109 protein-coding genes and 2 pseudogenes (2 of these 111 only partly in view) are annotated in these 111970 nt (G+C 60.4%); 50 read left to right on the forward strand and 61 right to left on the reverse strand.

The window, feature by feature from the left end; translation table 11 throughout:
• The 3 genes from yjiA to IB245_RS15635 form a co-directional block, all read right to left on the reverse strand.
• Positions 1-909: the 5' portion of a GTPase gene (yjiA, locus tag IB245_RS15625; RefSeq protein ID WP_192228012.1), read on the reverse strand. The gene continues 63 nt to the left of window position 1, outside the view; 909 of the gene's 972 nt are visible here — the first part of the coding sequence; the start codon lies at positions 907-909; its stop codon lies off the left edge, out of view.
• Positions 910-1071: 162 nt separating this feature from the next.
• Positions 1072-1269, reverse strand: a complete 198-nt coding sequence (locus IB245_RS15630) for a YbdD/YjiX family protein (RefSeq protein ID WP_007895266.1) — start codon at positions 1267-1269, stop codon at positions 1072-1074.
• A 14-nt stretch (positions 1270-1283) separates the two neighbouring features.
• A complete protein-coding gene (locus IB245_RS15635; RefSeq protein ID WP_008040323.1) occupies positions 1284-3350 on the reverse strand; it encodes a carbon starvation CstA family protein in 2067 nt (688 codons plus the stop codon).
• Positions 3351-3508: 158 nt separating this feature from the next.
• Between IB245_RS15635 and IB245_RS15640 the strand changes: the two genes are divergently transcribed.
• Positions 3509-3877 carry a PilZ domain-containing protein gene (locus IB245_RS15640; protein WP_008040322.1) on the forward strand — a complete coding sequence of 123 codons (369 nt, stop codon included), beginning with the start codon at positions 3509-3511 and terminating at the stop codon, positions 3875-3877.
• A 96-nt stretch (positions 3878-3973) separates the two neighbouring features.
• Here IB245_RS15640 and radA read toward each other — a convergent pair whose 3' ends face one another.
• A complete protein-coding gene (gene radA, locus IB245_RS15645; RefSeq protein WP_008028888.1) occupies positions 3974-5341 on the reverse strand; it encodes a DNA repair protein RadA in 1368 nt (455 codons plus the stop codon).
• Between the two features lie 657 nt (positions 5342-5998).
• On the opposite strand from radA, the gene mscL reads away from it, so the two are divergent.
• Positions 5999-6415, forward strand: coding sequence for a large-conductance mechanosensitive channel protein MscL (gene mscL, locus IB245_RS15650; RefSeq protein WP_008040320.1), 417 nt, complete (start codon positions 5999-6001; stop codon positions 6413-6415).
• Positions 6416-6457: 42 nt separating this feature from the next.
• Here mscL and IB245_RS15655 read toward each other — a convergent pair whose 3' ends face one another.
• On the reverse strand, positions 6458-7234 hold the full coding sequence (locus IB245_RS15655) for a ferredoxin--NADP reductase (RefSeq protein ID WP_192228013.1): 777 nt from the start codon (positions 7232-7234) through the stop codon (positions 6458-6460).
• 336 nt (positions 7235-7570) lie between these two features.
• Between IB245_RS15655 and IB245_RS15660 the strand changes: the two genes are divergently transcribed.
• Complete coding sequence (locus IB245_RS15660; protein WP_192228014.1) at positions 7571-8302, forward strand: autoinducer binding domain-containing protein; 732 nt, start codon at positions 7571-7573, stop codon at positions 8300-8302.
• A 150-nt stretch (positions 8303-8452) separates the two neighbouring features.
• Positions 8453-9577, forward strand: a complete 1125-nt coding sequence (locus tag IB245_RS15665; protein WP_192228015.1) for a methyltransferase — start codon at positions 8453-8455, stop codon at positions 9575-9577.
• 78 nt (positions 9578-9655) lie between these two features.
• Here the strand turns inward: IB245_RS15665 and IB245_RS15670 are convergent, their stop codons facing one another.
• From IB245_RS15670 to IB245_RS15680, 3 genes are all read right to left on the reverse strand, one after another.
• On the reverse strand, positions 9656-9823 hold the full coding sequence (locus IB245_RS15670) for a DUF2474 domain-containing protein (RefSeq protein WP_008028899.1): 168 nt from the start codon (positions 9821-9823) through the stop codon (positions 9656-9658).
• A gap of 75 nt (positions 9824-9898) precedes the next feature.
• Entirely contained in the window at positions 9899-10906 is a 1008-nt protein-coding gene (gene cydB, locus IB245_RS15675) for a cytochrome d ubiquinol oxidase subunit II (RefSeq protein ID WP_008028900.1), read from the reverse strand.
• A gap of 3 nt (positions 10907-10909) precedes the next feature.
• Positions 10910-12352: a cytochrome ubiquinol oxidase subunit I gene (locus tag IB245_RS15680; RefSeq protein ID WP_008040295.1), complete on the reverse strand. Its 1443-nt coding sequence runs from the start codon at positions 12350-12352 to the stop codon at positions 10910-10912.
• Positions 12353-12834: 482 nt separating this feature from the next.
• Here IB245_RS15680 and IB245_RS15685 point away from each other — a divergent pair, with 482 nt between their 5' ends.
• The 3 genes from IB245_RS15685 (at position 12835) to IB245_RS15695 (ending at position 14739) form a co-directional block, all read left to right on the forward strand.
• Positions 12835-14073 carry an MFS transporter gene (locus tag IB245_RS15685; RefSeq protein ID WP_192228016.1) on the forward strand — a complete coding sequence of 413 codons (1239 nt, stop codon included), beginning with the start codon at positions 12835-12837 and terminating at the stop codon, positions 14071-14073.
• A gap of 86 nt (positions 14074-14159) precedes the next feature.
• On the forward strand, positions 14160-14438 hold the full coding sequence (locus IB245_RS15690; protein ID WP_192228017.1) for a type II toxin-antitoxin system RelE/ParE family toxin: 279 nt from the start codon (positions 14160-14162) through the stop codon (positions 14436-14438).
• 13 nt (positions 14439-14451) lie between these two features.
• Entirely contained in the window at positions 14452-14739 is a 288-nt protein-coding gene (locus tag IB245_RS15695) for a HigA family addiction module antitoxin (protein WP_192228018.1), read from the forward strand.
• Between the two features lie 6 nt (positions 14740-14745).
• Here IB245_RS15695 and IB245_RS15700 read toward each other — a convergent pair whose 3' ends face one another.
• Together IB245_RS15700 and IB245_RS15705 are read right to left on the reverse strand one after the other, a co-directional pair.
• Positions 14746-15297, reverse strand: coding sequence for a DJ-1 family glyoxalase III (locus IB245_RS15700; RefSeq protein ID WP_008028906.1), 552 nt, complete (start codon positions 15295-15297; stop codon positions 14746-14748).
• Positions 15298-15363: 66 nt separating this feature from the next.
• Positions 15364-15810: a DUF4879 domain-containing protein gene (locus IB245_RS15705; RefSeq protein WP_008028908.1), complete on the reverse strand. Its 447-nt coding sequence runs from the start codon at positions 15808-15810 to the stop codon at positions 15364-15366.
• A gap of 222 nt (positions 15811-16032) precedes the next feature.
• Here IB245_RS15705 and IB245_RS15710 point away from each other — a divergent pair, with 222 nt between their 5' ends.
• Both IB245_RS15710 and trmA read left to right on the forward strand, forming a co-directional pair.
• Positions 16033-17328, forward strand: coding sequence for an NCS2 family permease (locus IB245_RS15710; protein WP_008028910.1), 1296 nt, complete (start codon positions 16033-16035; stop codon positions 17326-17328).
• On the forward strand, positions 17325-18404 hold the full coding sequence (gene trmA, locus IB245_RS15715; protein ID WP_192228019.1) for a tRNA (uridine(54)-C5)-methyltransferase TrmA: 1080 nt from the start codon (positions 17325-17327) through the stop codon (positions 18402-18404). Before IB245_RS15710 ends, trmA begins: the two co-directional genes overlap by 4 nt.
• Here trmA and IB245_RS15720 read toward each other — a convergent pair.
• Positions 18365-18658 carry a hypothetical protein gene (locus IB245_RS15720; protein ID WP_192228020.1) on the reverse strand — a complete coding sequence of 98 codons (294 nt, stop codon included), beginning with the start codon at positions 18656-18658 and terminating at the stop codon, positions 18365-18367. The genes trmA and IB245_RS15720 overlap by 40 nt on opposite strands.
• Here IB245_RS15720 and IB245_RS15725 point away from each other — a divergent pair.
• From IB245_RS15725 to IB245_RS15735, 3 genes are all read left to right on the forward strand, one after another.
• On the forward strand, positions 18657-19568 hold the full coding sequence (locus tag IB245_RS15725; RefSeq protein ID WP_008028916.1) for a LysR family transcriptional regulator: 912 nt from the start codon (positions 18657-18659) through the stop codon (positions 19566-19568). The genes IB245_RS15720 and IB245_RS15725 overlap by 2 nt on opposite strands.
• A 140-nt stretch (positions 19569-19708) precedes the next feature.
• On the forward strand, positions 19709-20149 hold the full coding sequence (gene aroQ, locus IB245_RS15730) for a type II 3-dehydroquinate dehydratase (protein WP_008028918.1): 441 nt from the start codon (positions 19709-19711) through the stop codon (positions 20147-20149).
• 5 nt (positions 20150-20154) lie between these two features.
• On the forward strand, positions 20155-21009 hold the full coding sequence (locus IB245_RS15735; protein WP_192228021.1) for a shikimate dehydrogenase: 855 nt from the start codon (positions 20155-20157) through the stop codon (positions 21007-21009).
• 88 nt (positions 21010-21097) lie between these two features.
• Here IB245_RS15735 and IB245_RS15740 read toward each other — a convergent pair whose 3' ends face one another.
• Both IB245_RS15740 and quiC read right to left on the reverse strand, forming a co-directional pair.
• On the reverse strand, positions 21098-21775 hold the full coding sequence (locus IB245_RS15740; RefSeq protein ID WP_192228022.1) for a TetR/AcrR family transcriptional regulator: 678 nt from the start codon (positions 21773-21775) through the stop codon (positions 21098-21100).
• Between the two features lie 102 nt (positions 21776-21877).
• Positions 21878-23779, reverse strand: coding sequence for a 3-dehydroshikimate dehydratase QuiC (gene quiC, locus IB245_RS15745; protein ID WP_192228023.1), 1902 nt, complete (start codon positions 23777-23779; stop codon positions 21878-21880).
• A 434-nt stretch (positions 23780-24213) separates the two neighbouring features.
• Here quiC and IB245_RS15750 point away from each other — a divergent pair, with 434 nt between their 5' ends.
• From IB245_RS15750 to IB245_RS29390, 3 genes and pseudogenes are all read left to right on the forward strand, one after another.
• On the forward strand, positions 24214-25470 hold the full coding sequence (locus IB245_RS15750; RefSeq protein ID WP_223414472.1) for an MFS transporter: 1257 nt from the start codon (positions 24214-24216) through the stop codon (positions 25468-25470).
• A 95-nt stretch (positions 25471-25565) separates the two neighbouring features.
• Positions 25566-26333 (forward strand): annotated as a pseudogene (locus IB245_RS29385) (MCP four helix bundle domain-containing protein); the annotation flags it as partial.
• 66 nt (positions 26334-26399) lie between these two features.
• Positions 26400-27188: a methyl-accepting chemotaxis protein gene (locus IB245_RS29390; RefSeq protein ID WP_412548043.1), complete on the forward strand. Its 789-nt coding sequence runs from the start codon at positions 26400-26402 to the stop codon at positions 27186-27188.
• A 6-nt stretch (positions 27189-27194) separates the two neighbouring features.
• On the opposite strand, the gene IB245_RS15760 is transcribed toward IB245_RS29390, so the two are convergent.
• The 4 genes from IB245_RS15760 to IB245_RS15775 all read right to left on the reverse strand — a co-directional run bounded on the left by IB245_RS15760 (position 27195) and on the right by IB245_RS15775 (position 31078).
• On the reverse strand, positions 27195-28073 hold the full coding sequence (locus tag IB245_RS15760) for a DMT family transporter (RefSeq protein ID WP_192228025.1): 879 nt from the start codon (positions 28071-28073) through the stop codon (positions 27195-27197).
• A gap of 117 nt (positions 28074-28190) precedes the next feature.
• Positions 28191-29006, reverse strand: coding sequence for a sugar phosphate isomerase/epimerase family protein (locus IB245_RS15765; protein ID WP_192228026.1), 816 nt, complete (start codon positions 29004-29006; stop codon positions 28191-28193).
• A gap of 2 nt (positions 29007-29008) precedes the next feature.
• Positions 29009-30064 carry a Gfo/Idh/MocA family protein gene (locus IB245_RS15770; RefSeq protein ID WP_192228027.1) on the reverse strand — a complete coding sequence of 352 codons (1056 nt, stop codon included), beginning with the start codon at positions 30062-30064 and terminating at the stop codon, positions 29009-29011.
• Between the two features lie 237 nt (positions 30065-30301).
• Positions 30302-31078 carry an IclR family transcriptional regulator gene (locus tag IB245_RS15775; protein WP_192228028.1) on the reverse strand — a complete coding sequence of 259 codons (777 nt, stop codon included), beginning with the start codon at positions 31076-31078 and terminating at the stop codon, positions 30302-30304.
• A 173-nt stretch (positions 31079-31251) separates the two neighbouring features.
• Here IB245_RS15775 and IB245_RS15780 point away from each other — a divergent pair, with 173 nt between their 5' ends.
• The 4 genes from IB245_RS15780 (at position 31252) to IB245_RS15795 (ending at position 35931) form a co-directional block, all read left to right on the forward strand.
• Positions 31252-33000, forward strand: a complete 1749-nt coding sequence (locus IB245_RS15780) for an FAD-dependent oxidoreductase (protein WP_192228029.1) — start codon at positions 31252-31254, stop codon at positions 32998-33000.
• Positions 32984-33817, forward strand: a complete 834-nt coding sequence (locus IB245_RS15785) for an aldo/keto reductase (protein ID WP_192228030.1) — start codon at positions 32984-32986, stop codon at positions 33815-33817. The genes IB245_RS15780 and IB245_RS15785 overlap by 17 nt, the downstream gene beginning before the upstream one ends.
• Positions 33818-34077: 260 nt before the next feature.
• A complete protein-coding gene (locus IB245_RS15790; RefSeq protein WP_192228031.1) occupies positions 34078-34971 on the forward strand; it encodes a neutral zinc metallopeptidase in 894 nt (297 codons plus the stop codon).
• Positions 34972-35931, forward strand: a complete 960-nt coding sequence (locus IB245_RS15795) for an alpha/beta hydrolase (RefSeq protein WP_192228032.1) — start codon at positions 34972-34974, stop codon at positions 35929-35931.
• Between the two features lie 87 nt (positions 35932-36018).
• On the opposite strand, the gene IB245_RS15800 is transcribed toward IB245_RS15795, so the two are convergent.
• From IB245_RS15800 to IB245_RS15810, 3 genes are all read right to left on the reverse strand, one after another.
• Positions 36019-36612, reverse strand: coding sequence for an HAD family hydrolase (locus tag IB245_RS15800; RefSeq protein ID WP_008041913.1), 594 nt, complete (start codon positions 36610-36612; stop codon positions 36019-36021).
• Positions 36609-37478: an acyl-CoA thioesterase II gene (gene tesB / locus IB245_RS15805; RefSeq protein WP_008031730.1), complete on the reverse strand. Its 870-nt coding sequence runs from the start codon at positions 37476-37478 to the stop codon at positions 36609-36611. The genes IB245_RS15800 and tesB overlap by 4 nt, the downstream gene beginning before the upstream one ends.
• Before the next feature lie 106 nt (positions 37479-37584).
• Positions 37585-38154 (reverse strand): GNAT family N-acetyltransferase, encoded by a 570-nt coding sequence (locus tag IB245_RS15810; protein ID WP_192228033.1) that lies wholly within the window; start codon positions 38152-38154, stop codon positions 37585-37587.
• An 87-nt stretch (positions 38155-38241) separates the two neighbouring features.
• Here IB245_RS15810 and IB245_RS15815 point away from each other — a divergent pair, with 87 nt between their 5' ends.
• Positions 38242-39162: a histone deacetylase gene (locus IB245_RS15815; protein WP_008031735.1), complete on the forward strand. Its 921-nt coding sequence runs from the start codon at positions 38242-38244 to the stop codon at positions 39160-39162.
• A 280-nt stretch (positions 39163-39442) separates the two neighbouring features.
• Complete coding sequence (locus IB245_RS15820) at positions 39443-40684, forward strand: TIGR03862 family flavoprotein (protein ID WP_192228034.1); 1242 nt, start codon at positions 39443-39445, stop codon at positions 40682-40684.
• A 121-nt stretch (positions 40685-40805) separates the two neighbouring features.
• Here the strand turns inward: IB245_RS15820 and IB245_RS15825 are convergent, their stop codons facing one another.
• Both IB245_RS15825 and yedA read right to left on the reverse strand, forming a co-directional pair.
• Entirely contained in the window at positions 40806-42140 is a 1335-nt protein-coding gene (locus tag IB245_RS15825) for a DEAD/DEAH box helicase (protein ID WP_008031738.1), read from the reverse strand.
• 65 nt (positions 42141-42205) lie between these two features.
• Positions 42206-43132 carry a drug/metabolite exporter YedA gene (gene yedA, locus IB245_RS15830; protein ID WP_192228035.1) on the reverse strand — a complete coding sequence of 309 codons (927 nt, stop codon included), beginning with the start codon at positions 43130-43132 and terminating at the stop codon, positions 42206-42208.
• Positions 43133-43297: 165 nt separating this feature from the next.
• On the opposite strand from yedA, the gene IB245_RS15835 reads away from it, so the two are divergent.
• Positions 43298-43750, forward strand: a complete 453-nt coding sequence (locus IB245_RS15835) for an Lrp/AsnC family transcriptional regulator (protein ID WP_192228036.1) — start codon at positions 43298-43300, stop codon at positions 43748-43750.
• A gap of 127 nt (positions 43751-43877) precedes the next feature.
• Here the strand turns inward: IB245_RS15835 and IB245_RS15840 are convergent, their stop codons facing one another.
• From IB245_RS15840 to IB245_RS15850, 3 genes are all read right to left on the reverse strand, one after another.
• A complete protein-coding gene (locus IB245_RS15840) occupies positions 43878-44489 on the reverse strand; it encodes a PolC-type DNA polymerase III (RefSeq protein ID WP_008041272.1) in 612 nt (203 codons plus the stop codon).
• A gap of 22 nt (positions 44490-44511) precedes the next feature.
• A complete protein-coding gene (locus IB245_RS15845; RefSeq protein WP_008031749.1) occupies positions 44512-44991 on the reverse strand; it encodes an NYN domain-containing protein in 480 nt (159 codons plus the stop codon).
• A gap of 127 nt (positions 44992-45118) precedes the next feature.
• Positions 45119-45859, reverse strand: a complete 741-nt coding sequence (locus IB245_RS15850; protein ID WP_192228037.1) for a DUF2076 domain-containing protein — start codon at positions 45857-45859, stop codon at positions 45119-45121.
• Positions 45860-46037: 178 nt separating this feature from the next.
• On the opposite strand from IB245_RS15850, the gene IB245_RS15855 reads away from it, so the two are divergent.
• Entirely contained in the window at positions 46038-46712 is a 675-nt protein-coding gene (locus tag IB245_RS15855) for a YciC family protein (protein ID WP_032828940.1), read from the forward strand.
• A 66-nt stretch (positions 46713-46778) separates the two neighbouring features.
• Positions 46779-47858 (forward strand): endonuclease/exonuclease/phosphatase family protein, encoded by a 1080-nt coding sequence (locus IB245_RS15860; protein ID WP_192228038.1) that lies wholly within the window; start codon positions 46779-46781, stop codon positions 47856-47858.
• Positions 47859-47983: 125 nt separating this feature from the next.
• Here the strand turns inward: IB245_RS15860 and IB245_RS15865 are convergent, their stop codons facing one another.
• The 5 genes from IB245_RS15865 to IB245_RS15885 all read right to left on the reverse strand — a co-directional run bounded on the left by IB245_RS15865 (position 47984) and on the right by IB245_RS15885 (position 53887).
• Positions 47984-48820 carry an ABC transporter ATP-binding protein gene (locus tag IB245_RS15865; RefSeq protein WP_192228039.1) on the reverse strand — a complete coding sequence of 279 codons (837 nt, stop codon included), beginning with the start codon at positions 48818-48820 and terminating at the stop codon, positions 47984-47986.
• The gene (locus IB245_RS15870) at positions 48808-49611 is read right to left on the reverse strand and encodes an ABC transporter permease (RefSeq protein ID WP_008031757.1); all 804 of its coding nucleotides are present in this window, start codon (positions 49609-49611) and stop codon (positions 48808-48810) included. Before IB245_RS15870 ends, IB245_RS15865 begins: the two co-directional genes overlap by 13 nt.
• A gap of 9 nt (positions 49612-49620) precedes the next feature.
• Positions 49621-50607, reverse strand: coding sequence for an ABC transporter substrate-binding protein (locus IB245_RS15875; RefSeq protein WP_192228040.1), 987 nt, complete (start codon positions 50605-50607; stop codon positions 49621-49623).
• A gap of 397 nt (positions 50608-51004) precedes the next feature.
• Positions 51005-52375, reverse strand: a complete 1371-nt coding sequence (locus tag IB245_RS15880) for an aspartate aminotransferase family protein (protein ID WP_192228041.1) — start codon at positions 52373-52375, stop codon at positions 51005-51007.
• A gap of 21 nt (positions 52376-52396) precedes the next feature.
• Positions 52397-53887 carry an aldehyde dehydrogenase gene (locus tag IB245_RS15885; protein WP_192228092.1) on the reverse strand — a complete coding sequence of 497 codons (1491 nt, stop codon included), beginning with the start codon at positions 53885-53887 and terminating at the stop codon, positions 52397-52399.
• 225 nt (positions 53888-54112) lie between these two features.
• On the opposite strand from IB245_RS15885, the gene IB245_RS15890 reads away from it, so the two are divergent.
• Positions 54113-55042, forward strand: coding sequence for a LysR substrate-binding domain-containing protein (locus IB245_RS15890; RefSeq protein ID WP_008031766.1), 930 nt, complete (start codon positions 54113-54115; stop codon positions 55040-55042).
• A 170-nt stretch (positions 55043-55212) separates the two neighbouring features.
• On the opposite strand, the pseudogene IB245_RS29250 reads toward IB245_RS15890, so the two are convergent.
• A pseudogene (locus IB245_RS29250) lies at positions 55213-55364 on the reverse strand (ATP-dependent helicase C-terminal domain-containing protein); the annotation flags it as partial.
• 418 nt (positions 55365-55782) lie between these two features.
• Between IB245_RS29250 and IB245_RS15900 the strand changes: the two are divergent.
• The gene (locus tag IB245_RS15900) at positions 55783-56289 is read left to right on the forward strand and encodes a hypothetical protein (protein ID WP_192228042.1); all 507 of its coding nucleotides are present in this window, start codon (positions 55783-55785) and stop codon (positions 56287-56289) included.
• A 194-nt stretch (positions 56290-56483) separates the two neighbouring features.
• Here the strand turns inward: IB245_RS15900 and hrpB are convergent, their stop codons facing one another.
• Positions 56484-59003: an ATP-dependent helicase HrpB gene (gene hrpB, locus IB245_RS15905; RefSeq protein ID WP_192228043.1), complete on the reverse strand. Its 2520-nt coding sequence runs from the start codon at positions 59001-59003 to the stop codon at positions 56484-56486.
• Between the two features lie 109 nt (positions 59004-59112).
• Between hrpB and IB245_RS15910 the strand changes: the two genes are divergently transcribed.
• Positions 59113-59532 (forward strand): hypothetical protein, encoded by a 420-nt coding sequence (locus IB245_RS15910; protein WP_008035153.1) that lies wholly within the window; start codon positions 59113-59115, stop codon positions 59530-59532.
• A 29-nt stretch (positions 59533-59561) separates the two neighbouring features.
• A complete protein-coding gene (locus IB245_RS15915; protein ID WP_008035150.1) occupies positions 59562-60470 on the forward strand; it encodes a cation diffusion facilitator family transporter in 909 nt (302 codons plus the stop codon).
• Here IB245_RS15915 and IB245_RS15920 read toward each other — a convergent pair.
• Complete coding sequence (locus tag IB245_RS15920) at positions 60455-61483, reverse strand: DUF6515 family protein (protein WP_008044572.1); 1029 nt, start codon at positions 61481-61483, stop codon at positions 60455-60457. The genes IB245_RS15915 and IB245_RS15920 overlap by 16 nt on opposite strands.
• Before the next feature lie 435 nt (positions 61484-61918).
• Here IB245_RS15920 and IB245_RS15925 point away from each other — a divergent pair, with 435 nt between their 5' ends.
• Both IB245_RS15925 and IB245_RS15930 read left to right on the forward strand, forming a co-directional pair.
• A complete protein-coding gene (locus IB245_RS15925) occupies positions 61919-62398 on the forward strand; it encodes an Lrp/AsnC family transcriptional regulator (protein ID WP_007894448.1) in 480 nt (159 codons plus the stop codon).
• A 189-nt stretch (positions 62399-62587) separates the two neighbouring features.
• Positions 62588-62797, forward strand: coding sequence for a DUF2788 domain-containing protein (locus IB245_RS15930; protein ID WP_007937369.1), 210 nt, complete (start codon positions 62588-62590; stop codon positions 62795-62797).
• On the opposite strand, the gene IB245_RS15935 is transcribed toward IB245_RS15930, so the two are convergent.
• From IB245_RS15935 to IB245_RS15950, 4 genes are all read right to left on the reverse strand, one after another.
• Positions 62792-63427, reverse strand: a complete 636-nt coding sequence (locus IB245_RS15935) for a pseudouridine synthase (protein WP_225609901.1) — start codon at positions 63425-63427, stop codon at positions 62792-62794. The genes IB245_RS15930 and IB245_RS15935 overlap by 6 nt on opposite strands.
• Positions 63428-63498: 71 nt before the next feature.
• Entirely contained in the window at positions 63499-64998 is a 1500-nt protein-coding gene (amn, locus tag IB245_RS15940; RefSeq protein WP_177318196.1) for an AMP nucleosidase, read from the reverse strand.
• Between the two features lie 174 nt (positions 64999-65172).
• A complete protein-coding gene (locus IB245_RS15945; protein WP_192228044.1) occupies positions 65173-66819 on the reverse strand; it encodes an acyl-CoA dehydrogenase family protein in 1647 nt (548 codons plus the stop codon).
• A gap of 73 nt (positions 66820-66892) precedes the next feature.
• Complete coding sequence (locus IB245_RS15950) at positions 66893-69277, reverse strand: hybrid sensor histidine kinase/response regulator (RefSeq protein WP_192228045.1); 2385 nt, start codon at positions 69275-69277, stop codon at positions 66893-66895.
• Positions 69278-69591: 314 nt separating this feature from the next.
• Between IB245_RS15950 and IB245_RS15955 the strand changes: the two genes are divergently transcribed.
• From IB245_RS15955 to IB245_RS15970, 4 genes are all read left to right on the forward strand, one after another.
• Positions 69592-70389, forward strand: coding sequence for a hydroxymethylpyrimidine/phosphomethylpyrimidine kinase (locus tag IB245_RS15955; RefSeq protein ID WP_192228046.1), 798 nt, complete (start codon positions 69592-69594; stop codon positions 70387-70389).
• 18 nt (positions 70390-70407) lie between these two features.
• Positions 70408-71031: a thiamine phosphate synthase gene (gene thiE, locus IB245_RS15960; RefSeq protein WP_008044565.1), complete on the forward strand. Its 624-nt coding sequence runs from the start codon at positions 70408-70410 to the stop codon at positions 71029-71031.
• Between the two features lie 15 nt (positions 71032-71046).
• On the forward strand, positions 71047-72330 hold the full coding sequence (gene hemL / locus IB245_RS15965) for a glutamate-1-semialdehyde 2,1-aminomutase (RefSeq protein ID WP_008035126.1): 1284 nt from the start codon (positions 71047-71049) through the stop codon (positions 72328-72330).
• Between the two features lie 225 nt (positions 72331-72555).
• A complete protein-coding gene (locus tag IB245_RS15970) occupies positions 72556-73110 on the forward strand; it encodes a tetratricopeptide repeat protein (protein WP_008035122.1) in 555 nt (184 codons plus the stop codon).
• Positions 73111-73229: 119 nt separating this feature from the next.
• Here the strand turns inward: IB245_RS15970 and IB245_RS15975 are convergent, their stop codons facing one another.
• The gene (locus tag IB245_RS15975; RefSeq protein WP_007894425.1) at positions 73230-73559 is read right to left on the reverse strand and encodes a DUF1820 family protein; all 330 of its coding nucleotides are present in this window, start codon (positions 73557-73559) and stop codon (positions 73230-73232) included.
• A 135-nt stretch (positions 73560-73694) separates the two neighbouring features.
• Here IB245_RS15975 and miaB point away from each other — a divergent pair, with 135 nt between their 5' ends.
• The 5 genes from miaB to lnt all read left to right on the forward strand — a co-directional run bounded on the left by miaB (position 73695) and on the right by lnt (position 79097).
• Entirely contained in the window at positions 73695-75023 is a 1329-nt protein-coding gene (gene miaB / locus IB245_RS15980) for a tRNA (N6-isopentenyl adenosine(37)-C2)-methylthiotransferase MiaB (protein ID WP_031319146.1), read from the forward strand.
• Between the two features lie 205 nt (positions 75024-75228).
• Positions 75229-76233, forward strand: coding sequence for a PhoH family protein (locus IB245_RS15985; RefSeq protein ID WP_032829221.1), 1005 nt, complete (start codon positions 75229-75231; stop codon positions 76231-76233).
• Positions 76226-76720 carry an rRNA maturation RNase YbeY gene (gene ybeY / locus IB245_RS15990; RefSeq protein ID WP_008035119.1) on the forward strand — a complete coding sequence of 165 codons (495 nt, stop codon included), beginning with the start codon at positions 76226-76228 and terminating at the stop codon, positions 76718-76720. Before IB245_RS15985 ends, ybeY begins: the two co-directional genes overlap by 8 nt.
• Before the next feature lie 5 nt (positions 76721-76725).
• Positions 76726-77565 carry an HlyC/CorC family transporter gene (locus IB245_RS15995; RefSeq protein ID WP_008035118.1) on the forward strand — a complete coding sequence of 280 codons (840 nt, stop codon included), beginning with the start codon at positions 76726-76728 and terminating at the stop codon, positions 77563-77565.
• An 8-nt stretch (positions 77566-77573) separates the two neighbouring features.
• Entirely contained in the window at positions 77574-79097 is a 1524-nt protein-coding gene (gene lnt / locus IB245_RS16000; protein ID WP_192228047.1) for an apolipoprotein N-acyltransferase, read from the forward strand.
• A 125-nt stretch (positions 79098-79222) separates the two neighbouring features.
• Here the strand turns inward: lnt and IB245_RS16005 are convergent, their stop codons facing one another.
• Positions 79223-79984 carry a YdcF family protein gene (locus tag IB245_RS16005; protein ID WP_192228048.1) on the reverse strand — a complete coding sequence of 254 codons (762 nt, stop codon included), beginning with the start codon at positions 79982-79984 and terminating at the stop codon, positions 79223-79225.
• Between the two features lie 107 nt (positions 79985-80091).
• Positions 80092-80412: a hypothetical protein gene (locus IB245_RS16010; RefSeq protein WP_008044553.1), complete on the reverse strand. Its 321-nt coding sequence runs from the start codon at positions 80410-80412 to the stop codon at positions 80092-80094.
• Positions 80413-80691: 279 nt separating this feature from the next.
• Here IB245_RS16010 and leuS point away from each other — a divergent pair, with 279 nt between their 5' ends.
• The 5 genes from leuS to IB245_RS16035 all read left to right on the forward strand — a co-directional run bounded on the left by leuS (position 80692) and on the right by IB245_RS16035 (position 86807).
• Positions 80692-83298, forward strand: coding sequence for a leucine--tRNA ligase (leuS, locus tag IB245_RS16015; protein WP_192228049.1), 2607 nt, complete (start codon positions 80692-80694; stop codon positions 83296-83298).
• A gap of 87 nt (positions 83299-83385) precedes the next feature.
• Positions 83386-83991: an LPS assembly lipoprotein LptE gene (gene lptE, locus IB245_RS16020; RefSeq protein ID WP_008044550.1), complete on the forward strand. Its 606-nt coding sequence runs from the start codon at positions 83386-83388 to the stop codon at positions 83989-83991.
• A gap of 39 nt (positions 83992-84030) precedes the next feature.
• Positions 84031-85068, forward strand: a complete 1038-nt coding sequence (gene holA, locus IB245_RS16025; protein ID WP_192228050.1) for a DNA polymerase III subunit delta — start codon at positions 84031-84033, stop codon at positions 85066-85068.
• 189 nt (positions 85069-85257) lie between these two features.
• Positions 85258-85422 carry an alternative ribosome rescue factor ArfA gene (arfA, locus tag IB245_RS16030; RefSeq protein WP_008035105.1) on the forward strand — a complete coding sequence of 55 codons (165 nt, stop codon included), beginning with the start codon at positions 85258-85260 and terminating at the stop codon, positions 85420-85422.
• A 62-nt stretch (positions 85423-85484) separates the two neighbouring features.
• Entirely contained in the window at positions 85485-86807 is a 1323-nt protein-coding gene (locus tag IB245_RS16035; protein WP_192228051.1) for a lytic murein transglycosylase, read from the forward strand.
• Between the two features lie 94 nt (positions 86808-86901).
• Here IB245_RS16035 and IB245_RS16040 read toward each other — a convergent pair whose 3' ends face one another.
• The 13 genes from IB245_RS16040 to IB245_RS16100 all read right to left on the reverse strand — a co-directional run bounded on the left by IB245_RS16040 (position 86902) and on the right by IB245_RS16100 (position 99472).
• A complete protein-coding gene (locus tag IB245_RS16040) occupies positions 86902-87852 on the reverse strand; it encodes a S66 peptidase family protein (RefSeq protein ID WP_192228052.1) in 951 nt (316 codons plus the stop codon).
• Between the two features lie 159 nt (positions 87853-88011).
• Positions 88012-89037: a lipoyl synthase gene (gene lipA, locus IB245_RS16045; RefSeq protein ID WP_008035102.1), complete on the reverse strand. Its 1026-nt coding sequence runs from the start codon at positions 89035-89037 to the stop codon at positions 88012-88014.
• A gap of 1 nt (position 89038) precedes the next feature.
• Entirely contained in the window at positions 89039-89686 is a 648-nt protein-coding gene (gene lipB, locus IB245_RS16050; protein ID WP_008044547.1) for a lipoyl(octanoyl) transferase LipB, read from the reverse strand.
• Positions 89686-89961 (reverse strand): DUF493 domain-containing protein, encoded by a 276-nt coding sequence (locus IB245_RS16055; RefSeq protein WP_008022933.1) that lies wholly within the window; start codon positions 89959-89961, stop codon positions 89686-89688. The genes lipB and IB245_RS16055 overlap by 1 nt, the downstream gene beginning before the upstream one ends.
• A gap of 86 nt (positions 89962-90047) precedes the next feature.
• Positions 90048-91205 (reverse strand): D-alanyl-D-alanine carboxypeptidase family protein, encoded by a 1158-nt coding sequence (locus tag IB245_RS16060; RefSeq protein WP_008035100.1) that lies wholly within the window; start codon positions 91203-91205, stop codon positions 90048-90050.
• Between the two features lie 182 nt (positions 91206-91387).
• Positions 91388-92398, reverse strand: a complete 1011-nt coding sequence (locus IB245_RS16065) for a septal ring lytic transglycosylase RlpA family protein (protein WP_008044546.1) — start codon at positions 92396-92398, stop codon at positions 91388-91390.
• Complete coding sequence (mltB, locus tag IB245_RS16070; protein WP_008035098.1) at positions 92398-93408, reverse strand: lytic murein transglycosylase B; 1011 nt, start codon at positions 93406-93408, stop codon at positions 92398-92400. Before mltB ends, IB245_RS16065 begins: the two co-directional genes overlap by 1 nt.
• Positions 93409-93425: 17 nt before the next feature.
• Positions 93426-94529, reverse strand: a complete 1104-nt coding sequence (rodA, locus tag IB245_RS16075; RefSeq protein ID WP_050550375.1) for a rod shape-determining protein RodA — start codon at positions 94527-94529, stop codon at positions 93426-93428.
• A 31-nt stretch (positions 94530-94560) separates the two neighbouring features.
• A complete protein-coding gene (mrdA, locus tag IB245_RS16080; protein ID WP_008035095.1) occupies positions 94561-96456 on the reverse strand; it encodes a penicillin-binding protein 2 in 1896 nt (631 codons plus the stop codon).
• Between the two features lie 9 nt (positions 96457-96465).
• The gene (gene rlmH, locus IB245_RS16085) at positions 96466-96933 is read right to left on the reverse strand and encodes a 23S rRNA (pseudouridine(1915)-N(3))-methyltransferase RlmH (protein WP_007937439.1); all 468 of its coding nucleotides are present in this window, start codon (positions 96931-96933) and stop codon (positions 96466-96468) included.
• A gap of 9 nt (positions 96934-96942) precedes the next feature.
• Entirely contained in the window at positions 96943-97437 is a 495-nt protein-coding gene (rsfS, locus tag IB245_RS16090) for a ribosome silencing factor (protein WP_008035092.1), read from the reverse strand.
• A gap of 72 nt (positions 97438-97509) precedes the next feature.
• Entirely contained in the window at positions 97510-98199 is a 690-nt protein-coding gene (gene nadD, locus IB245_RS16095) for a nicotinate-nucleotide adenylyltransferase (RefSeq protein WP_263864901.1), read from the reverse strand.
• Position 98200: 1 nt separating this feature from the next.
• Complete coding sequence (locus IB245_RS16100; RefSeq protein WP_192228053.1) at positions 98201-99472, reverse strand: glutamate-5-semialdehyde dehydrogenase; 1272 nt, start codon at positions 99470-99472, stop codon at positions 98201-98203.
• Between the two features lie 177 nt (positions 99473-99649).
• On the opposite strand from IB245_RS16100, the gene IB245_RS16105 reads away from it, so the two are divergent.
• Both IB245_RS16105 and IB245_RS16110 read left to right on the forward strand, forming a co-directional pair.
• On the forward strand, positions 99650-100348 hold the full coding sequence (locus IB245_RS16105) for a DNA-3-methyladenine glycosylase (protein WP_032832881.1): 699 nt from the start codon (positions 99650-99652) through the stop codon (positions 100346-100348).
• 175 nt (positions 100349-100523) lie between these two features.
• Entirely contained in the window at positions 100524-101840 is a 1317-nt protein-coding gene (locus IB245_RS16110; protein ID WP_192228054.1) for a bifunctional DedA family/phosphatase PAP2 family protein, read from the forward strand.
• Between the two features lie 53 nt (positions 101841-101893).
• Here the strand turns inward: IB245_RS16110 and IB245_RS16115 are convergent, their stop codons facing one another.
• The 4 genes from IB245_RS16115 to IB245_RS16130 form a co-directional block, all read right to left on the reverse strand.
• Entirely contained in the window at positions 101894-102061 is a 168-nt protein-coding gene (locus IB245_RS16115) for a hypothetical protein (RefSeq protein WP_008044534.1), read from the reverse strand.
• A 129-nt stretch (positions 102062-102190) separates the two neighbouring features.
• On the reverse strand, positions 102191-102781 hold the full coding sequence (locus tag IB245_RS16120) for an LON peptidase substrate-binding domain-containing protein (protein WP_008035081.1): 591 nt from the start codon (positions 102779-102781) through the stop codon (positions 102191-102193).
• Positions 102782-102791: 10 nt separating this feature from the next.
• Positions 102792-103508 carry an LrgB family protein gene (locus IB245_RS16125; protein WP_008035079.1) on the reverse strand — a complete coding sequence of 239 codons (717 nt, stop codon included), beginning with the start codon at positions 103506-103508 and terminating at the stop codon, positions 102792-102794.
• On the reverse strand, positions 103505-103867 hold the full coding sequence (locus IB245_RS16130) for a CidA/LrgA family protein (RefSeq protein ID WP_008044533.1): 363 nt from the start codon (positions 103865-103867) through the stop codon (positions 103505-103507). Before IB245_RS16130 ends, IB245_RS16125 begins: the two co-directional genes overlap by 4 nt.
• A 183-nt stretch (positions 103868-104050) precedes the next feature.
• On the opposite strand from IB245_RS16130, the gene IB245_RS16135 reads away from it, so the two are divergent.
• The 3 genes from IB245_RS16135 (at position 104051) to IB245_RS16145 (ending at position 106997) form a co-directional block, all read left to right on the forward strand.
• Complete coding sequence (locus tag IB245_RS16135) at positions 104051-104506, forward strand: MaoC family dehydratase (RefSeq protein WP_017341009.1); 456 nt, start codon at positions 104051-104053, stop codon at positions 104504-104506.
• Between the two features lie 103 nt (positions 104507-104609).
• A complete protein-coding gene (locus IB245_RS16140; protein ID WP_192228055.1) occupies positions 104610-106328 on the forward strand; it encodes a C13 family peptidase in 1719 nt (572 codons plus the stop codon).
• A 27-nt stretch (positions 106329-106355) separates the two neighbouring features.
• Positions 106356-106997: an oxidoreductase gene (locus IB245_RS16145; protein WP_008042977.1), complete on the forward strand. Its 642-nt coding sequence runs from the start codon at positions 106356-106358 to the stop codon at positions 106995-106997.
• Between the two features lie 133 nt (positions 106998-107130).
• Here IB245_RS16145 and IB245_RS16150 read toward each other — a convergent pair whose 3' ends face one another.
• From IB245_RS16150 to IB245_RS16165, 4 genes are all read right to left on the reverse strand, one after another.
• On the reverse strand, positions 107131-107415 hold the full coding sequence (locus IB245_RS16150) for a YceK/YidQ family lipoprotein (protein WP_192228056.1): 285 nt from the start codon (positions 107413-107415) through the stop codon (positions 107131-107133).
• The gene (gene ubiX / locus IB245_RS16155; protein ID WP_008035761.1) at positions 107408-108040 is read right to left on the reverse strand and encodes a flavin prenyltransferase UbiX; all 633 of its coding nucleotides are present in this window, start codon (positions 108038-108040) and stop codon (positions 107408-107410) included. Before ubiX ends, IB245_RS16150 begins: the two co-directional genes overlap by 8 nt.
• Complete coding sequence (mpl, locus tag IB245_RS16160; protein ID WP_192228057.1) at positions 108037-109386, reverse strand: UDP-N-acetylmuramate:L-alanyl-gamma-D-glutamyl-meso-diaminopimelate ligase; 1350 nt, start codon at positions 109384-109386, stop codon at positions 108037-108039. Before mpl ends, ubiX begins: the two co-directional genes overlap by 4 nt.
• A 169-nt stretch (positions 109387-109555) precedes the next feature.
• On the reverse strand, positions 109556-111469 hold the full coding sequence (locus IB245_RS16165; RefSeq protein WP_008042979.1) for a sigma-54-dependent Fis family transcriptional regulator: 1914 nt from the start codon (positions 111467-111469) through the stop codon (positions 109556-109558).
• Positions 111470-111768: 299 nt separating this feature from the next.
• On the opposite strand from IB245_RS16165, the gene IB245_RS16170 reads away from it, so the two are divergent.
• Positions 111769-111970: the beginning of an aldehyde dehydrogenase family protein gene (locus IB245_RS16170; RefSeq protein ID WP_008035766.1), read on the forward strand. 1319 nt of this gene lie beyond the right edge of the window; only the first 202 of its 1521 coding nucleotides appear in the window; its start codon is at positions 111769-111771; the stop codon falls past the right edge of the window.

Genomic DNA, 111970 nt, shown 5'->3' on the forward strand with positions numbered 1-111970 from the left:
AAACACAATCACGCTTTCCCGCGCCTCGCCCTCTGCCCACTCCGTGTCCCAGTCGAAGCCATACAACTTCAGCACACCCTGAAACACCATGCGCCGCGGCTCGCCAAGGATGTTCAGCACGCCTTTGTAGCGCAGCAACTGCTTGCCATGCTCTTCCAGCAGTTCGTTCATGAACTCGCTGAGCTTGTCGATATCCAGCGGCTTGTCGGTGCGCAGCACCAGGCTGGAAATGCGGTCGATGGAAGGCGCTTTGCTGACCGGGCGCAAACTCACGCCGCCACCCAGGTCGGCATTGAGGTTGAAGCCGCGCACATCGAGCAGTTCGGCCAGATCGATCTGGCCGTGGTCGACCACGCGAATCGGCGCGCGACGGTTGATACGGGTCAGGCGCTCGCTCAACGCGGTGAAGGTCGACTCGTCCACCAGATCGCGTTTGCTCACCAGCAAGCGGTCGGCGAAACCAATCTGCGCCTGGGCGATGGTTTGGGTCAGGTGTACGTCGGCGTGCGCTGCATCGACCAACGTGATGATGCCGTCGAGGATGTAACGCTCACGCAGTTCTTCGTCGATGAAGAAGGTTTGTGCCACCGGTGCCGGATCCGCCAGGCCGGTGCACTCGATCACCAGACGGTCGAAGGCGATTTCGCCACTGTCCAGCCGCTCAAGCAACAGGTAGAGCGCCTTGGTCAGGTCGGTGTGGATGGTGCAGCAGACGCAGCCGTTGGACAGCGTCATCACCTGCACCGGCTCGTCGCCCAACAGTTGGGTGTCGATGCCGGCGTCACTGAATTCGTTTTCGATCACGGCGATTTTCAGGCCGTGCTCGGCTTTGAGCAGGTGGCGCAACAGCGTGGTCTTGCCGGCGCCGAGGAAGCCGCTGAGGATCGTGACGGGGATGGGAGAGGACAACTGGAGTCTCCTGCTTTACAAAATTAGAAAACAACATAAAACAAATGTGGGAGCTAGCCTGCTAGCGATGGCGGACTGTCAATCAACAGTGATGTTGAATGTTCAGCCGCTATCGCCAGCAGGCTAGCTCCCACAGGGATTGCTGTTAACCCGACAACCGGGTCAACAGCACTTCGGCCCACCCTTGCCACCGTAACGGGCTTCCTGACGTTCCCGAAAGAACATTTCGTAGCTCATCACCGGTTTGTCCGGGTGTTTGGTCTGCATATGCTCGACGTAGTTGTCGTAGTCGGGCATGCCGACCATCAGGCGCGCGGCCTGACCGAGGTATTTACCGAGGCGACTCAGGTCATTGAACATGCTGCAATCCTCGATTACGCGTCCGGCAAGGCCTGGAATGGCGATTCTTTATCCGTACGCTCTTTTTTACCCCAGGCGGCAATGCCGACCTTGAGTGCATAGAACAGGATACTGAACACCACGAACAGGAACAGCGCGGTCAGCGTTGCGTTGGTGTAGGCGTTGAAAATCACGTGTTGCATCTGGGTGATGTCCTTGGCCGGGGCGAGGATCTGACCGTTGGCCAGCGCATCGCTGTATTTTTTGGCCAGCGACAGGAAGCCGATCGCCGGGTTGGCGTCGAACAGCTTGATGAAGCCGGCGGTGGTGGTGCAGATCAGCAGCCAGACCGCTGGCACCATGGTCACCCAGACGTAGCGTTGGCGTTTCATTTTGATCAGCACGACGGTGCCGAGCATCAGCGCGATACCGGCCAGCATCTGGTTGGAGATACCGAACAGCGGCCACAAGGTGTTGATGCCACCCAGCGGATCGATCACGCCCTGATACAGCAACCAGCCCCACATCGCCACACAACCGGCGGTGGCGATCAGGTTGGCGGTCCAGGATTCGGTGCGTTTCAGCGCCGGCACGAAGGAGCCGAGCAAGTCCTGCAACATGAAGCGACCGGCACGGGTACCGGCATCGACTGCGGTCAGGATGAACAGCGCTTCGAACAGGATCGCGAAGTGGTACCAGAACGCCATGGTGTTTTCACCCGGCAGGACACTGTGCAGGATCTGCGCGATACCGACCGCCAGGGTCGGCGCACCGCCGGCGCGGGCCAGGATGGTGGTTTCACCGATGTCCTTGGCCACCGTTTGCAACGCTTCCGGAGTAATTGCAAAACCCCAGCTGCTGACAGTTTGTGCAACCGCTACCACGTCACCACCGACGACGGCCGCCGGGCTGTTCATGGCGAAATACACGCCTGGCTCAATCACCGAAGCGGCAACCATCGCCATGATGGCCACGAACGATTCCATCAACATGCCGCCGTAACCGATGTAACGGGCGTTGACCTCGTTATCCAGCAGTTTTGGCGTGGTGCCGGAGGAGATCAGCGCGTGGAAACCCGAGACCGCGCCACAGGCGATGGTGATGAACAGGAACGGGAACAGGCCGCCTTTCCATACCGGACCGGTGCCATCGATGAACTGGGTCAGCGCCGGCATTTTCAGCTCGGGCATGGTGACCAGGATGCCGATCGCCAGTGCGATGATGGTGCCGATTTTGAGGAACGTCGACAGGTAGTCACGCGGGGCCAGAATCAGCCACACCGGCAAAGAGGCAGCGACGAAACCGTAACCGACCAGCATCCAGGTGATCTGCACGCCAGTGAAGGTGAAGGCTTTGGCCCAGACCGGGTCCGCGGCAATCTGCCCGCCCAGCCAGATCGAACCCAGCAGCAACAGCACGCCGACGATGGAGATCTCACCGATGCGGCCCGGGCGGATGTAGCGCATGTAGATGCCCATGAACATCGCGATCGGGATAGTCGCCATCACCGTGAAAATGCCCCACGGGCTCTCGGCCAGGGCTTTTACGACGATCAGCGCCAGCACCGCGAGGATGATGATCATGATCAGGAAGCAGCCGAACAGCGCGATGGTGCCGGGGATGCGGCCCATTTCTTCGCGGACCATGTCGCCCAGGGAGCGGCCGTTGCGGCGGGTGGACATGAACAGGACCATGAAGTCCTGAACCGCACCGGCCAGCACCACACCGGCAATCAGCCACAGCGTGCCGGGCAAGTAGCCCATCTGCGCCGCCAACACCGGACCGACCAATGGCCCTGCGCCGGCAATGGCTGCGAAGTGGTGACCGAAAAGGATGTGTTTGTTGGTCGGGACGTAGTCCAGACCATCATTGTTGAGCACAGCGGGGGTGGCCCGTCGTGAATCGAGTTGCATCACGTTGTTAGCGATGAACAGACTGTAATAACGGTACGCAACCAGATAAATGGCCACGGCAGCGACCACAATCCACAAGGCGTTGATTGCCTCGCCTCGACGCAATGCCACTACGCCAAGGGCGCACGCTCCTACGATTGCCAGCAGCAGCCAGGGTAGGTGGCGTAGCGGGCTATTATTATTTTTCATTTTTTTATTCCAGCCAGGGTGGACAAGAAAGACAGCCACCCCGAGTTTAGCTCTCCTGACGGCAAAGGCCATACCCGACATTGGTCTAGACGCCCGTGTCAGCTGGCAGGCTTTGACAATGCGGGTCTATAGTCAGCGGACATTAAGAGGAATAAGACATGAGCGAACACCCTGCCAATCGCCGCCGCTTCAAACGTATTGCGTTCGATGCCCGAACCGAGCTTTGCCAAGGGGAATTCATCTGGCCAGTGAAGCTGATTGACTTGTCGCTCAAGGGAATACTGATCGAGCGACCCGAGCCGTGGCTGGGCGACCCGAAAAAGATGTTTTCTGTCGACATTCATCTCAGCAAGGACTTTGACATCAAGATGGATGTGCAACTGACGCACGACGATCCTCGCCATTTGGGATTCGTTTGCCGATACATCAGCCTGGAATCCATCGAGCGGCTGCGGCGATTGATCGAGCTCAATCTGGGGGATCCGCAGGAGCTGGAGCGCGAGTTGGGTGCGCTTATAGAGGTGTGAGCCTTACGTGTAGGAGCCGGCTTGCTGGCGATTGCGGCACACACGAACGCGCGCGAACTTCAATCGCCAGCAAGCTGGCTCCTACAAGGATTGGGGTTATTCGAAGAGTGCGTCGAGGGCCTGTTCGAGGCGGGTCACGGCAATAATCTGCAATCCCGGCGGAGACTCCTTCGGCGCATTGCCCTTGGGCACGATGGCCCGTTTGAAGCCGTGCTTGGCCGCTTCTTTCAAGCGTTCCTGCCCGCTCGGCACCGGACGCACTTCGCCAGACAAACCGACTTCGCCGAACACCAGCAGGTCATGGGGCAATGGCCGGTTACGCAAACTGGACATGACGGCCGCCATCAGCGCCAGGTCGGAAGCGGTTTCCAATACCTTCACGCCACCCACCACGTTGAGGAACACGTCCTGGTCGTGGGTCGGAATGCCGCCGTGTCGATGCAGAACCGCCAGCAACATCGCCAGTCGGTTCTGATCCAGCCCCAACGTGACCCGACGCGGGTTGGCCAGATGGCTGTCATCCACCAACGCCTGAACCTCCACCAGCATCGGTCGGGTCCCTTCCCACGTTGCCATGACCACACTGCCCGGGACTTCTTCCTGTGCACGAGTAAGAAAAATCGCCGAAGGGTTGGAGACTTCTTTCAAACCCTTGTCGGTCATGCCGAACACGCCCAGTTCGTTAACCGCGCCAAAACGGTTCTTCACCGCCCGCAGCAAGCGCAAGCGACCGTCGGATTCGCCCTCGAAATACAGCACGGTATCGACCATGTGCTCCAGCACGCGCGGTCCGGCCAGCGCACCTTCTTTCGTCACGTGGCCAACCAGAAAAATGGCTGTGCCACTCTGTTTGGCATAACGCACCAGCAAGGCCGCGCTCTCCCGCACCTGGGACACGCCGCCCGGTGCCGATTGCAGCTGCTCGGTGAAAATCGTCTGAATCGAGTCGATCACCATGACCTTGGGCTTTTCGACCCGGGCGGTGGCTATGATGGTTTCGATGCAGGTTTCGGTCATGACCCGCAGTTGATCCTGCGGTAATCCCAGGCGTCGGGCGCGCATGGCCACTTGCTGCTGGGACTCTTCGCCCGTGACGTACAACGCCGGCATGCTCTTGGCGAGGTTGCACAAGGTTTGCAAGAGGATGGTTGATTTGCCGATGCCCGGATCACCGCCGATCAAAACCACCGAACCGTCCACCAGCCCGCCACCCAGGACGCGATCGAGCTCACTGGATGCAGTGGAAAAGCGCGGTATTTCTTCGACGCTGACTTCGGCCAGGGTCTTGATCTGTGCCTGTTGGCCGGTCCAGCCGGTGCGGCCGCTGGGGGCTGCGGCACCGCCGCTCTCGACCATGGTTTCGGTCAAGGTGTTCCAGGCCCCGCACTCGCCGCACTGGCCGGCCCACTTGGGGAAGGTTGAGCCGCACTCGGTGCAGCCGTACATGCGTTTGGCCTTGGCCATCTGAACTCCCGGCAAAAACCGCGATGATAGCTCAGCTGGGCTGGATCAGTGCGACGGAGTTGCCCAATGGAATTGGGCGGCAACTTGTTCGATTCTCGAGACAACGACAGCGTTGCAACTTTCATAACTTGTACAACGCGCTGCCAAAATAACTCGACCAACGTTAAATCCAAAACCCACAAAGCTGTACAACTCTTAACACTCTGCAAACTTAACGTACAACATCACCTAACAAACCAAGAGTTTAATACTGAAAATCAAATCGATGGCTTTACGGCATCACGCATTCTGTGTTTTTCCAGCCACTATTTTCCGAACCAGGAACTTATACTTGAAGTTAACCGCTGTAAAACTTATAGCACGCACTCTCCCATTACACTCAACAAGTCGCTCTTGCGACGCGCGCACTTTTGATAAGGACCACCACCTCCATCGCTGATCAGCGCAAGCGACTGAATGACGAACAACTCCCTTTAGATGGATAGTGGGCACACGCCTGGAAGGCGCAGATCTACACATCAATGATGGCATTTTGAAAACTTTTTACCGTCAAACCGGTCGATAGCAAGCTTGCGATGCCAGCAGTTGTTTCAGGCAAGAACCTTTTGGCTGATTTACACTGCGTTACCAACCTCATCTGTAACAAGGAAATAACCTATGGGCGTGCTAAATGAGTTCAAGGCCTTCGCGGTAAAAGGCAACGTGGTCGACATGGCCGTCGGTATCATCATCGGTGCCGCCTTCGGCAAGATCGTTTCGTCGTTTGTCGGCGACGTGGTCATGCCGCCAATCGGCCTGCTGATCGGTGGGGTGGATTTCAGTGATCTCGCCATTACGCTCAAGGCCGCCAGCGGCGACGCCCCCGCAGTGGTGCTGGCGTACGGTAAATTCATCCAGAGCATGATCGACTTCATCATCGTCGCGTTCGCGATTTTCATGGGCGTCAAAGCCATCAATCGCTTGAAGCGCGAAGAAGCCGTTGCGCCCACCCTGCCGCCGGTTCCGACCAAGGAAGAGGAGCTGTTGGGTGAAATTCGCGATCTGTTGAAGGCTCAGAACAATCGGCCAGAATGATCTGATGCAGGTAAAAACGGCGCCTTCGAGGCGCCGTTTTTTTTACCAGTAGTTTTCCACCGCCACGTGCCCGGGGCGTCGGCTGAGACTCAAGTGCATGTCACGCTGTTTGAGCAGTTTTCGCGTGTCATCGATCATCTGCGGGTTACCACACAGCATGACCCGCGAATGCTCGGACGTCATTGCCACGCCCGCCGCCCGCTCCAGTTCGCTACTCTCGATCAAGGTGGTGATCCGGCCATTCAAGGCACCTGGATGCTGCTCGCGGGTGACGGTGGCAATGTAATGAAACTTGTGCGCGTACTCGGCCAGATAGTCACGCTGCATCAATTCCGCAATCAGTTCCTGATACGCCAGCTCCCGGGCTTCGCGAACGCTGTAGACCAGGATGATTCGCTCGAACTTCTCCCAGACCTCGAAGTCCTGCAGGATCGACAGAAACGGCGCCACGCCCGTGCCGGTGGATAACAACCAGAGATCCCGCCCATCGATGAAGCGATCAAGCGTCAGGTATCCAAAGGCTTGGCGGTCGACCAGCAGCGTATCGTCGACGCCCAGCCGACTCAGCTCACTGGTGAACTCGCCCCCCGGCACCACGATGGAAAAGAATTCGAGGAACTCGTCGTAAGGCGAAGACACCATGGAATAGGCACGCCAAACAACGCTGCCGTCAGCCTTGGTCACGCCCAGCCGGGCGAATTGCCCCGCACGAAAACGAAAGCCCGGATCCCGCGTCGTGCGCAGGGTGAACAGGCTCGGGGTCAACGGCTTGACGTCGAGCAGGGTCTGGCGCGTGAATTTTTCTGCACTGGCAGTCATGGTGCGCTCCATTCAACAGATTGCATCCAGTGTCCCGCAAAGCGGGAAAAACAAACACCGATGATTTGTAGTGTCTTTAATTATCAACCTGAACATTACAAAGAGTATTTGATCTTTTCAGACGTACCATTCAGTTAATAAAACGGCCAATGAAATTAAACTCGACATTCAAAACCCGCCGCATTTTTAAAAATCCCATTAGAACTTGATATTTATTTTTTAAAGCGCAGTAAAGCCAAAAAATCTCACCTTTATGTACGAATCATCCTACACTCGGCTCGTGCAGGATTTCGGATCCAATCAGCACCCCGGCAGATTGTAAAATGGAGATACATGATGGAGCGGTGGAAGGAGTCACAACTCAACCAACTATCGAGCACGAAGTATATTGATGCCGCGTACCCGATCGCACTTGAATTCGCGAAAAACATCGGGTTTAAATTTTTCGCTTTTTCAACTACTTATCAAACAAAAAGCAACCAGCTCAATACTATCCGACACAACAATTACCCAACCATCTGGAACACGTATTATGAACAGAAAAACTTAAGCTCGGTGGACCCGGTAGTAGCTCATTGCAATCACTCAATGCTGCCCATTATGTGGAGCGAAACGCTTTTCTCCAAGGTTCCTTCCCTGTGGGAGGCCCTGGAAACGCATGGTTTGCAGCACGGCTGGTCACAATCGCTGCATGACGAAGAGAGCGGCCTGTGCAGTATTCTGAGCCTGGCAAGGAGCCATTGCCCGATCACGGCCCTGGAGCTGTATGAAAACCTCGGTTTCTCGGTGTTCATGTGCCGTCATCTTCATGCGTTGATCGCACAATCGTTGCCCAGGAAAATGCTGAAACCACCCGCTCCACATTTATCTCCACGGGAAATCGACGTATTGGAACTGGCGGCAGCCGGCAAGACGGCTGAAGAAAGCGCGCGAATTCTTAACCTGAGCGCACGGACCATCCATTTCCACATTCAAAGCGTGATTTTGAAACTCGGGGTCAGCAACAAGATTGCCGCGATCATCGCCGCGATCAAGGCCGGTCACCTCAAAAGCACCTCGACACGTTGATCGATTAAAACCTGCGAGTAACGTACCATTTGCGATTCCTCCTGAGTGTTGACGTGTGAACCTTCACGACGCAGTGCACTCGGACGGCCTCGCCCGCTACAACGCCCCTGGGCCGCGGGATACCCGTTGATTTACCCAGAGCCCCGCCCCATGCCTTTGCTCGAAACACCCTTCGCCCGCCTCGACCTGATCCGCCAGCCAGAACAGCAGAACGAACCGCTGCAAGCGTTTGATGCCGCCGACGAATACCTGCTCAATCACCTGGCCGAACAACAACCGGCTCCGGATACGCGTGTTTTGGTGCTCAACGACAGCTTTGGCGCATTGGCTGCCAGCCTCGCGGGCAAGGTTCAGGTGACCAGCAGCGGCGACTCGTTCCTGGCCTTTCAAGGCCTGGAAAAAAATCTGATCCGTAACGCTCAGGCATTTGATGCCGTGCCTCGCGTACCTGCCAGCGAAGCGTTTAGCGGCCCGTTTGATCGGGTCCTGATTCGTGTACCGAAAACCCTGGCCTTGCTGGAAGAACAACTGATCCGTCTGCAAAGCCAACTGGCGCCCGGCGCCCAAGTGATTGCCGGCGCCATGATCAAGCATCTGCCACGCGCCGCCGGGGATTTGCTGGAGCGCTACATCGGTCCGGTTCAAGCCTCGCTGGCGGTGAAAAAGGCTCGGCTGTTGATGGCCACCGCTGAAGCCAAAGCACCCGCGACGTCGCCCTACCCGACTCGCTATCAGCTCGATGCGCCGGCGATTGAACTGCTCAACCACGCCAATGTGTTCTGCCGCGAAGGGCTGGATATCGGTACCCGAGCCTTTTTGCCGCACTTGCCGACAAACCTCGGCGCGGCACGGGTCGCGGATCTGGGCTGCGGTAACGGCGTGTTGGCCATTGCCAGCGCTCTGCAAAACCCGCAGGCGCACTACACGCTGGTGGACGAATCCTTCATGGCCGTGCAATCGGCCGCCGAAAACTGGCGCGCGGCGCTGGGTGACCGGGACGTGATCGTGCGTGCCGGGGATGGTCTGGCCGGGCAGGAGCCGCAGTCACTGGACGTGGTGCTGTGCAACCCCCCGTTTCACCAACAACAAGTCGTGGGCGATTTCCTCGCCTGGCGGATGTTCCAGCAAGCGCGCGAAGCGCTGGTGGTGGGCGGCGCGCTGTACATCGTCGGCAACCGTCATCTGGGTTATCACAGCAAACTGGCGCGGTTGTTCCGTGGCGTCGAACAAGTGGCGGCCACACCGAAGTTCGTGATCCTCAAAGCCCGAAAATAATCCCGGACAAAAAAAACCCTCCAGCGCAGGAGGGTTGTAAACCCGTGCCGCAAGGCATCGGGATGGGATTTTGCGAATTCAGTGGGTCGACAGGCCTGCAGCATTCATGAACATGCGCATCAGGCTCGCAACGATGAACAGCGCAACGACGCTGCCGGCCCAGATCATCGCCAGCCAGCCGAGTCGTTGCCAGAGCGGCTTTTTCTCTGCCGCCTGGATTTCTTCCAAAGTGTGTTTACCAGTCATGGCGTTCCAACCCTCCTCTTCAAGGTTGATGGCGTCAGTGATGACGCCATCGCGAGCAAGCTTGCTCCTACTGGTTTAGTGGTAACCATCTTCATGGGTGACCTTGCCGCGGAACACGTAGTAGCTCCAGAAGGTGTAACCCAGGATGAACGGGATGATGAACAAGGTGCCGACCAGCATGAAACCCTGGCTTTGCGGCGGTGCGGCGGCGTCCCAGATCGAGATCGACGGCGGCACGATGTTCGGCCACAGGCTGATGCCCAGACCGCTGTAGCCGAGGAAGATCAGCACCAGCGTCAGCAGGAACGGCGTGTAGTGCGCATTGCGAGCCACGGCGCGGATCAAGCCGTACATGGTCACCAACACCAGAATCGGCACCGGCAGGAACCAGAACAGATTCGGCAACGTGAACCAGCGCGCGGCGATTTCCGCGTGAGCCAGCGGCGTCCAGATGCTGACGATACCAATCACCGCCAGCACCACAAACGCCAGCGGCCGCGCCAGGTTGTGCATCTGTTCCTGCAACTTGCCTTCGGTTTTCATGATCAGCCAAGTGCAACCGAGCAGCGCATAAGCCACCACCAACGCCACGCCGCAGAACATCGTGAACGGTGTCAGCCAATCCAGTGACCCGCCGGCGAACTGACGGTTGACCACCGGCAGCCCATCGATGAACGCACCTAATGCGACACCCTGGAAGAAAGTCGCGGCGATGGAGCCACCAATGAACGCCTTGTCCCAGAGATGGCGCTTGTCGTCCTTGGCCTTGAAGCGGAACTCGAACGCCACGCCGCGAAAGATCAGCCCGATCAGCATGAAAATCAGCGGCAGGTACAGCGCCGAGAGCACCACCGAATACGCCAGCGGGAAGGCGCCGAACAACGCTGCACCGCCCAGCACCAGCCAGGTCTCATTGCCGTCCCAGACCGGCGCCACGGTGTTCATCATCACGTCACGGTCGGTCTTGCCCGGGATGAACGGGAAGAGAATCCCGATCCCCAGGTCGAAGCCGTCCATGACCACGTACATCATGATGCCGAAGATGATGATCACGGCCCAGATCAGCGGAAGATCAATACCCATGACTCAAATCTCCTTGGTCAGGCTGGGGCTGTGGTCGTTTTCGGCGCCATCATCGTCAGCCGCAGACAGGGGACGCGCCGGTGTGCGTTTCTGGCCGGGACCACCGTCGTTGGTTTCCTTGCCTTCGTCGATCTTCGGCCCTTTGCGCACCAGGCGCATCATGTAGCCCAGACCGGCACCGAACAGCGCGAAATAGACCACGACGAACAGGATCAGCGTGATGCTCATCTGCATGAAGCTGTGATTGGAGGACGCGTCCGCCGTACGCATCAGGCCGTAGACGACCCAAGGCTGACGGCCGATTTCAGTGGTAAACCAACCGGCGAGGATCGCGATCAAGCCGGACGGCCCCATCCACAATGCCAGGTACAGGAACGGTCGCGAGGTATACAGCTTGTCGCTTTTGCGCAGCCACAGGCTCCACAGACCGGTAAAGATCATCAGCATGCCCAAGCCGACCATGATCCGGAACGACCAGAACACGATGGTCGAATTCGGCCGGTCTTCCGGCGGGAACTCCTTGAGCGCCGGCACCTGTTTGTCCAGCGAGTGCGTGAGGATCAGGCTGCCCAGGTACGGAATCTCGACGGCGAACTTGGTCCTCTCTTCTTTCATGTCCGGCCAGCCGAACAGGATCAGCGGGGTCGGTTCATCACCGTGATTTTCCCAGTGGCCTTCGATCGCGGCGATTTTCGCCGGTTGATGCTTCAACGTATTGAGACCGTGGAAGTCACCGATGACCGCCTGAATCGGCGCGACGATCAAGGCCATCCACATGGCCATCGAGAGCATGGTACGGATCGCCGGGTTGTCCTTGCCGCGCAGTAAATGCCAGGCCGCCGAGGAACCGACGAAGAATGCGGTCGCGACAAACGCGGCCGTCGCCATGTGCATCAGGCGGTACGGGAACGACGGGTTGAAGATCACCGCCAGCCAGTCGGTTGGAATGACCTGGCCGTTGACGATTTCGAAGCCCTGCGGGGTCTGCATCCAGCTGTTGGACGCGAGAATCCAGAAGGTCGAGATCAGCGTGCCGATGGCGACCATGACCGTGGCGAAGAAGTGCAGATTGCGCCCGACCTTGTTCCAGCCGAACAGCATGACCCCAAGGAAACCGGCTTCAAGGAAGAACGCGGTCAGTACTTCATACGTCAGCAACGGCCCGGTGACGGAACCGGCGAAGTCCGAAAAGCGGCTCCAGTTGGTGCCGAACTGATAGGCCATGACCAGCCCGGAGACCACGCCCATGCCGAAGTTGACGGCAAAGATCTTCGACCAGAAGTGGTACAGATCGCGGTAGGTGTCGTTATTGGTTTTCAGCCACAGGCCTTCGAGTACCGCCAGGTAACTCGCCAGACCAATGGTGATGGCCGGGAACAGGATGTGGAACGAGATGGTGAACGCGAACTGAATTCGGGCGAGATCAAGCGCCTCCAAACCGAACATAAGTCTTCCTCTGTCAGGTAATACCGGCTGAAGGCTTGCGGCCTACACCCACGGCCCCCACGAATAGGAGTGTGGCGAATTTGAATTCGTTCTTCTTTTTACAAACATCACACGTAGGGAGTCTGGCCATCTGGCCACCAGATCAATTCCACAAAGGCCTTGATCTGGATCAAGCATGGGTAAAAGAGTAGTCCGGTTTTTGGCGATGGACGGTGTGGTCTTTTGCCGCGTGACAGGTTGCCTCATAGCATCGGACATGTGCCGTAATACATTCCCTGTGGGAGCGGGCTTGCTCGCGAAGGCGGCGCACCTGCCGATATCCATGTCGCCTGACACACCGCCTTCGCGAGCAAGCCCGCTCCCACAGGGGATTTCAGGGATTTCGGGATCGGTGTCTAGCTAACTAAATTTCCCGCCTCTGCAACTTTTGGTTACAGGTTGGTGATAATCTCGGGCCTCCCCTCGCTCAAGATCTGCCTCCGATGCCCAGCCAAGCGCCTTTGCTGTTACGTCATCACCGCCCTTTCATCGCGTTCTGGCTGGCCCGGGTGTTTACCGCCAGCGGCTTTCAGATGCTCACCGTGGCCATCGGCTGGAACCTCTATCAACTGACCGGCAACGTGCTGGATCTGGGCCTGGTCGGTCTGGTGGAGTTTGCCCCGCGCGTGCTGTTCATGTTGCACACCGGGCATGTCGCCGACCGCTACGACCGGCGTAAAGTCGCGGCGATCTGTCAGTCGCTGCAAGCCTTGATTGCCTTGACGCTGGCGATTGGCGGCGCCACCGGCCATGTCACCCGGGAAATGATCTTCATCCTCGCGTTTCTGCTCGGCGCCGCGCGCTCCTTCGAGATGCCGACCACCCAGGCGCTGCTGCCAAGTATCGTTCCCTCCGCCCTGTTCCCCCGCGCCGTTGCCGCTGCACAGTCCGCCCAACAATCGGCGACCATCGTCGCACCGGCCCTCGGCGGCTTGCTGTATGCCTTTGGCAGCGTCTGGGTCTACGGCCCGACCGTGATTCTCTATGTGATCGCCTGCCTGCTGATGCTCAACCTGCCCGCGCGGCAAACGCCGTTGAACAAAGGCAAGGCCACCCTGGATTCGCTGCTGGCGGGTATTCGCTTCATTCGCAGCCGACCGGACATTCTCGGGGCGATTTCTCTGGATCTGTTTGCCGTGCTGCTCGGCGGCGCGACGGCCTTGCTGCCGGTGTTTGCCAAGGACATTCTGCTGACCGGGCCATGGGGCCTGGGCTTGTTGCGTTCGGCTCCGGCAGTGGGCGCGTTGCTGATGTCGCTGTGGCTGGCGCGGTTCTCCGTGGATCGCAAGGTCGGTCGGGTGATGTTTACCGCTGTCGGTGTATTCGGCGTCGCGACCATTGCGTTCGGCCTGTCCACTTCATTCTGGTTCTCGCTGGCGGTGCTGGTCGTGTTGGGCGCAGCAGACATGATCAGCATGGTGATCCGCGCGTCCTTCGTGCAACTGGAAACCCCGGATGAAATGCGTGGCCGGGTCAGCGCCGTCAACGGCCTGTTTATCGGCGCTTCGAACCAGCTGGGCGAATTCGAATCCGGTCTCACCGCCCATTGGTTCGGCACCGTGCCGGCGGTGGTCATGGGCGGCATCGGCACGCTGGTGGTGACCGGGGTCTGGATCAAACTGTTTCCGACCCTGGCCAACCGGGATCGCATGCATGTGCCTGCGGAAGAAGCCAAGGTTTGAAATACTGAGGCAGAGCACAAATTTGCCGACCAGGTGCAATACATAGATAGTGCATTGAGTGTAATGTAACGCCTTACACTCAACCCATGATCAAATCCTTTCAGCACAAAGGCCTTCGCGGTTTCTATGAAACAGGTTCGACGCGTGGAATCCGGGCAGACCATGCAAAGCGTCTGTCTCGGATGCTGCAATTCATGGACCGCGCAATGGCACCGGGTGACCTCGATCTACCGGGATGGCGATTACACCCGCTCAGGGGCGAATTGGCCGAGTTCTGGGCACTGAGCGTTTCAGGAAACTGGCGGGTTATTTTTCGTTTTATCGGTTCGGATATCGAGTTGGTCGACTATCTGGACTACCACTGACAGGAGGCAGGACATGCCCTTGCACAACCCGCCACACCCTGGCGAAACACTGTTGATGGACGTCCTGCCCGAACTGGGCATCAGCGTGACGGAACTTGCCCGGCATTTGGGGTTTGCACGCCCTCACCTTTCGCGGGTGCTGCATGGCCATGCGCCGATCAGTCCAGACCTGGCAGTCCGTCTGGAGCGGGCCGGAATTGGTAAGGCGCGGATGTGGCTAGGGGTTCAGACCGACTACGATCTCTGGCAAGCAGAGCAGCGGGAGCAACCGGTCATCAAACCCCTCGCCGTTCACGCCTGACACGTTCTAAACCACCAACTCCCCCGCCACCGTCGCACGCATAGCCTTGCCGCAAAGTTGCTCCACCAGTGTCAGGGCAAACTCCAAAGCGCCCCCTGAACCTTGAGCGGTCACGCAGTTGCCGTCGACCACCACCGGTTGATCGACGAAGTTGCAACCCGACAGTTGATGGCTGGCAGTCGGCAGGCAGGTCATCCGCCGTTGACGCAGGACGCCAAAGGCCTGAAGTGCCAGGGCCGGGGCTTCGGCGATGCCGGCGAACAGACGGCCGGCTGCCGCCTGATCCTTGATCAATTGCTGCAAAGGTTGATGGCCGGCCAGATGTTGCGCGCCGACGGCACCGCCAGGTAGCGCGACCAGGTCGAACGGCTGGGCCAGCAAATCCACCAGCATTGCATCGGCCGTCACGCGAGTGCCGCGGGCACAGGTGAGCATGCGCCGGCCCTCGATGCTGGCCACCACCACTTCAACCTTGGCGCGGCGCAGCACATCGATCAGCGTCACGGTTTGCAGGTCATCGATGCCCTCGGCGAGGGTAATCAGGGCTCTAAAGGTCATGGGCGCAATCCACAGAATGATCTTTAAAGCGTAGTCAGCTTTCCTGACCCTTGTTCGAGCCGGCCGTTACTTGATGTAAAGCTGCGTCGACAGCGTATTGCCCGGCGCATTGATGGACGTGTTGCTGAAGGTGAACGTGCCTTCTTGCTTGCCGGCCAGATCGAAGACATACAGATAGCCCACGGTTTTTCTACCGACGGTGCAATCGGTCAGGTTGCCGTTATCAAAGGCGCAGATCGGGGTTCGGGTGCCGTCCACATCAAAACCGTCCAGCCCGACTTGCGCCTTGCGGCCATAGCCGACTTCCAGCACGTAGATCTTGATGTTCGGCCCGCTGTGATCGCAGCGTGTTGCCTCCTGCCCCTCGCCTATGTCTTCAAACCCACAGGCTGGCGACTCGACCTTGAGCACCTTGACCTGGCTCAACGGCGCCGCCGAGGCAGCCGAAGCGGTTTGCGCCCCCAGCATCAAGGCAATCAATACTCCAAATACGTTAACCAGACGCTTTTTCATGCAATCCCCATGTCCCCCAAAACCAGCGCGCAGTATGGCGCACTTGGCTTTAACGCAAAACATCGACGACGATCACCACCATAAGCAGCCACAACCCCACGCGGCTGGTATGATGCGCGGCTTTTTCCGACCCACAGAAAATTACCAGGCGCCTGCAGCGGTCTGTGCTTTGCTGTTGAGGTCGATACATTCACGGCGCCGGGCGCGCCACGGGGAGCAGACATGCTGGAAAGGCTGTTTCAACTCAAGGCACACAACACCAACGTGCGGACCGAGATTCTTGCGGGCGTCACGACCTTCCTGGCCATGGCCTACATTCTGTTCGTCAACCCGAGCATCCTCGGCGAGACCGGCATGGACAAAGGTGCGGTGTTTGTCGCCACCTGTCTGGCAGCCGCCATCGGCTCCACGACCATGGGCCTGATCGCCAACTACCCGATCGCCCTCGCGCCGGGCATGGGCCTGAACGCCTTCTTTACCTACACCGTGGTCCTGCACATGGGCCACACCTGGCAAGTGGCGCTGGGCGCGGTGTTCATCTCGGCAGTGTGCTTCTTCCTGCTGTCGATCTTCCGCATCCGGGAATGGATCATCAACAGCATCCCGCTGCCGCTGCGTTCGGCGATTGCTGCCGGTATCGGCCTGTTCCTGGCGCTGATCGCCCTGCACAACGCCGGCATCGTAGTCAGCAATCCGGCGACTATGGTCGGCCTCGGTGACCTGAAACAACCGGCACCGATCCTCGCCACACTGGGTTTTGCCCTGATCGTTGCCCTTGAAGCCCTCGCCGTGCGCGGTGCGGTGCTGATCGGGATTCTGGTCGTGACCATTGCGTCGATTGCCCTCGGTTTCACCCCGTTCGGCGGCGTGATGTCGATGCCGCCATCGCTGGCGCCGACCTTCCTGCAACTGGACATCAAAGGTGCACTGGACATCGGTCTGGTCAGCGTGATCTTCGCCTTCCTGTTCGTCGACCTGTTCGACAACTCCGGCACCCTGATCGGCGTCGCCAAGCGCGCCGGCCTGATGGGCAAGGACGGCCACATGCCGAAAATGGGCCGCGCGCTGATCGCGGACAGCACCGCGGCCATGGCCGGTTCGTTGCTGGGTACGTCGACCACCACCAGCTACATCGAATCCGCAGCAGGTGTGAGCGCCGGTGGCCGCACCGGTCTGACGGCCATTGTGGTGGCGATCCTGTTCCTGCTGGCGCTGTTCTTCTCGCCACTGGCCGCCAGTGTTCCGGCATTTGCCACGGCGCCGGCACTGCTGTTCGTCGCAGTCCTGATGACTTCCGGCCTGGCCGAAATAGACTGGGACGACATCACCGTTGCCGCACCGGTCGTGGTCACTGCGCTGGCCATGCCATTCACTTACTCCATCGCCAACGGCATCGCCTTCGGTTTCATTTCCTGGACCGCCATCAAGCTGCTGTCCGGTCGCGGCCGTGAGCTGAACCCGGCGCTGGTGATTCTGTCGATTCTGTTTGTGATCAAGTTGGGTTGGTTCAACGCATGACTTTTGATTCCCAGGCTTACACCGTTCAGCTCGAAGAAAAGGTCTCGCGCCTGCGCGACCTGCTGGCCCCGTTCGATGCACCGGAGCCGGCAGTGTTCGATTCGCCGCTGAAGAACTTCCGCCTGCGTGCCGAATTCCGCCTGTGGCGCGAAGCCGGCGAGCGTCACTACGCGATGTTTTCCCAGGAAGACAAACGCACGCCGATCCTGATCGAAGAGTTCCCGATTGCCAGCCTGCGCATCAATCAACTGATGCCGCAGCTCAAGGCCGCGTGGAAAGCCAGTGCGGCCCTGAGCCACAAGCTGTTTCAGGTGGAGTTCCTGACCACATTGGCCGGCGATGCAATGATCACGCTGTGCTATCACCGCCCGCTGGATGAACACTGGCACGCGGCGGCATCGAAGCTGGCAGCCGACTTGAACGTCAGCGTGATTGGTCGTTCGAAAGGCAAACGCGAAGTCATCGGCCACGATTACGTCGTCGAAAAACTTGAAGTCGGTGGCCGCACGTTCAGCTACCGCCAGCCGGAAGGCGCGTTCACCCAGCCCAACGGCACCGTGAACCAGAAGATGTTGAACTGGGCTTACGACGCACTCGGCGACCGCCCGGACGATCTGCTGGAACTGTATTGCGGTAACGGCAACTTCACGCTTCCGCTCGCGACCCGCGTACGCAAAGTGCTGGCCACAGAGATCAGCAAGACCTCGGTCAACGCGGCACTGAGCAACCTCAGCGAAAACGCGGTAAACAACGTCACGCTGGTGCGCCTGTCCGCCGAAGAGCTGACCGAAGCCCTGAACGAAGTGCGCCCGTTCCGTCGCCTGCACGGCATCGACCTCAAGAGCTACGAGTTCGGCAGCGTCTTCGTCGACCCGCCTCGCGCCGGCATGGACCCGGACACCTGCGAACTGACCCGACGCTTCGACAATATCCTGTACATCTCCTGCAACCCGGAAACCCTCGCGGCCAACATCGCCCAGTTGCACGACACCCACCGCATTACCCAATGCGCAATGTTCGACCAGTTCCCGTGGACTCACCACATGGAATCCGGGGTGTTGTTGACCCGGCGTTGATTGCTGCTGAGCGATACAAAACAGCCGTCATTTCGACGGCTTTTTTGTGCGTGCTCATTCAGTGATTTCTGGCTTGCGTAGCCTCCGCTTTGGCGGCGCTGCTTTGGCGACCATTGCGCGAAGCAATGACCGAGGCGGCCATGTCCATCAGCGGCTTGCATGGCGATAAGCTGCAAAAATGGTAAGCAATCCTTTCCGCAATTTGATAAACACTGCATCAAGTCCTCCATTTGATCCCCGGTGTAATCAATCATGCAGCGAACATTCGACGATCTTCAGCTCGGCAGCATCGAACTGTTTTGCCTCGCCGCCGAAGCGGGCAGCTTCACCGCCGCTGCGCTGGTCGCTGGCGTGACGCCGGCAGCGGTGAGTCGGTCCGTGTCGCGCATGGAGGAACGCCTGGGCGTGCGGCTGTTCGCGCGCACCACTCGCAGCGTCAAACTGACGGATAGCGGGCGCCGGTATTACGAAGAATGTCGTCAGGCGCTGGCGCAATTGGTCGAGGCCCAACGCGAGGTGATGGGCCAGCAGCAAGAGCCTTCCGGCACCTTGCGCATCAGTATTCCCACAACGTATGCGCATCACCGGATCCTGCCGTTGCTGCCGGCGTTTCGGGAGCGTTTTCCGCAGGTGAAAGTCGAGTCGCACATCAGCAATCGCAACATCGATTTCGTCGGTGAAGGCTATGACCTGGCCATCCGTGTGCGGGCGATTCCGGATTCCGGGCTGATCGCCCGGCAACTGGAGGACGCGCAATTGGTAATGATCGCCAGCCCCGATTACCTGAAGCGCGCGGGCACGCCGCAAACCCTGGATGACCTGAAAAATCATGAATGCATCCAGTACGATTTGCCCAGCAGTGGTCGGCGGATTGCCTGGCTGTTCAACGACGATGGCGTACAGCGCGAGATTCTCGCCGAGGGTGATCTCAGTTGTTCCGACGACGTGCTGGGCGGCGTGACCCTGGCCAAACATGGGGCGGGTCTCTTCCAGACTTATCGTTTTATCGTCGAAAAAGAGCTGGCCGATGGCTCGCTGGTGGAAATCCTCAAACCTTACGGCGGACGGTCACGTCCATTCACCCTGCTTTACCCGCAAAGCCGCCATGTGCCTCTGCGATTACGGGCGTTTATTGATTTTCTGATCGAGCATTTGCCGCGTTGAGATGCCGAAACCGTCCGATCACCGCACACAAACCTCCGTCTCGGCGCCTGTTCAATTGACCAAATTAACCATCTAGTACAATTTATCTCCACAGGCTGAAACATCAGCCCATGCCAAAAATAATATGTGGAGAGACCCTGATGAACCCTATCGTTCTGGTGCTCAACGGCCCGAACCTGAACTTGCTCGGCACCCGTGAACCGGCAACTTACGGCCACGAAACCCTGGCGGATATCGCAGCGTTGTGCGGCCGGGCCGCCGAAGAGTTCGGCCTGGCGGTGGAGTTTCGCCAGACCAACCATGAAGGCGAACTGCTCGACTGGATTCACGCCGCCCGCGGTCGTTGCGCCGGGATCGTCATCAACCCGGCTGCCTGGACTCATACCTCGGTCGCCATTCGTGACGCCCTGGTCGCCAGCGAATTGCCGGTGATCGAAGTCCACCTGTCCAACGTCCATGCTCGCGAACCTTTCCGCCACCACTCCTTTGTTTCAGCCATTGCCACCGCAGTAATGGCCGGTTTCGGCAGCCACGGCTATCGCCTGGCGCTGGAGCATTTCAGCCTGCGCTTGAAAGGGTGAACGCCGTGACTCAGAACAACGCGGTACTGGCCGGGCTGATCGGCGCCGGCATTCAGGCGTCCCGTACGCCCGCACTGCATGAACATGAAGGCGACGCCCAGGGTGTGCGTTACCTCTACCGCCTGATCGATCTCGATCAGTTGAAACTCGACAGCAGCGCCCTGCCCGACCTGTTGATAGCGGCGGAACGTATGAACTTCACCGGCCTGAACATCACCTTTCCGTGCAAGCAGTCGATCATCCCCCTGCTCGACGAATTGTCGCCGGAAGCCCGCGGTATCGGCGCGGTGAACACGGTGGTGTTAAAGGACGGCAGACGCATCGGCCACAACACCGATTGCCTGGGATTTGCCGAAGGTTTTCGCCGTGGCTTGCAGGGCGTTGCCCTTGAGCGTGTCGTCCAGATGGGCGCCGGTGGTGCCGGTGCGGCGGTGGCCCACGCGCTATTGAGCGAAGGCGTACAGCGGTTGAGCATTTTCGATGTTGAAATCAGTCGCGCGCAGAGTCTGGCGGACAATCTCAATCAGCATTTCGGCGCTGGCCGAGCCGTGGCGGGTCATGATTTGCCGAACACGCTGGCTCAGGCTGACGGCCTGGTAAACACCACGCCCATGGGCATGAAAAAGCTGCCTGGCATGCCAGTCCCGGTGGAGTTGCTAAGACCACAGTTGTGGGTGGCAGAGATCGTGTACTTCCCGCTGGAAACCGAACTGCTGCGCAACGCCCGCGCCTTGGGATGCCGCACACTGGATGGCGGCAACATGGCGGTATTTCAGGCGGTGAAAGCGTTTGAATTGTTCAGCGGCGTGGTGCCGGATGCGCAGCGAATGCTCGCGCATTTTCAAAGCATGAATAGCTGAAAAGCTTCGTCGGAATGCCGCCCAGACCAAGCCTCGCTCCTACAGATCAACGCAAAACCTGTAGGAGCGAGGCTCGCCCGCGAAGGCGTCAGGCCTGCAGGTATCGCAACACCGACTCGCAAATCATCTCTCGATGACGCTGCTTGATGCTTTCGTCCGGCAGGTCGATCTGAAAAATCTCACCGAACGTATGGCGGTTCGACACGCGATAGAAGCAGAACGAACTGATCAACAGATGCACATCCAAGGGCTCAAGCCCCGCCCGGAACACACCCTCTTCAACCCCGCGACGCAATATCACGCCCAGTGAATCAAGAATGGTGTTGTTCATCGCCTTGATCGCATCGGAGCGCTTCACGAATTCGGCATTGTGAATGTTCTCGATGCTGACGATGCGCACAAAATCGACATTGCGATCATGGTGATCGAAGGTGAATTCCACCAGCCGCCGAATCGCCTCCACCGGCGCCAGTTCGGCCAGGTGCAGGCGATTTTCGGTGCTGCGGATATCGCCGTAGAGCTTCTCCAGCACCTCGATGTAGAGCTGTTCCTTACTGCCGAAGTAGTAATAGATCATGCGTTTGGAGGTGTGGATACGCTCGGCGATCGCATCGACGCGAGCGCCGGAAAGCCCCTGCTGGACGAACTCTACAATGGCCTCTTGAAGAATGTTCTCGCGGGTCTTTTCCGGGTTGTTCTTGCGACTCTTGCGTGGCTCGGCCAAGGGTTCGTCGGGCGCTACGGAGAGTTCTGATGTCATTGTCATTGCGGGCTCACGGCCATCACTGCACAGGCTGGCGATTATGAGCCGCACGGCACAGTGAAGGAAGCCGCGCGGCAGCGGTTTAACCTCGCGTTTACGAAATTGCTACAACTTCGCCTGACGAACGGCGCCACTGCGGGATTTGGCCATCGCCGCCAGCCGCACCGCCACGTTGGCCGCGCCGTAACCGGCATAGCCGTTCTTGCGCTGGATGATTTCAAAGAAGAACCGCCCTTCGAACGGCTCGGTGTAAACGTGGAACAGCTCACCGCCCTGGGCATCGCGGTCGTAGAGCACGTTGTAATAAGCCAGTTCGCTGAGGAATTCGTCGTCGAAATCGAACCGCGCCGCCAGGTCATCGTAATAGTTGAGCGGGATATCCAGCAGCGGTACGCCCGCCTCCTTGGCCCGACGGACTTCGGCAAAGATATCGTCGCAGTCAAACGCGATGTGATGCACACCGGAGCCGCGATAACTCGACAGCGCGTGTGAGATCGCGGTGTTGCGGTTCTCGGAAATGTTCAGCGGCAAGCGGATCGAACTGTCGCGGCTACGCAGCGCCCGGCTCTTTACCAGACCATACGGATCGGGCAGCACCACCTCGTCATCGGCTTCGAAATCCAGCAGGCTCTTGTAGAACAGCACCCAACTGTCGAGGCTGTCGGCCGGCAACGCCATGGCCATGTGGTCGATGCGCTTGAGGCCACCGCTGGCCGTTTCCGTCGGTTGCAGATTGAAGTCGGTGCCGTAGACGTCGGCGTCCTGGTCCACCAGGTAAATCAGGCTGCCATCCGGCGCGCGCACCGCAGCCAGTTCCAGCTCATTGGGGCCGACCAGTCCGCGATAAGGCTGACCTTTGTAAGCCACGGCCCGGGCCAGCGCGCTGGCGCTGTCATTGACCCGCACCGCAGTGGCGCAAAGCGACGGGCCATGCGCTTCGAAAAAGCTGTGGGCAAACGAGTAGGGCTCGGAGTTGAGAATCAGGTTGATGTCGCCCTGACGCATCAGGCTCACGCTTTTTGAACGGTGTTGACCGGCCTTGACGAAGCCCAGCCGCTCCAGCCAATGAGAAAGCCTGGCGCCGAGGCTTTCGTCCACGGCGAACTCAAGAAATTCGATGCCGTTGTATTCACTGGCCTTCGGCGTCTCGAACAGAATGTCCGGGCTGGCCGCAGGTTTGGTTTCCTGCGCCAGCCGCTCGCGGGTCTTCTCTTCCAGGTACAGCAACGAACGTAAACCGTCGGCGGCGTTGGCCCGTGGCGGTGCGGCGCGGAAGCCGTCGTTGAAGATCTCGAGCGACAACGGCCCGGTGTAGCCACTTTTGATGATCGGCGCGAGGAACCCCGGCAAATCGAATTCGCCCTGGCCCGGGAAGCAGCGGAAATGCCGGCTCCATTCCAGCACGTCCATGGCCAGGATCGGCGCGTCAGCCATTTGCACGAAGAAGATTTTCTCGCCGGGAATGTCGGCGATGGCACTCGGATCGCCCTTGAGCGACAACGTGTGGAAACTGTCCAGCAACACGCCCAGACTTGGGTGGTCCGCCTGGCGAACGATGTTCCACACCTGCTGCCAGGTGTTGACGTGTCGGCCCCAGGCCAACGCCTCGTAACCGATTCGCAGGCCACGCGCACCGGCGTGTTCGGCCAGCAGGCGCAAGTCGTCGACGAGGATTTGCTCATCACCCACGGAATCGGCGGAAGCGTTGCTGCACACCAGCACCAGGTCAGTGCCCAGTTCCTGCATCAGGTCGAACTTGCGCTCGGCCCGCTCCAGATTTCGCGGCAGGCGGTCGCGGCGGCAGCCTTCGAAATCGCGGAACGGTTGAAACAGCGTGATGGCGATCCCGAGATCGGCGCACATCTGTTTAATTTCCCGAGGACTACCGTCGTAATAGAGCAGGTCGTTCTCGAAAATCTCCACCCCGTCGAAACCGGCGGCGGCAATGGCTTCGAGTTTTTCCGGCAGGGTACCGCTCAAGGACACGGTGGCAATGGAACGCTGCATGTTTCGACTCCCGGTGGTGGAGACTGTCTTGTTAGAGGTTTTGTAGGAGCCGGCTTGCTGCGGGCGGCGTTCCGACGATGGCGATCTCGCGGACGCCATCGCCAGCAAGCCGGCTCCTACAAGGGACCGCGTTTTTCATGGAGTAAATTATTGGCCGTAGTATCGAGCACAGCAATTCAAAGTGTACTATCCGGTTAGTTTTCCGTGCGATTATCGAACACAATGGCCTTTGGCGAATTGACGATTTTTCGTCCACTGCCCACCATCCACTACACATTGAGTCCGGTCACAACCATCGGTCTCGGTGACCCAAGACTCAGAACACCACATAAAAATAATCGGTGGCCTACATGACTCCTTCTCAAAGCTCTCCCGTGGAGCGTTCCTCCACGACTCCTGCCGTCGGTGGCATCGGCGACAAGATCCGCGGCGCCATGGCCGTCGGCAAGACCCGTTGGGGCATGCTGGCGCTGGTGTTTTTCGCCACCACCCTGAACTACATCGACCGTGCCGCACTGGGCGTGATGCAGCCGATCCTGGCCAAGGAAATGAGCTGGACGGCGATGGACTACGCCAACATCAACTTCTGGTTCCAGGTCGGCTACGCCATCGGTTTCGTGCTGCAAGGCCGGCTGATCGACCGGGTCGGCGTGAAGCGCGTGTTCTTCTGCGCGGTGCTGCTCTGGAGCCTGGCGACCGGCGCCCACGGCCTGGCCACGTCAGCGGTCGGCTTCATGGTGTGCCGCTTTATCCTCGGGCTGACCGAAGCCGCCAACTACCCGGCTTGCGTGAAAACCACGCGGTTGTGGTTCCCGGCCGGCGAGCGCGCCGTGGCCACCGGCATCTTCAACGCCGGCACCAACGTCGGTGCGATGTTCACCCCGATGCTGCTGCCACTGATCCTGCACGTGTGGGGCTGGCAAGCCGCGTTCCTGTGCATGGCGTCGCTGGGCGGTATCTGGCTGCTGTTCTGGGGCCTGAAGTACTTCAACCCGGAAGATCACCCAAGCGTTAAACAATCGGAACTGGACTACATCCAGAAGGAAGTCGAACCGGAACAATCCCGCGTACCGTTCTCCAAAATCCTGCGCATGCGTGGCACCTGGGCCTTCGCCCTCGCCTACTCGATCACCGCGCCGGTGTTCTGGTTCTACCTGTACTGGCTGCCGCCGTTCCTCAATCAGCAATACAACCTGGGGATCAACGTGACCCAGATGGGTATCCCGCTGATCATCATCTACCTCACCGCCGACTTCGGCAGCGTTGGCGGCGGCATCCTGTCCTCGTTCCTGATCGGCCGCGGGATCAACCCGATCAAGGCGCGCTTGATGTCGATGTTCCTGTTCGCCTGCTGCATCATCGGCGTGGTCATGGCCGCCGGTTCGAGCAGCCTGTGGGTGGCGGTGTTTGCGATCTCCCTGGCCATCGGTGCACACCAGGCCTGGACCGCGAACATCTGGAGCCTGGTGATGGACTACACACCTAAACACATGATGAGTACGGTGTTCGGCTTCGGCGGCATGTGTGCGGCGATTGGCGGGATGTTCATGACCCAGTTGGTCGGCCACATTCTGACCATCACCAACAACAACTACACCGTGCTGTTCACCATCATTCCGGCGATGTACTTCATCGCGCTGACCTGGATGTACTTCATGGCGCCGCGCAAGATTCCTACAGTCGAAAACTGATACACCCCAAACGCAGGCCTGATCCCGGGCCTGCGTTTTTTTATGCGCAGGATTTATGAATGCCCCCTTTTTTCTCAACACCACAGAGACCCACCATGTCCCCAGGTCACTTGAGCATTGCCAAACGCGCCGTGATCAGCTTCGGCGTTATCGCCCTGCTGGTTCTGTTGCAGGGATTGTTCGCCCTCAAACAGGTTGCGCAGGTCCGCGCCACCGGTCAGCACACGGAAAACATCTCCCTGCCGAGCGTTCGCTACCTGGGTGAAATCCGCGACTACGTCCTGAGCATTCGTGTTCTCAGCCTGCGCATGGCACTCAACCGCGACCCCAAAGTGCTCGATGCTACCGTCACACGCCTGCATCAAGTACAAGGCTGGCTGGGCGAGACGCTGGAAAAATTCACCCCGCTGGTCGGTGATTACAACCGGGAGCCGTACGAAAAGTTCGTTGCCACCGTCACCCGTTACCGTCAGGCGTTGGCGCAATACGAAGCGCTGTCGCGGGAGAACCGCAGCGAAGACATGACCGCGCTGCTCAACGGCAAAATCCAGGAGTACTCGACCCAGACCGGTGACCAGTTCGCCGAATTGATGGCCCTTGCCGCCAATGAAGTCAGCCTGTCGGCCAACCAGGCCGACTCGCTTTACAACCAGGTGAAGTTCACCGTGATCGGTGCGCTGATCGCCGTTGCGCTCCTGACTTTGTGCCTGGCCTGGCTGCTGATTCGCAGCATCGTCGTTCCGATCCGTCAGGCTGTCGCCGTAGCCGAGCAAGTCGCCGCCGGGGACTTGAGTAAACCGATCCACAGCCACGGCAGCGATGAAACCGCACGTTTGCTCAAGGCCTTGTCTGCCATGCAAACCAGCCTGCGCGAAACCCTGCAACTGATCAGCGGCACCTCGACGCAATTGGCGGCGGCTGCGCAGCAGATGAATCAGAACACTCGGCAGGATTCCGCTCGGCTGCAACAGCAACACAATGAAATCGAACAAGCCGCCACGGCCGTCAACGAGATGACGGTCGCGGTGGAAGAAGTCGCACGTAACGCGGTGTCGACTTCCGACAGCACTCGCCTGTCCACGCAGCAAGCCAACCAGGGCCAGACGCGGGTCATTGAGACACTGGATTCGATTCAGGCGATGAGCAGCAATGCCGGCCTCGCTCTGCAACAGGTGCAGACGCTGGCCGAGCAATCCCGGGAAATCGGCAAGGTGCTGGACGTGATCCGCGCCATCGCCGAACAGACCAACCTGCTCGCGCTCAATGCCGCCATCGAGGCCGCCCGCGCCGGGGAAGCCGGGCGTGGGTTTGCAGTGGTGGCCGATGAAGTACGGGCGCTGGCTCATCGCACCCAGCAATCGACCCGCGAAATCGAACAGATGATTGGCCGGGTGCGGGGCGATACCGACAGCGTGGTGCTGTCGATGCACGACAACAGTCAGCGCGTCGCCGATACCTTGTCGATTGCCGAACAGGCTGGTCTGGCACTGGCAGAAATCACCCGGGCCATGGAGCAGATCCATGAACGTAATCTGGTGATCGCCAGCGCGTCAGAGGAACAGGCGCAAGTGGCCCGCGAGGTGGATCGCAATTTGCTGAACATCCGCGACCTGTCGCTGGAAAGTGCCGACGCCTCGACCCGGACCAGCGCCACCAGCCAGGAATTGTCGCAACTGGCGACCGGCCTGCAAAACCTGGTGGTGCGCTTCAGATTCTGACCCTGTTCAGCGACGGCTTTGCTGCCAGGCCGCCGCCAAACCGCTGCAACAAATCACCGCGATCCCGACCACCGTGGTCAGGGTCGGCGTGTGGGAAAACAGCAACCAGCCGAGCAAGCCGGCGAAGACAATCTGGCAATAGCCGAACGGCGCCAACAGCGCAGGGGCGGCGTAGCGGAATGCCTGAGTCAGAAACAAGTGCGCCGTCATCCCGCATGCCCCCAGCGCCACCATCATCAATCCATGCCCAAGGCTCGGCACTTGCCAGAAGAACGGCACCAGCGCACTCATCACCAGGGTGTTGCACAACCCGGCGAAAAAGTTGCTGGTGGTCGGGCTGTCGACGCTGCTGAGCTTGCGGGTGAGCAATTGATAGAAGCAGAAAAACAGCGCCGAGCAGAGCGGCAGCAGCACCGCTGGCGTAAACAGATCACCGCCGGGGTGGACGATGATCAATACGCCGACAAATCCGCAAATCACCGCGATCCATTGGCCACGGGTGACGCGCTCACGCAGCAGCGGCACCGACAGCGCAGTCACCAGGACCGGCGCAAGAAAGTTGACCGCGGTGGCTTCGGCCAACGGGATGTACTGCAAGCCGGTGGTGAAAAACAGACTGGTGCCCAACAGGCACAACGCCCTCAGCAACTGCAGCAACGGTCGTTTGGTGCGTAGGACTCGCAGCCCGGATTGCGGCAGAAAAATCCCTGCCATCAACAAGGTGTGAACCACATACCGGGCCCAGACCACCATGACAATCGGGTAGAACCCCGAAAGGTATTTCGACAAGGCGTCGTGGCTGGAGAAGAGAAAGGTGGCGAAGACGATCAGCAAAATCCCTTTGAAGGGTTGGTTTACGCCGGAGAGCGGGGTGCTGACGGTCATTGGGGATCCTTTTTTACTTCGAAAGTCAAAAGCTTCGCGGGCGAGCCTCGCTCCTACAAAAGCAATGGAAAACCCTGTAGGAGCGTGGCTTGCCCGCGAACAGGTGCGCAGCACCTTCTAGATTCTTGCCAACAATTCCCGGGCCTTATCCAGCCCCATCTGCGCCCGTTGCAACCCGCTCACGCCCTGCTCCAACAACTTCACCGTTGGAATCTCCAGGCTTAGCGGAATATCGGCCGGCAAACACTGCAACAACCCCGCCAGATCACAATCGCCATCCCCTGGAAAACGTCGCTCGTTGCGGGCCTGACGCAAAATCTCCGCCATGTCCGTCGGTCGCGGCCCCGCCACATCGCACAACTGCGCATACCGTAACCGTGACGGGGCGACTTTGGCCAGATCTTCCAGCCGAGAACCCGAGCGGTCGAAATGGAAAGCATCAACCAATACCGCGCCGTTTTCACGATCAGCGTTTTCGACAATGCGCACCGCTTGTTCAAGATTGCGCGCATCAGTCCAGGGCATGAACTCCAGGTGCGGGTGCAGTCCGTAAGACGCCGCCAGATCACAGAGCCGGGCGAAGTTTTCCGTCAGCCGCTGCTCGTCAGAATCGTTACCCGCCACCAGCAATTCACTGGCACCAAACTCCGCACCGACTGCCAGAATTTTCTCGAAGTCAGCGACAACGGTGTCCGGTTTAAGACGCAGGATTTCAACATCCAGCACACGAATACCGGTGTCGCGCAGCCGCGCCAGCGTCTCACGCCGCAAACCGACATCGGCTACCAGCGCAAAGTGATGTTCTTCGGGTGTCGCCGGCTCAAGGCGCAGTCCCACGTGGCTGTACCCGGCACGTGCCGCGACGTCCACCATCTGCGGCGGTGACAATTCCAGTACCGTCAGACTGGCCAGGGAAAAGATCCGTTCATTCATGTTCATTCCTCGATCACCACGGGGGTGCAGGCGCGACCGGTTTCGGCGGCTTCGCGGATGGCTTCGATCAACGCCAGTGTGCGTGCCGCATCGGCAGAGCTGACCAACGGTTCGACTTCCCGATGCACCACGCGCACGAAATGCTGCAACTGCAAACCCAGGGCTTCATCGGCGCTGACGCTTTCCTGCATCGGCAACAAGGGTTGATGCCATCCCCCATCAGCGTCGGCGTAATGCCAGCGCTTGAGTTGCGGAATGCTCAACGCGCCGCCGGTACCGGCCAACAAGTAACACGGCTGATCCGCCTGACGCGGATACACCGGGTTCTCCCCGGAATCCAGCTCCCAACTCCAGGGCGCCGCCACCGCGTCGGAACCGGTCAGGCTGCCCAGAGCGCCGTTGTCGAATTGCAGCAACACCGCCGCACAATCCTCGTTGGCAAACCCGCGCACGGCATTGCTGGTGATCGCTTGAACCTGCCGCACTTCGCCGCACAGATGGCGCAGCAGATCGAGGTCATGGATCAGGTTGGTCAGCAACATTCCCGCGCCTGGTTCGCGGCGCCACGGCGTTTCGAAATAACTGTCGGGTTTGCGCAACTGCCAGAGCGCGGTCACCGTCGTCAGCCGTCCCAAAGCACCGCTTTGCACCAGTTCGCGGGCACGGACGATCAGTGGATTGTGCCGACGATGATGGCCGACCAGCACCGGGACGCCGGTGGCTTTCGAGGCGGCCACCAACTCGCGCGCCTCATCCAGGTGCACGCCGACCGGTTTTTCCAGCAGGACCGGCACGCCGGCAGCCAGGCAATCGAGCGCGGTGCTGACGTGCAGCGTGTTCGGGTTGGCCACGATGACCGCGTCCGGCTTCACCTGCTCCAGCATCTGACGGTGATCGGCGAAATACCCCACGCCCCATTCGGCGGCGAGGCCTGCCGCTTGCGGGCCAGGATCAGCTACCGCGCACAGGGTCGCGTCCCTCAGGGTGTGCAGATGCCGGTAATGCTGCTGGCCCATGTTGCCGGCACCGATCAGAGCGATGCGAACGGGCGAAGTCATGGTGCGGTCCTCTTGTGATTATTGTTGATTGACCCTCAACAATTTAGAACCTGGTTCCAGATTCTTACACAAGCGATTCACGAAAGCGTGCGAACAACGCACAACTTTCCGGCGAACAAAGATCCATGTGGGAGCGGGCTTGCTCGCGAATGCGGTGTGTCAGTCGCAGCATTTATGCGCTGATAGACCGCATTCGCGAGCAAGCCCGCTCCCACAGGGTTTCCTGTGCGGCGGTGGTTAACTGAAGAATTCTGACGCGAGACTCGCCGCCGACAACTCTTCGGCAAATCTCAACAACAACGGCGCCAACTCGTGCAGCCGCGTCCCCGGCATCCGCGCGCTCGGCCCAGCAATGCTCAGCACCCCGATCACTCGCCCATCGCTCGGGTGACGCACCACCGCCGCAATCGCCGAAGTGCCCACCGCCGAACTCTCTTCGACCCAGGCGTAGCCCTGCTCCCGCGCCAGTCGCAGGCGCTCGAGCAATTCAATGTTGGAACGCGGCGCGTTCGGCCCCAGGTCTTTTGGCCGCTCGCCGCCCTGGCGTTCCACCAGCGACAACGCTTCAGCGTCACTCATGCACGCCAGCCACGCATGGCCCGACGCCGTGTAAAACAGCGGCGCATCACGGCCCATGTCCGGGTCATAACGCAGGCCGGAGCGGGCGCCCTGGGACTTGGCGATCCAGGTTTGACGCTCGCCCTCGATGACCCCGAGGCGCACCAGTTCGCCGGTTTCCTGGGCCAGGCGATCAAGCACTGGCTGCACGATATCGGCGCCGCTTCCCGACAGATAACGGAACCCCATGGCCACCAGTTTGGTCGACAAGTGATAGCGCAGGTTATCCGGATTCTGCCGCACGTAACCCAGCCGAATCAGCTCGGCGAGCAAGCGATGAGTCGCGCTTTTAGGGATGTCCAGTTGCTCTGCCAGCGTCTGCATCGGCAGGCCGCGAGGGTCACTGGTGAGGCTTTCCAGCACGCTGAAAACACGTTCGATCTGACTGCCGGCCATGGAAGGTTCCGCCTGAAATTTGCCCGATTCTAGAAGACAAACCGCTTAATGCGAAATCTGGAACTGCTTGTTCGGTAACCGCCCGTTTTATCGGCTGAGTGGTTGCCGAGCGGATTCACATCGCTATATTTTCTGGAATCAAATTCTAAAAATACGCACCGGAGTTTTAAACAATGCCTGCCGAATCCCACAGCTCTCCAGACATCGACTGCGATGTATTGGTCGTCGGCTCCGGTGCAGCCGGGTTATCGGCAGCGGTCACCGCTGCATGGCACGGATTGAAAGTCATCGTGGTGGAGAAAGACCCGGTATTCGGCGGAGCCACGGCGTGGTCCGGCGGCTGGGCCTGGGTGCCCTGCAACCCTCTGGCCCGCCGCGCCGGCATCGTCGAAGACGTCGAGTTGCCGCGCACCTATCTCAAGCATGAACTCGGTGAGCGCTACGAACCGGCAATGATCGATGCGTTCCTTGAGGCGGGCCCACGGATGGTCGCCTTCTTCGAACAGCACACCTCGCTGCAATTCGCCGATGGCAATGCCATCGCCGACATACATGGCGATACGCCCGGTGCCGGAACGGGCGGACGTTCGGTGATCGCTGCGCCCTATGACGGGCGAAAGGTCGGCAAGCTGCTGAGGCGTCTTCGCAAAACCATGCGGGAAACTTCGTTCATGGGCATGCCGATCATGGCAGGGGCGGACCTGGCCGCGTTTCTCAACCTGACCCGTTCGGTGCCTGCTGCGTGGCACGTCACCCGGCGCTTCACCCGGCACCTGCTCGACCTGATTGTGCATGGCCGGGCGATGCAGCTGGTCAACGGCGTGGCGCTGGTCGCACGCCTGGCAAAATCTGCCGAAGACCTTGGCGTGCTGCTCTGGGAATCAGCGCCTGTCAGCGAGTTGCTTCGCGAAGGCGATAAGGTCCAGGGCGCGCTGGTGAGCACCGCCAAGGGCAAGGTCCGCATCCATGCACGCAAGGCTGTGGTGCTCGCGGCCGGTGGGTTTGCCAATGACACCGAGCGGCGCAAGGCACTGTTCCCGCGCACACCGACCGGCAACGAACACTGGGCACTGCCCCCCCTCGGTGTGGCCGGTGACGGTTTGCGCCTGGGCGAAAGCGCCGGGGCCCGGGTCAACACCGACATGGCCTCTCCCGTAGCGTGGGCGCCGGTCTCGCAAGTGCCACACAGGGATGGCAGCATCGGTCACTTCCCGCACATTATCGAGCGGGGCAAACCGGGGATCATCGGCGTACTGAGCAACGGCCAGCGCTTCGTCAATGAAGCGAACGGCTACTACGACTATGTAACGGCCATGGTCGCTGCTGCGCCTGCCGGCGAAGAGGTTGCCTCCTGGCTGATTTGCGCCCATGGCTTTCAACGCCGATATGGGCTGGGCATCTCTCGGCCGTTTCCGGTTCCGTTGTCATCCTTTATCCGCAGCGGCTATCTGAAAACCGGCAACACGATCGAGGAATTGGCCCACGCCTGCGGCATCGACCCGAACGGCTTGCGCAGCACTGTGGCGGACTACAACCAGCATGCGCGCAACGGTGAAGACCCCTTGTTTGGCCGCGGTTCGACGCCTTACAACCGCAAACAGGGTGACGCCTTGCAGCAACCCAACCCGTGCGTTGCGCCCATCGAGCAAGGGCCATTTTACGCGGTGAAGGTCCAGCCCGGCTGCTTCGGCACCTTCGCCGGGCTCAAGGTCAATCAACACGCCCAGGTCCTCGGCGAATCCGGCCAGGCCATCGCCGGGCTGTACGCCGCGGGCGGCGACATGGCCAGCATCATGGGCGGGCATTACCCCGCCGGTGGCATTAATCTCGGCCCGGCGCTGACGTTCGGCTACATCGCCGCGCGACATATCGCCGGCATCACTGCTTACGAACAGGAGATCGACCATGCAGCGCATCGTTAATGCACAGGGTTTGAACATGCCCAAACTCGGCCTCGGCACCTGGCCGATGCTCGGCGAAGAATGCACACAAGCCGTTGAACAAGCGCTGAAGTTGGGTTATCGGCATATCGACACCGCTGCCGCCTACAACAACGAAGAGGCCGTCGGTCAGGCGCTGGTGAACAGTCCTACGCCTCGCGAGCAGATCCACGTCACCACCAAAATCTGGTGGGATCAACTGCAACCCGATGCCATGCGCCATTCCATGGACCGCAGCCTCAAGGCCTTGCGCAGCGATTACGTTGACCTGTTCATGATCCACTGGCCGACCACCGATTGGGACCTGCCACGCACGATCGAAACCCTGGTGTCATTCAAGGAGCAAGGCCTGGCGCGCAATATCGGCGTGGCGAATTTTCCGCTGCCGCTGCTGCGCAAAGTCGTCGAAGAACTGGGCGCGCCACTGTCAGCCATCCAGGTTGAATACCACGTGTTGCTCGGACAAAACGCGCTGCTGGACTACGCCCGTCAACATGACCTGGCACTGACGGCCTACTCGCCGCTGGCCCGCAACAAGGTCTCGGACATCCCGCAAATCCAGCAGATCGCCGCCAGACACGGGGTTCTGCCAACACAAGTGGCGCTCAAATGGCTGCTTGATCAACCGAACGTTGCGGCGATCCCCAAGGCCAGCAGCGAGGCTAATCAACTGGCCAACCTGGCCTCGCTGGACGTCCAGCTCGATGACGAAGACCGGGCGTTGATTGCCGGTTTGTCGAAACGCGAACGACTGGTCAGCCCTGACTTTGCGCCAGTGTGGGATGCGTTCGACCGGTAAGCACAGAACTGCTTTTTGTAAGAGCTGGCTTGCCGGCGATGGCGATCTCACGGACGCTATCGCCAGCAAGCCGGCTCCTACAAGTCATCGGGCGTTCGCCCTGACGTCATAAAAAACCCACCACCTGACGGAATTCGATGGGCTATCCACGTTCAATACACTCAGTAATGTTCCCGCCCGCACAAAAGCCGGACGACCGGACTGGCGCCGCTCCCACTCACCAGCAACACTCATCCCCACGATAATCAGAGGATTCCCACATGCTATGGAAAAAAGGCCGACGCAGCGACAACGTGGTCGATGCCCGTGGTGATGATGTCGGCGGTGGTGGCGGCGGGATGCGTTTTGGTGGCGGCAAGGGCCTGAGCCTGACCGCGATCATTCTGATTGTCGGGATCGGCTGGATCACCGGCCAGGACCCGTTGCAGATCCTCGGCCAACTCACCGGGCAGATGACCGAGCAATCGGCGCCGGCACCGACGCAAACCCGCAAGGCACCGCCAGCCAATGATGAAGGGGCGGAATTCGTCCGTTCGATCCTCGGTGACACCGAAGACACCTGGGGCCAGATTTTCCAGCAGGCCGGCCAGCAGTATAAAGATCCTACGCTGGTGCTGTTCAGCAACCGGGTGAACTCGGCGTGCGGCCTGGCCACCTCGGCGACCGGGCCGTTCTATTGCCCCGCAGACCAGAAGGTTTACCTGGACATGAGTTTCTTCCAGGAAATGTCGCAACGCTTTGCCGCTGCGGGTGATTTCGCTCAGGCCTACGTGATCGCTCACGAAGTCGGACACCATGTTCAGACCTTGCTCGGCGTTTCCGCGAAAATTCAGGCAGCCCGTCAGCAAGGCCGGCAAATGGAAGGTGACGGTGGTTTGTTAGTGCGTCAGGAACTGCAAGCGGATTGCCTCGCGGGTGTCTGGGCCAACAATGCACAGCAACGCCTGAACTGGCTGGAGCCGGGCGACATCGAAGAAGCCTTGAATGCCGCCAACGCCATCGGCGACGACCGCTTGCAGCAGCAAGGCCAGGGTCGCGTGGTGCCGGACTCGTTTACCCATGGCACGTCGGCGCAAAGGGTGCGCTGGTTCAAAACCGGATTTGCGCAAGGCCAGGTGGGCCAGTGCGATACCTTTGCGGCGAAAAATCTGTAAATGAAAAAGTGGTTGTTGATGTTGTTGTTTACTTGCACCTGTACCCAGGCTGCCGAGCATGGGGTCAAGGAGATCAGCCCCGGCCGACTCTTGTTGAAAGAAGGTGAGATGGCGGTGGGCATCGGCCCGGCGCCGGCGAAAATCGAACGTGTGCTGATCATCATCCATGGTCGGTTGCGCAATGCTGAAACCTACCGCCAGAGTGCGGAGCGGGCGGCAGAGCAAGCCGGGCAAAGCGCCAACACGTTAGTGATCGCTCCGCAATTTCTCAATGAAACTGACGTAGCACTCCATCCAGTCGCCGACACCGTGTTGCGTTGGCAAGGCAATGACTGGATGGCCGGCGGTTTATCCACCGCTCCGTTTGCGCTGAGTTCCTACGCGGCGCTCGACCAGATCATCGCCCGGCTCGGCGATCGTCGACAGTTTCCGGACGTGAAGGATGTCGTCATCGCGGGCCACTCGGGCGGCGCTCAGGTGGTTCAACGTTATGCGTTGTTGAGTCACGATCAACCGGAGCTCAAGGCGGCGGGCGTGCACGTGCGCTACGTCATCGCCAACCCGTCTTCCTACGCGTATTTCGATGAGCGGCGGCCAGTGGCGTTCAGTCACGCCGGCTGCCCGGCGTTCAATCGCTGGAAGTACGGCCTGTCAGATTTGCCCGCTTACGCCGAAGGACAAACGCCCGCGCAACTGGAGGAAAACTACGTTCAGCGTGACATCGTTTATCTACTGGGGCAGCAGGACATTGATCCAAACCATCCGGCGCTGGATAAAAGTTGTGAGGCGAAAGCCCAGGGCGCTAATCGATTGATTCGCGGACGCAATTATTTTGAGTTTTTGAAGCGTAGCCATCCGCAAGGATTGAATCAGCAATTGATCGAAGTGCCCGGGGTTGGGCATAACGGGGATGGGATGTTTACGTCGCCTGAGGGACAGAAGGTTTTGTTCGGGCAGTGATGACGCCTTCGCGGGCAAGTCGGGTCGCCGCACCGCTCGCTCCTACGTGTAACTCTGTAGGAGCGAGGCTTGCCCGCGAAGGGTCCCTCAAGCCAACAACATTTCCCGCAACGCCACACAATCCGCCGCATGCCAATCAGTCAGCTCAGGCCACGGGTTATCCGGCAGATTCACCAACACCGTCCGCGCCCCCGCCGCCCGCCCGCAATCCAGATCAAACCGGTAATCACCGACCATCACCATCTCGCTCGCCGGCACGTTCCAGGCCTCGGCCAATTTCAACAAACCACCGGGGTGCGGCTTGGGCGGCGCTTCATCACGCCCCAGCACATCCTCCACCGCGAAGCAGTCCGCCAGGCCAATGGCCTCCAGCGTCACATGCGCCAACTCCCGAGCATTGCGCGTAAGAATGCCCAAGCGATAACCGCGCCCCGCCAACTCGCGCACCAGTTCCACAGCTCCCGGCGCCGGTTTCGAACCCAGCGCCAGATCCCGTTCATGCTCCAGCAACCATGCATGTTTGGCCGCGGCTTCAGCCGCCGGCAGCGCGGCGAGGTGGGTCAGGATGTCGTCTTCGGCCGGGATCGCCAGCGCCACGCGAATCGCCGCGAAGTCATGCACGGCCACCGTCAGGGTGCCGTCCATGTCGAACACCCAGTGCCGCACCTCGGCCAGGCTCATGCCCAATCCTTGCGGTGACGGATCAGGCCTTCCTGAGTGACCGACGCCACCAGTTGCCCGGCGCGATTGAACACGCTGCCACGGCTGAACCCACGGGAATTGCCGGCCCACGGGCTGTCCATCGCGTACAGCAACCAGTCATCGGCACGCAGATCCGCATGGAACCACAGCGCGTGATCGAGGCTGGCGACCTGCATGTCTTTCTGCCAGACCGACTTGCCATGGGGCAACATCGAGGTGGTCAGCAGATTGAAGTCCGACGCGTAGGCCAGCAGGTATTTGTGCAGCGCCGGGGAGTCGGCCAACGCGCCGTCGGCGCGAAACCAGACGTACTTGACCGGATCGGATGGCTGCGGGTTGTAGGGATCTTTCTCGGTGACCGGGCGGAATTCGATCGGCTTCGGGCACAGCAGTTTTTCACGCATGTGCTCGGGGATCAGGTGCGCGCGCTGATGGGTCAGCTCCAGTTCCGAGGGCAGGTTTTCCGGCCCGACCACCGTCGGCATCTGGCCCTGATGCTCGAAGCCTTTTTCGTCATATTGGAACGATGCGCTGCACGTGAAGATCGGGTTGCCCTTCTGGATCGCCGTGACCCGACGCGTGCTGAAACTGCCGCCGTCGCGAACCCGATCAACCTGATACACCACGGGCAACGTGGAATCGCCCGGACGCAGGAAATAACCGTGCATCGAATGCACATGACGCGCGACTTCGACCGTCTGGCTGGCCGCCGACAGGGACTGACCGATCACCTGGCCGCCGAACAACTGACGAAAGCCCAGGTCCTGGCTGCGGCCACGGAACAGGTTTTCTTCGATCGGTTCCAGGGTCAGCAAATCGACCAGATCATCCAACACTTGGCTCATTCAGACTCTCCTCACACATCGCAATGCCGCGCAGTCTTGGCTGCGGCGGTCGATTCAGTTTCCGGCCAGGGCCATCATTGGCGCCATTGTAAACGTCCGGGCCGTCTTATCCATGCAAGGTTTGCAGCCATTGTTCACGGGTGATGCGGTACAGCACATGGTGACGCAGAGGATGATCGACCGCGAGTTTCGGGTGGTCGAAGTCACCGGCTGAATCATGGTGCATACCGATGGCCTGCATGACTTTCTGCGATGGCGTGTTGGTTTCCGTGGTGAAGGACACGACTTCTTGCAGCGCTACCCGGTCAAACCCGCAGCGCAGAGCGGTCCACGCTGTCTCACTGGCGTAACCCAAGCCCCAGTGTTCGCGGGCCAGGCGCCAGCCGATTTCGATGGCCGGCGTGAAAGGCGCGTCGAAACCGACCACGCCGAGCCCGGTAAAACCGATGAATGCACCGGTGTCCTTGCGCTCCAGCGCCCAGAGACCAAAACCATGCTCGGCGAAATGCCCACGAATCCGCCCGATCAGCGAAGCACTTTCCAGTCGGCTCAAGGGTGCCGGAAAATAACGCATCACCTGTGGATCGGCGCACATCGCCGCAAACGCCGGCAAATCCTCGTCACGCCACTGCCGCAACAGCAGTCGCGCGCTCTCGAGTTCCAGTATCGGCTCCATCGTGCCCCTCCGTTTCCATGCCGCAAGTCTACATCGCTGGTAGGATCGTTCACTCATTCCTACACGCCGTACTCATAAAAGCCCGTCATGCCGCTGCCATTGATTTACCACGAAGACTACAGCCCCGAGTTCCCGGCGGACCACCGCTTCCCCATGGACAAGTTTCGCCTGCTGCGCGATCACCTGGTGGACAGCGGGCTGACCCGGGACGCCGACCTGCTGCGCCCGGAACTCTGCCCGCCGGAAATTCTCGCCCTCGCACATGACGCTGCCTATATCGAACGCTACATGAGCGGCGAGTTGTCCCGCGAAGACCAGCGGCGCCTCGGCCTGCCGTGGAACGAAGCCCTGGCCCGGCGCACGGTGCGGGCGGTCGGCGGTTCGCTACTGGCGGCAGAACAGGCGCTGGAACATGGATTGGCCTGTCACTTGGCCGGCGGCACGCATCACGCGCATTACGACTACCCGGCGGGGTTCTGCATCTTTAACGACCTGGCGGTGATCAGCCATTACCTGCTGGAAAGCGGTCGTGTGAATCGGGTGCTGATCTTCGATTGCGACGTGCATCAGGGCGACGGGACTGCACGGATTCTGCACAACACCCCGGACGCGGTGACCGTTTCCCTGCACTGCGAGAAGAACTTTCCTGCACGCAAGGCCGAAAGTGACTGGGACATCCCGTTGCCCAAGGGCATGGGTGATGCGGATTACCTGAAGGTCGTCGACGACGCGCTGAATTATTTGCTGCCGCTCTACCAGCCGGACCTGGTGCTGTACGACGCCGGTGTCGATGTGCATAAGGACGACGCGCTCGGTTACCTGAAGCTGACAGACGAAGGCGTGGCTGCTCGGGATGAAAGCGTGATGCGCCATTGCCTCGGGCGGGATATTCCGGTGGTCGGGGTGATTGGCGGCGGCTACAGCAAGGACCGCAAGGCGTTGGCGCGGCGTCACGGCATCCTGCATCACAGCGCGCAGCGGGTGTGGGCGTCATCAGGTTGTCATTGAGGTGTGCGCCTTTACCCACAATGCCTGTGGAACTGCCTGTGGATAACCTGAGCGAAAGGGCCTACAGGCCATGCTGCATATAGCCTGCAAAGGGGTGGTTGTTTTTTAACCAACTCTTCAACCCGACATAAATCCCCTGTGGGAGCGAGCCTGCTCGCGAAAGCGATTGAACAGTCACATTGATGTCGACTGAACCACCGCTTTCGCGAGCAGGCTCGCTCCCACAGGGATTTGGGCTGGTAGAATGCCCGGCTTATTCCGCCGAACCGCAGCGCACACCATGACCCAATCTTCCGCCGCCCTCCCCCCTAAAGTCGCCATCATCGGCGGCGGCCCCGCCGGCCTGATGGCGGCCGAAGTGTTGAGCCAGGCAGGGATCAAGGTCGATCTGTACGACGGCATGCCTTCGGTCGGCAGGAAATTTCTCCTCGCTGGCGTGGGCGGCATGAACATCACCCATTCCGAAGCCTATCCGGCATTCCTCTCACGCTACGCCGAGCGCGCACCGCATATCGCACCGCTGCTGCGAGCCTTTGGTGCCGAGGCGCTGTGCCAGTGGATTCATGACCTGGGCATCGAAACCTTTGTCGGCAGCTCCGGCCGGGTGTTTCCGACCGACATGAAAGCCGCGCCGCTGTTGCGCGCCTGGCTCAAACGGTTGCGAGAGGCCGGCGTAGTTATCCACACCCGCCATCGTTGGCTCGGCTGGGATAACAACGGTGGTTTGCGTGTTGAAAGTCCTGAGGGTGAAAAAAACCTGAAGCCCGAAGCAACGCTGCTCGCCCTCGGTGGCGGCAGTTGGTCGCGCCTGGGTTCGGACGGCGCGTGGATGCTGCCACTGGAGCAGCACGGCGTAGGACTGGCGCCGCTGCAGCCGAGTAATTGCGGCTTCGAGGTGCAGGCCTGGAGCGAATTGATGGTCAGCAAATTCGCCGGCGCGCCGCTGAAAAATATCGCGATCGGTCTCAATGACGACATCCCTCGGCTCGGGGAATGTGTGATTACGGCCACCGGGATTGAAGGCAGTTTGATCTACGCCCTGTCGGCGCCCATCCGCGAAGCGATCAATCAGCAGGGCTCGGCGACCATTCACCTCGACCTGTTGCCGGGCCGGCCTGTGGATAAAGTTCAGACGGCACTGAGCAAACCGCGCGGGTCTCGTTCAATGTCCAAACATCTGCACAGCCAGCTTGGGATTGACGGAGTGAAAGCGGCGCTACTGCGCGAATTGACGCCGGCAGAATGCTTCGCCGATCCGGCGTTGTTGGCTAAAGCGATCAAGGCGCTGCCGCTGACATTGGTGAAAACCCGTCCACTGGACGAAGCCATCAGCACTGCCGGTGGCGTGATGTTCGAGGCGATGGATGAACGTTTGATGCTCAAGCAGCTGCCTGGCGTGTTCTGCGCGGGGGAAATGCTGGATTGGGAAGCGCCGACGGGCGGTTATCTGCTGACTGCGTGTTTCGCCAGTGGGCGAGCGGCGGGGTTGGGGATGGTGGAGTGGCTCAAGCGCAAGTCTTGAGACCGAGGCGCGCCCTTCGCGGGCAAGTCGGGTCGCCGCACCGCTCGCTCCTACAGGTTCGACGTAAATCCTGTAGGAGCGAGGCTTGCCCGCGAAAACGGCTTAACCGGCGCAGCGAATATTAAGGCTTACGCTTACGCGGCCCAGTATTAAACACCGGCACCTTACGCACAGGCTTGATCGAAGGCTCCGGCGCCGAAGCATCCCCGCTCTCGACCCATTTGCCCAAATTGCGTTTACCGCCGCTGGACGTCTTCGGCTTCTTCGGTTTTTTCGGTTTCTTCACCACCTGGCCGCTGGCATCGGTGTCCGGCACACGGTGCTCAGGTTCGAAATCGTGTTCCATCTGCCGAGGCAACGTCTGACGCGTCAACGTCTCAATGGCCGACAGCAAATTCACTTCATCGGCGCAGACCAACGAAATGGCCTGCCCGGTGGCACCCGCACGGCCGGTACGACCGATCCGGTGGATGTAGTCCTCTGCCACGATCGGCAGGTCGAAATTGACCACCAATGGCAAATCTTCAATGTCCAGACCACGGGCCGCGACATCGGTGGCCACCAGGATCTGCACTTCACTGGCCTTGAAACGGTCCAGCGCACGTTGACGCGTAGCCTGAGGTTTGTCGCCATGGATGCCGTCGGCGTTGATGCCCAGGCCCTGGAGTTTTTCCACCAGCGCGTCCACGCCATTGCGGGTCTTGGCGAATACCAGCACCTGCTTCCACTTGCCCTTGCGCAGCAGGTGGATGAACAGCTCCGGCTTGCGCTTCTTGTCCACCGTCACCACCCACTGTTTAACGGTGTTGGCGGCAACGTTACGCGGGCTGACTTCGATGCTCAGCGGATCATTGAGCATTTGCCCGGCCAGCAGGCGAATCGCATCGGAGAAGGTCGCGGAGAACAGCAGTGTCTGACGTTTCTTCGGCAGCACGCGGTAAATGTTCCCCAGCTCCTCGGAAAAGCCCAGGTCGAGCATGCGGTCGGCTTCGTCCAGCACCAGGGTTTGCAACTGGTTGAACTTCAGCGCGTTCTGGCGGAACAGATCGAGCAGACGGCCCGGCGTCGCCACCAACAGGTCGACGCCTTTGCGCAACTTCATCATTTGCGGGTTGATGCTGACGCCGCCGTATACCGCGTAAGTGCTCAGCGGCAGGTTCTCGGCGTACTGACGCACGGCTTCGTGAACCTGCTCGGCCAGTTCGCGGGTCGGCACCAGAATCAATGCGCGCACCGAGTTGGCGGTGACTTTCGGCCCTTCCATGGCCAGCAATTGCAGCAGCGGCAGCGCGAAACCGGCGGTCTTGCCGGTGCCGGTCTGGGCGGCGGCCATCAGGTCGCGACCGGCCAGCACCGCCGGAATGGCTTGCGCCTGAACCGGCGTCGGGGTCTGGTAGCCGAGCGTCTCGAGAGAGCGCAGCAAGGGTTCGATCAGGCCAAGGGTGGCGAAAGTCATGGGATTACCGTAGGAAAATTCAGCGCGGTTGTGCGAAACAAGTGTGCAATGGCGCGCAGTTTACCCTAATTCACACTCGATTCTGTCTGCACCACCGCAGCAGGTCGTTCCGGCGCCCGGCGCCACTGTGGCAAACCGATCAGCACCACGGCACTGATGATCACCAGCATGGCCAGCGCTTCTTCGATGCCGATGGTCTCGCCGACAAACACGATCCCCAGCAACACCGCCACCGCCGGGTTGACGTAGGCATAACTGGTCGCCGCTGCCGGACGCACGTTTTTCAACAGGTACATGTAGGCGTTGAAGGCGATGATCGAACCGAAGAAGGTCAGATAGGCCAGCGCCGCCCACCCTTCAATCGGTGGCATGGCTTCCAGATGTTCACCACTCATCGCACTGCCGATCAGCAACGCCACGCCACCCACCAGCATTTCCACGGCACTGGCCATCGCGCCTTGGGGCAACGGCAAGTGTTTGCTCCAGACCGAACCGAACGCCCAGGCCGCCGCCGCAAAGATCAGCAACATCGCACCCAGCGGGCTCGATTGCAGGTTGGAACCGAGGTTGAGCATGGCGATGCCGATCAGCCCGAGCACAATCCCCGCCCATTCAAGACGAGTATTACGCGCGCCCCAGAAATAGCCGCAGAGCAAGGTAAACAACGGCACCGTCGCCACCGCCAATGCCGCGACGCCGGAAGCAACGCCCATGTGTTCCGCCACACTGACCCCGCCGTTACCGCACGCCAGCAGCAAAATCCCGATGATCCCCGCCGCTTTCCACTGCGCCCAGGTCGGTGCCGGCGCCCCGCGCCAGCGCAGGAAGGCGTACATCAACGTGCCGGCGATGACGAAGCGAATACCGGCGAGCAACAAGGGCGGCCAATACTCCACGCCAATGCGGATCACCAGGTAAGTCGAGCCCCAAATCACGTACAAGGCGAAAAAGGCAGCGATCAACGGCAAGGGAAAACGACGGAGGCCAGGCATGGGGGCAGCTCGCAGGCAAGGACAAATGAACAGCTATTCTAGAAAGGCGAACAGCAGAAAATAAGTTACAAAACCTGTTTATAGCGCCGGTACACTTTTCAAATCACGGAGATCAGCGCTATATACCGTGTTTTCGAAAGCCAGCCATTTTTCAGGAATTCGCTCATGGACAAATACGACCGCATGCTCCTCAGCGCCCTACTGGAAAACGGTCGTGCGTCCTACGCCGACCTCGCACGCAAAGTGAACCTGTCCGCCCCGGCCGTGGCCGAGCGCGTGGCCAAACTTGAGGCCAGCGGGGTGATTACCGGTTATCAGGCGAAAGTCGACATGGCCAAGCTGGGCTTGCCGATCCAGTGCGTGATCGAACTGCGCCTGAATCAGCACGGCAACCAGAAAGCCTACGACGACCTGATCAAAATCCCACAGCTGACCGAATGCCATCGGGTGACAGGTGATCCGTGCGTGATCATGCAAGCGGCGGTGGGTTCGATGCCGGAGCTGGAAGAGCTGATCAACCGGATTGCCACGTTCGGGTTCAGCAAGACGTCGATTGTGTTGTCGAGCGCGATAGAGAAGCGCGTGCCGTTGGGGCAGTTGGAAGGGAAACCGGTCTAAAGTTGCAGGTGATCAAATGTGGGAGCGAGCCTGCTCGCGATGGCGGAGTGTCAGGCAACATAGATGTTGAATGATAAATCGCTATCGCGAGCAGGCTCGCTCCCACAGGGGGTCAGCGGTGTTTCTGTCAGAACCCGCGATGGCGCTTGAGGTGTTCGTTGATTTTGGCCGCCGGGACTTTCTGCAAACTGACCAACAGATCATGGGACAACTCGCGCAACCCGTGCTTCTGCCGCAACTCCTGCGCCAGATGCGCCGTCAGGTTGGCCGCCATCTCGGCGTCAGCCATCGCCCGGTGAGCTTTACCCGTGTCGGGCAGTTGGGCGAAGGTGGTGAGCGTGCCGAGCTTGTGATTCGGCGCAGCCGGCATCAGCCGACGGGCCAGTAGCAGCGAACAAGCAAAGTTCTGCAACCGCGTACGCTTGATCCGACCCAGTTCAAAGTCCCAGAACTTCTGGTCGAACGCGGCGTTGTGCGCCAGCAGCGGCGTGGTGCCAACAAACTCGTTGACCTCGTTCATCACCTGTTCCGCCGAGGGCGCGGTGCGCAGCATGGCGTTGCTGATGCCGGTGAGTTGTTCGATGAAGGCCGGGACGCGTACGCCGGCGTTCATCAGGCTTTGGTAACGCTCGACGATGCGCCCCTGTTCAAGGATCACCACGGCAATTTCCGTGGCCCGGCAGCTGCTGCTCGGGGAGATCCCGGTGGTTTCAAAGTCGATGACTGCTATGCGTTCCAAACCTGTTTCAACTCCGTAAAAATCAATTCTTGAGCAGCAACGCGCCTTCGATCGGCACGTAGCGGCTGGCGGCGCGGATCAGCGAGTTGGCTGTCAGGCCCGGCACGCCGTAGGCCACCGCTTGTACGCCGTGCTTGGCGATGATGCGTTCCAGCAACATGTCGAAATCACCGTCGCCGGAGGCCAGCACCACTTCGTCGACGTGATCGGCGGCGTCCATGATGTCGAGGGTGATGCCCACGTCCCAGTCGCCCTTTGCCGAGCCGTCGCTGCGCTGGATGTAGGGTTTGAGCTTCACGGTGAAACCGAGGTTGCGCAGGATCTGCTGGAACTGCTGCTGTTTGCTGTCGCCGCGATCGATCGCGTAGGCATAGGCTTCAACGATATCGCCCTGCTTGCTGATGTCAGCCCACAGCGCGGCGTAGTTGAAGTGGCAACCATAGGCCTGACGCACGGTGTAGTAGAGGTTCTGGACATCGGCGAACACTGCAATTTTTTTCACCGTGCATCCTCTTTCGCGCAGGCGGGATCAGGCACTGGGCCCGAAAAGTTGCCCAGTATGCCAGCCCGGAGGATTGTTCCGCGAATAATCGGCCCGGAGCGCCGCAGCGCTCCGGACGAATGGCGTGTCAGACGAAGGAATCGTCGTCGCCGAAGAACGATGAACTGTCATCGCTGTAGTCGGTGTCGGCATAGTCTTGGGAGTTGTCAGCCACGCGCTGATCGTCGCCCCAGCCGTTGTCACCGCCGTGATCGTTGACCTGAGCCGGCTCTTCCTTGATCACTTCCACCACTTCCGGCTGCTGGTTGTGATGGAACAGGCTGCTGATACCTTGTGCCAGCATCACGCCACCCGCCACTCCCGCGGCAGTTTTCAGCGCGCCGCCGAGGAAACCGCTGCCAACCGCCGGCGCCTGCTGTTGCGGCGCGTAGTTCTGCTGCGGTGGCGGCGCAGCGAAATTCTGCTGTGGCGGCTGCGCGTTGAACGACGGCCGTCCCGGCTCACGCCAGCCACCGCTGGAGGGCGGTGCACTTGGCGCAGGCGTTTCACGGGAACTGCCACCGAAAATGCTCGACAGGAAACCGCCGCTGCTCGGTGCCGGAGCAGGTGCCTGGGACTTGGCCGATTGCAGTTCGGCCTGCAATTGCTGGATTTGCTCGCTGAGTTGCTTGTTCTGTGTGTCGAGGCTCTTGATCGCTGCCTCCTGCACCAGAATCGCCTGGGTCATGAAGTAGCCCGCCGCGGGTTGGCGAGCCAGATGTTCCTTGATCCGCGCCTCGGCCAGGGCATCGCGTGGGGTTGCGTCCGTTTCGGCCTGTTGCAGCCGGGAAAACAGTCCATCGATCAGGGTTTGCTCTTCGGTGTTCATGGCGACCTCGTAGATTGCCGGGGAAATCGTTGACCTTCTCCAGGGAGGATACGGCGCTCGACCTTAATGGAGGCTGAAACAAGTTGTTTCAATGACCTTTACCGAACGTTTACGTTTGCGCCCCGACGCGCTGCATCGGTTAAAGTGGGCCACTGCTTTCAACCTGCGATACCGACTGATGAATCCGTTCGATGTACTGCGTGACTCGCTGTATTTCTTCAAGCGCAATCTGAGCCAGATCGTGCGGCTGTGCCTGCCGCTGGTGATTTTCGAAGCGCTGCTGCAACAAGTGGTCGACCACAACACCGTGCCGGACAGCTTTCCCGGCGTGAGCGTGATCGTCGGCCTGCTGGTATACCCGCTGTACACCGCCGCCCTGATCCTGTTTCTCGACGCGCGCAGCCGTGGCGAATCGCCGCGCAACCGTGACCTGCTGGCGAGGTCCGCGTACCTGTGGCCGCGCTTCGCCCTGCTCACGGCGCTCAATACATTGATGATCCTGCTCGGCCTGTCGTTGTACTTCCTGCCGGGCATCTGGCTGATGGTGACGTTGGCGTTCAGCGAATACCTGCTGGTGCTGCGCGGCCTGGCGCCGCTGGCGGCAATGAAGGAAAGCTTGCGCCTGACCCGCGGTCATTTCCTGCGCATTCTGGTGTGCATCCTGTGTGTGATGGGCCCGTTGTGGGTACTCAAGGGTGTGACGCTCAACGTGTATCCGGAACCGCAGAACCCGGTGATTTCCCTGCTGATCGACAGCGCCCACAGTTTCCTGCAACTGTTCACCAGCGTGGTGTTGTTCCGTTTGTTCATGCTGATCAGCGACGTTCCCGAGAAAATCGACCGGCCGCTCTGATCGTGGGCTTCGGCCCGGCTCTCGGTTATGCTCGGATCCATCTTTTGTAACGCTATAAGCCGAGCCATGACCCGACTACTGCGCTACACCCTGCTGGGCCTGTTGATAGCAATCGGCCTGATTGCCTTGCTGATCTACAGCCTGACCTGGCGCCCCGAAGCCAAGGAAGTTTTGCCCGTCAGTTGCAACGTTCAAGCACCGACACTGGTGCCCGGCCAGGCGTTGAAAGTGATGACCTGGAACGTTCAGTACCTGGCGGGTAAGCGCTATGTGTTCTGGAATGACCTGGCCGCCGGCGACGACGAAAAACCGACGCCTGAAGACATGGCCTTCAGCCTCGATGAAGTGGCGCGGGTGATTCGCGACGAACAACCGGACCTCGTGTTGCTGCAAGAGCTCGATGACGGCGCCAAGGCCAGCGATTACCAGAACCAGTTCAAACTGCTTCAGGAACGCCTCGCCGACCTCTATCCGTGCAGCGCCCATGCCTTCGACTGGAAAGCCGACTTCGTGCCGCAACCGCACATCTTCGGCAGTGTCGGCCGGCAACTGGCAACCCTCAGCCGCTACCGGATCGAACACGCCGAACGCCTGCAACTGCCGGTCGCGCCGACCGACTTCATCAGCCGTCAGTTCCAGCCGAAAAATGCCTTGCTGGCCACTTACCTGCCGTTGAGCGACGGCGGGCAGTTGGCCGTCCTCAACACCCATCTGGACCGCGCCACCCAACCCGACGAAACGCTACAGACCCAGGTGACGGCGGTGGCCAAAGTCCTCGACAAATACGAAAGCCATAGCACCCCGTGGCTGATCGGCGGCGACTTCAACCTGTTGCCGCTGGGGCAATATCGACGCCTGCCCACCGAACAACGCACGCCCTACTCCGCCGACAGCGCGCTGCATCTGTTGTGGGACAAGTACCCGATGATCCCGACCAACAATGAAGCCAGCGGCATCGATCGGGCACGTTGGTTGACGCATTACCCGAATGATCCAGGCCTGAACGGCCCGGACCGCACCGTCGATTACCTGTTTTACAGCCCTCGGATCAAACGGGTCGAGGCGACGGTGCGACAGGACGATACGTTGCGGATTTCCGATCATTTGCCGGTGATTGCGCGGTTCCTCCTGCCGGCTGCGCCGTAATCCGGGCCGGACACAATCCCCTGTAGGAGCCGGCTTGCTGGCGATAGCGGTGTGTCAGGCAACATCATCGTTGAAGGTACCGACGCCATCGCCAGCAAGCCGGCTCCTACAAGGGATCGCGTTGTTCAATGGACTTCCTCCAGGTCGTCATGCAGCAGCCCGAAAATATCGCGCTTCATCTCGATGAATGAGCGCTCCATGACCATGTCCAGGGTCCGTGGGCGTTCGATCGGCACGTCCAGAATCTGCTTGATCCGCCCAGGCCTGGCGCCCATCACGTAGACGCGATCACCCAGCAGAATCGCCTCGTCGATGTCATGGGTCACGAACAATACAGTCTTCTTGCTGTTGCCCCAAACGCGCAACAACAGCTGCTGCATTTGCAGGCGCGTCTGGCTGTCGAGGGCGCCGAAGGGTTCGTCCATCAGCAGGATTTGCGGGTCGTTGGCCAAAGCGCGGGCAATCGCCACCCGCTGCATCATGCCGCCGGACAACTGCTTGGCGTAGTTGTCGGCGAACCCGCTGAGACCGACTTCGTTGACGTAGTAATCGACGATGTCCTTGCGCTGCGCCGCCGCCATGCCGCGACGCTTGAGACCGAACTCGACGTTCTGCCGCACAGTCAGCCACGGAAACAGCGTGTAGCTCTGGAACACCATGCCGCGGTCCGCGCCCGGCCCTTGAACTTGCTGGCCGCCGACGTAGATCTCGCCTTCCGTAGGCTCGTTCAGACCGGCAGTGAGGTACAGCAAGCTCGACTTGCCGCAACCCGACGGCCCGACCAGCACCGCGAATTGCTGATCCGGAACTTCGAACGAAACCTGATCCAGCGCGGTGAACATGCCACCATCGGGCTTCTGGTAACGCAGGCTGACTTTGTCCACTTGCAAACGAGGCGCGGCGTAGGCCGGGGCAGCCATCGGTGTGACGATACGCGGGTTGACGGCGGTTACTGAGCCCATGCGGCAATCCTCAGACGAAGGAAACGGAACAGTTGATCGGTGACCAGGCCCAACAGGCCGATGATCGCGATGGCGAGGAAGATCACATCCACCTGAAAGCCGCGCATGGCTTTAAGACTCAAGTAACCCAGGCCACTGGAAGCGGCGACCAGTTCGGCGACCACCAGGTACGTCCAGGCCCAGCCCATGGTCACGCGCAAGGTGTCGAGTACACCCGGCAACGAGGCCGGTGCGATCACATGCAACACCGCATCGCGGCGGTTAGAACCGAGTGTGTAAGAGGCGTTGATCAGGTCTTTGGAGATGCCTTTGGACACGTCCGCGATCATCACCAGTTGCTGGAAAAACACGCCGAAGATGATTACCGAGACACGCTGCTCCAGACCGATACCGATCCACAGAATGAACAGCGGCACGAACGAGGTCACCGGCAGGTAGCGGATGAAATTGACCATCGGTTCGAGGAACGCCTGAACGATGCGGAAGCTGCCCATCAGCAACCCCAGCGGCACCGCCACCAGCGACGAAACGACGAAACCGACCACCACCACTTCAAGACTGGCCCACACGTGTAAACCGAGCGTGCCATCGCGGCTCAGGCGCACGGCGGCTTCGACCACCGCGCCCGGCGTCGGCAAGAACATGCCCGGCACCACGCCGCCGTAAGACAACCCGGCCCACAGGCCAACCAACAACACCCAGGCCAGGCCGCTCGCGCTCCAGATCACCGAAACCGGCAAGCCGGTCTTGGGCGTGATGCAACGGCTCAGCCATGAATTGCGCTTGAACATGCGAACCTCCTACAGCGGGCTGACGAAACGGTTGTCGATCAGGTCGTCATTGCTGACGCTGTAGGGTTTGCCCTGCAATTCACTGGCGGTTTCGTTGGCCAGTTTGATCAACGGTTCGCTGTCGCCCGGCTTGCCCGGCGAGCCCAGGAGTTTTTCGCTCATGGCCTGATCGTAGAAGCGCACGCCTTGCGCGGCGGCGGCCAGTTCCTTCGGATCGGCGAGGTAACCGCCAACACCCTTGGCCATGATTTTGTAGGCTTCCTGCGGATGGTCCTTGGTGTACTGCACTGCTTTGTACAGACCGGCGACCAACGCCTTGACGTCTTCCGGCTGTTTCTCGATGACCGTGCAGTTGAGCGCGACCACATCGACAATCACGCCAGGCGTGCTGCTGCTGTCGATCAAGACTTTGCCTTGTTTCTTGTCACGCACCATCGACAGGTGCGGTTCCCAGGTCACGGCGGCAGGCACACGACCGGCGATGAACGCGGTGGCTGCGTCGTCAGCCGTCATGTTCTGCACGGTGATGTCGCTCATGCTCATGCCGTGTTTTTTCAGCAAGTACGAGAGCCAGAACTGCGAAGTCGAACCTTCGTTCACCGCCACGGCTTTGCCTTTCAGCTCCTGCAGGCTCTTGATGTCCTTGCCCACCAGAACACCGTCGCCACCATGGCTGTCATCGAGTGCGGCTACGGCTTTGAAGCAGAATTGCGGACGGTATTTCAGTACTTCATCGATGGTCGAGGCCGAGCCGGACAATTCGCCCGAGGCTTGCGCGGCCATGTACATCGAAGCCTCTTCGACAACGGGCAACTCGACGGTCAAACCGCCTTCCTTGAAGTAGCCCAGGTCCTGGGCGAGGTAGAGCGTGCCGTAACCGACCCATGTGGTATGGCCGATGGACAGGGTGCCGGCCTGGGCGCTGGTGGCGACCGAGGCGGCAATGGCGGTGACCGCCAGTGGATGAGCGACGCGGGTTAGCAAGGACTTGATCATGGAGCACTCCCAAAGCTGTTGATTTAGTTTTGTCATGGGCAGTACGGCCAGCAGCCCTGGAGAAGCGCTGCCACGGGTGGTCTCTGATGGACCTTTTGGTGGGCAGTGCTCGGCTGACTGGCGAGGTCGATGTTGGACCAAGGTGGGGAGAAGGAAAATTAGGAAATATGTCGGTGGGAGTGATGAAAAAACTGGGTAGCGTGCGCGGTAAAAGGGCGGGGTTGGCGGGGGTGCACGGGCTTTGTGCAAAAGGTGAGAGGTGGGGTGAATCGGCAAAAGCTTTCGCGGGCAAGCCTCGCTCCTACAGGTTATGTGTCAGGCCTAAAATCCGAGGCCGACAATAAACCTGTAGGAGCGAGGCTTGCCCGCGAAAAGGTCCGCAGGACCTTCGGCTACATCAGAGCCGGCCGTATTCCTGAGCCGTACGATCGACCGCTTTCAGCGTCTTGCCAACCAACTCATCAACCTCTTCCCGACTGGCAATCAACGCCGGCGCCATGATCATCCGCCCCAGCGTCGAACGAATAATCACCCCCTCTTCAAACCCAATCGTGCGGCAACGCCAGGCAATATCATTCTCGTTGGCAAAGCGCTTGCGACTGGTTTTGTCTTCGGCCAACTGCAACGCCGCCACCATCCCGACACCCTGAATATCCCCCACCAACGGGTGATTGCCGAACACCTCACGCAAGCACTGTTGCAGGTACGGCCCGATGTCATCCTTGACCCGCGTCACCACGCCTTCATCGCGCAACGCCTTGAGGTTGGCGATGGCCACCGCTGCCGCCACCGGGTGTCCGGAATAGGTCAGGCCGTGGGCAAACACCCCGCCCTGCTCCACCAACACCTGCGCCATTTTTTTCGACAGGATCAGCCCGCCCATGGGGATGTAGCCGGAGGTCAGCCCCTTGGCAATCGACAGGGTGTCCGGCTCGAAACCGAAGTGCTCATGGGCGAACCATTCGCCAGTGCGACCGAAGCCGCCGATCACTTCGTCGGCGCACAACAGCACGTCGTACTTGCGGCAGATCCGCTGGATTTCCGGCCAGTAACTTTCTGGCGGGAAGATCATCCCGCCCGCGCCCTGGAACGGTTCGGCGATAAACCCGGCGACCTTGTCCGCGCCCAGTTCGAGAATCTTCGCTTCCAGTTGCTGCGCCGCCCGCAGGCCGAATTCAGCCGGGGTCAGGTTGCCTTCGTGGGCGAAGAAATACGGTTCGTCGATGTGTTCGATGTCCGGCAGCATGCCGCCCATTTCGTGCATGAACTTCATGCCACCGAGCGCCGTCGCCGCCAGTGTCGAACCGTGGTAACCGTTCCAGCGACCGATCATGATTTTCTTCTCGGGCTTGCCGAGGATGGTCCAGTAACGGCGCACGGTGCGGATCAGCACCTCGTTCGCTTCGGAGCCGGAGTTGGTATAGATCGCGTGGCTGTAGTGCCCCGGCAGCAGGCTGAACAGCAGCTCCGAAAGCTCGATCACCTGCGGGTGAGTGGTGTGGAAAAACATGTTGTAGTACGGCAATTGCTCAAGCTGCCGAGCCGCTGCCGCCGCCAGATCCTTGCGGCCGTAACCGAGGTTGGTGCACCACAGCCCGGACATGCCGTCGAGGTAGCGCCGACCATCGTTATCCCACAGGTGCAGGCGCTCGCCACGGACCATCACCCGTGGTCCTTCATCGTTGAGCGCTTTCTGATCTACGAATGCGTGGATGTGGTGCGCAGCGTCGGCGGCCTGGTAGTCGCGGGTTTCACGTGGTGTGGTCATCGCCAGTTCTCCGTTTTGTTATTAGCGCAGTTGAAACCAGGTGGTCTTCAACTGGGTGTATTTATCGAATGAGTGCAGCGACAGGTCACGGCCGAAACCGGACTGCTTGCCGCCGCCGAACGGCACCGTCACGTCGAGTGCATCGACGCTGTTCACCGACACCGTGCCGGCGCGCAATTGCCGCGCCACGCGGTGGGCGCGATTGAGGTCGTCGGTCCACAGCGAAGCGGCCAGGCCGTAGACGCTGTCGTTGGCCAGTTGCAAGGCGTGTGCCTCGTCATCGAACGCCGTGATCGCCAGCACCGGGCCGAACACCTCGTCGCGAAACAGCGGCATGTCCGGGGTCACGTTAGTGAAAATCGTCGGCTGGATGAAGTTGTCGGAGCCGTTGAAAATTGACTGCCGACCACCGCACACCTTGGTTGCGCCCTGGCGCTGGGCTTGCTCGATAAACTTCATGATGCGCGCGGTCTGGCGACTATCGACAATCGCCCCGGCGCTGCTCGACGGATCCAGCGGATCGCCCGGCAACCAGCGTTCGGCCTGCGCCTTGAGGCGCTCGACGAACTCGTCATGGATCGAACGTTGCACCAGCAACCGCGAGTTGGCGGAGCACACTTCACCCTGATTGAAGAAGATGCCGAACGCAGCTTTTTCGGCCGCCAGATCCAGGTCCTGACAATCGGCGAACACCAGGTTGGCGCTCTTGCCGCCGCACTCCAGCCACACCTGTTTCAGGTTCGATTGCGCGGAATACTGCATGAAAAATTTGCCGACTTCTGTGGAGCCGGTGAACACCAGGCAATCGACGTCCGGGTGCAAACCGAGGGCTTTGCCGGTTTGTTCACCGAGACCCGGCAGCACGTTGAGCACGCCTGCTGGCAAGCCGGCTTCAAGCGCCAACTCGGCCAGACGCAGGGCAGAAAACGGTGATTGCTCGGCGGGTTTGAGGATCACCGAGTTGCCTGCCGCCAGCGCGGGCGCGAGTTTCCATGCAGCCATGTCCAGCGGGAAATTCCATGGCACCACGGCGGCGACCACGCCCAGCGCTTCGCGGGTGATGGTCGCCAGTACGTTCTGCGCGCTCGGGGCGATCTGGTCGTAGAGTTTGTCGAGGCTTTCGGCGTACCAGCGAAACACCCCGGCGGCGCCCGGCACGTCGATGTTGTAGGCGTCCATCACTGGCTTGCCCATGTTCAGCGAATCCAGCAGCGCCAGTTCTTCGCGGTGGGTCATGATCAGATCAGCCAGGCGCAGCAGCACTTGCTTGCGCTCGTTTGGCGAACGCGCCGACCAGGTGCCGGCCTCGAACACCTGCCGCGCATTTTTGACGGCGGCGTTCACTTCTTCATCACCGCACGCTGTCACGTTGGCCAGGTGCTGGCCGGTGGCCGGGTTGATCGCGGCGAAGGTTTGCCCCGACTGCGCCGAACAGGGTTTGCCATCAATCAGGGCCTGGTCGGGAAACGCCAGCGCAGCGGCCTTGTTTTGCCAGTAGGTAAGCTCGAACACGTTCAGATGCTCCATGGGCTTTTCTTGTGAATTGGATGGTGGCCCAGGCCCGTGTCGAGGAAAAATAGTAAAAATGTCTTCGCAGACCATGAAAAAACTGGGCAGCCCATCTCCCCGGTCGTGCGGTATGTGGTTATTGTTCAGGCACAACAACACCGTCGTCAGAACGGACGCAGTCGGCGCAAAAATTGCTGGATGTCGAGTCCATCCACCCCGAGGTTTGCCGTGGCTGCCTACAACCTGCGTCAATTGAAGTACTTCATCACCACCGTCGAATGCGGCAGCGTCGCCGAGGCGTCGCGCAAGCTGTACATCGCCCAGCCGGCCATTTCCACGGCGATCAAAGGCCTGGAAGACAGCTTCGGCGTGCAATTGCTGATCCGTCATCACGCCCAAGGCGTGTCCCTGACGCCCAGCGGCGCACGCTTCTACCGCAAGGCCCAGGAACTGTTGCGCATGGCCAAGGAGTTCGAACAGAACGCCCTGGCCGACAACGACGTGGTGGCCGGACAAATCGACATCGGCTGCTTCGAAACCGTCGCGCCGCTGTACCTGCCGCAATTGATTGCCGGGTTCTCGGCGCTGTATCCCGGCGTGAAAATCCGCATCCGCGACGGCGAGCAGCAGGAGTTGGTGCAAGGCCTGACCTCGGGAACCTTCGACCTGGCGATCCTCTATGAACACGACCTCGACGCCACCATCGAAACCGAACCCTTGATGCCGGCGCAGCGGCCTTATGCCTTGCTGCCGGCGGATCATCGCTTTGCTCAACTCAAGCAAGTGTCCCTGCGCGATCTGTGCCTGGAGCCGATGATTCTGCTGGACGTGCAACCGAGCCGGACCTACTTCGTCAGCCTGTTCGAAGAACTGGGCCTGTCGCCGAACATTGCGTTCAGCTCACCGTCGATCGAGATGGTCCGGGGCATGGTCGGCCAAGGGTTCGGCTTCTCGATCTTGGTCACCCGCCCGCACTCGGAGTGCACCTACGACGGGCAGAAAGTGGTGTGCGTGGACATCGTCGAAGACATCACCGGCTCAGGGCTGGTGGCGGCGTGGCTGAAGCGCGGGCAGTTGACCAAACCGGCGCAGCTGTTTGCCGATTACTGCCGCGAACAACTCACCGCCAAGGCCGAAAGATCACACCCGACCTTGTAGGAGCCCGGCTTGCCGGCTCCTACAAGGTGCGTGGATGTTTGAGGAATTGGGGTGAACCCAACCCTGTAGGAGCCGGCTTGCTGGCGATGGCGTCCGTCCAACCAATAAATCATTGACTGACCCACCGCTATCGCCAGCAAGCCAGCTCCTACAGTGTCGGGGTGTGCATATTACTTGCGGGGTTTGATTCGTGCGGTCGCTTCGGCTACCAACGGGTCATCCGGCCAATAATGCTTCGGATACCGCCCCTTCAATCCTTCTTCACCTCGGCATACGTACTGCGCCAGAAGTTCGCCAGATCCTGCGTCACTTGCACCGGTTGGCAAAATGACTCAGCCGCGCAACCTTGCCCAGATACGGCATCAACCCTGTGGTTTCATACAAAGTTTCTAGCAGTGCGAATGAACATCCCGGTCCCAAAAAGCCGTATCGACGCGGCATGTTTAGAATGCCAAAGGTGTTGATTCGTTATCGATTAAATTCCGATTAGTTATAAAAAACTGTCAATTATCACAGTGCGCCGCCTTGAAATTTTCGGTGACAATCAACTCACGCCAAGTTTAATTTTTCCAACTTACTTCATTAGAAATATAAGTAATGTAAAAGACAATCCGCATTAAAAAGCAACAAAACCCTTAACGACTTTAAAGACCGTTCGCAGCATTTATTTGCCCGGAATTTCTCGCACCAGACTCGTGCGGACGCCTGATTAACATAATCTTCAGTAAGTGGAGAACTCTATGTTCACAATCGTTACAAAGCCTCTACCCTTCATCATGTTCGCCTGCGCTGCATTGTTAAGCGTATATCAACAAGCCGCGGCACAGACGCCCATTAAAGAAACTGTGAAAACAACGAAGACTAATCCAGGCGACCCTTCTCCTGACGTAGATAAACATGTATATAGCTGCGATTTTTCACATCTAAATCAAGCCGTCACCGCGGAGGTCGACGAATGGCGCGACACTACCGGCAAACTCAATGTGAAAGTCACAAGGGTTCACCTAACGGAGTATCCAAATCATTCCGAAGCGTCAGCCAATTTGACTGTAAACGCCCCCGGCGCCGTATCTCAGACTCAATATAAAATCCCTATGGACGGAAACTGGCATAGCTCGTCCATTCATGTAGTTGGCAACGGTGGACCTGAACTCCAAGGCAATATGGAGAGACCCTATCAAAACGGATGCAATTTGCACGAAGTAAAGGTACCGGTAGCTGGCCCGCACGTCCTCAAGGAAGAGTGAGGAAATCATTCGGTTCGGCGACTTTACCCGTCACCGCGCAATCGTAATTGAAGTTTTCAGCCAAACTGATGATACGGTAAGCCCATCGATGGCGCGGGGCCAAAGTTGGGCGGCATTTCCCATATCCAAGGGAGTGCCACACTAGATTTGTGGTGTTTGACTGCCGCAGCTTAGAACCCCGACCTGATACGACGTCAGGATTTTCTCGGCTTCGCCCGCGCCGTCGCCTCCGCCACCAGCGGATCATCCGGCCAGTAATGCTTCGGATACCGCCCCTTCAGATCCTTTTTCACCTCGGCGTACGTACTGCGCCAGAAGTTCGCCAGGTCCTGTGTCACCTGCACCGGCCGCCGCGCCGGGGACAACAGATGCAACTTCACCACCTGCCGCCCGCCAGCGATGCGCGGGGTTTCGGCCAAACCGAACAACTCCTGCAACCGCACCGCCAGAATCGGCGGCTGCTCGCTGTAATCCAGACGAATCGACGACCCTGAAGGCACGCTCAAATGATGCGGCGCCAGCTCATCGAGCCGTTGCGGCAGCGGCCACGGCAATAGGTTATGAACAATGCTTGTGAGATCCAGATTGGCAAAATGACTGAGTCGCGAAACCTTCCCCAGGTACGGCATCAACCAGTGTTCAAGGCTTTTGAGCAGCGCAGCATCACTGACATCCGGCCACTCACTCTCGCCCTTGCCGGCAATGTCCAACTGCCGCAACAAAGCCACCCGCGCCTGCCACTGACGCAACTCCGGCGTCCACGGCAACAACTCCAGCCCCTTGCGCCGCACCAGATTCACCAACGCCTGACTGCGCGCTGTTTCATCGAGCCCGGTCAACGGTTCACGGCTGAGGATCAACTCGCCAACCTTGCGCTGACGCTCGGCGCGCAACACGCCTTCACGCTCGTCCCAATCCAGCTGATCGACCACGCGTACCTGTTCGGCGAGCACCGAATCGAACAACGCCGGATCAAAATCCGCCGCCAGATAAATCCGTTCCTCACGCTGCCCCTGACGGCTGCCGAGATCGGCGATTACCAGCCACGGTTGTTTCATCAAGCTGTCGGCTTCGGCGAACAACGCGGCACGGCCGTTGGCCAGGCGATATTCCGCGCCACCCGCTCGACGTTGCTGCGCCACACGGTCGGGATAGGCCAGCGCCAGCAAGGCGCCGAGCCAGCGCGGATGCTCCGGATCGCTGACCGGTTCCGACGCCTTGCCACGCAGATAACCACGGTATTGACGCGCCAGTTGCCGCGCTCGCTGAACACCACCCTGAGCACCGCGTGCAGCACGCTCTTCGCCGGACAACAGCACCAGTCGACTGTGCAGATCGGCGCCGGCACCGCGCAAGATATCCCGCTCGCCGAGCAATGCCGCGACATCGCACGCCATGTCAGCCAAGCCCAGCGCCTGACCGCGCAGTAGCAAATGGGCGATGCGCGGATGCGCCGGCAGTTCGGCCATGGCCTGACCGTGGCGGGTCAGCGCTTCGCCATCCAGTGCGCCAAGGCGATCAAGCAAGTCCTGAGCCTGGGCATACGCGGCGGCGGGCGGCACGTCGAGCCACACCAGTTGCGTCGGTGTCACGCCCCAGCGACCGAGCTGCAAAGCCAGACCGGCAAGGTCCGCCGAAAGAATTTCCGCACTGGCATACGCCGCCAGTTGCTCGTGTTGATCCTGCGACCACAAGCGATAACACACGCCCGGCTCCAGCCGCCCTGCCCGCCCCGCACGTTGCGTGGCGCTGGCGCGGGAGATGCGCTGCGTGTCGAGGCGAGTCATGCCGCTGCCCGGATCGAAACGCGGCACCCGCGCCAACCCGGCATCGATCACCACACGTACGCCGTCGATGGTCAGGCTGGTCTCGGCGATGTTGGTCGCCAGCACCACTTTGCGTTTGCCCGCCGGGGCGGGATCAATCGCGGCGCGTTGCGCGGCGAGGTCCAGTTCACCGTGCAACGGGCAGAGCAACACCTGTGTGTTTTCGCCCAGCGCATCGGCCAGTTGTTGATGCACCCGGCGGATTTCCGCTTGCCCCGGCAGGAACACCAGGAGGCTACCGGTTTCATCGTTCAAGGCTTCGAGGATGGTTTGCACCAGGCGCGGCTCGATGAATTCACCGGGCTGGAACGGTCGGCCCCAGCGCATCGCCACCGGGTACATGCGCCCTTCACTGCGCAGGATCGGCGCGTCATCGAGCAACCCGGCCAGGCGTTCGCCTTCAAGGGTGGCCGACATCAAAAGAATTTTCAGCGGTTGATCATCGCGGAACAGTTCCCGGCCATTCAGGCTGAGGGCCAAGGCCAGATCGGCATCAAGACTGCGCTCATGAAATTCGTCGAAGATCAGCAAGCCCACGCCTTCCAGCGCCGGATCATCCTGCAAGCGCCGGGTGAGAATGCCTTCGGTGACCACTTCAATCCGCGTCCGTGGCCCGACTTTGCTGTCCAGCCGAATGCGATAACCGACGGTTTCACCGACCTTCTCGCCCAACTCACTGGCCAAGCGCTCAGCCGCCGCACGTGCAGCCAACCGACGCGGTTCAAGCATCAGAATGGTCTGCCCGGCCAGCCACGGCTCGTTGAGCAGGGCCAATGGAACACGGGTGGTTTTACCGGCACCGGGCGGTGCTTCGAGCACGGCTTCGTGGCGTGTCGCCAAGGCTTCACGCAGGGCGGGTAAAACTTCATCAATCGGCAAAGAAATCATGCTGGCTCCCAAACAGAGGGCCGAGTATAACGGCGAACTGCTCGGCGTTTATCAGGGTCCTAATTCATAGAGACGCCCTTTCGTTTTGAAATTACCCAGGAGATTTCATATGCGTGTTCCCTTTCGCCTGATTGGCGGTGTATTGGTTGCCACCTTGCTGACCCAGGTAACCGCTTGCGGATCGATCTTCTACCCTGATCGCCGCGGGCAGATCGAAGGCAAGATTGACCCGGCCATCGCCGCGCTGGATGCCGTGGGCCTGCTGTTCTACATCATCCCCGGCCTGATCGCGTTTGCCGTGGACTTCGCCACCGGCGCGATCTACTACGCACCGGGCGAGACCGCACAGGTGGCACCGGAAAAACTCAAGGAAGCGATCGGTGCCGACGGCAAGGTCGATACCCACAAATTGCAGACTATTCTTGAAACCGAACTGGGCCGCAGCTTCCCGCTGGACGATCCACGTTTGATTCAACACAAAGGCAGCACTCAGCAACTGGCCTTGCTCGGCCTGCAACCTGCCGCGTAATCCGTGCACATAAAGGAATAGCCGCACTTATGATTTCCAGCTCCGAACACGCCCGCCTGCTGCGGCTGGCGACCCGTGCCTCGGTGGCGGTGGCGTGCACGTTGATCGTCGCCAAAGCCATCGCGTGGTGGTTGAGCGGTTCGGTGAGCATGCTCGCCGGGTTGACCGACTCGGCCCTCGACGGTATCGCCTCGCTGCTCAACCTGCTGGCAGTGCATTACGCCTTGCGCCCCGCCGATGAAGACCACCGTTACGGGCACGGCAAGGCCGAATCGCTGGCGGGCATGGCGCAGGCGTTGTTCATTGGCGGCAGTGCGGTGCTGATTGCGTTGCAGGCGTTTGATCGGCTCAAGCATCCGGAACCGGTGGGTGCGCCGTGGATCAGCATCGGCGTGATCGTGTTTTCCCTGGCGCTGACGTTGGCCCTGCTGATGTTGCAGCATCGGGTCGTCAAGGCCACCGGCTCCAATGCGGTGCGCGCCGATTCCCTGCATTACCGTTCGGACTTGCTGCTCAATGGCAGCATTCTGGTTGCGCTGGTGCTGGCCGGGTTTGGCTGGCATCAAATGGACGCGTGGTTTGGATTGGGGATCGCCGCTTACATCTTCTGGAGCGCCATTCAAATCGCCCGGGAAAGTTTTAAGGTGCTGATGGACGAGGAGCTGCCGCCAGACGTCAGCCAACACATGCTCGAACTGGCCTGCAGCGTACCGGGGGTGCTGGGCGCGCATGACCTGCGCACACGGGTTTCCGGCAACCAGTGGTTCGTGCAATTGCACCTGGAATTGCCGGGGGAGCTGACCCTGTCAGTCGCCCACGGCATCAGCGATCAGGCGGCCGATGCAATTCACGCGGCGTACCCGCGAGCCGAGGTGCTGGTGCACGCCGACCCGCAGGAAGTCGTGAAGGCCGCCAGGGCAAATCAGAAACTCACCTGATACCCGCGACTGCTCAGGCAGTTGCCCTGGGCCTGGCGGTAGGCTTGCACCACCGACGGATCCGGCTGGTAGGTGGCCGTGCGCGGATCGAAGCCACTCTGCTGCACTGCGTATTGATAACACTCGTAGCCGTCCTGATTGACCTGCTGCGGCGACTGCCCGTTGGCGGGATACGCCACCACGTCATAGCCATTGCCGGTCGGTTGCGGTTGCACGGGCGGCTCGACCACCACGTAATCCTGAGTGCTTTCCTGATAGGCGTAGTACGAGCCCGCCGCCAGGAACAACAGCGCGCCGCCGATCCACACTTCACGGGCGTAATCAGGCAGGTAGCTGACGCGAATCCCGCGCGGCGGCTGCACCACGACATAACGCGGGCCGAGCGGGCGATACCAGTAGCCGCCGGAGAAGAAATAATCCTGCCCACGATACGGCACGCGGTAGTCGCGGTCCGGGAAGCGGTCGATCACATGCCCGGGACGGTACTGCGGGCCTGGCCCCCAACCGTTACCGTGGCCATTCGGGCGACCGGCCCAATGATGATCGTCGGGACGTGAACCCGGCCCGCCGGTCTGCCATTGCTGGTTGTAACCATTGTTTCGCGGGATGTCCTGATAGTAACCACGTTGCGGCTGCTGGGTCTGGCGCACGGTGTCGGGCCGGCCCTGGATCGGCAAGTCGTTGGCCGGCAATTGCGGCGGCGGCGGTGGCGGCCGCACGGGGCTGTTGAAGTCGCGCGGCGGGTTGTCTCGCGGCTGATTGTTTTGCCACTGCCCGCCATTGCGCGACTGGCCGTTGTTCTCGAACTGACGACTGTTGTCGCCACGAATGATGTCGTTGTTTTGCGGACGCGGCTGATTGTTGCCGCCACGGCCCTGATTGTTGCCCTGATGACCGTCCCCACGCTGTCCGTTGTCGGGACCCCGGTTCTGCGGCTCATCGGCCAGCGATTGCGCAGTGACACTGACACACAGCAAACCAACACCGGCCAAACGCCAGATGCGCGACTTCATGCTTTTCCTCACTGCGGGTTAGGGCCTGTACGTAAGACTGGGAAAGCACAGGCCGGTTCTGCAACAGGTTATCAGTCGCGCAACTTATTTATTGAGGGCGGGTGAAAAATTGCGGGCAAAAGAAAAGGGAGACCCGTCGGCCTCCCTTTGAGAACTTCGTCCGTGCTCGACGCTTATGACGTCGGCTCACCTCACGCCGTCTTCTGGACAGTGTGTAGCTCGGGGGCCGGCACATCCCCGGTGGGGGTGGCGGCCGCGACTGGCCTGATTGGGCGAGTCGCTGTGGACTGTTTGTCCGAGCAGTGATTCTGGTGATAAGAATAGGCCTGGGGCGCCGACAGAGGATTGCGAAGATTGCTCAAATAAACATGACTTGCGCAATTTTTAACCCTGGATAGATAATCTGCCGCAATCGATATGACAAAGGCCTGATTGATGAGCAAACTCGACCGATACGACCTGAGCATTTTGGCGGAATTGCAGCGCGACGCGCGCATCTCCAACCAGGAGCTGGCCGAACGCATCGGCCTGTCACCTTCACCGTGCTCGCGCCGGGTCAAGCAACTGGAAGACGACGGCTACATCACCCGCCAGGTGGCCCTGCTGGATCGCAAAATGCTTGGCCTGAGCCTGACTGCTTACGTGCTGATCGGCATGGACCGGCATACACCGGAGCGATTCGAGAATTTCGAAGCGGCGATTCGCACCTTGCCGCAAGTGCTTGAATGCAGCCTGGTGACGGGGATGGATGCGGACTATCAGCTCAAGGTGGTGGTGCCGGACATGGATCACTATCAGAAATTGCTGCTGGGGCACCTGACAAGGATTGAAGGGGTGACGAGTGTGCGGTCGAGTTTTGTGTTGAATCAGGTGCTCAACAGCACTGAGTTACCGCTGACTCATCTGCGCAGCTGACGACGCCTTCGCGGGCAAGCCTCGCTCCTACAGGTTTTGCGCGAGCCTTTGTAGGAGCGAGGCTTGCCCGCGAAGGGGCCGGAACAGGCGACGAATAGCTGCGACACGCTGCCGCAGGTCAATGCCGCGCCAATCCCCCATGCCGTATACTCCAGCGCCTTTTAGCCCCGCCCTCGCTGGAGATGTCCGATGGATCCTGCAGTATTCGAAGAGTGGATGATGACCGGACTGGTCAGCATTCTGATCATTTTCATGGGTTTCATCGTCTGGGATCTGGCAAAGAAATCCAAGGCCGGGCGCTTCGGTTCGTTCATCCTGTTCTTCGTGCTCGGCCTCGGTGTGGCCGCGTTCGTGATCAAAAGCGTGGTGATCGGCCTGATCGAATCCGGCACGTTATAAGCGCGCCGGCACTTCTTTCCACTGGCCCTGATCGAGCCCTTCGATCGACCAGTCGCCGATCCTGACCCGCACCAGCCGCAACGTCGGCAAGCCGACCGCTGCGGTCATGCGCCGGACCTGACGGTTACGCCCCTCGCGAATCACCAGTTCCAGCCAACTGGTCGGCACGCTTTTGCGAAAGCGCACCGGCGGGTTGCGGGGCCACAGTTGCGGCTCATCCAGTTGCCGCGCTTGCGCGGGCAAGGTCATGCCGTCATTCAGCTCGACGCCATCACGCAAACGCTGTAACTGCTCGGCACTCGGCTCGCCCTCCACTTGCACCCAATACGTCTTGGCCAGTTTGTGCTTGGGGTCGGCAATCCGCGCCTGGAGCTGGCCGTCGTTGGTCAGCAGCAACAACCCTTCGCTGTCGCGATCCAGACGGCCCGCCGGGTAAATCCCGGGAATCTCGATGAAATCCTTGAGCGTCGCCCGCCCTTCATCGTCGCTGAATTGCGTCAGCACATCGAACGGTTTGTTGAACAGAATCAGCTTCGGCTCAGCCGGCGGCGCTTTGGCGACACGGCGCGGGGCTGATGACGGGGTGTTCGCGCCAGGGCGGCGGGACACAGGACGTTGGGGACGGGACATGGCGAAGAGAACATCTAACGGTCAGGGCTGCTAATGCTAGTGCCCTGACCGCCAAATGACCATGACAACTATTACCGGAACGGCGGCTCGTCGAAGCTGCGCAGTTTGCGCGAGTGCAACGAGTTGAGTTCGGTGCGCAACAAGTCCACCGCCTCGATACCGATCTTCAAGTGCTGGCTGACCGCGCGCTCGTAAAAGGCGTTGGCCGAACCCGGCAGCTTGATTTCGCTGTGCAGCGGTTTGTCCGAGACGCAAAGCAATGTGCCGTACGGCACCCGCAAGCGATAACCTTGCGCGGCGATGGTGCCGCTTTCCATGTCCACCGCCACGGCGCGGGACAGGTTGATCAACGGACGTTCCTGGGCCCAGCGCAATTCCCAGTTACGGTCGTCGTAAGTCAGCACGGTGCCGGTGCGCAGGCGTTTCTTCAGCTCGTCGCCCTTCTCACCGGTGATGTTGGCCGCCGCTTGCTGCAACGCCATCTGCACCTCGGCCAGGGCCGGAATCGGAATGTTCGGCGGCACGACCCGGTCGAGAATCCCGTCGCGGCGCATGTAGGCGTGAGCCAACACATAATCGCCAATGGTCTGCGACTGACGCAGACCGCCGCAGTGACCGATCATCAGCCAGCAATGCGGACGCAATACCGCCAAATGGTCGGTGATGTTCTTGGCGTTGGACGGGCCGACGCCGATGTTCACCAGAGTCACGCCATGACCGTCGCTGGCAATCAGGTGATAGGCCGGCATTTGATAGCGATGCCAAACCACACCGGCCGCAATCGCCGACGCTTCGCCGTGATCCATGCTCTTTTCGATGATCACGTTGCCCGGCAGCACCATGCGCACGAAACGCGGATCGCTGCGCAACTGCTCGAGGCCATGAACAATGAACTGGTCAACGTAGCGGTGGTAGTTGGTCAGCAGAATCCACGGCTGCACATGGCGCCAGTCGCTGCCGGTGTAATGCACGAGGCGGCGCAGGGAGAAATCCACCCGCGCGGCATCGAACAGGGCCAGCGGCAGCGGATCGGTGTTTTCCCAATCGTACAAACCGTCAGCGATGCCATCGGTGGCGGCCGACAGGTCGGTACTCGGGAACACCCGCGCCAGCACGGCCGCGGTCACACCGGAGCCGGCCAGTTCATCGCCCTGCTCGACCACATACGGATAAGGAATATTCTGCTGGCTGATGCCGACTTCCACGGTCACGGTGAAGTCGTGCATCAACGGCACGAGCTGTTCCAGCAAGTATTTACGGAAAGCCGCCGGATGGGTGACGGTGACGCTGTAGGTCCCCGGCAGCTGCACCTTGGCGTAGGCGCGGGTGGTTTGCGGGACTTCGCCCTGGCAGTGGTAGGTCAGACGCAGTTCAGGATAACGAAACATCGCACGCTGTTCGGCGTCCGGTTCAACTCGATCCTTGAGGTAACGCTTGAGCGCCTGGCTCAGCGCGGTGGTTGCGCGATTGTGCAAGTGAGCAAGCCGGTCCACGGCTTGCTCGGCGGTTTGAACGATAATAAAAGCTTCGGTCACGATCAGCATCCTGTGTTCTGACTTGCAGGCCTTCATCTTGCCTGCATCGTCGCTTCACGGGAACAGTGGTGGCTACACAAATGCCAAGTCCACCGCAGGACCAATGTGGGAGCGGGCTTGCTCGCGAAGGCGGTGTGTCAGTCGACATCTCTATCGACTGACACGGCCTCTTCGCGAGCAAGCCCGCTCCCACAGGGGATTCTGCGGTGTTTACAGTAATGGGGTCGAGCGGGCGACGATCGCTTCGACATCCAGCCCTCGCGGCAAAGCACCGTATACGCGACCAGCGTCGCCAAGTCGGCTGGCGATGAACGCATCGCTTACCGCCGAATTGCCGGCCTCCAGCAACAACTTGGCTTGCAGCCCCAACGCGATGTCTTCGGTGAGCTGTCGCGCACGATACTGAATATCGCTGGTGTCCTTGAACGCCGCCTGCAATTGGCTGATGTGCGCGGCCAGCCGCTTGTCGCCGTGACCATCGCCCAACTCGCTGAACAGCACATCCAGCACGCCCGGCTCTTTCGACAGCGCCCGCAACACATCCAGGCATTGCACGTTGCCGGAACCTTCCCACGTCGAATTGACCGGTGCCTCGCGGTACAAGCGCGGCAGGATGCTGTCTTCGACATACCCGGCACCGCCCATGCATTCGGCGGCTTCGTTGATCATCGCGGGCGCGCGTTTGCAGATCCAGTACTTGCCCACGGCGGTCACCAGGCGCGCGAATTTGGCTTCGTGCCCGTCATCCAGATGATCCAGCGCCTTGCCCATTCGCAGGCTCAACGCCAACGCCGCTTCGCTCTCCAGGGCCAGATCGGCGAGGACGTTCTGCATCAACGGTTGTTCGCTGAGCAGCTTGCCGCCGACGCTGCGATGAGCGCAGTGATGACTGGCCTGGGTCAGCGCCTGACGCATCAAGGCGCTGGAACCGACCATGCAATCGAAACGGGTCATGGCAACCATTTCGATAATCGTCGGAACGCCACGCCCCTCTTCACCGACCATCCACGCCAGCGCACCGCGAAACTCGACTTCGCTGGAGGCGTTGGAGCAATTGCCGAGTTTGTTTTTCAAACGCTGGATGTAGAACTGATTGCGCGTGTCGTCTGGGCGATGGCGTGGCAACAGGAAGCAGGTCAAACCTTTGTCGGTCTGGGCCAGCGTGAGGAAGGCATCGCACATCGGCGCAGAACAGAACCATTTGTGGCCCACCAGTTCGTAGGCCTGGCCCGGTCCGCTGGCACCCACCGGATACGCCTTGGTGGTGTTGGCCCGCACATCAGTGCCGCCCTGTTTCTCGGTCATCGCCATGCCAATGGTGACACCAGCCTTATGGGCCATGCCGACATTTCGCGGGTCGTATTCGGTGGCGAGGATTTTCGGCAGCCACTGCCGGGCGAGATCGGGTTGCAAGCGCATCGCCGGCACACTGGCGAAGGTCATGGTCAGCGGGCAACCGCTGCCGGCTTCGGCCTGGCTGTGCAGGTATGTCATGGAAGCGCGGGCGACATGGGCGCCGTCCTGTGGATGCGCCCAGGGCAACGAGGTCAAACCGTGCTCGATCGCCGTGCGCATCAGCTCGTGATACGCCGGGTGAAACTCCACCAGATCGATGCGGTGACCGTAGCGGTCGTGGCTGTTGAACACCGGTTTGTTCTGGTTGGCCAGGAACCCCGCTTCCATCAGCGGCCCGCCGGCCAGCGCGCCGTAAGCGTCGATCCGCGACTCGGCCCAACCGGCCCCGAAACACCGCGACCACTCCTGCAAAGGCAGGTCGATGCGATACAGGTTGGCGCCGTCCAGCGACGGCGGCTGGTTGGTGACTTCGTGGGTTTCGGCGAACTGATGCAGGTTCATGACGGGGCTCCTTTGGTCAGCCAAGGAGTTCAGTTAAGCACTGCCCCGAGGCTGAACAAAGTGGCATATCCGCCTAACTGTCGGCGCTTTCGCCTTGTTCTGGACAAAGCACCCGTCGATACAACGCGGCCTGCAAGTCTTCGAATTTCACCGGTTTGCTCAAGTAATCGATCAGTGCACCGGTTGGGCAGCGCTCCCGATCAGCGCTCAAGGCAATCATGAACACCGGCAATTCGGCACACCCCGGCAAGTCCCGGATCTGGCAGCAGACAGACTCCCCGTCGAGGGGCGGTAGCTGGCAATCGAGGAGTACAGCGTCGAAGGTTTCACGCTGCAGGACTTCCAGAGCGGTCACCCCGTTGTCCGCCGTACGGACCCGAAACCCGAGCTTGAGCAACATGCCGCGCATCACCAATTGATTGATGCTGTTGTCGTCCACCAGCAGCACCGTGCAGTCCTGAGGCAAGCGCAGGCGCGGGAATTCCCGGGTCATCAATGGCGTTGTCACGCGCTCGACCACCGGCAATTCAAACTCGACGTCAAGCTGGAAGCGGCTGCCGCGACCAGGCTCGGAGCGGTGCGTGAGGTTCCCGCCGAGCAGGTCGACCAGTTGTCGACAGATCGCCAGGCCGACACCGAGGCCGCCATATTCACGGGTCATCGAGCCGTCGAGCTGGAAGAACCGCTGATACAGCGTCGCCTCGCCCAGATCGGTGAAACCGATGCCGGTGTCGATCACCGCAAAGGACAATGCCAGCTTGCCGGGCTCCGCGTTTTTACCCGAGACCCGCAGCGCCACCCCGCCCACTCGCGTGAACTTGATCGCGTTATCCAGCAGGCATTCCAGGCATTGCGCCAACTTGACGTTATCGCCGCACAAGCGGTCCGGCAGGCCCGGTGTCACCTCGACCTTGAAGTCCAGCGACTTGCCCGACGCGTTGCCTTCGAACTGCACGCGCAAGGTATCGACCACGCTGCGCAAACTGAAGGTGGACGCCGAAGCCTTGAGCTTGCCGGCCTGCAATTCGGTCAGGGTAAGAATGCCGTTGACCATGCGCATCATGTCGCGCGCCGAACCGGCGGCCGTTTGCTGGTATTGCTCCAGCTCCGGGTCCATCTCGACGGTTTGCATCAATTCCAGCGAACCGATCACGCCGTTCATGGGGGTGCGCAATTCGTGGGTCAGCGTGGCGAGGAATTCATCCTTGAGCTTGTTACTGTGCGCCAGTTGCTGGTTGAGCACTTCAAGCTTCTGCCCTGCATCGAACAAGGTTTGCGCCTGTTGCTCGCGCATGGCGTTGATGCGGTCGGCCAGGGCCAGGGACAGCAGCGCCACCTCGATGGCCGAACCGATCTGGCTGGAATACATGGTCAGGAATACGTTCGGCAGGTAACCCAGCACCATCATCGTATTGATGATGCCGCCGAGCAAAAACGCCGACCAGGCGATGATGAAATAGCGCGCCACCCGCAAGCCGCGCCACCAGGCGAAAAACCCTGCGGCGAAAATCACCACGGTGAACGACAGGGCCAGCGTCGTCGCCAGGCGCAGGGCCAGGGCGTAACTGGTCATCAATGACAACCCGACGACTACCGCACTGAACGCAATTAACGCCAGCAGCAAGCGATCGAGCCAGCGGCTGAGGGTCGCCGTTTGCAGGAAGCTGCGGGCGAACTGGCTGCCGAACAGCCCTGCGCAACCAATGAAGAACGGCGTCGCAGCGTTGGCCCACCACGGGTTGTCTGGCCAGAAATACTCTACGGCCGCGCCATTCACCGACAGCTGATACAGGCCGAACGAGGCAATATAAAAGATGTAATAGAGGTAGCTGGTGTCGCGCACGCTGAGGTAGATGAACAGGTTGTAGACCAGCATCCCCAGCAACACGCCGTAAATCAGGCCCAACACATAAAGCCGCACCGGCTGTTCTTCGAGGAACGCGGTGCTCGACCACAACGTGACCGGCGCCTGGATCGACCCTTCGCTTTGCAGGCGCAAGTACACGGTTTGCGCTTGGTCGGGCGTGAAGTTCAGATCGAACAGGTAGTTGTTCTGGCGAATCTCGCGACTGCTGAACGGCAAGGCGTCGCCGGTCTGACGGGCCAATTGATAGCTACCGCCGGCATCAGGCAAATACAGATCAAGGTGATCGAGGGGCGGATAGGCCAGTTCCAGCAGCCACGTCCGCTGTGCAGCGGGATTGGTCGGGCGGTAATGCAGGTCGATTTTCAGCCAGAACACCGAACGCGAGTAACCGGCGTTGAGCGTGGCCTTGTCATGGGGCTTGAAGTGTCCGGCAGCGGCTTGCGCGCGGATATCGGCAATACTCGCCTGACCATCGGCGTCTTCGAACACTTGCAGGGTTCGGCCCAAGGGCAGGCTTTGAGTGAACTCATCAAACTCGACTGCGCTTGCCATGAGGGGCAAGCAAAACAGCAACATCAGCAAATAGCGCATTTAAGCCCCAGCGTGGCCTGTCCGGTTATCTCAGGAAGCCCCTCATTCCTTTTGAGTAGACGTAAAACCGGCATTACCTGTTATTGGTTTGGATCCACTCTAGCATAGCCGTTGATGGCCATTGAACACCATTGAAATTTTTCTTGGAAAGGCTCTAGAACGGGCGTTCCAGAGAAGAATATAGAGCCAGAGCTGTTTGCTCGGTCAGATTGTGACAATCCCGGACGACTGCATTTCCTGCCCATGACACTCTATCGGCAGACCTGGCGGGCACTGCACCCGAAAATCGATGTTTGGTGGTAAGCTCGCGCACCATGAATATCTACAGCTCTCGCCCCGTTGTCCTCTGTCTCTCCGGCCACGACCCAAGTGGTGGCGCCGGCTTGCAGGCAGATATCGAAGCCCTGCTTGCCCAGGGATGTCATGCGGCTCCGGCCGTCACCGCCCTGACCGTGCAAGACACGGTCAACGTCACGGATTTCCGCGTCCTCGACCGTGAGTGGGTGCTGGCTCAGGCCAACGCCGTGCTCAACGACTCCGAAGTCGCCACCGTCAAGCTGGGCATGCTCGGTTCCCTGGAAATGGTCGACACCGTCGTCGAACTGCTTCAGGCGCACCCGCATTTGCCGATGGTCTGCGACCCGGTGCTGCGCGCCGGCGGCGGCGGACGACTGGGCAAGGACGAAGTCGGCTACGCCATGCGCGAACGCTTGCTGCCCCTGGCTATCATCGCCACCCCTAACCTTCCCGAAGCCCGCATCCTCGCTGAACTGCCAGAAGGCACCGCCGACGAGTGCGCTGAAAAACTCCTGCCGTTCGTCAAACACCTGCTGATCACCGGCGGCCACGGTGATGAACACGAGATACACAATCGCCTGTACAGCCGCGACGGTCTGCGCGAAACCTATACCTGCCAGCGCTTGCCCGGCAGTTACCACGGTTCCGGTTGCACATTGGCGAGCGCCCTCGCCGGTCGTCTGGCCCAGGGTGAAAACCTCATCAGTGCCGTGCAGAGCGCGCTTAACTACACGTGGCGCACCCTGCGCGATGCCGAGCAGTTGGGCAAAGGCCAGTTCGTGCCGCGCCGCCTGCCACTGGATTTCTGTTCGTAACGCCATGAGGCTTGCCCGATGAAACTACGTGGCCTGTACGCCATTACCGACAGCCAGTTACTGGCCGGTAAATTTCTTTCGTACGTGGAGGCGGCGCTGGAAGGCGGCGTCACCCTGCTGCAATACCGCGACAAGAGCAGCGACGAGGCCCGCCGTCTGCGTGAAGCTGAAGCCCTGCGCGATCTGTGCGAACGCTACAAGACCCATCTGATCATCAATGACGATGCCGAACTGGCCGCACGCCTGAACGTCGGCGTGCACCTGGGCCAGACCGACGGCCCGCTGACCCCGGCCCGTGCGTTGCTCGGTCGCCAGGCGATCATCGGTTCGACCTGTCACGCGCAACTCGAACTCGCCGAACAAGCGGCCAAAGAAGGCGCCAGTTATGTCGCCTTCGGCCGTTTCTTCAATTCCAGTACCAAACCCGGCGCACCGACTTGCAGCCTCGAACTGCTCGACCAGGCCCGCAGCACATTGCACCTGCCGATCTGCGCGATCGGCGGCATCACCCTGGAAAACGCCGCCCCGCTGGTGGCCCACGGGGTCGATCTGCTGGCGGTGGTCCACGGCCTGTTTGGCGCCGAGAGCACGGCTGAAGTGACCCGCCGCGCCCGCGCATTCAACGAATTACTAAAAATCTGATTTGAGAGCCCCATCATGTCTCGTTCCGAAACGCTGTTTGCCAATGCCCAGAAACACATTCCCGGTGGCGTGAATTCGCCTGTTCGCGCGTTCAAGAGCGTTGGCGGCACCCCCCTGTTTTTCAAACACGCTGAAGGCGCCTACGTCACCGACGAAGACGACAAGCGTTATGTGGATTACGTCGGTTCCTGGGGGCCGATGATCCTCGGCCACAGCCATCCGGACGTGCTGGACGCGGTGCGCAAGCAGCTGGAACACGGCTTGTCCTATGGCGCCCCGACCGAGATGGAAACCGAGATGGCCGACCTGGTCTGCTCGATCGTGCCATCGATGGAAATGGTGCGCATGGTCAGCTCCGGCACCGAAGCGACCATGAGCGCGATTCGCCTGGCCCGTGGTTTCACCGGTCGCGACAGCATCATCAAGTTCGAAGGCTGCTACCACGGCCACTCCGACAGCCTGCTGGTTAAAGCAGGTTCCGGCGCCCTGACCCAAGGTGTGCCGAGCTCGGCCGGTGTACCGGCGGCCTTCGCCAAACACACCCTGACCCTGCCGTTCAACGACATCGACGCAGTGGAAACCATGCTCGCTGAAGTGGGCCAGGACGTGGCCTGCATCATCGTCGAGCCGGTGGCCGGCAACATGAACTGCGTACCGCCGGCACCGGGCTTCCTCGAAGGCCTGCGAACCCTGTGCGACAAGCACGGCGTGGTGCTGATTTTCGACGAAGTGATGACCGGTTTCCGCGTTGCCCTCGGCGGCGCTCAAGCGCATTACGGCGTTACGCCAGACCTGACCACGTTCGGCAAGATCATCGGTGGTGGCATGCCGGTTGGCTGCTTCGGCGGCAAACGCGCAATCATGTCGCACATCGCGCCACTGGGCCCGGTGTACCAGGCTGGCACCTTGTCGGGTAACCCGCTGGCAATGGCGGCCGGTCTGACGACCTTGCGCCTGATCAGCCGCCCAGGCTTCCACGCCGAACTGAGCGACTACACCAGCCGCCTGCTCGATGGCCTGCAACAGCGCGCCGACGCCGCCGGCATTCCGTTCGTGACCACCCAGGCCGGTGGCATGTTCGGCTTGTACTTCAGCGGCGCCGACGACATCGTCACCTTCGATGACGTGATGGCCAGCGACGCGAAGCTGTTCGGCCGTTTCTTCCACCTGATGCTCGAAGGTGGCGTGTACCTGGCGCCAAGTGCATTCGAAGCCGGCTTCACCTCGATCGCCCATGGCGAAGCCGAGTTGAAACTGACCCTGGATGCCGCCGAGCGCGCCTTCGCTGCATTGAAATAACGTTGTACCGCTGACGTTGGCGATTGCCAGCGTCAGCTTTCACCTACATTCCCGCCTCTTTTCCTACTCACCTGCCGATAATCCCCCGCAAAGTGGACGATATATTCCCCGTGCAGCAGAAAAACGAGTAAAGACTTTGTAAGGTTGGCCCTGCTTATTTCATAATGCGCGCTTATTGGATCCCCTCGTTGGGTCCGCGCGCCCTTCAGAGGTAAGTCGATTCCCATGAACCGCACCGGCCGCGCCCTTGCAATGGGCTGCCTGTTGCTCCTTCAGCCCCTGCTCGCGCTCGCACAAGCAGGCGGCAACTCGTTGTTAATCCCAGCGATGGGTCGCTGCACCCTCAATACCCAGCCGCAAGACCTGGCACAGGCGCTCGCCGCCTGTCAGAAAGCGTCGGATGAAGGGGATGCGCAAGCGCAATACGAGTTGGGTGAGTTCTACTACGACGGCAAAAACACCCCGCGCGATCTCAAGAAAGCCCTGGACTACTTCGAAAAGGCCTCGCTGCAAGGCCATGCCCAGGCGCAATTCAAACTCGGCACCATGTTCTTCCACGGCGAAGGTGTACCGGCCAATAACGTTCAGGCATACATCGTGCTGAAAATGGCGGCGGTCAATGGTGCGGAAGAAGCGCTGGATACGGCGGATGAAGTCGCCGAGAAGATGCCGCGTGAAGAGCTTGAAGTGGCGACTCAGGTGCTTGGGCAGATCTTCCGCAAGTACCTGATGGAATTGCAAAGCGCCGATGGGCGTACGCCGTTTTCGCCTCTTCCCTGATTTCTGCCTCGATCTTTCTGGCCCCTTCGCGGGCAAGCCTCGCTCCTACAGGTCTTATGCGCACACATAACCTGTAGGAGCGAGGCTTGCCCGCGAAGGGCGCGACCCGGTCTTGAGCCTTACTTCTCAGGCATCGGCATCGGAAACGGCATCACATTGCCGACCGCGCCACGGGCTTCGCTGATTTTCGGGGTGCCCAGACGCTCGACTTCGTCGATGCGCACGATCGAATGCATCGGCACAAAACTGCGCACCACGCCCTCGAACTGAGCCTTGAGCTTCTCTTCGCTCGGGTCGACGACCACTTGCGTGCGCTCGCCAAAGACGAACTCTTCCACTTCCAGGAAGCCCCACAGATCACTTTGATAGATCTGCTTGGCGTACATTTCGTACACCTGGCCCTGATTGAGGAAAATCACCTTGTAGATTGGAGCTTCACGTTTGGTCATGGTGGGCGAGCAACACATCGGGGGATAAAAATGAGGGCGCGAACTATAGCATAGCCACCGGACGCGCAACGGTAGGAACCTTGGGACATGTTCCCTATAATGCGCGGTTCTTTGAATCACGTGATGACTGTATCCATGGCCAAGAAGCTTTACATCGAAACCCACGGTTGCCAGATGAACGAGTACGACAGCTCGCGCATGGTTGATCTGCTGGGTGAACATCAGGCCCTGGAAGTCACCGCTCGCGCTGAAGACGCCGACGTGATCCTGCTCAACACCTGCTCGATCCGCGAACGCGCCCAGGACCGGGTGTATTCCCAGCTCGGCCGCTGGCGTGAACTGAAACTGGCCAACCCGGAGATGGTGATCGCCGTCGGCGGTTGCGTCGCCAGCCAGGAAGGCGCCGCCATCCGCGATCGCGCACCGTACGTCGACGTGGTGTTCGGCCCACAAACCCTGCACCGTTTGCCGGAAATGATCGACGCCGCACGCGCCACCAAGCTGCCGCAAGTCGACGTCTCGTTCCCGGAAATCGAAAAATTCGACCACCTGCCCGAGCCGCGCATCGATGGCCCGAGCGCTTATGTGTCGGTGATGGAAGGTTGCAGCAAGTACTGCACATTCTGCGTGGTGCCCTACACCCGCGGCGAAGAAGTCAGCCGCCCGTTCGATGACGTGATTGCCGAGATCATCCACCTCGCCGAGAACGGCGTGCGTGAAGTGACGTTGCTGGGCCAGAACGTCAACGGCTATCGCGGGACCACTCACGATGGTCGCCTGGCGGACCTCGCCGAGCTGATCCGCGTGGTCGCCGCTGTCGATGGCATCGACCGGATTCGTTACACCACCTCCCACCCGCTGGAGTTCTCCGACAGCCTGATCCAGGCCCACGCCGAGGTACCGGAACTGGTGAAACACCTGCACTTGCCGGTGCAATCGGGTTCGGACCGCATTCTGTCAGCGATGAAGCGCAACCACACGGCGCTGGAATACAAATCCAAACTGCGCAAGCTGCGCGCCGCCGTTCCGGGGATCTGCATCAGCTCGGACTTCATCGTCGGCTTCCCGGGCGAGACCGAAAAAGACTTCGAACAGACCATGAAGCTGATCGAGGACGTCGGTTTCGACTTCTCCTATTCGTTCGTCTATAGCCAGCGCCCAGGCACGCCGGCGGCCGATCTGGCCGACGAAACGCCGGAAGAACTGAAAAAAGAACGCCTGAACGCCTTGCAACATCGCCTGAACCAGCAAGGTTTCGAAATCAGCCGACAAATGGTCGGTTCGATCCAGCGGATCCTGGTGACCGATTACTCGAAAAAAGACCCCGGCGAGCTGCAGGGCCGGACCGAGAACAACCGGATCGTCAACTTCCGCTGCGACAATCCAACCCTGATCGGCCAATTCGCCGACGTGCACATCGATGCGGCACAACCGCACTCGCTGCGCGGCTCTCTAATTCAATGACACCACAAAACCTGTAGGAGCGAGGCTTGCCCGCGAAGGCTGCGCCGCGATCTGTCATACGGACCGCGTTATCGTTCTTCGCGGGCAAGCCTCGCTCCTACAGGGGACGGTGTTTGGCGCTGGATTATTTAAGAGCTTTCGCACCCAGGCCACTGGCGTTATCCTTGATTTCATCTTAATTGCCCCAGGGCGGCTAAATACGACCTTGAACGCACCCATAGAACCACATCGTTTTATCCTCGAGCCCTTTGAGGCTCGCCGCTTTGCCAATCTGTGCGGGATGTTCGACGAGCACCTGCGCTTGATCGAGCAACGCCTGACCATCGAAATCCGCAACCGCGGAAATCAGTTCGAGCTGATCGGCGACCCCAAACACACCACCTCCGCGGAAAACCTCCTGCGCCGCCTGTACCGGGAAACCAAGGGTACCGAGCTGTCGCCGGACATGGTTCACCTGTTCCTGCAGGAATCGGCCGTCGAAGAGCTGGACAACGTTTCGCCGTCCGAACCTTCCGTGGCCCTGCGCACCAAAAAAGGCATGATTCGCCCTCGCGGCTTGAATCAGCTGCGCTACGTGAAGGAAATCCTCGGCAACGACATCAACTTCGGCATCGGTCCGGCCGGTACCGGCAAGACCTACCTGGCCGTTGCCTGCGCGGTAGATGCGCTGGAACGCGAGCAGATCCGCCGCATCCTGCTGGTGCGCCCGGCGGTTGAAGCGGGCGAAAAACTCGGCTTCCTGCCCGGCGACCTGTCGCAAAAGATCGACCCGTACCTGCGTCCTCTCTACGACGCACTCTACGAAATGCTCGGCTTCGAATACGTCGCCAAGCTGATCGAGCGCCAGGTGATCGAAGTCGCGCCGCTGGCCTACATGCGCGGTCGCACGCTGAACAACAGCTTCATCATCCTCGACGAAAGCCAGAACACCACCGTCGAGCAGATGAAGATGTTCCTGACCCGGATCGGCTTCGGTTCCACAGCGGTCATCACCGGTGACATCACCCAGGTCGACCTGCCGAAAGGCACCAAGTCCGGGCTGCACCACGTGATCGAAGTGCTGAAAGACGTGCCGGGCATCAGCTTCACCCATTTCATGCCCAAGGACGTCGTGCGCCATCCACTGGTGCAGCGGATCGTCGAAGCCTACGAGCGCTTCGAGAATCGCGGGGCAGACGAAACACCAAAGGACAGCCGCCGCGATGCTTGAGCTTGATCTGCAACTGGCCACCGAAGCATCTGCGCCAAGTGAAGCCGAGTTCCGCCAATGGTGCGAACTGGCCCTGCGCCAGCGCACCGCCGACTCCGAAATGACCATTCGCCTGGTCGACGAAGCCGAGGGTCGCGAGCTTAACCACACCTGGAGGCAAAAGGACTACGCCACCAACGTGCTGTCGTTTCCTGCCGATGTGCCTGACGAGTTTCTCGACATCCCGCTGCTGGGCGATCTGGTGATCTGCGTGGCGGTGGTCGAGCGCGAAGCCGCCGAGCAAGGCAAGGAACCCAAGGCCCACTGGGCACATCTGGTCATTCACGGCTGCTTGCATCTGCTGGGTTACGACCATATAGATGACGACGAAGCCGAAGAAATGGAAGCACTGGAACGAACGTTGCTTGCTGAGTTGGGCTACCCCGACCCGTACGCGGACGACGAAACAGAAACATCCCCTATCGTTACAACAAAGGATTCAGAGTAATCGCTATGAGCGAAGATCGATCGAGCAACGGGCAGAAGTCATGGCTGGGTAAGCTCACCCAGGCTTTTGCCCACGAGCCGAAGAACCGTCAGGAGCTGCTGGAGCTCCTGCGCGATGCGCATCAAAACAAGTTGCTGGACAGCGAAGCGCTGGCCATCGTCGAAGGCGCCATCCAGGTTGCAGACCTGCAAGTACGGGACATCATGGTCCCGCGCTCGCAGATGATCAGCATCAAGGCGACCCAGACACCCCGCGAGTTTTTGCCCGCCGTGGTCGACTCGGCCCACTCCCGCTACCCGGTCATTGGCGAAAGCCACGATGACGTGATGGGCGTGTTGCTGGCCAAGGACTTGCTGCCGTTGATCCTCAGGGAGAACGGTGACAGCTTCAACATCAAGGATCTGCTGCGCCCGGCCACCTTCGTGCCCGAGTCCAAGCGCCTGAATGTGTTGCTGCGCGAATTCCGCGCCAACCACAACCACATGGCCATCGTCATCGACGAATACGGCGGCGTGGCAGGTCTGGTGACCATCGAAGACGTGCTGGAACAGATTGTCGGCGACATCGAAGACGAGCATGACGTTGAGGAAGACAGCTACATCAAGCCGCTGCCCAGCGGTGATTTTCTGGTCAAGGCCCTGACGCCGATCGAGAACTTCAACGAATTCTTCGACAGCGAGTTCTCCGACGACGAATTCGACACCGTTGGCGGCCTGGTGATGAGCGCGTTCGGGCACTTGCCAAAACGCAACGAAATCACTGAAATCGGCCCTTACCGCTTCCGCATCCTCAATGCGGACAGCCGTCGAATCCACCTTTTGCGCCTGACTCCAATTGCCCGTTAAGGACTGACATGCTCCGCGTAACCCGCCCCGGCTGGCCCGGTAACCTGCTGGCCGTGGCGGCCGGTGCACTCACCACCCTGGCCCTGGCGCCGTTCGATATCTGGCCGCTGGCACTGCTGGCGGCCGGGTTCTTTTATGCCGGTTTGCGCGAACTGAACCCACGTCAGGCCCTTGGCCGTGGCTGGTGTTTCGGTTTTGGTCTGTTTGGCGCGGGCACCAGCTGGATCTACTACAGCATTCACAACTTCGGTGGCGCTTCCGTGCTGCTGGCCGGGTTCCTGATGCTGCTCTTCACCGCAGCGATTGCCTGGTTTTTCGCCCTGCCCGCCTGGGTCTGGGTGCGCTGGCTGCGACGCAACGAGGCGCCGCTGGCCGATGCCCTGGCGTTTGCGGCGTTGTGGGTCGGCCAGGAAGCGTTTCGTGGCTGGTTCCTGACCGGTTTCCCGTGGCTCTACTCCGGTTACAGCCAGCTCGACGGCCCGTTGGCCGGGCTCGCACCCGTGGGCGGGATGTGGCTGATTTCCTTTACCCTGGCCCTGACCGCCGCACTGATCTACAACGCCTTGCGCCTGGTGAAAGCGGGGCGTAAAGGCTTCATCGCCGCCGGCGTATTGCTGTTGCTCGGCCCTTGGGTCGCCGGCATCGCACTCAAGGGCCATGCCTGGACCACCCCGGCTGGCGAGCCGCTGAGCGTCGCGGCGATTCAAGGCAATATCGAACAAAGCATGAAGTGGGACCCGGCGCAGCTCAATGCGCAATTGGCGCTGTACCGCGACATGAGCTTCAGCTCCAAGCCGGTCGACCTGCTGATCTGGCCGGAAACCGCCGTCCCGGTGCTCAAGGAGTCCGCCCAGGGCTACCTGAACATGATGGGAAACTTCGCCGCGGAACGTAAGAGCGCGCTGATTACCGGCGTACCGATCCGTGAAGAAGTCCACCACCAGAAGCGCTTCTACAACGGCATCACCGTAGTGGGAGAAGGCGATGGCACGTACCTCAAGCAGAAACTGGTGCCGTTCGGTGAGTACGTACCGTTGCAGGAAGTGCTGCGCGGGCTGATCGCCTTCTTCGATTTGCCGATGTCGGACTTTGCCCGCGGCCCCGCCGATCAGGCGATGCTGCAAGCCAAGGGTTATCAGATTGCGCCGTTCATCTGCTACGAGGTGGTTTATCCGGAATTCGCCGCCAGCCTTGCCGCTCGCAGCGATCTGTTGCTGACCATCAGCAACGACACCTGGTTTGGCACCTCCATCGGCCCGCTGCAACACTTGCAGATGGCGCAGATGCGCGCACTTGAGGCCGGTCGCTGGATGATCCGCGCCACCAACAACGGCGTCACCGGCCTGATCAACCCGTTTGGGCAGATCACTGTCCAGATCCCACAGTTCGAACGCGGCATTCTGTATGGCGAAGTGGTGCCAATGCACAACCTGACGCCGTATCTTGAATGGCGCTCGTGGCCGCTGATCATCGCGTGCGTGTTGTTGTTCGGCTGGGCGCTGGTCGCGAACCGGATGGCCAAAACCGTCTGAATCTCTGTAGGAGCGAGCTTGCTCGCGATGGACGTGAACGATAACGCGTGTTTGCCGCAAACAAGCGCCGCTTTCAGACTCATCGCGAGCAAGCTCGCTCCTACAGGGAATGTGCAAGTTTTGGGTTATCGGTAAAACAGCGGATACCCCACCTGCCCCGCCGCCTCATTCAACAACATCCCGCTTTGCCACACCGACTTGAACTCCGGGACCCAGCCCGCCAACGGCCGGGCATTATCCACCCCGAGAAACCCCATCGGCGCCGCCACCACCTCAAAACCCGCCTTCTGAAAACTCCAGACCGCTCGCGGCATGTGCCAGGCCTGGGTGACAACGACCACGCGCTTGACCCCTTCCGGCAACAACACCTCAGCACTGAATTGAGCGTTCTCCCACGTGGTGCGGCTGCGCTCTTCCTGCCAGCGCACGGTCACGCCGAAATCATCGCGCAACGAATCGGCCATCAACCTGGCTTCGCTCGGTGGTGTCCCGTAATGCAATCCGCCGCTGGTCAGGATCGGCAAGCCCGACGCCTTCGCCAGCCGCGCCGCATAACGTTCGCGCTCCAGCGCGACACCGGTCGGCTGGTCGGCACCCCAGGCCAGGTCGCCACGTTCGCGCCCCGCACCGAGCACGATGATCGCGTCGGCGCGCTGAGCCAGGGTTGCCCACTCCTCGCGAGCCAGCGGCGGCTCGCGCTCCAGGGTTTTGGCGCCCCATTGCACTGCCACCGGCAGGCTCATCAGCCAGAAGCCGCCCGCCCCCAGCGCAAAGCACACACCGGCAAGGCGCGGTCTTGAGCGGCGAAACCACCAGGCAAGCACCAACAACAGCAACAAAATGCCGGGCGGCATGAGAAGGTGTTTAACGAAGTAACGAAAAGGCATCGAGCATCTCCTGAAGATGCCCGAAGCCTAAGTGGGTTGACGCAATGCGACAACAAATGCGAAAGGACTATGCTTTAAAAAACCACACGCCATGGGTTCAAGTGCCCTTACTTGAATTGCAGAGACCGGACCTTTACCGCGTCTTTGCCGGGTGCCTTGTCCTTGAGCCAGATGATCTTGGCCGAACGTGGTGCGTCGAGTTGCTTCACTGCTTCTGACAAGCATCCGTGTGTTTCACGTTCACTGCGATCCAGATACGCCTTGACCAGTTCAAACTCTGCGGGGCTCAGGCCACGCAGCTCCAGCTCCAGGGGACGTTCATCGCGCAACCGGCCAGCGGTTTTTGCCGCGTCCAAGGCCAATCCCAGACGATCGATCAGTCTTTCGTACAACTCCGGTTTTGTAACTTTTTGCTGTGACTCAACCATCCCTCACCTCATTGAAGATAAGACTCACTCCCCATTTAGAGCTTAGCTTCCATGAACAAACCGGCTGAACGCCGCGACCAACGGCCCTCGCAGCCATTTCTGCGAGACGCGCGGCAGTAATCAGGGTTTCCCTCGGTAGAGTGCGGTCATGTATGCTACGGCGCTTCCTGTAACTCCACTTCCAGCTCGTCTGGGCACCGAAACGCCGATTTGGCGTGATCACCGTCCAGCGTCGCATTGAAGAGGATTAGGCCACCCCTATTCAGTTCAAAAGTAGCCATGCACGAACAATATCAGCCCCGTGAAATCGAAGCCGCCGCCCAGTCGTTCTGGGACAAGCAAAAGTCCTTTGAAGTCAGTGAACAGCCAGGCAAGGAGACGTTCTATTGCCTGTCGATGTTCCCTTACCCCAGCGGCAAGCTACACATGGGGCATGTGCGCAACTACACCATCGGCGACGTGATCTCCCGCTACCAGCGCATGCAAGGCAAGAACGTCCTGCAACCCATGGGTTGGGACGCCTTCGGCATGCCGGCGGAAAACGCCGCGATGAAGAACAACGTAGCGCCCGCCAAGTGGACCTACGAAAACATCGCCTACATGAAAAACCAGCTGCGCAGCCTGGGCCTGGCGGTGGACTGGTCGCGTGAAGTGACCACCTGCAAGCCCGATTACTACCGCTGGGAACAATGGCTGTTCACTCGCCTGTTCGAAAAAGGCGTGATCTACAAAAAGAGCGGCACCGTGAACTGGGACCCGGTCGACCAGACCGTCCTGGCCAACGAGCAAGTGATCGACGGTCGCGGCTGGCGCTCCGGCGCGCTGATCGAAAAACGCGAAATCCCGATGTACTACTTCAAGATCACCGCGTACGCGGATGAACTGCTGGAGAGTCTCGACGATCTGCCGGGCTGGCCTGAACAGGTCAAGACCATGCAGCGCAACTGGATCGGCAAGTCCCGCGGCATGGAAGTGCAGTTCCCGTACAACGTCGACTCCATCGGCGAAGCCGGCGCGCTGAAAGTCTTCACCACCCGTCCGGACACCCTGATGGGCGCGACCTACGTCGCCGTGGCCGCCGAACACCACCTGGCCACCCTGGCCGCACAGAACAATCCCGAGCTGCAAGCGTTCATCGCTGAATGCAAGGGCGGCAGCGTCGCTGAAGCCGACGTCGCCACCCAAGAGAAAAAAGGCCTGCCGACCGGCCTGTTCGTCGAGCACCCACTGACCGGCGAGAAACTGCCAGTGTGGGTCGCCAACTATGTGCTGATGCACTACGGCGACGGCGCCGTCATGGCGGTTCCAGCGCACGACGAGCGTGATTTCGAGTTCGCCCACAAGTACAACCTGCCGGTCAAATCGGTGGTGCGCACCAGTTCAGGTGACACCAACCCGGCGCCGTGGCAAGACGCCTACGGCGAACACGGCACGCTGATCAACTCCGGCGAATTTGACGGCCTCGACTTCGCAGGCGCTTTCGACGCCATCGAAGTCGCGCTGATCAAGAAAAACCTCGGCGCCTCGCGCACCCAGTTCCGCCTGCGCGACTGGGGCATCAGCCGTCAGCGTTACTGGGGCTGCCCGATCCCGATCATCCACTGCGGCACCTGCGGTGACGTGCCGGTCCCGGAAGACCAGCTGCCTGTCGTACTGCCGGAAGATGTGGTTCCGGACGGCGCCGGTTCGCCATTGGCCCGCATGCCCGAGTTCTACGAGTGCACTTGCCCGAAATGCGGCGCACCGGCCAAGCGTGAAACCGACACCATGGACACCTTCGTCGAGTCCTCGTGGTACTACGCCCGTTACGCCTCGCCGCACTATGAAGGCGGCCTGGTGGAAAAATCCGCAGCCGACCATTGGCTGCCGGTGGATCAGTACATCGGCGGTATCGAACACGCGATTCTTCACCTGCTCTACGCGCGCTTCTTCCACAAGCTGATGCGCGACGAAGGCCTGGTGAGTTCCAACGAGCCGTTCAAGAACCTGCTGACCCAGGGCATGGTGATCGCCGAGACTTACTATCGTCGCGAAGCCAATGGTGCTTACACCTGGTTCAACCCGGCAGACGTTGAACTCGAGCGCGACAGCAAGGCCAAGGTCATCAGCGCCAAGTTGATCGCCGACGGCCTGCCGGTGGAAATCGGCGGCACCGAGAAGATGGCCAAGTCGAAGAACAACGGCGTCGACCCTCAGTCGATGATTGACCAGTTCGGCGCAGACACCTGCCGCCTGTTCATGATGTTCGCCTCGCCGCCTGACATGAGCGCGGAATGGTCCGACTCCGGTGTAGAAGGTTCGCACCGCTTCCTCAAGCGCGTCTGGCGTCTGGCTCAGGCCCACGTGACTCAGGGCCTGCCGGGCAAACTGGACATCGCCAGCCTGAACGACGAGCAGAAAGTCATTCGCCGTTCGATCCACCAGGCCATCAAGCAGGCCAGCCACGACGTTGGCCAGAACCACAAATTCAACACCGCCATCGCCCAGGTGATGACGCTGATGAACGTGTTGGAAAAAGCCCCGCAAGCGACCGAACAGGATCGCGCGCTGGTTCACGAAGGTCTGGAAACCGTGACGCTGTTGCTGGCTCCGATCACCCCGCACATCAGCCATGAGCTGTGGCATCGCCTGGGTCACGCCGATCCGGTGATCGACGCCGGTTGGCCAGTGCTGGACGACAGCGCACTGGTGCAGGACAGCCTGACACTGGTTATCCAGGTCAACGGCAAGCTGCGCGGCCAGATCGAAATGCCGGCCAGCGCGACTCGTGAAGAGATCGAAGCCGCTGCCCGCATCAACGAAAACGTGCTGCGTTTTGTCGATGGCCTGACTATTCGTAAAGTGATCGTAGTGCCCGGGAAACTGGTCAATATCGTCGCCAGCTAATTGGATCAGGCGCCAGGTGAGCCTGGCGCCGAGTAAAACCTTTCGGGCCGCATGATCGGCCCACATGGTTTCAAGGGGAGCAACAAGATGATCAAACGCAATTTGCTGGTGATGGGCCTCGCGGTCCTGTTGAGCGCCTGCGGTTTCCAGCTGCGCGGCACCGGCACCTATGAAATGGCGATCAAGGAAATCGACCTGAGCGCGCGCAATTCCTACGGTGAAACCGTGACGCTCATGCGTCAGGTGATGGAAAACAGCGGCATCAATGTCCACAGCGGCGCACCTTACAAACTGGTGCTGGCCGACGAAAAAGAAACCCAGCGCATTCTCAGCTACGCAGGCGCCGGCCGTACTGGCGAGTATGAGCTGAATACCGTGCTCGACTACGTCATCCTGGGTCGGAACGACCTGCTGCTGGTGAGCGACAAGATTGAAACGCAGCGAGTCTTCATTCACGACGGCAACAACCTGGTGGGTTCCGACCAGGAAGCCGCCGATGCCCGCAGGGACACGCGTCGTGAAATGGTTCAACGCATGATGATCCGCATGCAACAGCTCACGCCATCTCAGCTGGATCAGTTGCAAGAGACTGCCGAAGCCAGGGCCAAGGCTGAAGCCGCGGCACTGGAAGCAGCGCAAAAGGCTGAAGCGGAAACGCCGCGTCAGTCGCCTGTCGAAATCCCGCAGCAATAAGACTTACGGGGCGCTCAGGCGCCCCGTTTGCCCTCGCCTATGAAACTCGCCCCCGCCCAACTCGCCAAACACCTGCAAGGTGCGCTCGCGCCGGTCTACATCATCAGTGGCGACGATCCGCTGCTGTGTCAGGAAGCCGCCGACGCCATTCGCGCAGCCGCCCGTCAACAGGGCTTCGATGAACGCCAGGTGTTCGCCGCCGAAGCCAGTTTCGACTGGGGAACGCTGCTGCAAGCCGGCGCAAGCATGTCGTTGTTCGCTGAAAAACGCCTGCTGGAACTGCGTCTGCCGTCCGGCAAACCCGGTGACAAAGGTGCAGCCGCATTCATCGAGTACTGCTCGCGACCGGCCGAAGACACCGTGCTGCTGATCAGCCTGCCGAAGCTCGACGGCAGCGCGCAGAAAACCAAGTGGGGCAAGGCGCTGGTCGAAGGTCAGCACACTCAATTCGTGCAAATCTGGCCGGTGGACGCCAGCCAGTTGCCGGGCTGGATCCGGCAGCGCTTGTCCCAGGCAGGTCTGTCCGCCAGCCAGGACGCCGTGGAACTGATCGCCGCGCGAGTCGAGGGCAACTTGCTGGCGGCCGCGCAAGAGATCGAAAAGCTCAAGCTGATGGCTGAAGGCGGGCAGATTACCGTCGAAACCGTGCAAGCCGCGGTGGCCGACAGCGCGCGCTTCGATGTCTTCGGCCTGACCGATGCGATTCTCAACGGCGAAGCCGCTCATGCCCTGCGTATGCTCGAAGGGCTGCGCGGTGAAGGCGTCGAACCGCCGGTGATTCTCTGGGCGCTGGCCCGGGAACTGCGCTTGCTGGCCAACCTCTCGCTGCAATACAGCCAGGGCGTGCCGCTGGACAAAGCCTTCAGCTCTGCCCGACCGCCAGTCTGGGACAAACGCAAACCGCTGATGAGCAAAGCCTTGCAACGTTACTCGGCGCAACGCTGGGCACAGTTGTTGTTGGAAGCGCAGCGCATCGACGCACAGATCAAAGGTCAGGCGGCGGGTTCGCCGTGGATGAGTTTGAGTCGGTTGTCGTTGTTGATGGCCGGACAGCGGCTGACATTGCCTGCCGAGTAAGGCGTTCGACCGCATCACGGCCATTCGCGGGCAAGCCTCGCTCCTACAGATCCGATGCTAAACCTGTAGGAGCGAGGCTTGCCCGCGAAGACGTCCGAAAGGTCCTACGCAATGTGGGGTCTAGACAGAACCCCAACTTCGGCAGATTATTTCCCCCCGCAAAACCCCACTCAATCGAGAGATCAGATCATGAGCAAAAAGCCATCTAAACATGGCCCCAACAAGGCCAAATCCATCATCGCCCAGCCACTGTTCCGCAGCCGTCAGGAACGAGCCGGCAAGGGCAAAGGCAGCTACCGCCGCGAAGCCTTCCAGTCTGACAACTGGGAGGCTTCTTACTTTCTGGCGGCCTGAAGGGCAAGCCATCGCTCAACATGTTAAGGTCTGCACCTGATCCGTATTCCCTGGACCCGTGCATGCCCCTTTGTATTTCCCGTCGTTGGCATTTGCGCCAATTGATTGCTGCCTCCAGCCTCGTTCTGCTTGTCGCCTGCGCGGAAAAACCGACCGCCGCCGACGCCCAACCGCTTCAGACCCTTCCCGTCGCGACAGCCCCAGCGGTGATCCCGCCCGTGGTGCCGACCGGTGAAAATCTCGACATCCAGCCGACCCAGACCTTCGCCGAATGGCAGGCGGGTTTCCGCAAGGATGCGCTGGCCGCCGGCATTCGCGCCGACCTGTTCGACCGCGCCTTCGCCAATGTCAGCCTGGACACCAGCGTGATCCGTGCCGACCGCAGCCAACCGGAATTTTCCCGCCCGGTGTGGGAATACCTCGATGGCGCCTTGTCGCCGCTGCGCGTGCGCAAAGGTCAGGCACTGGTCAGCCAGTACGCCGACATCCTGCAAAGCATCGAACAACGCTACGGCGTCGATCGTCAGGCACTGGTTGCGGTGTGGGGCATGGAAAGTAACTTCGGCCAGTTTCAGGGCAGCAAGTCGGTGATCAACTCCCTGGCGACCCTGGCCTACGAAGGCCGGCGCCCTGGTTTCGCCCACGCGCAATTGATCGCGGCCCTGCAGATCCTGCAACAGGGCGACATCGCGCCGGAGAAAATGCTCGGCTCCTGGGCCGGCGCCATGGGCCAGACCCAGTTCATCCCGACCACCTACAACACCCACGCCGTGGACTTTGATGGCGACGGCCGTCGCGACATCTGGGGCAGCTCCGCCGACGCCCTGGCGTCGACCGCGCACTACCTGCAAAGCTCTGGCTGGCAGAAAGGCCAGCCATGGGGCTTTGAAGTGCAGCTGCCGGGCAGCTTCAATTACGTGCTGGCCGATGGCTCGATCCGCAAGAGCGTCGCCGAATGGCAGCAATTGGGCGTCACGCTGCCGAACGGCGGCCAGGTTCCGGCCGGTTCGGAACACCTGTCGGCGGCCCTGCTGCTGCCGGCGGGCTATCGTGGCCCGGCATTCCTGGTGCTCGACAACTTCCGTGCGATCCTCAAGTACAACAACTCGTCGTCCTATGCGCTGGCCGTCAGTTTGTTGTCCGAGCGCTTCAACGGCGCGGGTTTCATCAATGGCACCTGGCCCAAGGATGATTTGCCGCTGAGCCGTACCGAACGGATCGAGCTGCAAAACCTGCTGAGCGCGCAGAAATACGAAGCGGGCACCGCCGACGGCATCATCGGCGCCAACACCCGCAAAGCGATCCGCAGCGCCCAGCAGTCGTTTGGCTGGCCGGCGGACGGGTATCCGACGCACAAGTTGCTCGAAGGCCTGAGAAACCGCTAAAAGCTTCGCGGGCAAGCCTCGCTCCTACAATGGATATGTAACACCTGTAGGAGCGAGGCTTGCCCGCGAAGACTGACTATCAGGCGCTGTAAAACTATCGCTTGATGACTACATCCTGCTCCAACACCAATTCCTTATTACCCGCATCCAACCGGACCAATGCCCCCATCGGCAACGTCAGGTTCGGATCGCAATGCCCGCTGCGCCACCCCGACAACACCGGAATCCGCAACGGCTCGAACGTCTGCTTGAGCAACCGCTCCAGCGCAATCGAATCGACCCCCGCCACATCCCCCACCAGAACCCCGCGCAACTTGCCCAGCGTGCCGGCCAGACGCAGATGAGTCAGCAGCCGGTCGATGCGGTACAACGGCTCGTTGATGTCCTCGAGAAGCAGGATCACGCCCTCGGCCTCGATTTCATAAGGCGTGCCCATGGTCGCGGCAATCATCGACAGATTACCGCCCAGCAAGCGCCCGTGAGCGATGCCAGGCTCGATTGTGGTCAACGGGTAAGCCACCGGGTGCGTCAACACACTGCCCGCCTTCACCTGCCCCCTGAGCATGTTGAAAAACGAGGACTCGGTAGGCTTTTGCTTGTCCCCCAACAAATCAGCGTTGAGCAGCGGGCCATGAAAAGTCACGAACCCGGCATAACGGCTGATCGCCAGGTGCAGCGCCGTGATATCGCTGTAGCCGATGAACGGCTTGGCGTTGTTCTGCAATAGTTCGAAATCAATGCGATCGAGCAAACGCGGCGTGCCGTAACCACCGCGCAGGCAAATGATCGCATCGACCTCGCTGTCCGCGAACGCGGCGTGCAGGTCATTGAGCCGCACGTCGTCACTGCCGGCCAGATAGCCATCCTGTTCATACACACCAGGGAAAATCCGCAACGCGTAACCGCGCGCGCGCATCCAGCTGATGGCCTTATCGGTGTCCAGCGCAGCGGGGCCTGCGGGCGCAATGACGCCGATCAGCCCTTGCGCGGGCAAGGCCGGAACGGGTTTATGGGGAAAAAGAGTGTGGGTCGGTCGAACGGTCATCCATGAATCTCCCTGCGCGAAAGCTTCTGCACACAGTAGTCAGGAACGGGAATAAACAGAAGAGGGACAGTCGCCCCACAGCGTGCAGGAAAAGACTGTAGTTGCCGTAGGCACGGCAAAAAAATGCCCGCAAGGCTGAAAAGCCTTGCGGGCGTTTTGTTACAACGACGAGATCAGTTCAGCTTTAACCAGCTTCGCCTGCTCGTCGGCGTGGTACGAGGAACGTACCAACGGACCGGAAGCGACGTTCTTGAAGCCCATCTTGTAACCTTCCTCGGCGAACCAGGCGAAGGTGTCCGGGTGCACGAAACGTTGCACCGGCAAGTGGCTGCGGGACGGTTGCAGGTACTGGCCGAGGGTCAGCATGTCGATGTCGTGCTCGCGCATGCGCTTCATGACTTCGATGACTTCTTCGTCGGTCTCGCCCAGACCCAGCATCAGGCCGGACTTGGTCGGAATGTGCGGCATCATCTGCTTGAAGCGTTGCAGCAAGGTCAGCGACCACTGGTAGTCCGAACCCGGACGCGCAGCCTTGTACAGGCGCGGCACGGTTTCCAGGTTGTGGTTGAACACATCCGGTGGCTCGGCGGCGGTGATTTCCAGCGCCACGTCCATGCGTCCACGGTAATCCGGGACCAGGGTTTCGAGCTGCACGTTCGGCGACAGCTTGCGGATTTCGCGGATGCAGTCGGCAAAGTGCTGGGCACCGCCGTCACGCAGGTCATCGCGGTCAACCGAAGTGATCACTACGTATTTCAGTTTCAGGTCGGCGATGGCAATGGCCAGGCTTTCCGGCTCATTCACGTCCAGTGGTTTCGGACGGCCGTGGCCAACGTCGCAGAACGGGCAGCGACGGGTGCAGATGTCGCCCATGATCATGAAGGTCGCGGTGCCGCCGGAGAAGCACTCGCCCAGGTTCGGGCAGGACGCTTCTTCGCACACGCTGTGCAGCTTGTGTTTGCGCAGCAACGCCTTGATGCGGTCGACTTCCGGGGAAACCGGGATGCGCACGCGGATCCAGTCAGGTTTCTTCGGCAGTTCGGTGGTAGGAATGATCTTTACCGGGATGCGTGCAACCTTCTCGGCGCCGCGCAGCTTGACGCCGGCTTCAACCTTGGCACGCGGGGCCGGACGCTCGGTGACATCCAGCGTCGGGATCATGGTTTGCACTGCATCAGTAGTCATATCAGTCGATTCCGCCCGTTAGGGTCGTCTGCTCAGCATAGTCGAGGTGTTTGACGAGCTGCGCGCGCAGCCGGGCACTTACCTCGGCAAATTCAATCGATCCTGCGTGATCGCTCAGCTGGGTCATCGCCAGCCCGGCGTAGCCGCAGGGATTAATCCGTCGAAACGGTTCCAGGTTCATGTCCACGTTCAGGGCCAGGCCATGAAAGGAACAACCGTGGCGGATCCGCAGACCCAGGGAAGCGATTTTCGCCCCATCGACGTAGACACCCGGTGCATCTGGCTTGGCCGCAGCCGTCACGCCGTAGCTGGCCAGCAGCTCGATCAGGCAGAGTTCCATGCGGGTGACCAGGTCACGCACGCCGAAACCCAGCTTGCGCACATCGAGCAACAGATAGGCGACCAACTGGCCGGGACCGTGATAAGTCACCTGACCACCGCGATCGACCTGCACCACCGGAATATCCCCCGGCAGCAACAAGTGCTCGGCCTTGCCGGCCTGGCCCTGAGTGAACACCGGTGGGTGCTCAACCAGCCAGATTTCGTCCGCGGCATCGCTGCCGCGTTCGTTGGTGAAACGTTGCATGGCATGCCAGACCGGCTCGTACGCCATCTGGCCGAGCTCGCGAAAGCCCAGCGTGCCAGACATCACAGCACCATGTGCACGAAGCCGGTAGCCCGCAGTTCGCTGTTGATGTTGTACAGCTGGTCCTGGTCGGTGGCGACGATGTGCAATTGAATCGTGGTGTATTTGCCGTTGGTGCTTTGGCGTTCATCCACACGGTCATGGTTGATCGTCGCGTGTTTCTTGACGATCTCGATGATCCTGTCTTTGTTGCCAACACCGGTATCGCTGATCACCTTAACCGGGTAATCAACGTTGGGGAATTCGATCTTGGGCGCCTTTACTTCAGTATCGGTCATGGCGTAACGGCCTCGTAAGCGTAAGCCGTGGCGACGGGCATGACCCCGCGCCGGATGAGCGCGGGACCATGCAGGTGCACACTAATTCAGTTGAACAAGCCGTAGAAGAATAGACGGATGCTATCCCACATGCGACGGAAGATACCACCCTCTTCGACGCCATCCAGAGCGATCAGGTCAGCGCTGTGCACCACCTTGTCGTCCAGTTTGACTTCGACTTTACCGATCACGTCGCCCTTGGCGATTGGCGCAACCAGTTGCGGGTTCATGGTCATGCTGGCAGCGAGCTTTTTCAGCTGGCCTTTTGGCAGGGTCATGGTCAGGTCTTCAGCCAGGCCGGCCTTGACTTGATTGGTGGAGCCTTTCCAGACAGGGGCCTGAGCCAGCTCGGCACCTTTCTGATAGAAGGTCTGGGTTTCGAAGAAACGGAAACCGTAGGTCAGCAGCTTCTGGGTTTCCGACGCACGTGCCACTTCGCTGTTGGTGCCGAACACCACGGCGATCAGGCGCATGCCATCACGTACGGCCGAAGACACCATGCAGTAGCCGGCTTCATCGGTGTGGCCGGTTTTCAGACCGTCGACCGTCTTGTCGCGCCACAGCAGCAGGTTACGGTTAGGTTGCTTGATGCCGTTCCAGAAGAACTCTTTCTGCGAGTAGATCGCATAGTGAGCCGGGTCTTCGTGGATGATCGCGCGAGCCAGCACGGCCATGTCGTGAGCCGACGAGTAGTGCTCAGGGTTCGGCAGACCGGTCGGGTTCATGAAGTGGCTGTTGGTCATGCCCAGGTCGGCCACGGTTTTGTTCATCATGTCGGCAAAAGCGTCTTCGCTGCCGGCGATGTGCTCGGAGAGCGCAACACTGGCGTCGTTACCCGACTGAATGATGATGCCGTGCAGCAGGTCGCTGACGGTCACTTGCGAACCGACCTTGATGAACATCCGCGAACCGCCGGTGCGCCAGGCGTTTTCGCTCACGGTCACCGGGTCGTTTTCGCCGATCTGGCCGCGACGGATTTCCAGGGTCGCGATGTACGCGGTCATCAGCTTGGTCAGGCTGGCTGGCGGCAGACGCTGGTCACCGTTGTTCTCGACCAGCACGTTGCCGCTGCTGGCATCCATGAGCACATAGGCTTTGGCGGCCAGTTGTGGCGGCGACGGCATCATCTCGACCGCGAAAGCGGCAGGCGAGAGGAGCAGCGGGACTAGAAGGCACAGGCGTTTGGCAAAGGTGGTGATGTTCATCCGTCTCTCGAAATCGCTAATGGAAACTGCCCGAAGGCAAAACTAATCAGACAGCTTTCTAACGAGCTGTCGCGTGTTCAGTCGTTCACTCAGAACCCTTGCCGGGCTTTTGTTCTTCAACGAGCCAACAACCAGGTCCACCCCTCAAAACCGCAAGTGAACCGTCAATCAAGTACTACGTATTACTCGGCGGTGACCACGCTCGGCGAACCGAGATTGGCCAGGCGCACGCTGTTCTGCACTTGCTGGATTTCACCCGGCGAGCCGATCGGCCCCAGGCGCACCCGATGCAGTGTCTGTTGATTGCGCACGATCGAGCTGATGAACACCGGAGCGCTCACCATCCCGCTGAGCTTCGATCTCAGGAGTTCTGCAGCGTCCGGGTTGGCGAACGCGCCCACCTGCAGATACTGGCCAGAGGCTGGTACAGAAGCGTTTTTTTTTGCATCGATCTGCACGGGCACAACGGCCGCGGCGTGTTGCTGCGGCGGAGGCGTCCATTGCTCGACCGTGCCGGCCGATGCGGTAATCGTCGGCGCGGCATTTTGCGCTACTTGCGGCTCGTTGAGCATCAAAGGCGCCGGACGGCCTTTGGCCGCCCACCATTGCTGCGGGTCGATGCCTTCGACCTTGACCCGTGCGGTGCCGGTTTCGGCGTAGCCGAGTTTCTTCGCGGCAGCGTAGGACAAGTCGATGATGCGATCCGAGTAAAACGGCCCGCGATCGTTGACCCGCAAAATCACTGACTTGTTGTTGTCGAGGTTGGTCACCCGAACGTAACTCGGCAGTGGCAGGGTCTTGTGAGCGGCGCTCATGCCATACAGGTCGTAAACCTCGCCATTGGCGGTGTTCTGGCCGTGGAACTTGGTGCCGTACCAGGACGCCGTGCCCGAGGCGACGTAGGTCTTGGATTCTTGCAGCGGGAAGTAAGTCTTGCCCAGCACGGTGTACGGGTTGGCCTTGTAAGGGCCGGTGTGCAGGGTCGGCGTGGCATCCGGGATGCGCGATACGTCGACGTCCCACCACGGTGCGCCATCTTTGTGGGCGCGGTTGATGTCCAGCCCCGGCGCCGAGCGCACGGCGGTGGATGATTTCTGTGACGGTGCGCGGCTGGTCGAACAACTGGCGACCAGCACTGCCAACGCGGCGAATGCCATCAGCTTCAGGGGTTTATTCATAGGCAATGCCCGCATTACTTGACGCCCCGTGCTTGGACCAGCTGTTCAGACAGTTGATGTACTGCCATGGCGTACATCACGCTGCGGTTATAACGCGTGATTGCGTAAAAATTCGTCAGGCCCATCCAGTATTCAGGGCCATTGTCACCTTCCAGGCGGAATGCCGTGACCGGCATATCATCGCGCAGCGCATCATGACTTGACCACCCTAGAGCCCGCAACTCCCCGACGGTTTTAGTCGGTTCGATGCCGGTGGTCAAACCTTCGTCGACCTGATCGCCACGCACATCGGCGCGGCTGACCACCGGTTCGCCGGCCACCCAGCCGTGACGCTTGAAGTAACTGGCGACGCTGCCGATGGCATCGTCCGGATTGGTCCAGATATTAATGTGGCCGTCACCGTCGAAGTCCACCGCATAGGCGCGAAAGCTGCTCGGCATGAACTGCGGCAAGCCCATCGCCCCGGCGTAGGAACCTTTGAGGGTCAATGGATCGACCTGCTCTTCCCGGGCCAGCAACAGGAATTCACGCAATTCCTTGCGGAAGAATTCGGCACGGGGAGGATAGTCGAAACCCAGGGTCGACAAGGCGTCGATTACCCGGTAATTGCCGGTATTTCGACCGAAAAAGGTCTCAACGCCGATGATCGAGACAATCACCTGGGCCGGTACGCCATATTCCTGCTCGGCACGGGCGAGTACCGCCTCGTGCTGCCGCCAGAAATCCACGCCGCGCGCGATGCGCGCGTCGGTGATGAACATCGGACGATATTCTTTCCACTGCTTGACCCGCTCGGCGGGCTTGGAGATAGCGTCCAGAATCGACTGCTTGCGCTCGGCTTCGCGGAACACGCCCATCAGCTGTTCACCGGCAAAACCGTAGTCGCGGGTCATTTCACCGACGAAGCCGGCCACCTGGGGTGAGCCTTCGTAATCGCCGGCCAACGCGTCCTGCGCTGTGCCAAGGATGCTTACCAGGCCGACCCATGGCGCGTATCGAGTCGCCCAGCCACGCATTACTTGCATTGAAATCTTCACCTTATTCAAACCTGTGCGATCCACTTGCGATGGGTATGGATCGACATCAAAACCCCAAACGCTGACAGCAGCGTTACCAGCGAAGTTCCTCCGTAGCTAATGAACGGCAACGGCACCCCTACAACCGGCAACAGGCCACTGACCATACCGATGTTGACGAAAACGTAAACAAAAAACGTCATGGTCAGGGCGCCCGCGAGCAGTTTGCCGAACAATGTCTGGGCCTGGGCGGTAATCACCAGCCCGCGACCGATCAACAGCAGGTAAATCAGCAGCAGTGCGCAGATGCCCACCAGGCCGAACTCTTCACCCATCACCGCAATAATGAAGTCGGTGTGGCTTTCCGGCAGGAAGTCGAGGTGCGATTGCGTGCCCAGCAGCCAACCCTTGCCGAACACGCCGCCGGAACCGATGGCGGCTTTTGACTGAATGATGTTCCAGCCGGTGCCCAGCGGATCGCTTTCCGGGTCGAGGAACGTCAGGATTCGTTGCTTCTGGTAGTCGTGCATGATGAAAAACCACATCCCCACGGCCACCGGCACGGCGGCGGCCAGTACGCTGATGATCCAGCGCCAGCGCAGCCCGCCCATGAACAAAACGAATGCCCCACCCGCCAGGATCAACAGCGAAGTGCCGAGGTCGGGCTGACGCACGATCAGAATGAACGGCAAACCGATCAGGAACAGGCTGACGCCCACATGCTTGAGCTGCGGCGGCAAGGTGCGCTTGGACAAGTACCAGGCGATGGTCGCCGGCATCAGGATCTTCATGAACTCCGAAGGCTGGAAGCGGATCACCCCCGGAATGTTGATCCAGCGCGTGGCGCCCATGGCGTTGTGGCCCATGACGTCCACCACCACCAGCAACAGCACGCCGACGACATAAGCGACCGGCACCCAACGGGCCATGAAGCGCGGCTCGAATTGGGCGATGACGATCATCGACACCAGACCGATGCCGAACGAAGTAGCTTGCTTGGCCAGCAGGTCCCAGCTCTTGCCGCTGGCCGAATACAGCACGAACAGGCTGCCGGCGGCGAGGGTCAGCAGCAGGATCAGCAGCGGGCCGTCGATGTGCATGCGTTGCAACAGCGTCGCACGGCGACGCATCACATCCTCGCTGGAGAGGATGCGATCGAAATTACTCTTCACGGGCCGTAGCCTCCGCACTGATAGGGCTGGCGTATTCGGCTTTCAGTCGGCCGTCCTGGTCGAGGAGCCAGGCGTCCATGACTTGACGCACCACAGGCGCGGCGACACCGGAACCGGACTCGCCGTTCTCGACCATCACCGACACCACGATTTTCGGGTCGTCGGCCGGCGCGAAGCCGACAAACAAGGCGTGGTCGCGATGACGTTCCTGAACCTTCGAGCGGTCGTACTTCTCGCCCTGCTTGATCGCGACCACCTGGGCGGTACCACTTTTGCCGGCGATCCGGTATTGCGCGCCGATCGAAGCCTTGCGCGCCGTACCGCGCGCACCGTGCATCACTTGCTGCATGCCGTGGTTGACCCGGGTCCAGTCGGACGGATCGCGCAGGATGATGTCCGGCATCGGATTGTCATCCTTCGGCCGCTCGCCTTCGACGGTCTTGGCCAGGTGCGGACGGTTCCACACACCTTTATTGGCCACCAGCGCCGTGGCCTGGGCCAGTTGCAGCGGCGTGGATTGCATGTAGCCCTGACCGATCCCGAGAATCAGCGTTTCACCCGGGAACCAGGCCTGGCGTCGGGTCGCGCGCTTCCACTCACGGGACGGCATCAGCCCCGGCGACTCTTCGAACATGTCCAGCGAGACCTTTTGGCCGATGCCGAACTTGCCCATGTAGGCCGACAAGCGATCAATCCCCAGCTTGTGGGCCAGGTCATAGAAGTAGGTGTCGTTGGACCGCATGATCGCCGTGTCCAGATCGACGTAGCCGTCACCGGTACGGTTCCAGTTGCGATACTTGTGATCGTAATTGGGCAGCATGTAGTAGCCGGGGTCGAAGACCCGGGTCGACGCGGTGACAACGCCCGAGTCCAGGCCCGCAATGGCCACCGCGGGCTTGATGGTCGAACCCGGTGGGTAAAGACCACGCAGCACGCGATTGAACAACGGCCGGTCGATGGAATCACGCAGTTCGGAATAAGCCTTGAAGCTGATGCCGGTCACAAACAGGTTCGGGTCGAAACTCGGCTGACTGACCATTGCCAGCACTTCGCCGGTTTTCGGGTCCAGCGCGACCACCGCACCACGGCGACCGCCGAGTGCCGCTTCGGCCGCTTCCTGCAACTTGATGTCCAGGCTCAGGACGATGTCCTTGCCGGGAATCGGATCGGTACGCTTGAGCACCCGCAAAACGCGGCCTCGTGCGTTGGTTTCGACTTCTTCGTAACCCACCTGGCCATGCAACTCGGGCTCGTAGAAACGCTCGATGCCGGTCTTGCCGATGTGGTGGGTGCCGCTGTAATTGACCGGATCGAGAGACTTCAGCTCTTTCTCGTTGATCCGCCCCATGTAACCCACCGAGTGCGCAAAGTGCGCGCCCTGCGGGTAATGCCGCACCAGCTGCGCAACCACTTCCACACCCGGGAGGCGGAACTGGTTCACGGCGATGCGGGCGATCTGCTCTTCGGTCAGCTCGAACAGGATCGGCACCGGCTCGAATGGCCGACGCCCCTGGCGCATGCGTTTCTCGAAGATCACCCGATCCTCGGGCGTCAGCTCCAGCACCTCGACGATCACGTCGAGCACTTGCTGCCAGTCGCCGGAACGCTCGCGGGTCATGCTCAGGCTGAAGCTGGGCCGGTTGTCGGCCACCACCACGCCATTGCGGTCGAAGATCAATCCGCGGGTCGGCGGAATCGGCTGCACATGGACGCGGTTGTTTTCCGACAGGGTCGAGTGGTACTCGTACTGGATCACCTGGAGGAAATACAGGCGAGCGATCAGCACGCCGATCAGCACCACCACTGCAATAGCCCCGAACACGACGCGGCCACGCACCAGACGGGCGTCTTTTTCGTGGTCCTTGATGCGGATCGGCTGGGACATGAGGCAGAACTACTTGTGGTAAGGGTGACCGGACAGAACTGTCCAGGCACGGTACAGCTGTTCGCCGATCAGAATCCGCACCAGCGGGTGCGGCAACGTCAACGGTGACAACGACCAGCGCTGATCGGCCCGCGCACAAACTTCCGGCGCCAGCCCTTCGGGGCCGCCGACCATGAAATTCACCGTGCGCGAGTCCAGCCGCCAGCGATCGAGCTCGACCGCCAACTGCTCGGTACTCCAGGGCTTGCCGTGGACTTCGAGGGTGACAACGCGCTCGTTCGGCCCGACCTTGGCCAGCATGGCTTCGCCTTCCTGACGGATGAAGCGTGCCACGTCGGCGTTCTTGCCACGGGTGTTGAGCGGTATTTCCACCAGTTCCAGCGCCAGCTCGGACGGAAGACGCTTGGCATATTCATGCCAGCCTTCTTCCACCCACTTGGGCATGCGTGAACCGACGGCGATCAGTCGCAGTCGCACAGCAATCCCTTACAGCTGGTCTTTGTTGAGCTTGGTGAAATGCTCGTGGGTGTTTTCCGGGCTGTGATGCGCAGCGCTGGCCGAACGGCTCTGCTCTGCACCGGCCCACAGGCGCTCCAGGTCGTAGAACTGGCGAGCCGAGGCGGTCATCATGTGCACGATGACATCGTCCATATCCAGCAGGACCCAGTCGCTGTCGCCCTTGCCTTCTTCACCCAAAGGCTTGACGCCCTGGGCTTTGACGGCTTCGCGGACCTTGTCCAGCATGGCGCCGATCTGGCGGTTGGACGTACCGGTAGCGATGATCATGAAGTCAGTGATGCTCTGCTTTTCACGAACGTCGATGACCTGGATGTCCTGGGCCTTCACGTCTTCCAGGGCTGCCACGGCAACCTTGACCAGCGCTTCGCCAGCCAGCTCAGGGCCGGTTGGCGCTTCTACTGGCAGCGGGGCGCTCTTGAATGTGCCTTTGCGCTTTACTTTAGCTACGTCTTTGTCAGTCATATAAAACTCGTTTTGCTCGTATGTTCGGGCGCTTCGCTACACGCATTCACGTGCCTTGAAGCGCACCCTTTTTCAGTTCGACGCACGGTAAAGTCCGTGCGCATCGATGTAGGCCAGGACCGCGTCGGGCACCAGGAAACGTACCGACTTACCGCTGGCCAGCAGTTGACGGATCTGGGTGGCGGATACCGCGAGCGGCGTCTGCCAGACGAATGCAATCTGTCCGCTCGGCCCTTTAAGGGCCAGCGGGTCGCTCACCGAGCGCGCTGCCAGCAGGTTGCGCAAGGCATCCGGCGGTTCGCTGTCGGCATCCGGGCGTTGCAGCACCAGGATGTGGCAATGCTGGAGCAACTCTTCCCAGCGGTGCCAAGTGGGCAGGCCGCAAAATGCGTCCCAGCCCAAAAGTAGAAAAACCTGGTCTTCAGCAGCCAGTTCGGCACGCATCAGTTCCAGGGTGTCGATGGTGTAGGACGGCTTGTCCCGCTGCAATTCGCGGGCGTCCACCACCAACGGCGCCACACCGGCCACCGCGCACTCGACCATCGCCAGACGGTCCTTCGCCGACACCTGCGGCGTACCGCGATGAGGCGGCCTGGCACTCGGTGTCAGGCGTAACTCGTCGAGCGCCAGCGACTCGGCAACTTCCAGCGCACCGCGCAAATGGCCGATGTGCACCGGGTCGAACGTCCCGCCCAGCATGCCGATACGTCGAGGCGCAGGTTCGCTGGTGGTTACCGGGGCCGACGGATTAAGGTCGCCCAAGTCAGACCGACGCCTGGCCGCGCAACTGGCCATCACCGACCACGATGTACTTCTCGCAGGTCAGACCTTCGAGACCCACCGGGCCGCGGGCGTGCAGCTTATCAGTAGAAATGCCAATCTCGGCACCCAATCCGTATTCGAAGCCATCAGCGAAGCAGGTCGGGGTGTTGATCATCACCGACGACGAATCGACTTCCGCGACGAAACGCCGGGTGTCTGCAAGGTTTTCGCTGACGATCGAATCGGTGTGATGGGAGCCGTACTTATTAATGTGCTCGATGGCCTGGTCCAGCCCGTCGACCACGCGGATCGAGAGGATCGGCGCCAGGTACTCGGTGTGCCAGTCTTCTTCAGTGGCCACTGCGGCCTCAATGATCGCCCGAGTGCGCTCGCACCCCCGCAGTTCAACGCCTTTTTCGCGGAACTGGGCAGCTATCGAAGGCAGGAAATCTTTGGCAACGGTTTGATCCACCAACAGCGTCTCCATCGCACCGCAAATGCCATAACGGTAAGTCTTGGCATTGAAGGCAATACGCTGGGCCTTCGGCAGATCGGCGTGGGCACTGACGTAAACGTGGCAGATACCGTCCAGATGCTTGATCACCGGCACACGCGCATCACGGCTGACGCGTTCGATCAGGCCACGGCCGCCACGGGGCACGATGACGTCGACGTATTCAGGCATGGTGATCAGCGCGCCAACGGCGGCACGGTCGGTGGTTTCGACTACTTGCACCACGGCGGCCGGCAGATCGGCTTCGGCCAGGCCGCGTTGAATGCAGGCGGCGATGGCACGGTTGGAATGAATCGCTTCGGAACCGCCGCGCAGGATGGTCGCGTTGCCGGACTTCAGGCACAGGCTGGCGGCGTCGATGGTCACGTTGGGCCGGGATTCGTAGATGATCCCGATGACGCCCAGCGGCACACGCATCTTGCCGACCTGAATCCCCGACGGACGGAAGCTCATGTCGCGAATGGCTCCGACCGGGTCCGGCAACGCTGCAACCTGGCGCAAACCGACGATCATGCCGTCGATACGCTCCGGGGTCAGCGCCAGACGTTCCAGCAGCGCAGGTTCCAGGCCATTGGCTCGACCAGCCGCCAGATCCAGCTCATTGGCGGCCGTCAGCTCGGCACGCGCGGCATCCAGCGCATTGGCAGCCGCCTGCAAGGCGCGGTTTTTCTGCGCGGTGCTGGCACGGCCGATGATGCGCGACGCTTCACGGGCGGCGCGACCCAGGCGGGTCATGTAGTCGAGAACGGACTCAGTCATTGTCTGCTGTGATCTTGGCAAAGATGAAAGCGGCAGATTATAGCTGTCGCGTCCCCTGACTAACAGCGGTGACGGGCGGATGGTCGAAATGGAGGGCAATTTGCCGACGTTCAGCCGTGATTAAGCTGCAAATTGTTATCATCACGACTCAATCAGCTTTGATAAATGCCGTTCATCATGTCCAACCTGACTGTTCGTGCGACCGCTGCGGGCCTGCCCACCGGGCTCCCGGACGCATTTTTCGACCGGGATGCGCAAACGCTGGCCCGGGATTTACTTGGCAAAGTCATCCGGCATCGGGTCGGTGAACTGTGGCTCAGCGCCCGGATCATCGAGACCGAAGCCTATTACTTCGAAGAAAAAGGCAGCCATGCCTCTCTCGGCTACACAGAAAAGCGTAAGGCTTTGTTTCTGGATGGCGGCCACATTTATATGTATTACGCCCGGGGCGGTGATTCCCTGAATTTCAGTGCTCAAGGTCCGGGCAATGCGGTTTTGATTAAGTCCGCTTATCCGTGGGTCGACGAGTTGAGCGGCCCGGCAAGCCTGGCGCAGATGCTGCTGAACAATCCCGACGCTCAGGGCCGCCCTCGCCCGTCGCAAAAACTCTGTGCCGGGCAAACGCTGTTGTGCAAGGCGCTGGGTTTGAAGGTGCCGGTATGGGACGCCAAGCGTTTTGATCATGAAGTGCTGCTGGTGGAGGATGTCGGCCCGGCGCCGGGTCACATCATTCAAACCACACGCCTGGGTATTCCCCATGGGCGCGATGAGCATCTGATGTACCGCTTCGTCGATGCAGCTTACGCGCCGTATTGCACGCGAAACCCGCTGCGACGGGGGCAGGTCGAAGGTCGCGATTATTTTTTGCTCACTTGAACAATGAAAATCCCTTGTAGGAGCAAGCTTGCTCGCGATAGCGGTCTGACAGTCGAAGCAGATGTTGCCTGACACTCCGCCATCGCGAGCAAGCTTGCTCCTACAGGGGTCTGTAGTGTTTTGAAGATTGCGTTCGGCCCTTGAGGCCAATTGATTATTCAATGGAGTTGTTTTTATGGGCCCATGGCTCGATAGCGTGACCGGATGGCTGACGGTCAACCCGCAATGGCTGGCTGCGGCGGTGTTCATCGTGGCCTTCGTGGAATGCCTGGCGATTGCCGGACTGATCGTACCCGGCACGGTGTTGCTGTTTGCCGTCGCCGTGCTGGCCGGCAGCGGTGCGCTGTCGTTGAGCGAAACCTTGCTGCTGGGATTCGTTGCCGGCGTGCTGGGCGATATCGTTTCCTACTTTGTTGGGCGACATTTCCATCAGAACATCCGGCGCCTGCCCGGCCTGCGCCATCACCCGGAGTGGATCGCCGGTGCCGAGGCTTACTTCCAGCGCTATGGCATCGCCAGCCTGCTGGTCGGACGATTCATCGGGCCACTAAGGCCGATGCTGCCGATGGTCGCCGGGATGTTCGACATGCCGTTCCCGCGCTTCGTCGCCGTCAGCCTGCTGGCCACTGCCGGCTGGAGCGTCGCCTACCTGCTGCCCGGCTGGGCCACGGGCGCGGCGATTCGCTTGCCATTACCGGAAGGTTTCTGGCCTGAGGCCGGGATCGTCGCCGGCAGCATCGCCGTGATGGTCGGCCTGAGCGCAACCAGCAGCCTGCGCCGTCATCGCAAGGCCACGATACTGATCGCCAGCATGAGCTTGTTGATTCTGGCCGGATTGTTTATCGGCTACCCGCACCTCACCGCTCTCGACCAGGGTTTGATGACGCTGGTGCAGGAACACCGCAGCCCGATGCTCGATGAAGTCGCCGTGACTTTCACCCTGATCGGCGAGTTCCGCAATATGCTGCTGTTCAGCGCCCTGCTCACCGTTTTGCTGCTGCTGACCCGGCAATGGCGACAGGCGATTTTCGCCGGCAGCACACTGCTCGTCACCGCACTCGGCAATACGCTCACCAAACACTTTTTCGCCCGGTTGCGCCCGGAAGTCCTGAGCGACCCGCTTACCAGCTACAGCATGCCCAGCGGCCATGCCTCGGGCTCTTTCGCGCTGTTTCTGACGCTCGCCGTGCTGGCCGGTCGCGGACAACCGCCAAGGATGCGCCTGACCTGGTTGCTGCTGGGTTGCCTGCCGGCGCTGGCGATTGCCTTGTCGCGCGTGTACCTGGGCGCGCACTGGCCAACGGATGTGCTGGCCGGCGCCATGCTGGCGGCGTGCGTGTGTGCGGCGAGCCTGGGGTTGAGTCAGCGCCAGACACCGCTCAACGCCATGCCACCCAAAGTCTGGTGGCTGGTGTTGCCGGCGATGGTGGTGTTATTCGGCTTCTTCGCGTTGCGGCATTTACCGCACGCAATGTTGCGGTATGCCTATTGATCGAACACAAAAAGCCCGAGCATTGCTCGGGCTTTTTTATCCAGCGAAATTGTTCAAGTACGTCGAGCTTCGCGTTTTTCGATCAGCGCATCCGCGGCATCGGCGGCAGCCTGAGCAGCGACTTCATAGTTGAATCGCTGTTGACTCTTCAGCACGACCAGCATGACCTCAACGGCGCATTGATCCCAGATAGCCTGTTTTTGTGTTGCGTCGGAATCCATTTACATCTTCCTTTTCAAATGTGAACCCACTTCCTGTGGGCAGACTTGAAACTATGCGTATCCGTTGCTTCCGACAATGCTGGCCTGAGGCCCAAACTGCTACCAAATGCGTTCATCAGCCCTTCGCTTTCAAGCGAACAACTCACCCTGCAATTCATCGAGCAGCGCCTGGATCGCATCCAGTCGTTGCTGCGGATCGTCGAGTTGCAGCAGGTCGATCTTGTCCACCTCGGCGAATGGCAGCAGGTACGCCAACTGATTGGCCAGCGACTGTTGCCCGGTCGCTTCGGTGCCCATGTTCAGCGCTTCGACCATCGGGTGTTCGGCCAGGGCCTTGAGCAGTGCGACGAGGTCGGCATCCTCATCCTGCAAGGGTTGCTCCGGTTCGTCTTCCAGCCACTCGACCTCGGCGACGGTCAACTGATCGCGCTGAACCTCGGTGCGCAACACGTGAAAACGCCGCCCGCCCTGCACCCGAATGCCCAGCAGGCCATTGTCCTGCTGCTTGAAATCGGTGATCAGCGCCTCACACCCGACCAGCGCATAACCTGACGGGGCGATGCCGACCTCTTCACCCTCAAGGATGCACACCACGCCGAAGCCGCCGCCCTGTTTCATGCAGCGACCAATCATGTCCAGGTAGCGCGCCTCGAAAATCTGCAAGTCGAGGATGCAGCCCGGAAACAGCACCGTATTCAGCGGGAAAAGCGGCAGGCTCATAGACATTTCCTTACACCACCATCGACACCGCCAACGGCAGGAACACCGCCGTGGCCACGCCCATCAGACTCATCGCCAGCGCCGCGAAGGCGCCGCATTCTTCACTTTCCTGCATCGCCACGGCCGTGCCCACCGCATGGGCGGTCATGCCCAGCGCCATGCCGCGCGCCTCGGGGCTGTGGACGCCGAGCCGGTTCAGCAGGCTCGGCCCAAAGATCGCCCCGATTACGCCGGTGATCAACACAAAAACCGCCGCCAGCGCCGCGACGCCGCCGATCTGTTCGGCCACCAGCATGGCGATCGGCGAGGTCACCGACTTCGGCGCCATGGTCATCAGGATCATGTGCTCTGCACCAAACGACCACCCCAGCAACACGCCCATGCCGGTGGCAATCACGCCACCTATCACCAGCGTAGTAAATATCGGCCAGAACAACTGCCGAATCCGCCGCAGGTTGAGGTAAAGCGGCACGGCCAGCGCAACGGTGGCCGGGCCGAGCAAAATACTGAGGATCTCGGTACTCTTGCGGTACTCGGCGTAGGTCAGGCCGCAGCCGACCAGCACGCCAATGACCAACAGCATGGAGACCAGCACCGGCTGCAGAAAAATCCAGCGGGTTTTCTCGAACGCCGCCAACACCAGCTGATAGGCGCCGAGGGTGATGCCGATGCCGAACAATGGATGATGAATCACCGACACCCAGGCGCCCTGCCAGTCGAAGATCATTGCGAGTCCTCGCGGTGCGCGTGGCGTTTGACCATGCGCTGCATCAGCACACCGGCGAACGCCATGGACAGCAGCAGCGACAACACCAGTGCGCCGACGATGGCCCAGAAGTCCGCTGCAATGTCCTTGGCGTAAACCATCACGCCCACGGCCGGCGGCACCAGCAGCAATGGCAGGTAACGCAGCAGGCTGCCGGCCGCCAGGCTCAACGGCTCGCCGACCTGGCCACGGCTGATCAGGAACACCAGCAGAAGCAGCAGGCCGATGATCGGCCCCGGCAGCACCGGCAAAAACAAATGGTTGATGGCGGTGCCCAGCAATTGGAACAACACCAGCCAGGTCAGGCCACGTAACAACATCCGTCCTCTCCCCCGAAAAATCGCGCCCGGCATTATAAGCATGCCAACGCTATAGACCGGCATTCGCCAAAAGCATGGTCAGTTGACCGGAGCAATTTGCCATGTTGATCTAAAGTGGTAATCCGGGAGGTCAAATCCCCCCACCTCAAAACTATAAAACCGATGAACCCAAGGAGAGTCTCAATGCCCTATGTTCCAGTTGCAGAGCTCAAAGATTATGTCGGCAAGGAACTTGGACGTTCCGAATGGCTAACTATCGATCAGGAGCGCATCAACCTGTTCGCCGAAGCCACTGGAGACTATCAGTTCATCCACGTCGACCCGGTCAAAGCCGCGCAAACGCCATTTGGCAGCACCATTGCCCACGGTTTCCTGTCGCTGTCGCTGATCCCGAAACTGATGGAAGACATCCTCATCCTGCCTGAAGGCTTGAAGATGGTGGTCAATTACGGCCTCGACAGCGTGCGGTTCATTCAGCCGGTCAAGGTCAATTCGAAAGTGCGCCTCAAGGTCGATCTGACCGAAGTCACCGAGAAGAAGCCCGGCCAATGGCTGCTCAAGGCCACCGCCACGCTCGAGATCGAAGGTTCGGAAAAACCGGCCTATATCGCCGAGCCACTGTCGCTCTGCTTCGTGTAAACGCTCCCGGATGCGAAGCAGCTCACGCTGTTTCGCGACCTCTCTCTATATCTCAGTCATAGAGCTGCGGCATACTCGGTCGCCTAATTGCCCGGATCCCGCTATGCGCTCACTTGCACTCATTGCCTTGACCCTGATGCTCACCGCTTGCGGCGACAGCGAATCGCTGTTGCCGCCCGATGCGCGCCTGCCGGACGGCGGCCGCTATCGCGGAGACCTGGTCAACGGATTGCTGCAAGGCCAGGGTCGCGTCGATTACCCGAACGGCAGCTGGTACGCCGGCAGTTTCGACAAGGGCCAGTGGCACGGCCAGGGCGAATGGCACGGCAGCAACGGCGAGCTGTATCGCGGCAATTTCAACCTGGGGCTGTTCGACGGCCAGGGCACGCTGACCACCAGCGGCAGCAGCTACACCGGCGGCTTCAAGGCGGGTCGGCGCGAAGGCGAAGGCACCCTCAAAGAAAACGGCATGACCTACCGCGGCGAATTCAAGGCCGATCAATATTCGGGGCTCGGCCGTCTGGAACTCGAAGACGGCAGCTCGTATCAAGGTCAGTTCGCCCACGGCAAACCCAACGGCGAAGGCCAGCGTGGCGACGCCAGCGGCAATCAGTTCACCGGGCATTTCAAGGACGGTCAGCTGGAAGGCAACGGGACATTCAACAGCGCTGAAGGCGACATTTACGTCGGCAGCTTCAAGAACAACCAACTGCACGGCAAGGGCCGCTACGAAAACGCCGACGGTGATGTCTGGCTCGGCCAGTTCAAGGAAGGTTCGCTGAATGGCAAAGGCGAGTTGATCGGCGCCGACGGCAGCCACTACATCGGCCAGTTCAGCGACTGGCGCTTCACCGGTCAGGGCCGACTGAACCTTTCAGATGGCAGCTTCTACATCGGCCAGTTCGACGGCGACAATTATCAGGGACGCGGCACGCTGGTGCTGACCGATGGCACCGTGCAGAGCGGCACGTGGGCCAATGGTCAGCGAGTACGCGATGCCGACGGCAAGCTGTTGCCCGACAGCCTTGAACTCGGCTTGCTGGCCCAGGGCCGCTTGCTCGAAGACGCGCTGGCCAATGTGCCGGCTTCGACCCCGGCGATCGAGTTGTACACCTTGACTGTCGGCGGTGACGGCAAGCAGAGCGTGTTCCTGCGTGAATCCGATTACGTCAGCAACATGCTCACCAGCCGTTTCGGTGCGTTTGGCCAGATCCGCCTGGTGAACCATCGCGACCACCTCGTCGACCGGCCGATGGCCACCCGGGAAAACCTGCGCCGTGCGGCGCTGACGCTGGCCGAGCGCAGCGGCCCGGAAGACCTGATCTTCATCTACCTGACCAGCCACGGCACCAGCGAGCACGAACTGGTGCTCGACCAGCCACGCATGGAGCTGTCCGACCTGCCGGCCAACGAACTCGGCGCCGTGCTCGCCCCGCTGAAAAACCGCGACAAGATCATCGTGATTTCGTCTTGCTACTCCGGTGGTTTCATCCCCGCCCTCAAGGACGAACGTACCCTGATCATGACCGCGTCGCGCGCCGACCGCGTGTCCTTCGGGTGCTCGGAAGAAGCCAACTTCACCTACTTCGGCGACGCGCTGTTCGCCCAGGCCCTGAACCAGACCGACGACCTGGAACAAGCCTTCAAGCTGGCCAAGGCCTCCGTGGCCGAGCGTGAACTGGCGGACAGTTTCGAAGCCTCTGAACCGCAAATCTGGGCGCCGAAAACCGTTCTCTCCCATTGGCAGCTGTTACGTAAACAGCAGGCACGAAAAGCGCTACAAAGTGTCTCTATCGACAGCAAGGACGCAAAGAGCAACTAAGCTGATCAGTATCAAGGGGGACATATTATGTACTTGACGCCTCAGCACGTATTGCTTGCCGGAGCTACCGGGTTAACCGGTGAACACTTGCTTGATCGCCTGCTCAACGAGCCTACGATCACGCGCGTATTGGCCCCCTCACGCCGGCCGCTGGCCGAGCATCCGCATCTGGAAAACCCGGTCGGCGACCCGGCGATGTTCCTGCCGCAACTTAGCGGTCGCGTCGACATCGCCTACTGCTGCCTCGGCACCACGATCAAACAGGCCGGCTCGGAAGCGGCGTTCCGCGCGGTCGACCTCGACATGGTAGTGGCCTTCGCCAAACGGGCGCGGGAAATGGGTGCGCGACACTTGATCGTTATCAGCGCCCTGGGGGCCGATCGCAGATCCTCGGTTTTCTACAACCGGGTCAAAGGCGAGATGGAGTACGCATTGCGCGCACAAAACTGGCCACAGCTGACCATTTGTCGACCTTCGGTGTTGCTGGGTGAGCGCCTCGAACCGCGCCTGGCCGAGCAGGTCGCCGGTCCGTTGTCCCGCTTGATCCCCGGCAAATACCGTGGCATCGAAGCTTGCCAACTGGCCAGGGCGATGTGGCGACTGGCGCTGGAAGAACAGGATGGGATACGGATTGTCGAGTCGGATGAGTTGAGGAAGCTAGGCAAGTAATTCTTTGTCGTTTGAGCGGACGCCTTCGCGGGCAAGCCTCGCTCCTACAGGGTCAATGGTGAACCTGTAGGAGCGAGCGGTGCGGCGGTCCGACTTGCCCGCGAAGGCCGCAACACCGATCTAACGCCGAACGCTACAACCCACCCGTCGCCTGAAAACTCACGCCGATCACCGTCAACACCGACAACGGCAACAGCAGCGTATCAAGCAACGCGCTGGCCGGCAGATCGACACCCGGATAGCTCGGCGCCTCAGCCCCAAAACGATCCATCGCACAGCAACCGCCATTCAGGGCGTACAAGTCCAGGCGCGTCCCCGCATACACCACCGGTGCCCCCGGTTTGGCAGCATCCAGCGTGCGTGCCGTGGCGCGCCCCGCCAGTTGCAGCGCCAGCACAATCGTCAGCAGCTTATTCATCGCTGGTCAGATGGTGTTCGCCCCAACGCGGCAGCATGTCTTGTGGAATGTTCAGCAGGTTGAGAATCCGCGCCACCACGAAATCGATCAGATCATCGATGGTCTGCGGCTGATGATAGAAGCCCGGCGACGCCGGCAAAATGGTCACGCCCATGTTCGACAACTTGAGCATGTGCTCCAGATGAATGCTCGAATACGGCGCTTCACGCGGCACCAGAATCAGCTGGCGACGCTCCTTCAGCGTGACATCGGCGGCTCGCTCGATCAGGTTGTTACAGGCACCGGTGGCAATGGCCGACAGCGTACCGGTCGAACACGGCACGACCACCATCGCCGACGGCGCACCGGAGCCCGAGGCCACCGGCGACATCCAGTCTTCCTTGCCGTACACCCGAATCTGCCCGGCGGCAGCGCCGGTGTACTCGGTGAGGAAGGCCTGCATCATTTGGGTTTTCGGCGGCAGCGTGACGTCAGTCTCGGTGGCCATCACCAGTTGCGCAGCCTTGGAAATCAGGAAGTGCACCTCGCGGTCTTCGCGGATCAGGCAGTCCAGCAGGCGCAAACCGTACTGGGCGCCCGAAGCGCCGGTCATCGCCAGCGTGATGCGTTCCGGGCCGTTGTTCATTGCAGCGCCTCGGCGAGTTTACCGTGCAGGCCGCCGAAGCCGCCGTTGCTCATGATCACCACGTGAGTGCCGGGCTGCGCCTGGCTCTTCACACGGTCGATGATGCCTTCCAGTGATTCGCTGACAATCGACGGCACACTGCACAGCGCGGCGGTCGCGCCCAAATCCCAACCGAGGTTGGCCGGTGCGTACCAGATCACCTGATCGGCATCGACCACGCTTTCCGGCAAACCGTCGCGGTGCGCGCCAAGTTTCATGGAGTTGGAGCGCGGCTCGATGATGGCGATCAGCGGCGCGTCGCCGATGCGTTTGCGCAGACCGTCGAGGGTCGTGGCGATGGCCGTCGGGTGATGGGCAAAATCGTCATAGATGGTAATGCCGCGGACCTCGGCGACCTTTTCCATCCGGCGCTTCACGCTTTTGAACGCGCTCAGCGCGGCAATGCCCATCGACGGCACAACACCGACATGCCGCGCGGCTGCCAGGGTGGCCAGTGCGTTGGCAACGTTATGCTGGCCGGTCATGTCCCACTCGACCACGCCTTGAGCGACGCCTTCGAACATCACTTCGAATTTCGAACCGTCTTCGCTCAGCAGTTTGACCTGCCACTGACCACCGGCGCCGGTGGTTTGCACCGGGGTCCAGCAGCCCATCTCGATCACGCGCTGCAATGCCGGCTCGGTGGTCGGATGGATCACCAGGCCTTCGCTCGGGATGGTCCGCACCAAATGGTGGAACTGCCGCTCGATGGCCGGCAGATCGGGGAAGATGTCAGCGTGATCGAACTCCAGGTTGTTCAGGATCGCCGTGCGCGGGCGGTAGTGAACGAACTTGGAGCGCTTGTCGAAGAATGCACTGTCGTACTCGTCGGCTTCGATCACGAAGAACGGCGTGCCGCCCAGACGCGCCGACACCGAGAAATTCTGCGGCACGCCGCCGATCAGGAAACCGGGGCTCATGCCCGCGTGTTCCAGCACCCAGGCCAGCATGCTGCTGGTGGTGGTCTTGCCGTGCGTACCGGCGACGGCCAGCACCCAGCGGCCTTGCAACACGTGATCGGCCAGCCATTGCGGACCGGAGACGTATGGCAGGCCTTTGTTCAGTACGTATTCAACAGCCGGGTTACCGCGGGACATGGCGTTGCCGATGACCACCAGATCCGGCGCCGGATCGAGCTGGGCGGGATCATAACCTTGGGTCAGTTCAATGCCCTGCGCCTCGAGCTGAGTGCTCATCGGCGGATAGACGTTGGCATCGGAGCCGGTCACATGATGGCCCAGCTCTTTGGCCAGAACCGCCATCGAACCCATGAAAGTGCCGCAGATACCAAGAATATGAATGTGCATTAGTCGACCTCGTAAAACATGGCCGCAGGTTAGCGTAGGGAGGCGAAAATCGCACCTTGTGTTTGTAGGAGCGAGCGGTGCGGCGACCCGACTTGCCCGCGAATGCCATCACACGGTTCACCTGATGCACCGCGTTATCGTTCTTCGCGGGCAAGCCTCGCTCCTACGCCTATCGTGCGATGCCGTGTTTACGCAGCTTTCTATAGAGGGTGTTACGGCTGACACCCAACTGCTCGGCGGTATGGGTCATGTGCCAACGGGTTTGCTCCAGCGCATTCAGCAACGCCAGGCGCTCGGCATCATCCAGCGGATGTTCGCAAGGCGGTTCGACGGCAACAACCGGCACCGGCCTGGCCTGTCGAATCATCGCCGGCAAATCCTCCAGCCCGATCCGCCCGCCATCACACAACGCCGCCAAGGTGCGCAGCACGTTGCGCAGTTGCCGCACGTTCCCGGGCCAGGCGAAACCCAGCAACGCCTGGCGTGCGGGCTCATCAATCAGCACCGTCTCCCCGCCCGCCTCTTCCGCCAGCAGGAAGTCGAGCAACTGCGATTTGTCACTGCGTTCGCGCAACGCCGGCAACGCAATCTCCAACCCATTGAGCCGGTAATACAAATCCTCGCGGAAGCTACCGTCCTGCACCCGTTCCAGAAGATTACGGTGAGTCGCGCTGATGATCCGCACGTTGACCGCTTCCGGCTCGCCGCCAATCGGCACCACTTGCCGATCTTCCAGCACTCTTAATAGCCGGGTCTGCAACGCCAGCGGCATGTCGCCGATTTCATCGAGGAACAAGGTCCCGCCGTCCGCCTGCTGCAACTTGCCGCGCATGCCTTCCTTGCGTGCGCCGGTAAAGCTGCCGCCGCGATAGCCGAACAACTCGCTCTCGATCAGGCTTTCCGGGATGGCCGCGCAGTTGAGCGCGACGAAGGCTTTTTCGGCCCGCTGACTGGCCTGATGCACCGCTTTGGCGAAGGCCTCCTTGCCGGACCCGGTTTCGCCGTTGATCAACAGCGGCACATCCCGTTCGAACACGCGCAGGGATTTGCGGAAGTCTTCCTGCAAACCCGCATCGCCCAGACAAATGCCCGACAGGCGCGCAGGTTCGGCAACGACCCGACTGGTCACTACCGGCACCGGAATGCTGCGCGGCTGACCGCGCAACACGGCAAACAGGCCGCGCCCGTCACGTGCGCGCAACGGCCAACTGGCGCTGGCATTCACACTCGCGCGGCCCAGCAACTCATCCAGCGAGCAATCGAAAAACGCCTCGACCGGTTTGCCCAGCAGCCCGCCACGACTATGCCCCAGCAGGTTCAGCGCGCTCTGATTGACCGCGCTGATCCGACCCTCGCCGTCGAACGCCAGCAGCCCTTCGCTGAACAGCCCGACGGATTCCGCCTGCAGGTGAAAGCGCAGCAACCATTGATTGTCGAAGTAACGCAGGAAATAGCAGCTCTCGATCATCTTCGCCGACAGATTGACCAAGGCCATGGTGTGGAACTGACTTTGCCGTGACACCTCGTGCCGCGCCGAGGACACGTCGAGCACCGCCAGCAGTTCGCCATGCGGATCGAACACCGGGCTCGCCGAGCAAGTCAGGCCAGTGTGACGACCACGAAAATGTTCGTCCTGGTGAATGGTCAGCGACTGACGCTCCACCAGGCAGGTGCCGATGCCGTTGGTGCCTTCGCAGGCTTCGCTCCAGTCGGCACCGAGCCAGAGGCCGGCGCGTTCGAAAATCTTCCGCTCGGCGGGTGCCGTCACACAATTGAGGATCACCCCGCGCGCATCCGTCAGCAGCACCGCATGGCCGGCGCCGGACAGCTGCTGATGAAGACTGCTCATTTCGTTGCCGGCGATGTGCAGCACTTGCTGCAAGCGTTCGCGGCTTTCGAGGACACGACCGTGCTCCAGCACCGTCGGCGCCATGGTCAGGGCCGGGTCGAGGTGATAGTCCTCAAGACAACGCAGCCAGGAACGGGCAATGGACGGATCGCTGCCGGGACCGTGCAGGTGGGATTTCCCCTGGGTCACGGTCAGCACTTGCTGGGCATGGCGACTCAAATGGTTGTCGTGCATTTCTTATTATTCTCCCCGGGGCTCGGTGACCCGTACTGAGGTGATGCCCGAGCATCCTCCAGCCTAGCCCGCATTGCAATGCTGGCAAGACCGGTCAGTCACAAGCTGTGCCACAAGCGGTACAAACTGTCACTGGGACTGTACCGATTCCGTCACGGGCGCCGCCCGCCTGTCCGACAAAAACTACGCAAGGCCTTGATTTGCTTGACCTGCAGGGCAGTGGCCCGACCTTTGCTCTACGCTTATAGCAAGCGCACATGCGCCTCTCTAATAAGTACAAAAGCCAAGGAGAAAACACCATGCGTTACGCTCACCCCGGTACTGAAGGCGCTATCGTTTCGTTCAAAGCCAAATACGGTAACTACATCGGCGGCGAGTTCGTCGCGCCTGTCAAAGGTCAGTACTTCACCAATACCTCGCCAGTGAATGGCCAACCGATTGCCGAATTCCCGCGCTCCACGGCCGAAGACATCGACAAAGCCCTGGACGCTGCCCACGCCG

It is taken from the genome of Pseudomonas sp. PDM02 (assembly GCF_014852285.1).
Taxonomy (GTDB): Bacteria; Pseudomonadota; Gammaproteobacteria; order Pseudomonadales; family Pseudomonadaceae; genus Aquipseudomonas; species Aquipseudomonas migulae.

What these genes read in the sequence shown, in the direction of transcription:
- IB245_RS15630 (WP_007895266.1), bottom strand. Translation starts at nt 1,269, where the DNA reads ATGTTCAATGACCTGAGTCGCCTCGGTAAATACCTCGGTCAGGCCGCG.
- IB245_RS15635 (WP_008040323.1), bottom strand. Translation starts at nt 3,350, where the DNA reads ATGAAAAATAATAATAGCCCGCTACGCCACCTACCCTGGCTGCTGCTG.
- IB245_RS15640 (WP_008040322.1), top strand. Translation starts at nt 3,509, where the DNA reads ATGAGCGAACACCCTGCCAATCGCCGCCGCTTCAAACGTATTGCGTTC.
- radA (WP_008028888.1), bottom strand. Translation starts at nt 5,341, where the DNA reads ATGGCCAAGGCCAAACGCATGTACGGCTGCACCGAGTGCGGCTCAACC.
- mscL (WP_008040320.1), top strand. Translation starts at nt 5,999, where the DNA reads ATGGGCGTGCTAAATGAGTTCAAGGCCTTCGCGGTAAAAGGCAACGTG.
- IB245_RS15655 (WP_192228013.1), bottom strand. Translation starts at nt 7,234, where the DNA reads ATGACTGCCAGTGCAGAAAAATTCACGCGCCAGACCCTGCTCGACGTC.
- IB245_RS15660 (WP_192228014.1), top strand. Translation starts at nt 7,571, where the DNA reads ATGGAGCGGTGGAAGGAGTCACAACTCAACCAACTATCGAGCACGAAG.
- IB245_RS15665 (WP_192228015.1), top strand. Translation starts at nt 8,453, where the DNA reads ATGCCTTTGCTCGAAACACCCTTCGCCCGCCTCGACCTGATCCGCCAG.
- IB245_RS15670 (WP_008028899.1), bottom strand. Translation starts at nt 9,823, where the DNA reads ATGACTGGTAAACACACTTTGGAAGAAATCCAGGCGGCAGAGAAAAAG.
- cydB (WP_008028900.1), bottom strand. Translation starts at nt 10,906, where the DNA reads ATGGGTATTGATCTTCCGCTGATCTGGGCCGTGATCATCATCTTCGGC.
- IB245_RS15680 (WP_008040295.1), bottom strand. Translation starts at nt 12,352, where the DNA reads ATGTTCGGTTTGGAGGCGCTTGATCTCGCCCGAATTCAGTTCGCGTTC.
- IB245_RS15685 (WP_192228016.1), top strand. Translation starts at nt 12,835, where the DNA reads ATGCCCAGCCAAGCGCCTTTGCTGTTACGTCATCACCGCCCTTTCATC.
- IB245_RS15690 (WP_192228017.1), top strand. Translation starts at nt 14,160, where the DNA reads ATGATCAAATCCTTTCAGCACAAAGGCCTTCGCGGTTTCTATGAAACA.
- IB245_RS15695 (WP_192228018.1), top strand. Translation starts at nt 14,452, where the DNA reads ATGCCCTTGCACAACCCGCCACACCCTGGCGAAACACTGTTGATGGAC.
- IB245_RS15700 (WP_008028906.1), bottom strand. Translation starts at nt 15,297, where the DNA reads ATGACCTTTAGAGCCCTGATTACCCTCGCCGAGGGCATCGATGACCTG.
- IB245_RS15705 (WP_008028908.1), bottom strand. Translation starts at nt 15,810, where the DNA reads ATGAAAAAGCGTCTGGTTAACGTATTTGGAGTATTGATTGCCTTGATG.
- IB245_RS15710 (WP_008028910.1), top strand. Translation starts at nt 16,033, where the DNA reads ATGCTGGAAAGGCTGTTTCAACTCAAGGCACACAACACCAACGTGCGG.
- trmA (WP_192228019.1), top strand. Translation starts at nt 17,325, where the DNA reads ATGACTTTTGATTCCCAGGCTTACACCGTTCAGCTCGAAGAAAAGGTC.
- IB245_RS15725 (WP_008028916.1), top strand. Translation starts at nt 18,657, where the DNA reads ATGCAGCGAACATTCGACGATCTTCAGCTCGGCAGCATCGAACTGTTT.
- IB245_RS15720 (WP_192228020.1), bottom strand. Translation starts at nt 18,658, where the DNA reads ATGATTGATTACACCGGGGATCAAATGGAGGACTTGATGCAGTGTTTA.
- aroQ (WP_008028918.1), top strand. Translation starts at nt 19,709, where the DNA reads ATGAACCCTATCGTTCTGGTGCTCAACGGCCCGAACCTGAACTTGCTC.
- IB245_RS15740 (WP_192228022.1), bottom strand. Translation starts at nt 21,775, where the DNA reads ATGACAATGACATCAGAACTCTCCGTAGCGCCCGACGAACCCTTGGCC.
- quiC (WP_192228023.1), bottom strand. Translation starts at nt 23,779, where the DNA reads ATGCAGCGTTCCATTGCCACCGTGTCCTTGAGCGGTACCCTGCCGGAA.
- IB245_RS15750 (WP_223414472.1), top strand. Translation starts at nt 24,214, where the DNA reads ATGGCCGTCGGCAAGACCCGTTGGGGCATGCTGGCGCTGGTGTTTTTC.
- IB245_RS29390 (WP_412548043.1), top strand. Translation starts at nt 26,400, where the DNA reads ATGAATCAGAACACTCGGCAGGATTCCGCTCGGCTGCAACAGCAACAC.
- IB245_RS15760 (WP_192228025.1), bottom strand. Translation starts at nt 28,073, where the DNA reads ATGACCGTCAGCACCCCGCTCTCCGGCGTAAACCAACCCTTCAAAGGG.
- IB245_RS15765 (WP_192228026.1), bottom strand. Translation starts at nt 29,006, where the DNA reads ATGAATGAACGGATCTTTTCCCTGGCCAGTCTGACGGTACTGGAATTG.
- IB245_RS15770 (WP_192228027.1), bottom strand. Translation starts at nt 30,064, where the DNA reads ATGACTTCGCCCGTTCGCATCGCTCTGATCGGTGCCGGCAACATGGGC.
- IB245_RS15775 (WP_192228028.1), bottom strand. Translation starts at nt 31,078, where the DNA reads ATGGCCGGCAGTCAGATCGAACGTGTTTTCAGCGTGCTGGAAAGCCTC.
- IB245_RS15780 (WP_192228029.1), top strand. Translation starts at nt 31,252, where the DNA reads ATGCCTGCCGAATCCCACAGCTCTCCAGACATCGACTGCGATGTATTG.
- IB245_RS15785 (WP_192228030.1), top strand. Translation starts at nt 32,984, where the DNA reads ATGCAGCGCATCGTTAATGCACAGGGTTTGAACATGCCCAAACTCGGC.
- IB245_RS15790 (WP_192228031.1), top strand. Translation starts at nt 34,078, where the DNA reads ATGCTATGGAAAAAAGGCCGACGCAGCGACAACGTGGTCGATGCCCGT.
- IB245_RS15795 (WP_192228032.1), top strand. Translation starts at nt 34,972, where the DNA reads ATGAAAAAGTGGTTGTTGATGTTGTTGTTTACTTGCACCTGTACCCAG.
- IB245_RS15800 (WP_008041913.1), bottom strand. Translation starts at nt 36,612, where the DNA reads ATGAGCCTGGCCGAGGTGCGGCACTGGGTGTTCGACATGGACGGCACC.
- tesB (WP_008031730.1), bottom strand. Translation starts at nt 37,478, where the DNA reads ATGAGCCAAGTGTTGGATGATCTGGTCGATTTGCTGACCCTGGAACCG.
- IB245_RS15810 (WP_192228033.1), bottom strand. Translation starts at nt 38,154, where the DNA reads ATGGAGCCGATACTGGAACTCGAGAGCGCGCGACTGCTGTTGCGGCAG.
- IB245_RS15815 (WP_008031735.1), top strand. Translation starts at nt 38,242, where the DNA reads ATGCCGCTGCCATTGATTTACCACGAAGACTACAGCCCCGAGTTCCCG.
- IB245_RS15820 (WP_192228034.1), top strand. Translation starts at nt 39,443, where the DNA reads ATGACCCAATCTTCCGCCGCCCTCCCCCCTAAAGTCGCCATCATCGGC.
- IB245_RS15825 (WP_008031738.1), bottom strand. Translation starts at nt 42,140, where the DNA reads ATGACTTTCGCCACCCTTGGCCTGATCGAACCCTTGCTGCGCTCTCTC.
- yedA (WP_192228035.1), bottom strand. Translation starts at nt 43,132, where the DNA reads ATGCCTGGCCTCCGTCGTTTTCCCTTGCCGTTGATCGCTGCCTTTTTC.
- IB245_RS15835 (WP_192228036.1), top strand. Translation starts at nt 43,298, where the DNA reads ATGGACAAATACGACCGCATGCTCCTCAGCGCCCTACTGGAAAACGGT.
- IB245_RS15850 (WP_192228037.1), bottom strand. Translation starts at nt 45,859, where the DNA reads ATGAACACCGAAGAGCAAACCCTGATCGATGGACTGTTTTCCCGGCTG.
- IB245_RS15855 (WP_032828940.1), top strand. Translation starts at nt 46,038, where the DNA reads ATGAATCCGTTCGATGTACTGCGTGACTCGCTGTATTTCTTCAAGCGC.
- IB245_RS15860 (WP_192228038.1), top strand. Translation starts at nt 46,779, where the DNA reads ATGACCCGACTACTGCGCTACACCCTGCTGGGCCTGTTGATAGCAATC.
- IB245_RS15865 (WP_192228039.1), bottom strand. Translation starts at nt 48,820, where the DNA reads ATGGGCTCAGTAACCGCCGTCAACCCGCGTATCGTCACACCGATGGCT.
- IB245_RS15870 (WP_008031757.1), bottom strand. Translation starts at nt 49,611, where the DNA reads ATGTTCAAGCGCAATTCATGGCTGAGCCGTTGCATCACGCCCAAGACC.
- IB245_RS15875 (WP_192228040.1), bottom strand. Translation starts at nt 50,607, where the DNA reads ATGATCAAGTCCTTGCTAACCCGCGTCGCTCATCCACTGGCGGTCACC.
- IB245_RS15880 (WP_192228041.1), bottom strand. Translation starts at nt 52,375, where the DNA reads ATGACCACACCACGTGAAACCCGCGACTACCAGGCCGCCGACGCTGCG.
- IB245_RS15900 (WP_192228042.1), top strand. Translation starts at nt 55,783, where the DNA reads ATGTTCACAATCGTTACAAAGCCTCTACCCTTCATCATGTTCGCCTGC.
- hrpB (WP_192228043.1), bottom strand. Translation starts at nt 59,003, where the DNA reads ATGATTTCTTTGCCGATTGATGAAGTTTTACCCGCCCTGCGTGAAGCC.
- IB245_RS15910 (WP_008035153.1), top strand. Translation starts at nt 59,113, where the DNA reads ATGCGTGTTCCCTTTCGCCTGATTGGCGGTGTATTGGTTGCCACCTTG.
- IB245_RS15915 (WP_008035150.1), top strand. Translation starts at nt 59,562, where the DNA reads ATGATTTCCAGCTCCGAACACGCCCGCCTGCTGCGGCTGGCGACCCGT.
- IB245_RS15920 (WP_008044572.1), bottom strand. Translation starts at nt 61,483, where the DNA reads ATGAAGTCGCGCATCTGGCGTTTGGCCGGTGTTGGTTTGCTGTGTGTC.
- IB245_RS15925 (WP_007894448.1), top strand. Translation starts at nt 61,919, where the DNA reads ATGAGCAAACTCGACCGATACGACCTGAGCATTTTGGCGGAATTGCAG.
- IB245_RS15930 (WP_007937369.1), top strand. Translation starts at nt 62,588, where the DNA reads ATGGATCCTGCAGTATTCGAAGAGTGGATGATGACCGGACTGGTCAGC.
- IB245_RS15935 (WP_225609901.1), bottom strand. Translation starts at nt 63,427, where the DNA reads ATGTCCCGTCCCCAACGTCCTGTGTCCCGCCGCCCTGGCGCGAACACC.
- amn (WP_177318196.1), bottom strand. Translation starts at nt 64,998, where the DNA reads ATGAAGGCCTGCAAGTCAGAACACAGGATGCTGATCGTGACCGAAGCT.
- IB245_RS15945 (WP_192228044.1), bottom strand. Translation starts at nt 66,819, where the DNA reads ATGAACCTGCATCAGTTCGCCGAAACCCACGAAGTCACCAACCAGCCG.
- IB245_RS15950 (WP_192228045.1), bottom strand. Translation starts at nt 69,277, where the DNA reads ATGCGCTATTTGCTGATGTTGCTGTTTTGCTTGCCCCTCATGGCAAGC.
- IB245_RS15955 (WP_192228046.1), top strand. Translation starts at nt 69,592, where the DNA reads ATGAATATCTACAGCTCTCGCCCCGTTGTCCTCTGTCTCTCCGGCCAC.
- thiE (WP_008044565.1), top strand. Translation starts at nt 70,408, where the DNA reads ATGAAACTACGTGGCCTGTACGCCATTACCGACAGCCAGTTACTGGCC.
- hemL (WP_008035126.1), top strand. Translation starts at nt 71,047, where the DNA reads ATGTCTCGTTCCGAAACGCTGTTTGCCAATGCCCAGAAACACATTCCC.
- IB245_RS15970 (WP_008035122.1), top strand. Translation starts at nt 72,556, where the DNA reads ATGAACCGCACCGGCCGCGCCCTTGCAATGGGCTGCCTGTTGCTCCTT.
- IB245_RS15975 (WP_007894425.1), bottom strand. Translation starts at nt 73,559, where the DNA reads ATGACCAAACGTGAAGCTCCAATCTACAAGGTGATTTTCCTCAATCAG.
- miaB (WP_031319146.1), top strand. Translation starts at nt 73,695, where the DNA reads ATGGCCAAGAAGCTTTACATCGAAACCCACGGTTGCCAGATGAACGAG.
- ybeY (WP_008035119.1), top strand. Translation starts at nt 76,226, where the DNA reads ATGCTTGAGCTTGATCTGCAACTGGCCACCGAAGCATCTGCGCCAAGT.
- IB245_RS15995 (WP_008035118.1), top strand. Translation starts at nt 76,726, where the DNA reads ATGAGCGAAGATCGATCGAGCAACGGGCAGAAGTCATGGCTGGGTAAG.
- lnt (WP_192228047.1), top strand. Translation starts at nt 77,574, where the DNA reads ATGCTCCGCGTAACCCGCCCCGGCTGGCCCGGTAACCTGCTGGCCGTG.
- IB245_RS16005 (WP_192228048.1), bottom strand. Translation starts at nt 79,984, where the DNA reads ATGCCTTTTCGTTACTTCGTTAAACACCTTCTCATGCCGCCCGGCATT.
- IB245_RS16010 (WP_008044553.1), bottom strand. Translation starts at nt 80,412, where the DNA reads ATGGTTGAGTCACAGCAAAAAGTTACAAAACCGGAGTTGTACGAAAGA.
- leuS (WP_192228049.1), top strand. Translation starts at nt 80,692, where the DNA reads ATGCACGAACAATATCAGCCCCGTGAAATCGAAGCCGCCGCCCAGTCG.
- lptE (WP_008044550.1), top strand. Translation starts at nt 83,386, where the DNA reads ATGATCAAACGCAATTTGCTGGTGATGGGCCTCGCGGTCCTGTTGAGC.
- holA (WP_192228050.1), top strand. Translation starts at nt 84,031, where the DNA reads ATGAAACTCGCCCCCGCCCAACTCGCCAAACACCTGCAAGGTGCGCTC.
- arfA (WP_008035105.1), top strand. Translation starts at nt 85,258, where the DNA reads ATGAGCAAAAAGCCATCTAAACATGGCCCCAACAAGGCCAAATCCATC.
- IB245_RS16035 (WP_192228051.1), top strand. Translation starts at nt 85,485, where the DNA reads ATGCCCCTTTGTATTTCCCGTCGTTGGCATTTGCGCCAATTGATTGCT.
- IB245_RS16040 (WP_192228052.1), bottom strand. Translation starts at nt 87,852, where the DNA reads ATGACCGTTCGACCGACCCACACTCTTTTTCCCCATAAACCCGTTCCG.
- lipA (WP_008035102.1), bottom strand. Translation starts at nt 89,037, where the DNA reads ATGACTACTGATGCAGTGCAAACCATGATCCCGACGCTGGATGTCACC.
- lipB (WP_008044547.1), bottom strand. Translation starts at nt 89,686, where the DNA reads ATGTCTGGCACGCTGGGCTTTCGCGAGCTCGGCCAGATGGCGTACGAG.
- IB245_RS16055 (WP_008022933.1), bottom strand. Translation starts at nt 89,961, where the DNA reads ATGACCGATACTGAAGTAAAGGCGCCCAAGATCGAATTCCCCAACGTT.
- IB245_RS16060 (WP_008035100.1), bottom strand. Translation starts at nt 91,205, where the DNA reads ATGAACATCACCACCTTTGCCAAACGCCTGTGCCTTCTAGTCCCGCTG.
- IB245_RS16065 (WP_008044546.1), bottom strand. Translation starts at nt 92,398, where the DNA reads ATGCGGGCATTGCCTATGAATAAACCCCTGAAGCTGATGGCATTCGCC.
- mltB (WP_008035098.1), bottom strand. Translation starts at nt 93,408, where the DNA reads ATGCAAGTAATGCGTGGCTGGGCGACTCGATACGCGCCATGGGTCGGC.
- rodA (WP_050550375.1), bottom strand. Translation starts at nt 94,529, where the DNA reads ATGCGTCGCCGTGCGACGCTGTTGCAACGCATGCACATCGACGGCCCG.
- mrdA (WP_008035095.1), bottom strand. Translation starts at nt 96,456, where the DNA reads ATGTCCCAGCCGATCCGCATCAAGGACCACGAAAAAGACGCCCGTCTG.
- rsfS (WP_008035092.1), bottom strand. Translation starts at nt 97,437, where the DNA reads ATGACTGACAAAGACGTAGCTAAAGTAAAGCGCAAAGGCACATTCAAG.
- IB245_RS16100 (WP_192228053.1), bottom strand. Translation starts at nt 99,472, where the DNA reads ATGACTGAGTCCGTTCTCGACTACATGACCCGCCTGGGTCGCGCCGCC.
- IB245_RS16105 (WP_032832881.1), top strand. Translation starts at nt 99,650, where the DNA reads ATGTCCAACCTGACTGTTCGTGCGACCGCTGCGGGCCTGCCCACCGGG.
- IB245_RS16110 (WP_192228054.1), top strand. Translation starts at nt 100,524, where the DNA reads ATGGGCCCATGGCTCGATAGCGTGACCGGATGGCTGACGGTCAACCCG.
- IB245_RS16115 (WP_008044534.1), bottom strand. Translation starts at nt 102,061, where the DNA reads ATGGATTCCGACGCAACACAAAAACAGGCTATCTGGGATCAATGCGCC.
- IB245_RS16120 (WP_008035081.1), bottom strand. Translation starts at nt 102,781, where the DNA reads ATGAGCCTGCCGCTTTTCCCGCTGAATACGGTGCTGTTTCCGGGCTGC.
- IB245_RS16125 (WP_008035079.1), bottom strand. Translation starts at nt 103,508, where the DNA reads ATGATCTTCGACTGGCAGGGCGCCTGGGTGTCGGTGATTCATCATCCA.
- IB245_RS16130 (WP_008044533.1), bottom strand. Translation starts at nt 103,867, where the DNA reads ATGTTGTTACGTGGCCTGACCTGGCTGGTGTTGTTCCAATTGCTGGGC.
- IB245_RS16135 (WP_017341009.1), top strand. Translation starts at nt 104,051, where the DNA reads ATGCCCTATGTTCCAGTTGCAGAGCTCAAAGATTATGTCGGCAAGGAA.
- IB245_RS16140 (WP_192228055.1), top strand. Translation starts at nt 104,610, where the DNA reads ATGCGCTCACTTGCACTCATTGCCTTGACCCTGATGCTCACCGCTTGC.
- IB245_RS16145 (WP_008042977.1), top strand. Translation starts at nt 106,356, where the DNA reads ATGTACTTGACGCCTCAGCACGTATTGCTTGCCGGAGCTACCGGGTTA.
- IB245_RS16150 (WP_192228056.1), bottom strand. Translation starts at nt 107,415, where the DNA reads ATGAATAAGCTGCTGACGATTGTGCTGGCGCTGCAACTGGCGGGGCGC.
- ubiX (WP_008035761.1), bottom strand. Translation starts at nt 108,040, where the DNA reads ATGAACAACGGCCCGGAACGCATCACGCTGGCGATGACCGGCGCTTCG.
- mpl (WP_192228057.1), bottom strand. Translation starts at nt 109,386, where the DNA reads ATGCACATTCATATTCTTGGTATCTGCGGCACTTTCATGGGTTCGATG.
- IB245_RS16165 (WP_008042979.1), bottom strand. Translation starts at nt 111,469, where the DNA reads ATGCACGACAACCATTTGAGTCGCCATGCCCAGCAAGTGCTGACCGTG.